Raw genomic sequence first — 114,539 nt, 5'->3', positions numbered from 1 at the left:
GAAATCCGCGGCAAGGTCGGGCTGATCACGCTGAACCGGCCGAAGGCGCTCAATGCGCTGAACTCACAGGTCCTGACGGAAGTGGTCGCGGCCGTGAACGGCTTTTGCGCGAATGCCGACATCGGCGCGATGGTCATCACTGGCTCCGAAAAAGCCTTCGCGGCAGGTGCGGACATCAAGGAAATGCAGGCGATCTCCTTTGTCGACGCCTATGTGCAGGATTTCTTTGTCGGCTGGGAAGAGTTCACCCGGGCGCGCAAGCCTGTTATCGCGGCGGTGGCCGGCTATGCACTTGGCGGCGGCTGCGAACTGGCGATGATGTGCGATTTCATCATCGCCGCCGACAACGCCAAATTCGGCCAACCCGAGATCACGCTCGGCGTCATGCCGGGCATGGGCGGATCACAGCGCCTCACCCGCTTCGTCGGCAAATCGAAGGCGATGGACATGTGCCTGACCGGACGGATGATGGATGCGGCGGAAGCCGAGCGTTGCGGCCTGGTGTCACGTGTCGTGCCCGCCGTCGAGCTGCTCGAGGAGGCGTTGAAGGCGGCAGCCAAGATAGCCGATTTTTCGCTGCCGTCGGTGATGATGGCGAAAGAGGCCGTCAACCGCGCCTATGAAACGACACTGGCCGAAGGGCTGCGGTTCGAGCGCCGGCTGTTTCACTCGCTGTTTGCCCTCGATGACCAGAAGGAAGGCATGGCGGCCTTTGCCGAGAAGCGGAAGCCAAATTTCACGAACCGATAGATCGTGACGACAGCGGCCAGAAGCGAGCGACAGCAGCGGCCAAAAAGAAGGCGAAGCAGCGTTGACGCGCCGGAAAAGCTGAACTATAAGCCGCACCAACCGAGGCGGCCCTGTGGCTGCCCGTTTGTTTTTGCGCCCTGCGACATCCCGCATGCGCCCACCAGATCAGAAGAGAGGCATCATGGCCAATACCTCCTCGGCCAAAAAGGCAACGCGCAAGATCGCCCGTCGCACGGCGATTAACAAGAACCGCCGCTCGCGCGTGCGGACCTACATCCGCCAGGTCGAAGAGGCGCTCGCCTCGGGCGACAAGGCTGCCGCGCAGGCTGCTTTCAAGGTGGCGGAACCGGAATTGATGCGCGCCGCGACCAAGGGCGTGGTGCACAAGAATACGGCATCGCGCAAGGTGTCGCGCCTGGCCCAGCGACTCAAGGTGCTGTCGGCCTAATATACCTTTACTGATCTTGCCTTCTTCAAGCCCGGCCGCTCGTGCCGGGTTTTTCGTTTGCCGGCAAGTACTTAAAAAGAAATCTCCCAAACAGACACTCCGCACGATTTCAATGTTCGAAATGCTTTGCCGGCATATGCATGCCTGCTGATAGGCGCAGCCGCTGAAAGCGTTCACGGCAAAAATATCAGCTGTCAAAAATAAGCTTTATTTTTCAATAAGTTATTGACGGTCATCCACAGCTTGTTCACATCTGGCGCGAGGGACGGGGAACATTTGCCTGTCAAGAAAATTATTTCAGAAAATTTCGCGCGAGGCGGCCTTTTTCATATTCGCCGGAAAAGGGTTTGAATCACAATGGCTTTGTCAAAACATGCCAGTGCAACGCAGGCTCCGAACCCCTCTGCGCTAACCACATTCCTTAAAAATCCGTTAGTCGTGGCCTTGCCCTATCCACAGCGATTTCGTTAATGTCGGTCTATCGAGAGGGACGGGCCGTTGGCCCTTAACCCAGCCTGAATCGGCCAGCAAAAATGGCAGAATTCGTGACGTGGATCATTTCCGCGTACGGGCTTGGTTTGTCTTTTCGATACGGTAGGGGATTGGCGTAATTGTACATGGCAGATCAATAACGCGCCGGCGTTTTCGCCGGACGGAATTGTATTGCCCTGACATGACCAAAGCGGGCTGGCTCTGATGAGGCGGCGCCGGTTCCCTGACAATGAGGCGACATCATCTGCCGGCGGCGGCGATGGTGTCGCAGCAAGGACACGGTCGCCGGAAACATGGATGCAGGAGGCGCATTCCCGGCGGAAAAAGGTACAAAAGGACAAGGAACTCGATCATGCAGAGCGGCATCGAAAGGGAGCTTACGGGCGACCTCCCATTCCCTGGAACCTTAACCGAAGGGGACGATATGTCGGCTTCCATCGACGCGGAACAAAAGTTCGACCGGGTCAAGGCCCAGTTGAAGGCGCGTCTGGGAACCGAAGTCTATTCGAGCTGGTTCGGACGCATGAAGGTCGCCGAGGCGTCCCGGGGCATTGTCCGCATCTCGGTTCCCACCGCCTTCCTGCGCTCGTGGATCAACGGCCACTATCTCGACCTTATCGCCGAGTTGTGGAAACACGAGGATCCTGAAATCCTCAAGATCGAGATCGTGGTGCGCACCGCTACCCGCCCGGGGCGCAACGGCGTCGAGCCCGAAGTGGCCCCGGCGCGCAAGATGACCAGGCAAGCGCAAACGGCGCTGGCCGCGGGAACAGCAAGCCCCGGCAGGCTGGAGCGGGTACCGGCACCTCGCCCGGGAACGCCTGCAGAGACCGAGTTCCGGCACAATGTGCTCGGTTCGCCGCTAGACCCGCGCTACACGTTCGGCTCCTTCATCGAGGGACCGTCAAACCGGGTGGCCTTCGCCGCCGCCAAAGCGGTGGCGGAATCGCAGTCGAGCGCGGTGCGCTTCAATCCGCTGTTTCTTCACGCGACGGTGGGACTGGGCAAGACTCACCTGCTGCAGGCGATCGCGGCGGAATCGCTGAAGCAGAATCCGAAGTCGCGTGTAGTCTATCTCACCGCCGAATATTTCATGTGGCGGTTTGCCACCGCGATCCGCGACAACAACGCACTGACGCTGAAGGAACAGCTGCGCGACATCGATCTTCTCATCATCGACGACATGCAGTTCCTGCAAGGCAAGTCGATCCAGCATGAATTCTGCCATCTGATCAACATGCTGCTCGACAGCGCCAAGCAGGTGGTGGTCGCAGCCGACCGGCCGCCGTCGGAACTGGAATCGCTGGAGCCTCGCGTCCGCTCGCGCCTCAACGGCGGCGTCGCGCTCGAAATGTCGGCGCCGGATTTCGCCATGCGGATCGGCATGCTCAAGCTGCGCCTTGCCACCGCCAAGGCCGATGATGCGTCGCTCGACATCTCGGAGGAGATCCTCAACCATGTCGCTCGCACGGTGACCGGCAGCGGGCGCGAACTCGAAGGTGCGTTCAACCAACTCCTGTTCCGCCAGTCGTTTGAACCGCAGATCACAATCGACCGCATCGACGAGATCCTCGGCCACATCTATCGTTCGGGCGAGCCGAAGCGGGTGCGCATCGAGGACATCCAGCGCATCGTCGCGCGCCACTACAATGTGTCGAAGACCGAACTTCTGTCTAACCGTCGCACGCGCACGATCGTCAAGCCGCGGCAGGTCGCAATGTACCTGTCGAAAGTGATGACACCGCGCTCCTTGCCGGAGATCGGACGGCGTTTCGGTGGCCGCGATCACACGACGGTGCTGCATGCCGTGCGCAAGATCGAGGATCTTTCAGGCGTCGACAACACGCTGGCGCAGGAGCTCGAATTGCTGAGAAGACTCATCAACGATCAGGCCTGACCGGCCCGAAAAACAAAAGCGCGTCGCATTTTGGATGGCTGCGACGCGCTTGAAATCTTTGTTTTTTATGCATGTCGTTGCCCCACAACCGCTGCGCACTTTTGGGCGACAAGCATTGCCTTGCGGACTTCGCCAGTTTTATCCCCAGAAAGCCCGCGTAACCGGCCCGAACCGGTAGCACGGGCTTGCGCTTACGGGTTTTTTCCTGTCAGTTTGTGCAGATTCTGAGCCTGTTCAGAGCTTTCGCGGGTTGCCGCTTGCCGGAGACCCGCTCATTCATTCAAGCGAGCCTGTTTCGTCATGCGTGTTATCCTGGAACGGTCAAATCTCCTGAAGTCGCTCAACCACGTTCATCGCGTGGTCGAGCGGCGCAACACCATACCGATCCTTTCGAACGTGCTGCTGAGCGCCGAAGGCGCCACCCTCGAAATGAAGGCTACCGACCTCGATCTGGAGGTGACCGAAGCCACGCACGCCAAGGTTGAGCGCGGCGGGGCGACGACGGTTCCGGCGCATCTGCTCTACGACATCGTGCGCAAGCTCGCCGACGGCGCGGAGGTCATGCTGAAGACCGACGAGGACGGCAACGCCATGACGGTGACCTCGGGCCGCTCAAGCTTCCGTCTCCAGTGCCTGCCGCAATCCGATTTCCCGGAGCTTTCGGCCGGATCGTTCTCGCATATCTTCCGGCTCGATTCGGTCGCGCTCAAGGGCCTGATCGAGAAGACCCAATTCGCCATCTCCACCGAAGAGACGCGCTACTACCTGAACGGCATCTATCTGCACACGCATGACGCCGACGGCAAGCTGAAGCTGCGCTCGGTAGCGACCGACGGCCATCGGCTGGCGCGCGCCGAGATCGACGCGCCGGCAGGATCCGAAGGCATGCCGGGCATCATCATTCCGCGCAAGACGGTCAGCGAACTGCAGAAGCTTGTCGACGACCCGGACGTCGCCGTGACCACCGAATTGTCCGACACCAAGATCCGTTTCACCATCGGCAGTGTCGTTTTGACCTCGAAGCTGATCGACGGCACCTTCCCGGACTATCAGCGGGTCATCCCCACCGGCAACGACAAGAAGCTGATCATCGACCGCCAGAGTTTCGCCGCCGCCGTCGACCGCGTCTCGACCATTTCGTCCGAACGCGGCCGGGCGGTGAAGCTTTCGATTGGAGAAGGCCAGGTCACGCTTGCGGTCAACAATCCGGATTCGGGCAGCGCCACCGAGGAACTCGCCGCAGATTATTCGTCCGATGCGATCGAAATCGGCTTCAACGCCAGATATCTGCTCGACGTCGCCGCCCAGTTGACCGGCACTGAGGCAAAATTCATGCTGGCGGACGCCGGTTCGCCAACGCTGATCCACGACATGGCCGACGAAACCACGCTCTACGTGCTGATGCCGATGCGGGTATAGGCCGGAACGAGGCCATCTTGCTGTCATGACCGGAGTTGCGAAGCAGCCTGAGCACGATCAGCAGACTCATATAAGTAAGCTGTCACTTACGAATTTCCGCAATTACGCAACGCTGTCGATCGGCCTCGACCCCGGCGCCGTGGTTTTTTCCGGCGACAATGGCGCCGGCAAAACCAACCTGCTGGAAGCGATTTCCCTGCTGACACCGGGTCGCGGCCTGCGCCGTGCACCTTATGCCGACGTGCCGCGTGAAGGCGGCGACGGCGGCTTTGCCATCCATGCCCGGCTCGATGGGCCGGACGGACCGGTCGAGATCGGCACCGGCATTGCAGGCGGCGATGCCGCCGGCGAGAGCGGCCGGCGGGTGCGGATCAATGGCGCGGCAGTGCGCTCGGCGGAGGACATGCTGGAATGGCTGCGCGTCGTCTGGCTGACACCGGCGATGGATGCATTGTTCACCGGGCCGGCCGCAGACCGCCGGCGCTTTCTCGACCGGCAGGTCCTGGCGATCGATCCCGGCCACGGCCAGCGCGCGCTCGACTACGAAAAAGCGATGCGCGGCCGCAATCGGCTGCTCGCCGAAGGCTCGCGTGACGGCGCCTGGTTCGATGCGATCGAGACGCAAATGGCCGAAACCGGTGTGGCGATTGCCGCGGCGCGTGCCGAACTGGTGCGCCTGCTCGCCGCCATGATCGACAGGCTGCCAAGCGCCGGTCCGTTTCCGCAAGCCGACATCGGCCTGTCGGGCACCTTGGAAAGCGAAGTCGGCACCACCGCGGCTGTCGATGTCGAGGAGCGGTTCCGCCAAGCGCTTGCCGAAGGCCGCGATCGCGACCGCGCCGCCGGGCGCACGCTCGACGGCCCGCACCGTTCGGACCTCGTGGTGCGGCACCGGCCCAAGGCGATGCCGGCCGAACTCTGTTCGACCGGCGAGCAGAAGGCGCTGCTGGTCGGCATGGTCTTGTCGCATGCCCGGCTCACCGGCGAGATGTCGGGCATGACGCCGATCCTGCTGCTCGACGAGATCGCTGCCCATCTCGACAGCGGCCGGCGCGCCGCGCTGTTCTCGATCCTGGAAGAGCTGAATTGCCAGACTTTCATGACCGGGACCGACGCGGCGCTGTTTTCCAGTCTCAAGGGACGCGCGCAGTTCCTGACCGTCGATCACGGCACGGTCGGGCCAACCATTTGACTTCCTTGATATCGTCCCAAAGTAGTAGTGAATAGTAGTGAGAGCACCCGTATTTCGCTATTCACTATTCACTATTCACTATTCAACTGCTGCGCACCCCGATGGCCAAGCCGATGGCAGGCTTTGGCAACATGGATTGCGCCTGACAAGGTTTTTCTCCCGCTATATGGTCCGGCAATGATCACCACCGCGCTCACTAACGAAGAACTCGAACGCTACGCCCGCCACATCGTGCTGCCCGAGATCGGCGGCGCCGGCCAGCAGCGACTGAAGCGGGCTCGAGTCCTGGTCATCGGCGCCGGCGGCCTGGGAGCGCCGGTGCTTGAATATCTTGCCGCAGCCGGCGTCGGCACACTCGGCATCGTCGACGACGACAGCGTCTCACTGTCGAACCTGCAAAGACAGGTGATCCACGGCACCGACACACTCGGCATGGCGAAAACAGACAGTGCCAAAGCGGCCATCGCTCGCATCAATCCCAACGTCGCCGTGGAACTGCACAATCTCCGGCTGACGGCGGACAACGCCCCTGCCCTCGTCGCCCGTTATGACATCGTCGTCGACGGTTCCGACAATTTCGAAACACGTTATGCGGCGGCCGACGCCTGCGCCGCGGAAAAGCGGCCGCTGGTACATGCCGCCGTCGGCCGCTTCGACGGCTCGGTGACCGTGCTGAAACCGTTCGAGACCGGCGCGGACGGCAGGCCGAATCCAAGCTATCGCGATCTTTTTCCGGAACCGCCGCCACCCGGCCTGGTGCCATCCTGCGCTGTGGCCGGCGTACTCGGCGTGCTGACCGGTGTCGTCGGCACGCTGCAGGCTATGGAGGCGATCAAGCTGATCGCCGGCATTGGCGAGCCGCTGGTCGGCCGCCTGCTGCTTTACGATGCGTTGACAGCGCGCTTCGACACGATCCGCTACAAGAGAAACTAGACCTTGGGCAGCCTGGTTTCCGTCGAGCAGCTTCCGGCCGATTTCGACCGTTGGGACGAGGTGCTGGCGCTGATCATGCGCGCCTTCGCCGCTATGGACGGTGTCATCGCTCCGCCATCCTCGGCGCATCGGCTCACGGTCGAAAATCTCCGGGACAAGGCCCGGCAAGAGACGGGCTTTGCGGCGCTGAAGGACGGCAGGACCGTCGGCTGCGTTTTTGTTCTGGAGCGGGCCAACGATTTCTAAAGCGCGTCGCGTTTGACCGGGCCTCATGCGACGCGCTTTAGGTTGTTGTTTTATGCATGTCGTTATCGCAAAACCGCTGCACACTTTTGCGCGACATGCATTATATCGGAAAGCTCGCGGTCGAACCGGACTTTCAGGGACAGGGCATTGCCAGGCAGTTGATGCAAGCTGTCGAGGATCTCGCCCGCAACCGCAGCAAGCCTGCGATCGAGCTTCAGACGCGGATCGAACTGACCGGAAATCACGCGGCCTTTGCCCGGCTCGGCTTTCGCGAAACGGAACGGACAGCGCACAAGGGCTATGACCGTCCGACCTCGATTACCATGCGCAAGGTGATTTCGTAAGCCTACGCTAACTTAAGATGGCATCACGTCCGCAGTGGCAGTACGCGATCCGGTGGACGGTGGCCATCGAAGAAGGCGCGGATGTTGATGATCACCTTCTCGCCCATGTCGATCCGGCCCTCGAGCGTCGCCGACCCCATGTGCGGCAACAACACGACCTTGCCCTTGGCGGCGAGCTTCAGCAATTTGCTGTTCAGCGCCGGCTCATGCTCGTAGACATCGAGGCCGGCGCCGGCGATCTTGCCATCCTGGATCAGCTTGACCAGAGAGTCCTCGTCGATTATGTCGCCGCGCGCTGTGTTGACGATGTAAGCGGACGGTTGCAGAAGCGCCAGCCGCCGCGCCGAAAGCAGGTGGAAGGTCGCCGGCGTCGACGGACAATTGACCGATATGATGTCCATGCGGGCAAGCATCTGGTCGAGGCTCTCCCAGTAGGTCGCCTCCAGCTCGTCCTCGACTGCCGGCAGCACGCGATGGCGGTTGTGATAGTGGATCGACAGGCCAAAGGCCTTGGCCCGTCGGGCGACAGCGGTGCCGATGCGGCCCATGCCGACAATGCCGAGGCGTTTGCCCCAGATACGCCGGCCGAGCATCCAGGTCGGCGACCAGCCGGCCCATTTCTTGTCGCCGGTCAGCACATTGGCGCCTTCCGCCAGCCGCCGCGGCACCGCCAGCATCAGCGCCATGGTCATGTCGGCCGTATCTTCGGTCAGCACGTTCGGCGTGTTGGTGACGGTAATGCCCTTCTTCGCTGCTGCTGACACGTCGATCTTGTCGACGCCGTTACCGAAATTGGCGATCAGCTTGAGGTTGTCGCCAGCCTGAGCGATCAGCGCCGCGTCGATTTGATCGGTTATGGTCGGCACCAGCACGTCGGCTTCCTTGACCGCCGCGACCAGTTCCGGCTGCGTCATCGGCCTGTCTTCGACATTCAGCCGGGCGTCGAACAGCTCACGCATGCGGGTCTCGACCGGGTCGGGGAGCTTGCGCGTGATGACGACGAGGGGCCTTTTTCTGCCTACCATTGTTTCCTCGAACCCGACCTCGTTGAGACCTCTTTAACCAAGACAGGCGAAACTGCAGGCCGGTCGCGGTGCCAGTTCTTCATGTAACAAGAGGTTCCGCCGAAGACAAAGAAAAAGGGGCGCCAAGGCCGATGAGCCGGCGCCGAAAGGAATGAAAGTGTCTGGTTTCGCGTCGCTCCGCCTGGCCCTCAGCGCAGCATTTCTCGGCGCTCTCCTTCATTCCTCGCATGTGGCGGCACAGAATGCGGCAGCACCCGCCCAGAGCACAACGCTCGGCCCGAGCGGCCTGCCGCTGCCGCGTTTCGTCAGCCTGAAAGCGGGCCGCGTCAACTCCCGCGTCGGACCAGGCGTCAACTATTCCGTCGACTGGATGTATATGAAGCCCGGCCTGCCGATGGAGATTATCCAGGAATTCGACACCTGGCGTCGTGTGCGCGATGCCGACGGCTCGGAAGGCTGGATCAACCAGTCGCTGCTTTCAGGCCGCCGTACGGCGATCGTGGCTCCCTGGCAGCGGGGCAAAGATGCCCGAGTCAATCTTCTCGGTGACCCGGAAAAGGATGCCAGCATCGTCGCGATCATCGAGCCGGGCGCCATGGGCACGATCAAGTCCTGTGACGGGCAGTGGTGCGAGATGACCTTCAACGGCCACACTGGCTGGCTCGCCCAGTCGCTTGTCTGGGGCGCTTATCCGGGCGAACGGGTCAAGAACTGACTTCTTCTTGTCGGTCGGGATCATGGTCTAGAGGCCGATACTGGCGAGACGGTATCTCGCGGCCTTATGAAGAGCGGATCAACCGGAGCGTTTGGGGCGCAGCCTCACCACGATGTCGACATTGGCGATCTCCATGCCTTCCGGCGCCTCCGGCAGGTTGGAAACCGTGACAGGACCACTGGCGATATCGAAGATCCTGTTTTCGCCTTCAATGTAGAAATGATGGTGATCGGAGGTGTTGGTGTCGAAGTAGGTCTTCGACCCCTCGACGGCCAGGATGCGCAGAAGGCCCGCCCGGGTGAATTGATGAAGAGCGTTGTAGACGGTGGCAAGCGAAACCGGCACGCCGGCGGTGATCGCCTCCTCGTGCAGTTCCTCGGCCGACAGATGGCGGTCGCCTTTGGCAAAAAGCAGATCGGCCAGCGCAATGCGCTGACGCGTCGGCCTCAGGCCAGCTTCGCGAACCCGCTTGTCCACAGAGACATTTTCCTTCCGGCAGCCCAGATCCATCTATCCGTCCAAGCTCAAAGTTTCGCCTCAAGATATGCCCAGAATGGCAAAAAACGAATATTGACCGAAACTGGACACCCCCCGACATATATTCTGTCGCCCGAATACGATCAATAGCGCGCATTGACCCAGGCAGACGGGCGGGTTAAGCGCAAACGCCGGTTTCCGGCCTGAAATAGATTGTGTTAGGAAAAACGACAAGGGCGCGCTACCGCCCGGACGATTATTGGGGACGGAGATTGATGGCGGTTTCGAAATCCAGCTACGATTACGAGGAACTGCTTGCCTGCGCCCGCGGCGAGCTGTTCGGACCTGGGAACGCCCAGCTCCCCTATCCGCCGATGCTGATGTTCGATCGCATCACCAAAATCAGCGAGACGGGCGGTGCCTTCGACAAGGGCTTCATCCGCGCCGAATTCGACATCAAGCCGGACCTGTGGTTTTTCGCCTGCCATTTCATCGGCAATCCGATCATGCCGGGGTGCCTGGGCCTCGACGCCATGTGGCAACTGACGGGCTTCTATCTCGGCTGGCTCGGCGAACCGGGCAAGGGCATGGCGCTCTCGACCGGCGAAGTGAAATTCAAAGGCATGGTGACGCCGTCGGTCAAGAAGGTAGAATATGGCGTGGACTTCAAGCGCGTGATGCGCGGCCGGCTGGTGCTTGGTATCGCCGATGGCTGGCTGAAGGCGGATGGCGAACCCATATACGCAGCAACGGATCTCAAGGTGGGTCTGTCCAAGCAATCGACCGCCGCCTGACCGGCGCCTTCACAGCGCCGCGAGTCCGCGGGACGCGCAAGGAAGCTGTAGAACTTAATTTGCGCATGATCCTTGTCCGACAGGTTCGGGTTCATGCGCTGGAAGGAGTTGCGAATGAGACGGGTCGTAGTGACAGGCCTCGGCATCGTGTCGTCGATCGGCAACAATGCCAACGAGGTGCAGGCCTCGCTCCACGATGCCAGATCCGGCATCAGCTTCTCCGATTCCTTCGCCGAACACGGCTTCCGCTGCCAGGTCTGGGGGGCGCCGACGCTCGACCCTTCCGCGCTGATCGATCGTCGCGCCATGCGCTTCCTGTCACAAGGTGCGGCCTGGAACCATGTCGCCATGGACCAGGCTATCGTGGACGCTGGACTTGGCGAGAGCGATATCACCAATGAGCGCACAGGTATCGTCATGGGATCGGGCGGACCATCGACCCGAACCATCGTCGAAGCCGCCGAAACCACGCTCAAGAACGGCAGCCCCAAACGCATCGGTCCGTTTGCGGTGCCGAAGGCGATGTCGTCGACCGCTTCGGCGACGCTCGCAACCTGGTTCAAGATCCACGGCGTCAACTATTCGATCTCTTCGGCCTGCTCGACCTCGGCGCATTGCATCGGCAATGGCTACGAACTGATCCAGTGGGGCAAGCAGGACATGGTCTTCGCCGGCGGACATGAGGATCTCGACTGGACGATGTCGGACCTGTTCGACGCTATGGGCGCCATGTCCTCCAAGTTCAACGACCGGGCATCGGCCGCCTCGCGCGCCTATGACGTCGATCGTGACGGCTTCGTCATTGCCGGCGGCGCCGGCGTGCTGGTGCTGGAAGAGCTCGAGCACGCCAAGGCGCGCGGCGCAAAGATCTACGCCGAGGTCGTCGGCTATGGCGCGACCTCCGACGGCTACGACATGGTGGCGCCCTCGGGCGAAGGCGCGGTGCGCTGCATGCGGCAGGCGCTGGCGACCGTTTCTTCGCCGGTCGACTACATCAACACGCACGGCACCTCGACGCCGGTCGGCGACTCCAGGGAAATGGGCGCAATCCGCGAGGTGTTCGGCGACAAGATGCCTTTCATCACCTCGACGAAATCACTGACCGGCCATTCGCTGGGTGCGGCCGGCGTGCAGGAATCGATCTACTCGATCCTGATGATGCAAGGCGGCTTCATCGGCGAGAGCGCCCACATCGAGCAGCTCGATCCGGAATTCGAGGGCATGCCCATCGTGCGAGAGCGCATCGACGATGCCAGGATCGACACCGTTTTGTCCAACTCGTTCGGTTTCGGCGGCACCAACGCAACGCTGATTTTCCAGCGCTATTCCGCATAAGGATTGCCGACCATGGACGGATTGATGAAAGGCAAGCGCGGGCTTGTCATGGGTGTCGCCAACGACCATTCGATCGCCTGGGGCATCGCCCGGAAACTGTCCGAACATGGGGCAGAACTCGCCTTCACCTATCAGGGCGAAGCCTTCGGGCGCCGGGTCAAGCCGCTCGCCGACAAGCTCGGCTCCTCGCTGGTCGTCCCTTGCGACGTCGAGGACAGCGCATCGGTTGCCGCTACCTTCGAGACCTTAGGCGAGGCCTGGGGCGGGCTGGACTTCGTCGTCCACGCCATCGGCTTTTCCGACAAGAACGAGCTGAAGGGCCTTTACGCCGACACCAGCCGCGACAATTTCGTCCGCACCATGGTCATCTCCTGCTACTCCTTCACCGAGGTCGCCCGTCATGCCGCCGCGCTGATGAAGGGCAGCGGCTCGATGATCACGCTGACCTATGCCGGTTCCGTCCGTGTCATGCCGAACTACAACGTCATGGGCGTCGCCAAGGCCGGTCTGGAAGCCAGCGTCCGCTATCTCGCCAACGACTACGGCCCGCGCGGCATCAGGGTGAACGGCATATCCGCGGGACCGGTGCGGACATTGGCGGGTGCCGGGATTTCCGATGCACGCCACATGTTTTCCTACCAGCAGCGCAACTCGCCGCTTCGCCGTACAGTGACCATCGACGAAGTCGGTGGTTCCGCGCTCTACCTCCTGTCCGACCTGTCGTCAGGCGTCACCGGCGAAATCCACTATGTCGATTCCGGCTACCACATCGTCTCGATGCCGACGCTCGACGAGCTGAAGCGGACCGACAACGTACGAGATTAATTCGGCCCGTAAAAAATGCGACGGCCTTGCCGGCAAGCAGACTGGAACGATGGTCGAAGAGCGCGGCCATAGATACGGCGCCTTGCCGATCTGCACTGAACTCCGCGTTCAGCGGCGCGCCGCGAGAACCTTGAACATCCCGTCGCGGGCGATCTCGGCATGGCTGGAGAAGGCGGCCGCCAGCACCGGCTCGTAGGGAAGCTGACGGTTCGCCACCATGAACAGCCGCCCACCCGGCTTCAGCGCCTTTGCCGCGGCGCGGATCATGCCGGCACCGATCTCCGGCTCGGCCGCCCGGCTGCGATGGAAGGGCGGGTTCATGACGATGGCGTCATAGCGCCGCTCGACCGGCTCGCTCAAAAGATCGATCCAGAAGAAACCTGGTTCCGCCGCTGTATTGCCGATATTGCCTTTCGCCGCCTCCAGCGTATCGAACTCGGCTTCGTAGAGATCGAGCGCCGATATGCCAGGTGAGCGGGCGGCGACCTCGGCCGCCACATAGCCCCAGCCGGCACAGAAATCGGCAACGCTGCCACGCAGGTCGCCGGGCAGATTGTCGACCAGCAATTTCGAACCTGTATCGATCTTGTCGAAAGAGAACATGCCTGGCGCGGTGCGGAAACGGCCCTCGAGCAGAAGGGTTGGATTGGCGGCGCGAAGCGCTGCCGCGACCGCAGCATCGGCAGATCGATGGAACCAGAAGGCGATGCCGTGATGTTTCGGTAAATGGCCGTCGAGCGGCACAAGCTCGCCGATGCGCTTGCGCAGGCTGGCAATGCCATCGTCCTTGGCACCGGCGACGATAATCGATCGGCCCGGCCTCACACGCTCAATCGCCTCAGCGATGCGCAATTCGTTTCGCCCGCGATGACGGCCGGCAAGCACCAATGCCGCATCGAAACCTTCGCCTTCCAGCCGCGGCGTGACCGTGAAGCCCGACCCCTGCAGCGCGCGAAAATGCGGGCGGAAGCCTTGCACCAGATGCAGTGCCGCATCGAAGCCTGCGGGCAGGCGGAAACCCGGTTCAGCGCCGAGAAAGAGGACACGCTCGCCCTTACGCGGCAGGGAGACAGCCTCGGCCTCGAACGGATGGAACAGTGTCTTCAGCGGCTCGGCGGACATTCTTCGATCTCGAAATGCAGCTGGCTTGCCTAGAAAATGAAAACGGGCGCGACCTGTCGGCGCGCCCGTTTCGATTGTATCGCTTCGCATCGGCCCGAATCGAAATCGATTTCGGAAAGCACGATGCGAACATTCAAAGCCTTAGAGCGTACTATGTGCGTCCATTTTGGACGCACGTCGCTCTAAATCGCTCAGGCGGCGTCTTCTTCGCCTTCGGCCTTCTTGTCGCGGGCGATTTCCTTGCCCGTGGCCTGGTCGACGACCTTCATCGACAGGCGGACCTTGCCGCGTTCGTCGAAGCCCATCAGCTTGACCCAGACCTTGTCGCCTTCCTTGACGACGTCGGAGGTCTTGGCGACGCGATCGGTAGCGAGCTGCGAGATGTGGACGAGGCCGTCACGCGGACCGAAGAAGTTGACGAAAGCGCCGAAGTCGGCGGTCTTGACGACCGTGCCCTCGTAGATTTCGCCGACTTCCGGCTCGGCGACGATGGTGTGGATCCACTTCTTCGCCGCCTCGATCTCCTTGGCATTGGACGAAGCGATCTTGACCGTGCCGTCGTCCTCGATGTTGATCTTGGCGCCGGTCTTTTCGACGATCTCGCGGATGACCTTGCCGCCCGAGCCGATCACGTCGCGGATCTTGTCGGTCGGGATGTGCATGACCTCGATGCGCGGCGCGAATTCGCCGAGTTCGGCACGCGCGCCGGACAGCGCATGGCCCATTTCGCCGAGGATATGCTGGCGGCCGTCCTTGGCCTGGTCCAGCGCGATCTTCATGATCTCCTCGGTGATGCCCTCGATCTTGATGTCCATCTGCAGTGAGGTGATGCCGTTGGCGGTGCCGGCAACCTTGAAGTCCATGTCGCCGAGATGATCCTCGTCGCCGAGAATGTCGGAGAGCACCGCGAAGCGCTCGCCTTCCTTGATGAGACCCATGGCAATGCCGGCGACCGGCTTGGCCAGCGGAACACCGGCATCCATCAACGCCAGCGAGGTGCCGCAGACGGTGGCCATCGACGACGAACCGTTGGACTCGGTGATCTCCGAGACGACGCGCAGCGTGTAGGGGAACTGGTCTGATGTCGGCAGCATCGGGCGAATCGCGCGCCAGGCCAGCTTGCCGTGACCGATTTCGCGGCGGCCGGGCGAACCCATGCGACCGGTTTCGCCGACCGAATAGGGAGGGAAGTTGTAGTGAAGGAGGAACTTCTCCTTGTACATGCCGGTCAGCGAATCGACATACTGCTCGTCCTCGCCGGTGCCGAGCGTGGCGACGACCAGCGCCTGGGTCTCGCCGCGGGTGAACAGCGCCGAGCCGTGGGTACGCGGCAGGACGCCGACTTCGGAGACGATCTTGCGGACCGTCTTCAGATCGCGGCCGTCGATGCGCGAACCGGTGTCGAGGATGTTCCAGCGCACGACCTTGGCCTGGAGCTCCTTGAACACGGTGCCGATCTGTTCGGACGTGTATTTTGCTTCCTCGCCTTCGGCGGGTGCGAACGCAGCCTTGACCTTCGCCTTTACGGCGTCGACGGCGGCATAGCGCTTCTGCTTGTCGGTGATCTTGTAGGCATCGCGAAGCTCGCCTTCGACGATCTTCAGCATCTCCGCTTCAAGCGCCGAATAGTCCGGCGCGGTGAAATCGCGCGGATCCTTGGCGGCGACCTCGGCCAGCTTGATGATCGCGTCGATCACCGGCTGGAAGCCGCGATGGCCGAACATGACGGCGCCGAGCATCAGGTCCTCGCCGAGTTCCTTGGCTTCGGACTCGACCATCAGCACGGCGTCGGAGGTGCCGGCGACGATCAGGTCAAGCTTGGATTCCTGCATCTCGTCGACATGCGGATTGAGCACATATTCGCCGTTGATGTAGCCGACGCGGGCGCCGCCGATCGGGCCCATGAAAGGGGCGCCGGACAGCGTCAAGGCCGCCGAGGTGGCGACGATCGACAGGATATCCGGGTCGTTTTCGAGATCATGCTGGACGACGGTGACAACGATCTGCGTGTCGTTCTTGTAGCCGTCAGCGAAGAGCGGGCGGATCGGCCGGTCGATAAGGCGGGAAACCAGCGTTTCCTTTTCGCTCGGACGACCTTCGCGCTTGAAATAGCCGCCCGGGATCTTGCCGGCGGCATAGGTCTTTTCCTGATAGTTGACGGTCAGCGGGAAGAAATCGAGGCCGGGCTTCGGTTCCTTCATCGAAACGACGGTGGCGAGAACCTTGGTTTCGCCGTAGGTGGCGAGCACCGCGCCGTCAGCCTGGCGCGCAATCTTGCCGGTTTCGAGGATGAGCGGGCGGCCGCCCCATTCGATTTCCACTTTGTGGTGATTGAACATGTCTTGTCCTTCATATGCGGAAAGAGCCGCGCCATTTCACCGTGCGCGAGTGCCCCTTTCCCTTGGCTTCGTTTCTCGGGCAGCCACGGGCAAGACAACGGGAAGCTCGGGTCAATCCGGCGCGGTGCCGGGCGAGCGTCCTGCAATCCTGCCCCATGACCGTCCACGGGCGGTTTCGAATGGCCCTGTGCTATCTCGAAACCGGGTCTGGCCAATCGATCCGACTGGCCTTGCGCATGACCCCGAAAACCGCGGCTCTCGGAAAATGCCTTGCGCAAATTCAAAGTTTCAGAGCGCCCTTTGTGCGCGTCCAAATCGATGCGCGGCGCTCTACTTCCTTCATTAGAGCAATGGACTGCTCCAATGCGCGACCGGCGGGCTCTCGAAAGAACCCGCCGGTCAATTCGTCAACGGCGCAGACCGAGCTTCTCGATCAGCGTCTGATAGCGCGCGTCATCCTTGCGCTTGAGATAATCAAGCAGGCTGCGGCGCTGGGAGACGAGAGCGAGCAGACCACGGCGGGAATGGTTATCCTTCTTGTGGTCCTTGAAATGGTCGGTCAGGTTCTTGATGCGCTCGGAAAGGATGGCCACCTGGACTTCCGGGGACCCGGTATCGCCCTTGGCGGTTGCGAATTCACCCATCAATTCCTTCTTGCGCTCGGCAGTAATCGACATCGTGTTTTTCCTTATCTGTTTGAGGAAACGGGACGCCCTCGGCCGGGATGTCGTCCAGCAGGGGCCGGTACAGGCAACGTGTCATTGCACGATGCTGCGGCGCATATAGTGCAATTCAGGCAAAAACACCAGCCCAATTCACAAGCCGGCTTTTTGCTGCACAAACGAAGATTTGTCCTCGGCTAAAGCCACTTCTTCCATCTGAAGAAAGCGATAAGCCCGAGCGCGACAACGGCCATGAACACGAGCGCCGCCGGATATCCGTATTGGGCCTTCAGCTCCGGCATGTTCCATGGCGAGGTCTCGGGATCGAAGTTCATGCCCCAAACGCCAGCGAGAAAGGTGAGCGGGATGAAGATCACCGAGACGATCGTCAGATAGCTGATGACATCGCTGGTGTGCGCCTGGCTCAGCGACAGATGCATCTCGATCAGACCGGTCAGCATGTCGCGCTGGGTTTCGACCAGTTCGATGAGCCGAAGCGAGTGATCGAGCGTGTCGTTGAGGAAGATCCTGGTCTCGGGCTTCACATAGGGCACGTCGTTGCGGATCAGCGTCGCCAGCGCATCGCGCATCGGCCAAAGCACCCCCTTCAGCACATTGGCGTCGCGCCGCAACTCGTGAAGCCGCCGCATCTGGTGCTTGTCCGCCGCGCGCAGCATCTGATCCTCGATGCTGTCGACCAATTCGCCGGCAGTCTCGATCGGCGGGAAATAGCTGTCGACAATGGCGTCGATCAGCGCATAGGCGAGATAGTCAGCGCCGCGTGCGCGCAGCCGGTTGGGCATCGAGCTTGCGATGCGCTTGCGCACGGGATCGAACGGATCGCCTTCGCGCTCCTGGAAGGTGACGACGAAGTTCCTGCCGAAGAAGACCGCGATCTGCTCGTAACGATGCGCGGTGACGTCGTCGATCATCCTGACGACGACGAAGGCATGGTCCTCGAAGAAATCCACCTTCGGCCGCTGGCCGGTGTTGACGACGTCTTCCAGCGCCAGCGGATGCAGGCTGAAAATCCGGCCGATCTCCTCGATCAGCGGGATGTTGGCGAGACCGGTACAATCGAGCCAAATGACCGGCCATGTGTCGCAATGAGCGTTGACGTCGTCGATGCTGGCATTTTCGATTGTCTCGAATTTGTCGGGCGACATCAGCGTCAGTCGCAGTTCACTGCGCCGCGCCGCCGGGTCGGCGATCAGCGTGCCCGGTGATGCGCCGACCGGCGGCCGCCGCGCTGTCACCGGCGCCCGCTTCTTGATCGTCTCGGCCTTTGCCATGTGCCCCTCGGATGCTACGTCTGATCGAGATTAGACGACGGGACTCACCCGGCAAAGACCCGCTTCGGCTTGAACATGCCTTGTTCGACGGCGCCGATGGCGACCAGCTTGCCGCGCGCCGTAGCGCAAGCTTCCTCGGCTTCCACCGGCGCGTCGCGGCCACGGATGATGACCGGATTGCCGAGGCGGATTTTTGTTGCAGCGTCGTCGCTGATCGCGATTTGCGGCAGGCAGTCGAGCGCGGCTGATGTGTCGACCAGAAGCGCATCGATGGCGTCGAAATTGACCGGCACCGTGTCCGCTGAATCCGAACGTTCATCGCCCTGTTCGCCGAATCGAGCGGCTTCCAGCTCGGCGATGGTGACGAAGTCTTCCTGCGTGAACGGCTCGACCTCGATCCGGCGCAGCTCGGCGATGTGACCGAAACAGCCGAGGTCGCGGCCCATGTCGCGTGCCAGCGACCGCACATAAGTGCCCTTGCCGCATTCGACCTCGAAAATGGTGCGATCAGCACTGTGCTCAATCAGGTCGAGACGGCCGATCTCGACCTCCCGCGCCGGGATGTCGACCGTCGCGCCGTCGCGGGCAAGGTCATAGGCGCGCTCGCCTGCGATCTTGATGGCCGAAAATTGCGGCGGCGTTTGCATGATGACGCCGGTATATTTCGGCATCAGCAAAAGCACATCGGCTTCCGCCGGACGCTGGTCGGAGCTTTTCGTCACCGGCCCTTCGAGGTCATCGGTCGAACGCTCCTCACCCCAGGCAACCGTGAAGCGGTAGACCTTGCCGCCATCCTGGACATAGGGCACGGTCTTGGTCGCTTCGCCGAGCGAAATCGGCAGCATGCCGGAAGCGAGCGGGTCGAGCGTGCCAGCATGGCCGGCCTTTTCCGCCTGGAACAACCATTTGATCTTGGAGACGGCTTCGGTCGAGCCCATGCCGACGGGCTTGTCCAGCACCAGCCAGCCGGAGATCGGCCGGCCCTTCTTCTTGCCGCGACGCGCCACTATTTTTCGTCCTTGTCGTTGTCTTTATTCTGATCGTCAATCTGGGCGTCTGGGCCGAGATCGCGCGCCACTTCGGGCGAGTGCAACAATTCGTTGATCTTCTGGAAATTGTCGTAGCTGGTATCGAGCCGGAAGCGGAATTCCGGCATGTACTTCATCTGCCGGAGCGCGCCGGAAACGCGGCCGCGGATGAATTTCGCATGCTTGTTGAGCGCCTCCACCACCGCATCGGTATCACTGGCGCCGAGCGGCGAGACGAAGGCGGTGGCGATTTTCAGATCGGGCGACATGCGCACTTCCGAGACCGAAACCACGGCGTTCTCGACCAGCGGATCGATGATCTCGCCGCGTTGCAAGGTTTCCGACAGCGCATGGCGCACCTGCTCGCCGACGCGAAGCATGCGCTGGGATGGACCTGACGTGGTTGAACGGGGCATTTTTCTCTATCCTGAAATCGTGAGGCACGGGATGGGACCGCGCCGCATGTCTCATATGCTTTAGAGCCTGACCCATCCCGATAAGAATCGGAATGGATCAGGCTCTATCTTTTTGTTTGACCATGATCTTCTCCGAAAACCCGATTCCACTTTTCGGGATCATGGTTTGGGCGGCAGCCTTTCGACCACCGCCCGGTCTCAGTAGATGCTCGAACTCAAGTTGCTCGAAACTCAGAGCGTCCTGGTCACCATCTCGACGCGGAAGCACTCGATGACGTCGCCGACGCGCATGTCTTCGTAGTTCTGGAAGGCCATGCCGCATTCCTGGCCGCCCGGGACTTCCGCGACTTCGTCCTTGAAGCGCTTCAGGGTCTTCAGCGTGCCTTCGTGGATGACGACGTTGTCGCGGATCAGGCGAACGCCCGCACCGCGCTCGACCTTGCCTTCGGTGACACGGCAGCCGGCGATCTTGCCGACCTTGGTGATGTCGAAGATCTCGAGGATCTCCGCATTGCCGATGAAGGTCTCGCGACGCTCCGGCGACAGCAAGCCGGAGAGCGCCGCCTTCACGTCATCCACGAGGTTGTAGATGATCGAGTAGTAGCGGATCTCGATGCCCGCAGCCGCGGCAGCAGCACGCGCCTGCACATTGGCGCGGACGTTGAAGCCGATGATCGCGGCACCCGAGGTTTCCGCCAGCGACACATCGCTTTCGGTGATGCCGCCGGCGCCCGCATGGACGATACGCGCACGCACCTCGTCGGTGCCGAGCTTGTCCAGGGCCGCGCTGATCGCCTCGATCGAGCCCTGCACGTCGCCCTTGATGACCAGCGGGAATTCCTTCAGCCCGCTCGTCTGCAGTTGCGACATCATCTGTTCGAGCGAGCCACGCTGGCCGGCATGCTTGGCCACCGCCTTCTCACGCGCCAGACGCTGGCGGTATTCGGTGATCTCGCGGGCGCGGGCTTCGTTGTTGACCACGGCGAAGCGGTCGCCGGCCTGCGGGGTTCCCTGCAGACCGAGCACCTCGACCGGCATCGCCGGCGGCGCTTCCTTGATCTGCCCGCCGCGGTCGTTGACCAGCGCGCGCACCCGGCCCCATTCGTTGCCGGCAACGAGGATATCGCCAGGCATCAGCGTGCCGGTCTGGACAAGCACGGTGGCGACGGGGCCGCGGCCCTTGTCGAGCTGGGCTTCGATGACGACGCCCTCGGCGGTGCGGTCCGGATTGGCCTTCAGGTCGAGGATTTCGGCCTGCAGCAGGATCGCTTCGAGCAGCTTGTCCAGATTGGTACCCTTGGTCGCCGACACTTCGACGTCCAGCACCTCGCCGCCCATCGATTCGACGAAGACTTCGTGGCGCAGCAGTTCCGAACGCACCTTCTGCGGGTCGGCATCATGCTTGTCGATCTTGTTGATCGCCACGATGATCGGAACGCCGGCCGCCTTGGCATGGCTGATCGATTCGATCGTCTGCGGCATCACGCTGTCGTCGGCCGCCACCACGAGGATGGCGATGTCTGTCGCCTGGGCGCCGCGGGCGCGCATCGCCGTGAAGGCGGCGTGGCCGGGCGTGTCGATGAAGGTGATCTTATGACCGTTCTTCTCGACCTGATAGGCGCCGATATGCTGGGTGATGCCGCCGGCCTCGCCGGACACGACATTGGCATTGCGGATGGCATCGAGCAGCGACGTCTTGCCGTGATCGACATGGCCCATGATGGTTACCACCGGCGGACGCGGCTCGAGATCTTCGGGACGATCGGCGATGTTGAACAGGCCTTCCTCGATGTCGGACTCGGCGACCCGGCGAACCGTGTGGCCGAATTCGGTGGCGACCAGCTCGGCCGTGTCGGCGTCGATGACGTCGCCCGGCTTCAGGATCTGGCCCTGTTTCATGAAGAACTTGACCACATCGACGGCGCGCTCGGACATGCGCTGCGCCAGCTCCTGGATGGTGATGGTTTCGGGCAGTATCACTTCGCGCATGACTTTCTCGCGCGGTTCATTATGCAGCGCGCGCTTGAATTTCTCCTGGCGCCGACGCATCGACGACAGCGAACGCGCTCGCGCATCCTCATCGGAAAGTGCGGCATTCAGCGTCAGCTTGCCGCGGCGGCGATCTTCCTCGCCCTTGGTCGGCTTGGCCGGACGCGCCACTTCGGGCGTGACCGGACGGCGCACCGGCGCTCCGGCGCCGGTGCGCTTCGGCTTGACGTCCTCGTCGTCGACCGTCGCCAGTTCGGCAGCCAGCGGCGCGCGGCGGCGCGCCTCTTCCTCGGCACGCCGGCGGGACTCCGCTTCGGCCTGCAGCCGGGCTTCTTCCTCGGCCTGGCGGCGCGCGGATTCCTCGCGCTCGCGACGGCGGCGCTCTTCATCCTCGGCGCGGCGCTTGGCCTCGTCGATGGCGCGCTGGCGATCCTCGACGTCGCGCACCTTCGAGCCCTCAAGGGCCCGGCGGCGCGCCTCCATCTCATTGCGCGACAATTCGTTCAGCACCATGCCGCCGCGTTCGACAGGCGGCAGAGGCGGCGGCGCCTTGGGCGCCTCCTGCACAACGGACGCTGCCGCGACCGGCGCCTTCGGCGTGAAGACGGACGGGGCAGCGGCCGGCTCCGGCTTGTCACCGGGCAGCGAGAACTTGCGCTTCTTGGTCTCGACCACGACCGCCTTGGTGCGGCCATGCGAGAAGCTCTGGCGCACGGTGCCCTGTTCCGTACCGGGGCGCTTCAGCGTCAAAGTCTTCTTCGGCGTAACACTCAACGTCTTGTCGTCGCCCGATTTCGTATCGTTCATTCCATATCCTCTGCGGCATCATCTTCGTCAGCAACGGCCGCAAGCATTGCCAGATCGTCCGGGGAACCGCCCCGATACCGGTCGAGCGCAACCATGCGCTTCTTGACCGCCCTGCCCGCGTCTCCCGCGAGAACGGCAGCATGTATCACATTTGTACCCCCCAATGCCAAGCTCAACTCGGCCTCGGAGAAAAGTTTGTAGGCAGGGATGGCGGGGCCGCCAAGGTGGACGGTTGCCCGTCGCGCCTGACTGATCTTGCGGACGCCGTCATCTGACGCCTCGGTCGCATGCAACACGAAAAGCGCCAGCCCACCACGTACCGCGCTCTCGACCTTAGTGGCGCCGAGCGCGATCGCGCCTGCCTTGCGGGCAAGACCGAGCATGCCCAGAGCGGATCTGGAAAGCAGCCCGTCTACCATGCCGCCAAGATCGGTCGGCACAGTCACCTGCGCCTTGAAGGCGCGAGCGAACAGGTTTTTCGCTGCCGCCTTGTCGATATGTAGGCGGTCGGCGGTCACCCAGCAACCGCGGCCGGGGAGGTTTTTCTTGATATCCGGAACGACGGCCGAATCCGGGCCGACGACGAAACGGATCAGTTCATCCGATTCGGCCTGTCTGCGCGTGACGATGCAAGTGCGATCGTTCATCTCGTCCAAGGGCGGGTTGTGTGCGATGCGGTTTCACCTCACGCACCAACGGCTTCGTCAGCCGTCACGTCTTCGGCTGCAAGCTCGTCTTCGGTGATCCAGCCGGCCTTGAGGCGGGCGGCCAGAACCATCTGCTCGGCATCGGCACGCGACACGCCGTGACTGGCGAGCACGCCGGGGAACACCTTCGTCTCGCCGTCCTTGCGTTCCTTCCAGCCGGTCAGGTCATCGGCCGCATAGCCGGCGAAATCCTCGATCGTCTTCACGCCGTCCTCGCCGAGTGTCACCATCATGGCGGTGGTCACGCCGGGAATCTCACGCAGCTCGTCCTTGACGCCCAGCGCCTTGCGCTTCTCGTCATGCTCGGCTTCGATCTTCTCCAGATACTCGCGGGCGCGGGCCTGGATTTCCGAGGCGGTGTCCTCGTCGAAGCCGTCGATCGACGCGATCTCGTCAGCATCGACATAGGCGACTTCCTCGACGCTGGTGAAGCCTTCGGAGGCGAGCACCTGGCCGACCATCTCGTCGACGTTGAGCGCATCCATGAACAGAGCCGAGCGTTCGACGAACTCCTTCTGGCGGCGCTCGCTCTCCTCCTGCTCGGTCAGGATGTCGATATCCCAGCCGGTGAGCTGCGAGGCGAGCCGGACGTTCTGGCCGCGGCGGCCGATGGCCAGCGACAGCTGGTCGTCCGGCACCACGACCTCGATGCGTTCGGCGTCCTCGTCGAGCACGACCTTGGCGACTTCCGCCGGCTGCAGCGCGTTGACGATGAAGGAAGCGGCCGAAGGCGACCACGGAATGATGTCGATCTTCTCGCCCTGCAATTCGCCGACCACCGCCTGAACGCGGCTGCCGCGCATGCCGACGCAGGCGCCGACCGGATCGATGGAACTGTCACGCGAGATGACGGCGATCTTGGCGCGCGAACCCGGATCGCGGGCGACCGACTTGATCTCGATGATGCCGTCGTAGATTTCCGGGACTTCCATGGTGAACAGCTTCGCCATGAACTGCGGATGGGTGCGCGACAGGAATATCTGCGGACCGCGCTGCTCGCGGCGCACGTCATAGACATAGGCGCGGACGCGATCGCCATATTTGTAGTTTTCGCGCGGGATCAGCTCGTCGCGGCGGATGATCGCCTCGCCGCGGCCGAGATCGACGATGACATTGCCGTATTCGACGCGCTTGACGGTGCCGTTGACGATCTCGCCGATGCGGTCCTTGTATTCGTCATACTGGCGGTCACGCTCGGCCTCGCGCACCTTCTGCACAATGACCTGCTTGGCCGACTGGGCGGCGATGCGGCCGAAATCCATCGGCGGCAGCTGTTCGGCAATGAAGTCGCCGAGCTGGGCGTCGGGATTGCGCTCGCGCGCCGAGGAAATGGCGATCTGCGTCGCATAGTCGTCGACCTTCTCGACCACCTCCATCAGCCGCTGCAGCTTCATCTCGCCGGTATTCGGATTGATGTCGGCACGGATGTTGGTTTCCTGGCCATAGCGCGAGCGCGCCGCCTTCTGGATCGCATCGGCCATGGCGGCGATGACGATCGACTTGTCGATCGACTTTTCACGCGCGACCGCATCGGCGATCTGCAGCAGTTCAAGCCTGTTGGCGCTTACAACCATCGTTTTTCTCCCGAGCTTGTTGCCGAGCCTTGCGCCCGGCAGCCCAATCACATTTCCTGTTCGGTTTCATCTTCCGCGCCCGCTTCTACGCCCTCTGGCGCGTCTTCGGGTTCGCCGCGGCGCTTCTTAGCTTCCTTGCGCGCCCTGTTGTCCTTCGACAGTGCGTCGCGGATAAGGTCGTCGGTCAGGATCAGCCGTGCTTCGGCAATCGCACCGTAGGGCACACGCACCGTCGGCTGTTCGCCATAGGCCGCCTTGTCGCGCTCGATCAGCACGCCGTCCGCGTCGCTCTCGGCGATCTTGCCCTTGAAGCGCTTGCGGTCGGCGACAAGGACCGAGGTTTCCATCTTCACCAGATGACCCGTCCAGGTCGCGAAATCCGACTTACGGACCAGCGGCCGGTCGATACCCGGCGACGACACTTCGAGATGATATGCCTTTTCGATCGGATCATCGACATCAAGCGCAGGCGACACCGCCCGGCTGACCTCTTCGCAATCCTCGACGGTCATGGTGCCGTCCTCGCGCTCGGCCATGATCTGCAGCGTCAGCCCGTTCTGGCCTGTCAGATGCACCCTGACAAGGCGGAAGCCGATGGCACGCAGCACCGGCTGCACGATCAGCGCGATGCGCGCATCGATGCCGCTTTCGCGGATGATGCGGTCGTCGCTGTCGGGTACCGTTGCCGTCATTCTATTCCTGTCGCTTCATTGGTGGTCGGAAGGTAATAAAAAAGAGCGGGACCGGGTGGACCCACTCTTCGCCATACCGACCAAGAATTTGAGCTTGATATAGACGATCGCGGCCGTCGTTTCAAGTCCGCATGCGTGGCCCGTATGCAGGGCCGGGCGAAACTGCCGAAGGCGGCAGCCTTGCACAGAACGCATAGCGGCCATGCGGCGACATCCCTGTGATATCAGGCAATACGCGCCTATTTATGTTGCGCTGCACAAATTCAATCACGCATTGCAGCGGTGAAAGGGCATAATCATGACCAACCGCAAGGTTTTCTCGGCCATCGGCGATTTCTTCACCGTGTTCGGCAGCGCCGTCGCCGCTTCGCACGCCGTCGAAGCCGGGCGCAAGCCGCGCGCGCACGATCTGCGCAATCTCGGCATGGATCCGGCCGCCTTCAACAAGATCGGCCGCTTCTAAGACCGGCGATGCAGGGCGAGGACATCTTTGGTCCTCGTCGACGGCAAAGCGCGCGATGCGCGATGCTTAACGAAATATGCCTATCTTCGGACGAAGGTGAGATAGGCCGGCCGCCGGCCTTCGCGAATGGCCTTCGCCTCGTAGCGGGTACCCGGCCAGCCCTCATAGGGCCGCTGCCAGTCGGCTGCCTTTTCAGCCTGCCACGCAAACGCACCATGTGCCCGGCAGTGCAGCAGCGTCCAGTTCACATAGCTATCGATATCGGACGCAAAGCGGAATTTTCCGCCTGACTTCAGCACGCGGGCGAGACGGTCGAGATTGACCGGACTGACGAAGCGGCGCTTCCAGTGTTTCTTCTTCGGCCAGGGATCGGGATAGAGCAGGTCGATACCGTCGAGCGAGGCTTGCGGGAGCCAGTCGAGCAGGCGTGTGGCGTCGTCGTCATAGACCCGAAGATTGGCAAGTGGCCTTTTCATGACCGCCATCATCAGCTTGGCCATGCCGTTGACGAAAGGCTCGACGCCGACAAAACCGGTCTCAGGAGCCGCCGTCGCCCGATGCAGCAGGTGCTCGCCGCCGCCGAAACCAATTTCGAGATGAATGGCGCGGACATCGGCTTCGAACAGGCTGCGCAATTCGGCCGGCGGTCCAGCCGTCAGATCGAGCCGGTAGGTGCTGAAGCCGCTTTCCAGTGCCGCTGCCTGCTGCGGACGGATGGTCTTGCCGCGCCGGCGACCGAAAAATGCTTCGGTCGCACGGCTTGGCCGGTCTTTCGGATCCATGGACGCCGCGGCTAGGCCGCGACTGCTTCGGCGGGCGCTTCGGCGAGTGCATCCTTGAGCGCCTTGGCGAGGTCGGTCTTTTCCCAGGAGAAGGACCCGTCGCGGCCGGCCTTGCGGCCGAAATGGCCATAAGACGACGTCTTGGCGTAAATCGGCTTGTTGAGATCGAGGTGACGGCGGATGCCGGACGGCGACAGGTCCATCACGGTGCGCAGCGCCTGCTCGAGCTTTGCCTCATCGACCTTGCCGGTGCCGTGCAGGTCTACATAGACCGACAGCGGCTGGGCGACGCCAATGGCATAGGAAAGCTGAATGGTGCAGCGATCGGCGAGCTTGGCGGCCACCACGTTCTTGGCGAGGTAGCGTGCCGCATAGGCTGCGGAACGGTCGACCTTGGTGGTGTCCTTGCCGGAAAAAGCACCGCCGCCATGGGGTGCAGCACCGCCGTAAGTGTCGACGATGATCTTGCGCCCGGTCAGGCCGGCGTCGCCGTCTGGCCCGCCGATGACGAATTTGCCCGTCGGGTTGATGTACCAGTTGCAGCTGTCGGCGATCTTCAGCTCGCCCAGCGCCTCGCGGATATAGGGTTCGACGACGTTGCGGACCTTCTTCGAATCCCAGCTGGCGTCGAGATGCTGGGTGGACAGCACGATTTGCGTCACTTCCGCCGCCTTGCCGTCGACATAGCGGACGGTGACCTGGCTCTTGGCGTCCGGCCCGAGCCGGCCGGCATCCCCGTTGCCCTCATGGCGCGCGGCGGCCAGCAATTCGAGGATCTTGTGGCTGTAGTAGATTGGTGCCGGCATCAGATCCGGCGTCTCGCGGCAGGCATAGCCGAACATGATGCCCTGGTCGCCGGCCCCTTCCTCGCCTTGCCGGTCGGAGGCATTGTCGACGCCCTGGCCGATATCCGGCGACTGGCCGTGCAGCAGAACCTCGATCTTTGCCGTCTTCCAGTGGAAACCGGCCTGTTCATAGCCGATTTCGCGGATCGCCTTGCGGGCGGCCGACTTGAATTTCGCTGGATTGACGAGCGGATGACCGGCGGCATCCATCAGGATGTTGCCGGCCTTGTCTTTCTTGAGCAGCGTCTCGGGGACGCGCACCTCGCCAGCGATGACGACGCGATTCGTGGTTGCCAACGTTTCGCAGGCGACGCGGACCTTCCAAGGGTCCATGCCGGTCTTTCTGGCCTCGCGATAGACCAGATCGACGATCTCGTCGGAGATACGATCACAAACCTTGTCGGGATGACCCTCGGCAACGGATTCCGAGGTGAATAGATAGTTTTGCCGCGTCACGGGTGTCCCCTCTTGAAAAAATATCGGCACGCTGCCGATTGGCGCGCCACGTGTTAGCTGTGCCGGGCGGCGCTCGTCAAGCGGTGCGGTCATTCTGGTGTAAAAATCGCGCTATTATCTTATACCAACTGCGACCGGCTGTGACCGGCGGCAGGATGCCGCCAGCGTGCCTTAGCTCCAACACGTGCTTAGCTTCAACACGTTGACGAAAAAGACTTTGAGCATGGGCGTCGAGCAAAATCGATCCGCTCTCCGGCATGCCTATGGGATGTAAATTCCACGATGCGCGAGATCGCGAGAATTTGCCTGCCCCGCTATGACGGCCTCGCCATTTCCGGCTTTTCAAGGGCCCGCCAACTCAATCGGCCCAAATCAATCGACTTCGTCGGTGGAAAGGGCCTTCACAAGCTCGATGATCTTGCGGCGTATCTTCACGTCGGCGATCTTGACGAAGGCCCGGTTGAGTTGAAGACCTTCAGGAGTGCCGCAGAATTCGACGGCAAAAGCCATTGATGCATCCTCGGCAAATCCGCGGTTGCCCACGGTCTCCTGGCCCGGCGCGTCCTCGAAAAAGAAAGCGACGGGAACGCCGAGTATCGAGGCGATTGCCTGCAACCGGCTGGCGCCAACGCGATTGGTCCCCTTTTCGTATTTCTGTATCTGCTGAAACGTTATGCCGAGATTCTCGCCCAGCTTCTCCTGACTCATTCCCAACATATTGCGACGAAGCCTGATGCGACTTCCGACATGGATGTCGATAGGATTCGGCTTCTTCTTGTTTTCTTCTGCCATTTTTTCCTCGCCGAATTTTTCCGGCTTTTTGTGTTTTTCTGCCCAAACGAAGCCGGCGGCCAGTGCCCCAACACAACGACGTACCGACTTCGAGAAATTTCAGGCCGTTACAGTATGAGTTTCTAATGTGTCGACTGTCAATTCGCCCGTAGCTTTTGCCTTACATTCAATGTGAAAGCGGCCAGGGCAAACAGCAACAAGATCAGCAGTCCGTTAATGCGTCTTTGGCTGGAAGAAACGATGGCTTGATTGGAAATCGGAACATGGACATCGACGGCTCCGCGTGCGTCGATCGCCAGTGCATCGAGGATGCGCCCGCGCGGATCGACGACAGCGGAGATGCCGTTATTGGCTGCACGCAACAAGGGCACCCCGTTCTCCACAGCACGAACCTGCGCCTGCCTGAAATGCTGGTATGGACCCGGCGTGTCACCGAACCACGCGTCGTTCGTGACATTCACAATAAGCTCAGCTGACGCAGCGTCAATCGCCACCAGATCGGGAAAGATGACTTCATAGCAAATGAACGGAAGCACGCGGATGCCACCGGACAGCGTGATCGGATGCCGCTCATTGCCGGCCGCGTAGGTCGTCGGCCCAGCGACGAGCTGTTTGAGTCCTAAGCGGCCAAGCAGGTCGGCAAAAGGCAGATATTCGCCAAAGGGCACCAGATGAACCTTGTCGACAGCATCTGCGATTTCACCCTTGTCGTCGATCGCCACCACCGAATTGTAGTACCGCCTGTCGGCATCTGCCGCCGAGCCGCCCTCCTCCCGGACGACGCCGGCGATCAGCATCTGGCCGTCGCCAAGCATCTCTCCCAGCGCGGTCAGCGCATCGGGACGTTCGGCGAAAAAAAACGGCACGGAGGTTTCCGGCCACAGAATCAATTGCGGCTTGTCATGGCCGGCCTGCGGCGCCTTGGCCGAAAGCCCCATGAGCGTGGCGAAGATCCGGTCGGGCACCGAAGCGTCCCACTTCTCGCTGAGGTCGACAGCCGGCTGCACGATGCGGACGTCGATTGCGCGGGTTGCGGGCTCGACCTTGGCAGCAAGCCTGACATAGCCGAAGCCGACATGGGCCGCGACGAGAACGGCAAGCAGTGCAGCTCCCAGGCGGACATGCCGGCCCGCCGCAAGCAGGGCCGGCAGTGCAAAGACGAAGACCGCCAGCGCGTTCATGCCGACCATGCCGGTCACCGACACGCTCTGCATAAGCAAGGGCACCGGCATCGCCGCGTAGCCGACGGCATTCCACGGGAACCCGGTGAAAAGAAAATCGCGCAGCCATTCCGCCAGGCCGAAGCCGAAGGCAAGAGCGGCGATGCGGCCGATGTCGTTGCTCCACAGCAGCCGGGCAACCGCTGTTGCGAAACCGTAGAAAAAGGCGAGTGCCAGCGGAATTCCGACCACTGCGAAGGGAAGCGCCCAGGCGAAACTGTCGGCCTCGACCAGAAGTGCCGAGCCGATCCACCACAGGCCGGCGAGAAAATAGCCGAAGCCGAACCACCAGCCGATGGCGAAAGCCGGTCGCAAACGCCGGAACCAACCATCGGAAGCTTCGCCGGTCGCACCGTCGAGAAGCCAGACCAGCAGCGGAAACGAAACGAAACCGACGGCGAAGAAATCGTAAGGCGCCTGGGCAAGAACCGCCAGCGCCCCGGCAAGAAACGCCACAAGGGCGCGACGCCAACCCCACAGCAGAATTATCCGGCCGGCCAGGCGCTTCATCAATGCTTCCGAGTCGTTCGAATCACGGCAGAAGATTTATCAGGCCGCAGTCCACGCTCCAAACGGCCACCGCTTCAGCCAGCGTACCGGATTGAATTTCGGCTCGCGACCCGTTGCTGTCATTCGCAATCGTCGAGCCAATGGCAAAACACTGGATGTCTTCGGACCTTGGTAATACGCCTGCTCTCGGCATCAGTGTTTCGAATTATGTGAATATCAGACGATCGGCAATCCGGCGGCTTTCCATTCCGGATAGCATGTGAGGTATGGGAGTTTGTTCACGTCACACGCCGGCGGTGCGGTGCCGCATCGGGAGGCCGCATCCGGAATGTCAACCTGCATGACTCGTGACGGTGCGGGAGACCGGCATGATGTGAGCGAACATGCTGCGGGCGTTCCAGGTCGGGAAGGCTCTTGCGAGCGACAGGTCGCCGTCTAGCTGGATTCGGTCCTCGCGGGTGGCTTGGGACCAACTGAGCTGGCCGGCGTGCCATTTGACGAAAGCTTCGGCTTCCGCCGTGATGTAGAGGTCCTCGTCGAAGCCAGGGTAAGTTTTGCAGATCTCTGTGTCTCCGAGCTCGATGAGTAGCCAATAGCGCTCCCGGTGTGGGCGGCCGGTGAAGTCGAAGCGGATGACGACGCGTCGATCCGGGAGCCGGTCCCGGCGGAGCGCCTTGCACATCGACCACAGGGCCACAAAGGGGTCTAGGTGCTGGGGGGCGATCTCGAGCCAATGCGCGCCCCACTCGCCGAGCGACTGGCAGACGGTGAAGAGGTCGTGGCCCGCCGACGTGAGCTCGTAGTGGCGCCCGCGCCCGTCTGGCTTGGGATTCGACTCGACGACACCGACCCATTCGAGCTGCTTGAGCCGCTCTGAGAGCAGGGTACGGGAGAGTCCGGGCGCGCCCTCCAGGATCTCGCTGAAGCTTCCGCAGCCAAGGTACAGGTTGCGGATGATCAGCGGCGTCCAGCGCTCGGCGAAAATCTCGGCGCCACGGGCGATGGGGCAGTACTGGCCGTATGTCCTCATGACGGACGTCCTCACAACAGCAGTGTTGCGCATCCGCCTCCGATTGTGGAGTCCAGATTGTTGACTATACGGCAGCGGCCCGCCGTGGTCCGATGTGGCCTCTCTCGACGTGAGGAGGACACGATGACGACACCTATGACGACAACAACGTACGCAGAAGCCCACCACGGGAGCATGCAGCCAACCGTCGTGGAAATCGACGGGTTCCGAGGCCGGCTGATCAATGCCAGCCACGCCGACTACGATGTCGCCCGTGCAATCTGGAACGGCGCCATTGACCGGCGCCCGCATCTGATCGCCCGATGCATCGGGACCGCCGACGTGGTCGCGGCCGTGCGCTTCGCTCGCGACCACGATCTAGAGATCGCCATACGGGGCGGAGGCCACGGCGTGGCGGGCACCGCCGTTTGCGACGACGGGATCGTCATCGACCTCTCGGCGATGCGGGGCGTGCGGGTCGATCCCGCCGGCCGCAGGGCGTGGGTGCAGGGTGGCGCGCTGTGGGGCGACGTCGACCGCGAGACGCAGGCCCGCGGCCTGGCCACCACCGGCGGAATCGTGAGCCATACCGGAGTCGCCGGGCTCACCCTCGGCGGTGGCATCGGCTGGCTGATGCGCAAGCATGGCCTCGCGGTCGACAACCTCCTCGCCGCCGACGTCGTGACGGCCGACGGCGAGCGGCTGCGGGCGTCCGAGGACGAGCACCCCGACCTGTTCTGGGCGTTGCGCGGCGGCGGCGGCAACTTCGGCGTGGTCACCTCGTTCGAGTTCCGCCTCCACCCCGTCGGGCCCACGGTTCTGGCCGGGCCTATCCTCTGGGACGCGAGCGACGCCGGGGAGGTCCTCCGTTTCTACCGCGACTTCATCCGCGACGCTCCCGACGATCTCGGCACGGTCGTAAAATTCTGCACCGTGCCGCCTCTATCGGTCATTCCCGAGGAACTGCACTGGCGCCCGGTGGTGATGGTGGGCGCGTGCTACGCCGGGCCGATCGAGGACGGTGAGAAGGCGCTCCGCCCGCTCCGCACATTTCGGACTCCCCTCCTCGATCTGGCCGGGCCCAAGCCGTACGTGGTATTCCAGAGCGCGCTCGACTTGACCGTCCTCCACGGTTGGAACTACTACTGGAAGGCCACCCACCTCCCCGCGCTCCGCGACGACCTCATCGACGTGATCGCCGGGCACGCATTCTCCTGCTCGTCGCCACGGTCGTATGTGGCAATGTTCCATCTGAAGGGGGCGGTGAGCCGAGTGGCCGAGGGCGCGACGGCGTTCGGGAACCGGCAAGCGTCGCACGCGATCATCGTCCACGCTGCGTGGCGGCCCGGCGAGGACTTCGGCGACCGAGAGACGGCCTGGACGAGGGGGTTCCTCGCCGCTCTTGGCCGCTTCCGCGAAGGCGTCTACGTCAATTTCCTCGGCGGCGACGAAGACCCGGGCCGGGTCCGAGAGGCGTACGGCGACTCCGTCTTTGACCGGCTGGCTGACGTGAAGTCCTCGTACGACCCCGACAACGTCTTCCACCATAACCAGAACATCCGCCCGGGGCTGAGTGCCGGTGTGAGCGGTTCCGACGGCGCGGGCGATACTTGATAAATTTGGGGTGGTGTTGGATGGGTGCGACGCTGCCGGAGGCGCCTGGGCGAGTGCATAACCGGGCGCTAGGGCTGCGCGGCCGTGAATGACCGGTATCGGCGCATCTTCCCAATTGAGCACAGGCGTGGGAACTTCCGCTCACCAACCGTAGCGGAAATTTGCGGAATCGAAGATTATGCGCTGATGCACGACTACAATGTTGAATATCGAAGGCTGCGCGAAGCGGGTTTCTCCGGCTGGTCGGGAGCCACCATTGATTGTTGGGTAACGAGACGCTATTGGTGCCAGCCTTCGATGTGTAGATCGCCCAGCCGCTCAGCCTCCTCGCGTGGAACGGAGCGTACGGTCTGGGAAAAGGTCCAGACGTGACCTTCAGGATCGCGCGCCCTGTACTGCCGTTCACCGTAGAACTGGTCAGCAGGCTCCTGGACGATCTCGGCTCCCGCCGCCCTTGCACGATCGCAGTGGGCATCAATGCCGTCCTTGAGGCGCGCACAGACCGACTGACTGCGTGTTCTTGCCCGCGACCGACGCGGGGCTGGCGACATGGTCGGCCCATTCGGCATCGACGATGATATAGCCGTCACCGAACCGCATCTCGGAGTGGACGAGCCTGCCATCAGCGTCGCCGACCACCATGCTTGGCTCGAATCCGAAAGCCTTTTCAAGCCAGATCAATGCGGCGCGCGGATTCTTGTAGAATATGCCAGAGCCCAAGGTTGAGTGCTTGAACGGATCGTCGACCGTCATCGGGCGAGCGGCGTCTTTCAAGCCTGCTCGGCGCGCACCGCGCGCCGGCGGCGCTCGCCCTTTTGGGTCTCCACGATGCGCACGCGCTTGACGCGGCGTGGATCGGCGTCGAGCACAAGGAATTCGAAACCAGGTATGGCCTGCACCACTTCGCCGCGGGCCGGAACACGGCCAAGCGTGTTGAAGATCATGCCGCCGATCGTGTCGACATATTCGCCATGCTCGCCGGCGGCGAAATCCTCGCCGATCATCTTGGTGACTTCGTCGATCTCGGCCTTGCCGTCGACGACGAACACGCCCTCGCCGGTCTGGGTGATCATCGGCTCGTCCTCGTCATGCTCGTCCTCGATGTCGCCGACCACCATCTCGACGATATCCTCGAGCGAGGCCAGACCATCAGTGCCGCCATATTCATCGATGACCAGCGCCATCTGGGTGCGCATCGCCTGCATCCGCCCCATGAGATCGGAGGCGAGCATCGACGGCGGCACGAAAAGCACCGGGCGGATCAGGTTCAGGTCGCCGATGGTGCGCGCGAGATCGACCTTGGCAAGATCGAGAAGCGTGGTGGCGGCGGCTTTCCTGGTCGTCCTGCCCTTCCTGACGCGGGCGATCTTGGTGATGTGAGCGAGGACGTCGCGGATGTGGACCATGCCGCGCGGGTCGTCGAGCGTTTCCGAATAGACCGGCATGCGGGAATGGCCGGACTGCTCGAACAGTCCCAGAAGATCGCCCAGGTTCGTCGTGATCTCGACCGCCTCGATATCGGCGCGCGGCACCATGACGTCCTCGACGCGCACCTCGCGCAGGCGCAGGATGTTGTTGAGCATGGCCCGCTCGCCGGGCGAGAAGGATCCGGGATCGCTCGCCGTTTCGGCAAGCGCGTCGGCGATCTCCTCGCGCAGGCTGGTGCCGTTGCGCTGCCTGAACAGGCCGAGCACGCGATCGAACAGGGAAGGACCGGCAGGCGATGGCTCGCTGTCGAAGCTGCCGGTCGGGATACTCGGACTAGAGCCCTCTTCCGTCTGTTCGGATGGCTTGGTCGCACTGCCGGCGTCTGGGCGGGCGGCAGTCTCTGGTTTGTCGTTCATCGTCGTCCGGTCATTTGATCTTTTTAGTTACGCGTAGGGATCGGGAATGGCAAGCCTCGCAAGTGCTGCGCGTTCGACGGCTTCCATTTCCTCGGCCTCGGCGTCGGTCTCGTGATCGTAGCCCAGCAAATGCAGCAGGCCGTGGATGACGAGATGGATGATATGGTTCTCGACAGGCTTGTCTTCCAGTGCGGCTTCCCGCGCGACCGTCTCGGCGGCCAGCACGATGTCGCCCAGCATGGGGGGCAGCGGACCGCCCTTCGCGAGCGGAAAAGCCGGGAAAGACAAGACGTTGGTCGGTTTGTCCTTGCCGCGCCAACCGGCATTGAGGCTGCGGATATGGGCATCGTCAGAAAAGACGATGCTGAGCTCGGAATAGCCGGCCGCGCCGGTTTCGGCAAACGCAGCGGCGACGGCGCGATCGACCAGCCGCGTCAGCGCGACCTCATCCGGCCAGTCGCCCGCTTCGACCGCTATGTCGATGTCGACGGGAACCGGAAGGTCCCCGCCTACAGACTTTTTGTCCTCAGCCATAAGGCCGCATCATCAGCCTTCGGCGCCGAGGCCCCGGGCCAGCTTGCCGTCGCGGTCGTAGGCCTTGACGATCTCGGCGACCAACGGATGCCTGACGACGTCGCCTTCGTTGAAGCGCACCGTCACCATGCCGGTTACGCCGTCGAGGATCCTGAGCGCCTCGACCAGACCGGATTTGGTGTTTTGCGGCAGGTCGATCTGGGTCGGATCGCCGGTGACGATCATGCGTGAATTCTCGCCGAGACGGGTCAGGAACATCTTCATCTGCATCGGCGTGGTGTTCTGCGCCTCGTCGAGGATGACGGCGGAGTGCGCCAGCGTGCGGCCGCGCATGAAGGCCAGCGGCGCGATCTCGATCACCTCGGCGGCTATCGCCCGCTCGACCTTGTCGGCCGGCATCATCTCGTAAAGCGCGTCGTAGAGCGGCCGCAGATAGGGATCGACCTTCTCCTTCATGTCGCCGGGCAGGAAGCCGAGCCGCTCGCCGGCCTCGACGGCCGGCCGCGACAGCACGATGCGCTCGACCATGCCGCGTTCGAGCAGCATCGCCGCATGCGCCACGGCGAGGAAGGTTTTTCCAGTGCCAGCCGGGCCGATGCCGAACACGAGTTCGGACCGCTCCAGCGCGCGCATATAGGCGTCCTGGTTGAGCGAACGGGCATAGATCGTCTTCTTGCGCGTCGATATCTGGGCGGCGGACACCTTGCCCTTGCGCTCCAGCGTCGGCAGCGTCAGCTGGTCGTCGGCGGCGATCGCCATGCGCACGGCGCCGTCGACGTCCGATTGGCCGATGTCAGCGCCTTTCTGGAGAATGCCGTAGAGATTATCCAGGGCGCGGCGCGCCTGCTCGGCGGCCGAGGCGGAGCCCTTGATGGTCAGCTGGTTGCCTCGCGAGCGGATATCGACGCCAAGCTTCTGCTCAAGCCTGGCCAGATTTTCGTCGAACTGGCCATAAAGGGCGCTGGCAAGCTTGTTGTTGTCGAAAGTCAGAACGATGTGCGCCATATCCGAAGCCCCCGATGGTAGGTTCTGGGGCAGGTTCTTCACTTCCGCAGCGCTCAACCGTCTCTCCTCATCTGCCGAGACCTTCAGGCCAATTCGGCGAACAGGCTGTTGTAACCCGTCTTCGTGATTCGTACCTGGATAATCTCACCGATTTCGCCGGACATTTCATCAACAATAACCGGCTGCAGCCACGGCGAGCGGCCGACCTTCTGGCCGGCCTGGCGACCCGGCTTCTCGATCAGCGTGTCGATGGTGCTGCCGACCAGGCTCGCGCCGAAATCCTGCTGCTGCTTCAGCAGCAGCGCCTGCAGCCGCTGCAGGCGCTCGTCCTTGACGGCTTCCGGCACATGATCGGCCATTTCTGCGCCCGGCGTGCCGGGGCGCGGTGAATATTTGAACGAGAAGGCCGAGGCATAGTTCACCTGGCGGACAAGGTCCATCGTCGCCTCGAAATCCGCATCCGTCTCGCCGGGAAAGCCGACAATGAAGTCGCCCGAAAGCGCGATATCGCTCCGTGCGGCGCGGATCCGGTCGAGCAGCGTCAGATAGTCCTTTGCCGTATGCCTGCGGTTCATCGCCTTGAGTGTGCGGTCGGAGCCGGATTGCACAGGCAAATGCAGATAGGGCATCAGCGCCGGCAAATCACGGTGGGCGGCGATCAATTCGTCGTCCATGTCGCGCGGGTGGCTGGTGGTATAGCGCAACCGCGCCAGCCCGGGAATCTCGGCCAGCCGGAACAGCAGGCGGCCAAGACCCCATTCCTCGGTCTTGCCCCCTTTGGCTTCGCCCTCGCCATGCCAGGCATTGACGTTCTGGCCAAGCAGCGTCACCTCGCGCACGCCGGCTTGCGCCAGCCGCTCGGCCTCGGCGACGATCTGCGCCACCGGCCGCGACACTTCCGAGCCTCTGGTATAGGGCACGACGCAGAAGGTGCAGAACTTGTCGCAGCCCTCCTGCACGGTCAAAAACGCCGTAACGCCGCGCCTGATGATCTCGGCGCGCTTCGGCTGCGGCAGATGCTCGAATTTGTCCTCGATGGCATAGTCGGTCTCGACGATCTTTTCGCCGCCGCGCACCCGTGCCAGCACGTCGGGCAGCCGGTGATAAGTCTGGGGGCCGATGACCAGATCGACGGCGGGCGAGCGGCGGATGATCTCGGAGCCCTCGGCCTGCGCCACGCAGCCGGCGACACCGACCAGCATCTCGCGGCCGGCCCGAGCCCGTTCGGCCTTCATCTCACGAATGCGGCCGAGTTCGGAATAGACCTTTTCGGCGGCTTTCTCGCGGATATGGCAGGTGTTGAGCAGCACCAGATCGGCCTCGGCGATGGCGTCCGTCGCCACATAGCCGTCGGCGGCCAGCGCGTCGGTCATGCGCTGCGAATCGTAGACGTTCATCTGGCAGCCATAGGTCTTAACGAAGACCTTCCTGCTTGCGGCAGACGGCGCGACCGCACTTTCGGCGGCAGTATCGATGTCGTCCCGTTCTATCGTATTCAATTCCATCCGGCGGCTTCTAACGCCTTTCCCCGACAAAAAACAGACGAATCTACTCTATAGCACCGCGCGTCCTCTTGGACGCGCAAAGGATGCTGGTGCACTTGAATTTGCGCTGGAGCTTTTCCGGCCTACCGGCTCGGGTGTGGATCGGCGAGCGCCGCCTGCACCATATCGCGCACCTGGCTCTCCATCAGCCTTGCCGTTTCCTTGCGGTTGGAACCCTTGGAAAAGGCAACCGGCTCGCCGAAATGCACTTCGACATCGAGCCCGCCCTCTGCCATCAGGACCTTGAGATGCGGCATCAAATCCTCGTCACCGACCCAGGCGGCAATCGGCCGGTGCCTGCGGCCGAGCGGCACGCCGTGCAGGCGCGTATAGACGATCGCCACCGGCTGGATGAAGACCCTTTCGGCCGCCCCTTCCGAAATCGCCATCGAGGCGGCCCCGAACAGCGTGCTCTTGAACGGCAAGATCATGTTGCCGTCGCCGGTCGAACCTTCGGCAAACAGCACCATGGCGTCGCCCTTGGCCATGCGGTTGGCGATCTCGCTCGCCTGGTCGCCCGACGAACGCTTGCGCTCGCGCTCGATGAAAACCGTGCGCTGCAGCTTCGACAACATGCCGATCAGTGGCCAGCCGGCCATGTCGGCCCTGGCGATGAACGTCACGTCGGCCATCGACCCCAGCACCATGATGTCGGTCCAGGAGACGTGGTTCGACGCAACCAATAGCGGGCGCTGATTGGACAGGGTCCCCTTGACATGAATGCGCATGCCCAGCGCCCGGATGATGAGCCGGTGCCAAAGCTTCAGGATGAACGTCTCGCGCCAGAGCCCGGTCTTCATCGACAGGATCTGCAACGGCACGAGGATCAACGAGCCTACGACAACGAGGCCCAGCGCCAGGAAAATCCTGATTTTTCCGATCATCCGCTCTTGGCCCTGCCCCATCTATGGCTAGAGCGACGTGCGCCCAATTGTACGCACAAAGTGCGCTCTAGCATTTTGAATCTGCGCATCCGAATCTACGCATTGTGCTTTCCGAAAATCGGTTCCGATTTGCGGGCCGATGCGCTACCGAAGATCGCGGCGCATGACAAGCGCCCCGGTCGGGCCGTGCTCGGGCGATCTGTAATAGTTGGCACGTTTGCCGACCTCGCGGAATCCGAGCCGCCGGTAGAGCGCGATCGCGGCGACGTTGGTCTCGTCGACCTCGAGGAAAAGCGCCTCGGCGCGTTGTGCGTGCAGTTCGCGCAGAACGGCATCCATCAATTGCCAGCCGAGCCCCTGGCGGCGATGGGAGCGCGCCACCGCGACAGTCAGGATCTCGCCTTCGCCGGCCGCCAGGCGCGCCAGCACGAAACCGACCGGCGGCTTGGCACCCTGTCCGGTCTCGCGCGCGGCATAGCCGAACACCGTGTCCTGCTCGAGCAGTGCGGCGAATTCGTCGTCGGTCCACGGCCGGACGAAATCCTCGCGATGCAGCACCGACATGGCCGCGCTGTCGGCAATCGTCAGCGGCTCGAGCGCAAAGTCCCTGCGGCGCGGCTGGAGGAAAGGAATGCGCATCAGTTTTTCTTCCCGGCTTTCTTCCTGGACAGGATAAACCCCGCCTGCGGCTTGGCGTCCGCCCCGCGCAAATAAAGCGGTTTCGGCTTTTCGCCTTCACCCTTGGTAGCGGCCAGCCGGGCATAGATTGCGATATCCGCAGTGGCACTCGTCGGGCCGATGTCGAAGGCGCGCCCGACCGAAGCGGCAATTTGCGATGTCGCCGTGCCGGCCATAACCGGAGACCTATCCACCGCCATGGCGGCGGCTTGCGAAAGCGTGGTCACCGCGGGACCGTAAATCAAAACGGATGCTTCGTCGTAAAGTGCTGCATGGATTTCCTCGCGGCCGACGTCGAGCGCGACCAGCACGGCGCGGCCGGGAAATGTCTCTTTCGCCTGCGCAGCCAGCGCTTCCAGCGTCGTCACCCCGATTGCCGGAATTTTCAGCGCCAGCGCCAGGCCCCGCGCCGCCGAGACACCGACGCGAAGGCCGGTGAAGGAGCCCGGACCGGTGGAGACAGCGATGGCGCCGAGGCCGGCATAGTCGGTCTCGGCCGCCTTCAACGCCTCCTCGATCACGGCCATCAAATGCTCGGCATGGCCCTTGCCGAGATCGAACACCGAACGGCCGAGCTCCTTCCGGACGGCCGCGTCGTAGACGCAGGCGGCGCAGAGATTGGCGGCGCAGTCGATGGCAAGCAACTTCATGAGGCGGCCGGTTGGAGCACCCGATTGGGCACAGGGGTTCGAAAAACAATTTCCCTGTGCCTGCCATGGCTCGTCCCCGCAAGGGGATAATGCATAATTCGTTTGGCGGCTTCGCTTCGATCTCGCCCGAAGGCGGTACCTTCCAGCGAGCGTGACCGTTTGGGAACCGGTGCCGGACGCACTTATCCGGCCTGCTCGATGCGCAGCATGTGATTGTCCCAGACATAGTCCGGTTCGGACCTTATTGCGCCGCCCGCTTCGACGATTTCGCCGGTGCCTGTCGTCGCCATGAAGCTCGCCCCGTCGGGCGCCACGCCGCAGACCTCGGCCAGCGCGCTGGTGGCGACGATCCGGCCGCTGGCCGCATCGATGACGGCAAGCGAGTTGCCTTCCGGCGAGGACACGGCGACGGTACCGGCAGCAGGGTTGGCAGCGACCGAGCCTATATAGTTCCTGAAGCCGGACAGCACGTCGCCCGGCATGTCGAGCAGTTGCAGATCCTTGCCGCGGGCGGCGCGGCCGACCAGCAGCGGACGATCGCTGCCCGGCCCCCTGTACTGGCCGCCGAACCAGACCGTGCCGGATTTGTCCGTGTCCAAGTGCCGGATCGAAAGCTGGTGCAGCGCCGGCGGCAATTCGTGCTTTTCGACGAGGTCACCGGTGAGGCGGTCGACCAGAACATAGGATGGCTTCATCGTCGCAATGTTGAGCTCGGCGCGGCCATAATCGGGATGCGTCTCGATGCCGCCATTGGCGACGGCAATCGTCCTGCCGTCGCCCAGCAGCAGAAGCTCGTGCGGGCCCATGCCATAGGTCGGGAACTCACCAACCCGCTTGAATCTCGCACGCGCGTCGTAGACACCGACCACGCCGGCGGCATTGTCGAAATCGTTCTCGGTGGCGTAGAGCAGCGCACCGTCGGTCGAAAACACGCCATGGCCGAAGAAATGCCGTCCACTTACGCTGGCAATGGTCAGCGGCTCGTCGCGGCCCGTGTGGTCGAAGACCACCGCGAAGGTGCCGGGCTGCCTGGCAAAGACCACGGAGCGTTTCGACACCGGATCGAAGGTGACGTCATGACCGCGGGCGGGCAGGTCGATAGCGTGCAGGACCTTGCCGGCTTCGGACAGGATGGCCGCGCCATAGCTGCCGTCGCGCTTGACGAACGCGGTGGCGAAGACGGCGTCGGCGGCAAGCGTCTTTGCCAATGCCGAAGGCACCATCGCAGCAACAAAGCCAACGCCTGCGGCCCTGAGGAAATCACGACGATCGATCAGCGCCGTGCGCATAACTAGTCGCCGTCCAGCGACGAGAAGCCAGCGGTCAGGCCGAATTCGGCGGTCAGCCTGGTGCCGATCAGGGTCGTCAGGCTGGATGTCACCAGCGAAAAGTGGTCGAGCTTCTGGCGCAGCGACGGATCGGCGAGCGCCTTGTCGATCGGACCTCTGATGGCCGTGGCGTCGGCGGCCCCGTTGACGAGCTGGATGTGGATCGATTCCGCCATCCAGCGTGCGTCGGGCGACAGCGCGTCGCCAAGCTGCGAGGCCTGGAACAGCGCGTCCACGCCTGCAAGATTTCCGGTCAGCGAACGCGCGGTGTTATGTGAGCGCCAATAGATCGCCTGTCTGGGCTTGTCGGCCTCCGGGCTACTGCCCAGAAAGCCTTTCAGGCGCACGTCACGGACCATCTCCAGTTCGTTGATGAAGACGCCGACCAGTTCGGTCACCGCTTCCGTGCCGTCGCGGTAGAGCGAATTTTGCGGGCCCGGATTGGCCCAAAGTGCTGCAAAACCGTCGGGCCTGCTCCAGGCGTCGCTGACCTCGGCAGCAATCGTTTTGATGTTGCCGGCGACGGCCGCGCCGTAAGCGCAACGATACGGATTGTCCTTGCCGGCGAGCCGCTCGGCGCCATCGCCGTAAAGCACGAATTCCAGCGCGCCGAGCCCTTGCATGGCGACGCTCTTTGTCGCCAGCTGGACCGGATCGGCGGCGGTCCGGTCCTTACTGGCCAGCGCCGCCTGCACCTGCCTCAGGCCGATGCTCTTGCGGTCCGGCCAGAACAGCAAGCGCTCCAGCCGGTTGTTCTGCGTGATCGGCCCGATGCGGATGATCTCGACGACCGACCAGGCATCCACGGTGCCGGAGAACTCGGCGCGCGCCGCATCGAGATGGTCCTGCGAGGGCGCGTCGCAAAGCGTGCGCATTGCCTTGGTCAGGCTGTCCGCATGGTCATGCAGGCGCGCATAGGCCGGGCGGACAAAGCCGTCGATGGCCCGCTGGATCACGTCGGAAGCCTTGACTGCGGCGGACGCCGGCAATGCGCCGGCGAGGACCAGCGGGAGAACCAGGACAAGCGCCAGACGCTTCGACATCAGAACGACTCCAGGAATTTGACCAGTGCGTCACGATCGGCCGCATCGGCGGCGGCAAAGCGGTCGCGCGCCTTCTGCCCCTCGCCGCCATGCCACAGGATCGCTTCGGTCAGGGTGCGCGCGCGCCCGTCATGTAGGAAGAAGCTGTTGCCGTTGACGGTCAGGGTAAGACCGATGCCCCACAGCGGCGGCGTGCGCCATTCGCTGCCGGTAGCCTCGCCCACCGCTTGCCCGTCGGCGAGGCCCGGCCCCATGTCATGCAGCAGAAAATCGGAATAGGGCCAGATCAACTGGAAAGCCTGCGCCTTGTTGGGCGTTCCGCGCCGGGTGACGAATTTCGGCGTATGACAGGAAATGCAGCCCATGTCGTAGAACAGTTTTTTGCCGGCCAGCACGTCGGGCTTGTCGAGGTCGCGTCGCGCCGGCACGGCGAGATTTTGCGAATAGAAGGTGACGAGGTCCATCACCGGCGACGGCGCCTCGACCGGGCCGAGGCGCTCCTGTACGCCGTTCGGCATGGCAAGACATGCCTTTTCGGCCGCGGTGCAATCGCCCCAGTGGTTTGGCACTTCCGGCGTCGAAATGCCGATGTCGCCAGCGAATGCGTCCGCCGCTTGCTGGCGGATCGATGGCGTCTGCCCCTTCCAGCCGAAGCGGCCGAGCGTCAGCTCGCCGCTCTGGCCGTCACGCACGATGTTGGGCTTGCCGGAAATGCCGTCACTATTCCGATCGTCCGGATCGGCATGGGCGAGCATGTCCGCCGGCGCGATCTGCTCGACCAGGCCGAGGCCGATCATCGGCGGCGTCATGCGCGGCGAAAGCGTGGTCTGCGGATCGAGCGGCCCGTTGGCAAGATCATCGACCGAATAGCTCGGCTTGCGCAGCGAAACCACCGTGCCGTCCGGCAGCGTGACTTTCTGCTCCTGATAGTCGACACGCATCCGGCCTTCGCCCCGAAGGCCTGGAACGGCCAGGTCCTGCAATTGCGAGCCGTAGACCGGATCGGGGAAGTTGAGCACCTTGCGGGCGGCCAGCGCTGCCTTCTCCTCCTCGGTGCTCGCTTGCCGCGCCAGCCGCAGGAACGTCGAGGTGGTACCGCTGTCGGCTTCCGGCGGATGACCGCGACCGTCCTTCAGATGGCAATTCTGGCACGCCCGCTCGTTGAACAGCGGCCCAAGCCCGTCCGATGCCTGCGTCGACGAGGGCGACGACACCCAATTCTTGCGAAAGAGGGCATTGCCGAGCTTGAAGGTACCTTGTTCCTCGAAAGTGATATTGGTCGAGGATTGCGAGAAGGCGTCTTTGTTGACACCTTTCCGCGACGTGCCGGCGCCGCCCTGCATCGGCTCGAACTGCTCGGGCTTGGAAAAATCCTTGGTCGGCATGGTTATTGCGATGACGCGCGCCAGATCCTTCGGCGTCAGATCGGTGCGGCTGGTGGCGAGGCCCGCCGGTTCGGGCGCGCCGGCCAGCGCCGAGGCCGTATGTGCGACCACTACGGCAAGCGAAAGCCAGCGACGCCAGCTGTATCCCGGGTTTTGCTGGAACGGCAGGCCGTAATCCTCGGCCCGCCGCAAGCGGCGCAAGAAATCTAAGCGGCGCCGCATTCCTGCATGTCCCTAATCCGCCTCGTCGGCCGATGCCGCGTTGAGCTGGCCGTATTTTTCTTCGCCGATCGAGGCGAGCAGGTCGAGTTGCGTCTCGAGGAAATCGATGTGACCTTCCTCGTCGGACAGCAGATCCTCGAACAGCTTCATCGTCACGTAGTCGCCTGCTTCTTCGCAAATCTCACGCGAACGCTTGTAGGCAGTGCGCGCGTCATATTCGCCGGCAAGATCGGATTCGAGCACTTCCTTGACATTCTGTCCGATGCGCAGCGGTGCTACGGACTGCAGGTTCGGATGGCCTTCGAGGAAGATGATGCGAGCCACGAGCCGGTCGGCATGGTGCATCTCCTCGATCGATTCCGCGCGTTCCTTCTTTGCCAGCTTGGCGTATCCCCAGTCTTCCAGCAGCCGGAAATGCACCCAGTACTGATTGACCGCTCCAAGTTCCAGAAACAGAGCCTCGTTAAGCCGCTCTATGATCTGCTGTTCGCCTTTCATGGGTTCTGCTCCCGTATTGGACGCGCAGGCCTCTGACGCGATCCAGGTGTGAAACGACATCCACGCCGCTCGCCTCCGAGCGGGTGTGGTAATTTTCGGTTACCCGAATGATCGTTTCGACCACATTTGGGAAGCAGCCGCAACAGCGACCACGCTTCTGCATGGCATGATAGATCTTCGCCGGCACGATAAGCTGCCAGGGATCCTGATCCAGCAGCCCGACGATCGTCTGCTCAATCTCCTTTTCGGTGATGATGTTGCAATGGCAGATCAGCATTATTTGCTCTGTATGGCTGACGGCACTTGCTCGGCGCCGTGTGGCTTATTTCTCAATCGAACCGAAAACCGATTTCCACTTTTCTTTATGCGGACCTTCAGTTCGGGATCGTGCTCAAGGCAACGCCTTACTGGAACACTTTGTCTGGCGCATCGAGGCTGTCGGAGCCCTCGAACGCGATGGCATTGAGTTTCAGGGTGCCGACGGCGCGTTCGATCGATTTGGTCTGGTCGACCAGCGCGTCGATCGCCGCCTGCACGGTGGCATTGCCTTCCGCGTTGCCTTCGCCGATCTGCTGGTCATAGGACTCGCCGCCAAGCGCCCGCGCCTTGATGGCTTCCATCTTGGTCACGGTGACATCCAGCTTGTCCGACAGTTCCTTGTCGATCGCCGGATCGGCCTCCTTGACCATATCGGACACCGAAGGGCCTTCGACGACGGTGCCGTCGAGGCGCGTGTAGCTGCCACGATAGGCGGCGCGAATGCCGACGGCATCGTAGAGATGCGAGTCGTAGGTGTTGTCGGAGAAGCAGTCGTGCTCCTCTTCCGGATCGTGTAGCAGCAGGCCGAGCTTCATGCGCTCACCGGCGAGTTCGCCATAGGACAGCGAGCCCATTCCGGTGAGGATGGCCGAGATGCCGGCTTTCGGCTCGCCATCGACGAGGTTCTTGCGGGCGCCGCCGCCTTCCTTCCAATCGTTGACCATATCCTGCAGATCGGAAACCAGAAGGTCGCTCGCCGACTTCAGATACTGCGCGCGACGATCGCAATTGCCGCCGGTGCAGTTGGCGAGATCGTAGTCCGTGTAGGGCCGCTCGCCGGCGCCCGGGCCGGTGCCGTGCAGGTCCTGGCCCCACAGCAGGAATTCGATGGCGTGATAGCCGGTCGCCACATTGGCCTCGATGCCGCCGGCCTCCTGCAGAGTGCCGGAGAGGAACTCCGGCGTCAGATTGGTGGCGTCGATCTTCTTGCCGTCGACCTCGATCGACTTGTTGGCGATCACATTGGCGGTGTAGAGCGCATTCGCGTCCGACTCGGTGCCGTAGTTCTCGGCGACATAGTCGATCAGCCCCTCGTCCAGCGGCCAGGCATTCACCTTGCCTTCCCAGTCGTCGACGATGGCATTGCCGAAGCGGTACACTTCGGTCTGCTGATAGGGAACGCGCGACGCCTTCCAGGCCTCGCGGGCGGCAGTCAGCGTTTCCACCGAAGGTTTGGAGAGCAGCGCCTCGACGGCCTTGTCGAGCGCCTGCGCCGCGGTCAGCGAATCCTGATACTTGGCGAGCGCAATGTCGGAATAGGTCTTGATGACCGCCTTGGCATCGGTTTCCGCCTTGGCCGGCAACACGAATATCGCCGCCGTTAATGCCGCCGTAGCGCCGATCGCGGCGAGCCTGCCATATCGTGCCGTGATCATCGCTCTCATGATTGTCATCTCCTCGGAATTCAGTGAAATGCCGGCGCCAAAGGCGCGTCGGCAGGCAATCGGCGCCAAGGCAGATCCACGCCATTGGGCGAGAAACAGGCTGCGGCATAGCGCGGTTTGCGGAAGAAAGACATCGAAATGCCTCCAATCGAAAGGGTTCAAGGCCCAGACATCAAAGGGATGCGCTTGACGCACAAGCTTCCATAAAGCGATGAAGGCGCCGGAAGTCAACCAATTTCAGTGAGAAAAGCCAATCGAAACAACAGTTTAGAATTATTCTAAACTGCAAGTGTCAACTTTAGCCGCATTTTACCGTGTCGTCGTTAAACGGCACTATTGACGGACCGCCATTCCGGGTGCGACCCGCAAAGGCGGTCTTGCGGCGGCGCCAGACAATCGCCACTTGGCGAGACGTCCTAAACTTGGATTAAGGAATTGGGGCTGCGATGAAAAACGGTGTGGTCATTGTCGGTGCGGGTCATGCGGGCGTGCAAGCGGCCGCCAGCCTGCGCGAGGACGGGTACGACGGACCCGTGATCCTCGTCAGTGACGAGCACGAACTGCCCTACCACAAGCCGCCGCTGTCGAAGACCTTCATCAAGGATCAAGAGGCCAAACCGCAGCCGCTGCGCGGTGAGGCGTTTTATACCGGCAGCGCGATCGACTACCGGCCGGGCATTCGAATCGAGCGCATCGATGCCGACGGCCGCAGGCTGGAGATATCAGGGGGTGGCGTGCTGCCGTTCGACCGGCTCATCCTGGCGACCGGTTCGCGGCCGCGCATCCTGCCGCTGCCGGGTTCGGATTTTTCAGGCGTTGTGTCGCTGCGCTCGCTCGCCGACGCGCGGCTGATCCGTGAATTGAGCGCACGGAGCGAGGATGTCGTCATCCTCGGCGGCGGCTTCATCGGACTGGAGATCGCCGCAACGCTCAAAGCGGCCGGCCGCAAGGTCACGGTAGTCGAGGCGGTCGACCGACTGCTCGGCCGGGCAGTGGCGCCGGTCATCGCGCGCCATGTACGGCAGCGGCTGGAAGCGACCGGTGTCCGCATCCTTACCGGCACCACGATTGCGCGGCTCGAAGGTGAGAGCGGCCGTGTCGCGGCCGCGGTCACCTCAAGCGGCGAGCGCCTGCCGGCGCAGATGGTCATCGTCGGCATCGGCGTCGTTCCGAATGTCGAACTGGCGCAAGCCGCAGGCATCGCTATCGCCAACGGCATCAGCGTCGACCAGCAGATGCGCACGTCGGTGCCCGAAATCCTCGCCATCGGCGACGCCGCCTCCTACCGGCACTGGCTCACCGGCGGCGATGTGCGGCTGGAATCGGTGCAGAATGCCACCGACCAGGCACGTCTTGCCGCCCGCACCATCGTCGGCCATGCGGACGCCTTTGCGGCGGTGCCATGGTTCTGGTCCGACATCGGCGACATGAAGCTGCAGATGGTCGGCCTGATTTCGGGCGGCGACAGCCATGTCGTGCTGGGCGATGTCAACGAGAACAGATTCTCCATCTATCACTATGCTGGAAATCGTCTGCTCGGCATCGAATCGGTCAATCGGCCGGGCGACCATATGCTTGGCCGCAAGATGCTCGGCGCCGGCTTCTCGCCAATGCCGCAGACAGTTGCGACGGGGCCGGACGGACTGAAGGCGGCGCTCGCCGCCTTCCAGCAGGAAGAGCCCGTCCGCGCCGCTGAATAAGGATATGTTGATATTCAGGTGATGCCGGCCTGCGAACGGCGGTTTCCTGCGCTTCCGGTACTCACGTACCCGAAAGTACGCTCCGTTTCGGTTCTCGGAACCCACCATTCTCGGCGCGGCCTGACCTGAATCTCATCACATCCCGGAGCAGACGAGGGTCAGGCGGCGCGGACCTCGCGGATCGAGCTTTCCAGGACGTCGAGCGCTTCGTTCATGACTTCGTCCTGGATAGTGATCGGCGCCAGGAAGCGGATGACGTTGCCGTAGACGCCGCAGGTGAGCAGGATCAGCCCCTTGTCGAGCGCCTTGAGCCGGACCGCATTGGCGATCTCGGCCGATGGCAAGCCTTTCTTCACATCGTTGAACTCGACAGCGTTCATGAAGCCCGGGCCTCTGATATCGACGATCTCCGGCGCGTCGTCGCGGATCGATTGCAGCCGCTGCTTCAGCCGGTTGCCCAGCGTGTTGGCGCGGTCGCAGAGCTTTTCCTCTTCGATCACGTCGAGCACGGCATGCGCCGCGGCGACGCCGATCGGGCTGCCGCCATAGGTGCCGCCGAGCCCGCCGGGGTTGGGCGCATCCATGATCTCGGCGCGGCCGGTGACCGCCGACAGCGGGAAGCCGCCAGCCAGGCTCTTGGCCATGGTGGTGATGTCGGGGGCCACTTCGTGATGATCCATGGCAAACATCTTGCCGGTGCGGGCAAAGCCGGTCTGCACCTCGTCGGCAATCAACAGCATGCCGTGCTGGTCGCAGATCTTGCGCAGCGCCGTCATGAACTCGCGCGGCGCCTCGTAAAATCCGCCCTCGCCCTGCACCGGCTCGACGATGATGGCGGCGACGCGGGCCGGATCGACATCGGCCTTGAACAGCCGGTCGAGCGCGGCCAGCGAATCGGCGACCGAGATCCCGTGCAGCGCCACCGGGAACGGCGCGTGGAAGACATCGGCGGGCATGGCGCCGAAGCCGACCTTGTAGGGCACGACCTTGCCGGTCAGCGCCATGCCCATGAAGGTGCGGCCGTGGAAGCCGCCGGCAAAGGCGATGACCGCCGGCCGGCCGGTGGCGTTGCGGGCGATCTTGATGGCGTTCTCCACCGCCTCTGCGCCGGTGGTGACGAATATCGTCTTCTTGTCGAATTTGCCCGGCAGCATGCCGTTCAGCCGTTCGGCCAACCTGACATAGCTCTCATAGGGCACCACCTGGTGGCAGGTATGGGTGAAGCGGTCGAGCTGCGCCTTGACCGCCTCGATCACCTTGGGATGGCGGTGGCCGGTATTGACGACGGCGATGCCCGAGGAGAAATCGATGTAGCGGCGGCCTTCGACATCCCAGATTTCCGAGTTTTCGGCGCGGTCGGCATAGATTTGCGTGGTCATGCCGACGCCGCGTGAAATCGACTGGTTCTTGCGTTCGGAAATGGCTGAATTCTTCATGATGTCCCTTACCCGGCGGCGCCGGTTCTCGTTTGGATGACTGCCGGGAATTGTTCTGACCTTATTTCACGTTTTCCTCAAGTTGGCACTGGCGGCAGGCGATTGGGCCTGCCGCCATTGGCGTCGTATTCCTTCGCGCCCCCCTCTGGCCTGCCGGCCATCTCCCCCACGGGTGGGGAGATTGGCCGTCACCACTGATTCCGCCAATCGCGAACGTTGCGGAAGGAGCGCCGTCGACGAAGCTGCCCACCTCCCTCCTTGTTGTGGGGGAGATGCCAAGTTTTGGCAAAGAGGGCAGGCCAGAGGGGGGCGCGAAGGAATACGACGCTGACAGCTGAATTTGACTCACGCCGTTCGCACGAACCCGTCGCTGGCCCTGAGCAGGTTGCGCGTATAATCCTTGCTGACGCGGCGCTCGACGAGGTCGCCTGCAGTGAGGTGCTCGACCGCCTCGCCGTTCTGCATCACCATCAGCCGCTCGCACATATGGGTGATGATGGCGAGGTCGTGGCTGACCATCAGGAAGGTCAGTTTGCGCCGCCGCCGGATCTTCTCCAGCAGGTTGAGCACTTCGGCCTGCACGGAGGCGTCGAGCGCCGAAGTCGGCTCGTCGAGCAGCAGGATCGACGGTTCGAGGATCAGGGCGCGCGCAATCGCCACGCGCTGGCGCTGGCCGCCCGACAATTGATGCGAATAACGGAAGCGGAAGCCGGTTCCGAGGCCAACCTCATCCAGCGCCCGTTGGATGCGCTTCTCACTATCGGCAAAGCCGTGGATGGCGAGCGGCTCCTGCAGCAGGCGGTCGACGGTCTGGCGCGGATGCAGCGAGCCATAGGGATCCTGGAAGACCATCTGCACCTCGCGATAAAAGGCCTTGTCGCGGCGGGCGCCGAGTTTTTTGCCGTTGACCGTGATGCTGCCCGACGCGGCCGGTGCGAGGCCGGCGATCGCCCTCAGCAGCGTGGACTTGCCGGAGCCGGATTCGCCGACCAGGCCGAAGGATTCGCCGGATTGCACTTCGAGGCTGACGCCCTTCAGCGCGCGAAACCGGTCGAAGATCACCTCCAGCCTGTCGACGGAAAGCGCCGCCGTCATGCCGCCCACTCCGGCCTGCGGTCGAGCACCGGCAGCGGGTGACGGTCGGCGCCGATCTTGGGCATGCAGTTGAGCAGGCCGCGCGTATAGGGATGCTGGGCGCGGCCGAGTTCCGATGCCTTGAGCTGCTCGACCACCTTGCCGGCATACATGACGATCACCCGGTCGCAGAAGGACGAGACCAGGCGCAGATCGTGCGAGATGAAGATCAGCCCCATGCCGCGCTCGCTGACCAGCCTGTCGAGGATGCCGAGCACGTCGAGCTGCACGGTGACGTCGAGCGCCGAGGTCGGCTCGTCGGCGATCATCATTTCAGGCCCGGCGATCAGCATCATGGCGATCATGGCGCGCTGGCCCATGCCGCCCGAAACCTCGTGCGGATGCAGGTCGAAGACACGGGCCGGATCGCGGATCTGCACCGCCTCCAGCATGGCGAGCGCGCGGTCGCGGGCCTCGGCCTGGCCGACCTTCTCATGCGTGCGCAGCGTCTCGACGATCTGGCGGCCGATGCTCATCACCGGGTCGAGCGAGTATTTCGGATCCTGCAGGATCATCGCGATGCGCTTGCCGCGCAGCGCCCGGCGGTCGCGGGGCGAGGCGGCGAGCAGGTCGATGCCGTCGAAAGCAAGTTTCCTGGCGGTGACCTCGGCCTGCGGCGGGGTCAGGCCCATGATGGCGCGGCCGGTCTGCGACTTGCCGGAACCGCTCTCGCCGACGATGCCGAGCCGTTCGCGGCCGAGCGAGAAGGAGACGCCGCGCACCGCCTCGATCCGACCGGTGCGCGTCGGAAAGGTGACGCGCAGATCGTCGACCTCCAGCAGGGTGCTCGTTGGGTCGCCGTTCATTGGTCGCCACTCCGGGGGTCGAGCGCGTCGCGCAGGCCGTCGCCGAGCAGGTTGAAGCCCAGGCTGACGATGAGGATGGCAAAGCCCGGTGCACCGGCCACCCACCATTGGTCGAGCACGAAGCGGCGGCCCGAAGCGATCATCGCGCCCCATTCCGGCAGTGGCGGTTGCGCGCCGAGGCCGAGGAAGCCGAGACCGGCGGCGGTCAGGATGATACCGGCCATGTCGAGCGTCACCCTGACGATCAGCGACGAGATGCAGAGCGGCATGATGTGGCGCAGCACGATGCGGAATGGCGAGGCGCCCATCAACTGCACCGCCTTGATGTAATCCGAATTGCGCACGGTCAGCGTTTCGGCACGGGCAATACGTGCGTAAGGTGGCCATGAGGTGATGGCGATGGCGAGCACCGCATTCTCGATGCCGGGGCCAAGTGCCGCAACAAAGGCCAGCGCCAGGATCAGCTTCGGAAAGGCCAGAAAGATGTCGGTAATGCGCATCAGGATCGCATCGGTCCAGCCGCCGGCATAGCCGGCGACGGTGCCGACCAGCAGGCCGATAGGGGCGGCGATGATGGCGACGAGAATGACGACGTAGAGCGTCCATCGCGAGCCGAAGATGACGCGCGAAAGGATGTCGCGGCCGAGGTCGTCGGTGCCGAACCAGTGCTCGGCACTCGGCGCCAGCAGGCGCGAGCCCTTGAGGTCGCCGAATGTCGGCGAATAGGGCGCCAGCACATCGGCAAGGGCCGCGACCACCAGCAAAGCGATGATGATGAGCAGGCCGAGAAACGCCAGCCGGTTGGCGGAAAAACGCCGCCACGCCACATAGGCGCGGCCGAGCCTTGCCTGCATGCGCGAAGCCGGCCGCTCGCTGAGCAGCCAGTCGCGACGGCTTTGTATCGCTTCTGCGCTCATCGTATCTTGGTCCTTGGGTCGAGCAGCCGGTAGAGCAGGTCTGACAGAAGATTGATGCCGATGAAGACCGAGCCGATGACGATGGTGCCGCCGAGCACCGCGTTCATGTCGGCGTTCTGCAGGGAATTGGTGATGTAGAGGCCGATACCCGGCCAGGAGAACACGGTCTCGGTCAGCACCGAGCCTTCGAGCAGGCCGGCATAGGAGAGCGCGATCACGGTGACCATCGGCACCGCGGCGTTGCGCAGCGCGTGGCCCCAGATGATGCGCGTTTCCGACAGGCCCTTGGCGCGCGCCGCGACGATATATTCCTGGGCAAGCTCGTTCAGCATGAACGAGCGCGTCATCCGGCTGATGTAGGCGAGCGAGAAATAGCCAAGCAGCGAGGCCGGCAGGATGATGTGGCGAAAGGCGTCGCGAAACACATCCCACTGCCGCTGCCACAGCGCATCCAGAAGATAGAAGCCGGTGATCGGCGTGAAGGTGTATTCGTAGACGATATCGAGGCGGCCGGGAAAAGCCACCCATTGCAGCCTGGCATAGAACAGCACGAGCGCCAGCAGTCCCAGCCAGAAGATCGGCACGGAATAGCCGACCAGGCCGATGATCCGCACGATCTGGTCGATGATGCTCCCGCGCCGGACCGCAGCCAGCACGCCGAGCGGCACACCAAGGAATGCACCGATCAGCGTTCCCAGCGTCGCCAGCTCGATCGTCGCCGGAAAGGCGCGGCGAATGTCGGTCATGACAGGGTTGGTGGTCAGCACCGAGGTGCCGAAATTGCCGTTGAGGGCATTCTTCACATAGATGTAGAACTGCTCGATCAGCGGCAGGTCGAGACCCATCTCGCGGCGCGTCCGCTCGACGACATTGGCCGGTGCCCGGTCGCCGAGCACCGCCAGCACCGGATCGATCGGGATCACCCGGCCGATGAAGAAGGTCACCGCGAGAAGACCGAGATAGGTGGTTATCGCGATGACCAGGAAACGGGCGATCGACGACGCAACAGTGACAGCACGGGCGCTGCCGCGCCCCGCTGTCGCTTCGCTTTCAACCGTGCTCATGCGGCGCGTCCGCCGGCATCACTCCTTGGAGATCTGGCCGACGAAATTGGTGTCGAAGCTCGGGCCGAGCGCAAAGCCCTTGAGGTTCTTGCGCAGGCCGGCCACTTCCAGCTGCTGGTGGATGATGATGAAAGGACTGGTTTCGAGGACCTTCTTCTGCAGGTCCTGGTACATTGCGGCGCGTTTGGCAGCATCCTTCTCGAGCAGAGCCGCCTCGGTTTCCTTGGTCAATTCCGGGATGTCCCAGGCGTTGCGCCAGGCCAGGGTCTTGGTCTTGCCTTCATCCGAATTGTCGGGGTTGCTGGCGAAGGTCTGGGCATTGGAGTTCGGATCGAAATAGTCCTGGCCCCACTGGCCGATATAGATGTCGTGGTTGCGGGCGCGGTATTTGGTCAGCGTCTGCTTGCCGTCGCCGGGAATGATCTCCAGCTTGACGCCGGCCTGGCCGAGCGTCTGCTGGAACGATTCCGCCATGCCGGTCACCGGCTGGGTGTTGCGTACGTCCATGGTGACGCTGAAGCCGTCGGCCAAGCCAGCCTTGGCGAGCAGTTCCTTGGCCTTGGCGAGATCGAATTTGAACGGATTTTCGTCTAGTTCGCCGAGCACGCCTTTCGGCAGGAAGGTCTGGTGGATCTCGCCGATGCCCTTGAGGATAGTCGAGCTCAAGGCATCATAGTCGACAAGATATTTGAAGGCCTGGCGAACCTCGGGCTTGGCCAGGTTCGGATTCTTCTGATTGAGGCTGATGTAAAAGACCGTGCCCTTCGGCGCGCTGGTGGTGGTGAGATCAGCGTTCTTGGCGATGGCGTCGAGGTCGTTCGGTTCGAGATTGCGGGCGACGTCGATGTCGCCAGCCTCCAGCGCCAGGCGCTGGCCCGAGCTTTCCTTCATGTTGCGATAGATGACGCGGGCAAGCTTGGCCTTTTCGCCATGATAATTGTCGTTACGCTCCATGACGACGACCTCATTGGCCCGCCATTCGCGCAGCTTGAAGGCGCCGGAGCCGGCATAGCCGGTCTTCAGCCAGGCGTTGCCGAAGTCATTGTCGTATTTGTAGTCGGCGCTGGGCGTCACCGCGGCGACATGTTCCTTGACCAGCTTGGCGTCGACGACCGAGGCGACGGTTGCCGACAGACAGTTCAGGACGAAGCTCGGCGCATAGGTCTTGTCGACGGTGAACTGGAACGTCGTGTCATCGACAGCCTTGGCCTTCTCGGTGACGTTGTCGCCGTCGATGCCGAACTGGCCGATGATGAAGGCCGGGCTCTTGTCGAGCTTGATGGCGCGCTCGAACGAATAGGCGACGTCCGCCGCGGTGATCGGGTTGCCCGAGGCAAATTTCAGGCCGGGCTTGAGCTTGAAAGTGTAGGTCAGGCCGTCGTCGGAGACAGTCCAGCTTTCGGCGAGATCGCCCTTGACCTTGGACGTATCGCTGAGATCGAGGCGGACAAGAAGATCGTAGGTGTTGCCGGTGACCTCGGCGGTCGACAGCTCGAACGCCTCGCCCGGATCCATCGAGATGATGTCATCGATCGCGAAACCCTCGACCAGCGTGTCGGCGGGCGTGACCGCAAAGGCAGGCGCGCCAGCCAGAAGCAGCGCGGACATGGCTGCGCCCGCGAGCAAGATGCGGGAGCGTAGAGCAAACTTTTCCATCATCATTTTTAACTGTTCCCTGTTTTTGTTGACCTGAGTTCCCAGCCCAGGGTTTTGGCATTTACTTGCCAAATCGAACGGTGACCCTGAACCGGTCGTCTTGGTGAATTTTATCCAGTTCGGCCTCACCATATCCGGCGGTTTCAGGCGCGGCAACGAGCATTTGCAAAGCTGTTTGTTGGACCAGATCAGGCAGCCACCACCGCCTGAAGCGACAACCCGGAGTGCAGCTATTTCAACGCGGTGACCAGGTCGGCGTTGGGAAAACAGGTGGCGGCGCGACCTTTCCTGGCCTGCCATTTGCCGATCGAGCGGCGCGTCTTGAAACCGGGCAGGCCGTCGGCGCTGCCGACGTCATAGCCCTCGGCCTCCAGCGCCCGCTGCAAGGCGGCGATATCCGACCTCTGGAGCCCGCCGACCGCGCCCCAACGCCCTGAAAAATTGCTGTCCCCGTGGGCGATGCGGTCAGCGCCATGACCAATGAACAGGGCGTAGAGATCGCTGGTGTTGTATTGCTTCAGCACGTAGAAATTGGGCGTGACGATGAAGGCTGGACCGTTGCGCCCGGCCGGCATCAAAAGAGAGCCTTCGGCCTTCAACTCGCGCGCCGGAAACGGTCTTGCCGCGACGCGCTTGATGCCCATATCAGCCCATTCGGAAATCCTCTTGCCCTGGTCCGGACCTTCAAGCGAGCAGGAGACCGCTTCCGGCACCGTCACCTCGAAGCCCCAGCCGCGGCCTTTCACCCAGCCATAGTGGACGAGATAGTTGGCAATCGAGGCCAGCGTGTCCGGCACCGAGTTCCAGATGTCGACCCGACCGTCTTCATCGAAATCGACGGCATGTCTGAGGAACGAACTCGGCATGAACTGCGGCTGGCCGAGCGCGCCTGCCCAGGACGATTTCATCGCGCCGACCGGGGCCAGCCCACGCTCGACAATTTCGAGTGCCGCCATAAGCTCGGTGCGAAAGAAGTCCTTCCTGGTCGCCATGAATGCCTTGGTGCCCAGCACTTCGAAGGCGTCGTAAGGCATCTTCGCCGCGCCAAAACCGCTCTCGCGGCCCCAGATCGCCAGCAGCACCTCGCCCGGCACGCCGTAGCGCTTCTCGATCGCGGCGATCGTCCTGGCATTGGCCGCTGCGCGCGTGCGGCCACCAGCGGTGACGGCGCGAACCGTCTTTTCGGCGAAATAGGCGCCGGGCGAACCGAACTCCGCCTGATGCTGCTTCTGCGGCGTCTTCGCCTTTTTGCCCGGCATCACCAGGTCGGGCAGTTTGAGGTTCGGTTTGACACCGTCGAAGGCGGCGTCGAAGGTTTTTCTGGAGATGCCTTTGGCGCTGGCTTCGGGCCAGAGATCGCTGGTGAGCCAGGCGTGGAACTGGTCGTCGATTTTTGCGGCGGAAGCGGGGGCGGCGAGGAGGAAGGCAGTCAGTGCGACGAGTAAAAAAACGACGGCCAGCCTGCAAAGTCCGCGTTCTGTCGCGCCCCGCTCTGTCCTGCCGGACATCTCCCCCACGAGGGGGGAGATCGGCAGCTGCACTGACCGCGCCTTCTCTTCAACGTTGAAGATAAGCGAAGCCTTCGATGACAGCCGATCTCCCCCCAAGTGGGGGAGATGTCCGGCAGGACAGAGGGGCGCGCGACGGAATGCAATCATCTCAAGAGCACCCCTCCCGCCTCAAAACGCCGTCCGCGAGCGCAGCGCGGCGGCCAGCGTGCCTTCGTCGAGATAGTCGAGCTCGCCGCCGACCGGCACGCCATGCGCCAGCCGCGTTACTTTGATGTCGAAGCCGGACAATTGGTCGGTGAGATAATGCGCGGTGGTCTGGCCCTCGACCGTAGCGTTGACGGCAAGGATCACCTCCTTGACCTCGCCGCCGGCGACACGGTCGACCAGCGAGCGGATGTTGAGCTGCTCGGGGCCGATGCCGTCGAGCGGCGACAGCGAGCCGCCGAGCACGTGATAGCGGACATTCATGGCGGCCGCCCGCTCCAGCGCCCACAGGTCGGCCACGTCCTCGACGACGATAAGCGTGCCGGCGTCGCGGCGCGGATCGGTGCAGATCATGCAGGGGTCGGATGTATCGACATTGCCGCAGGTCGAGCAGATGCGCACCTTGTCGACCGCCTCGCTCATGGCGGCGGCCAGAGGCGACAGCAACTGCTCCTTCTTCTTGATGAGGTGAAGCGCTGCTCGCCTGGCCGAACGGGGCCCAAGCCCCGGCACCTTGGCCAGAAGCTGGATCAGGCGTTCGATCTCGGGACCGGCGATTCGCTTCGACATCGCATCGGTTTATGATTTTTCCGCACGCTTTGGAACACTCCAGCGGGGAGCGTCCTGTTCACGCGCAGGGATGCTGCTGCCGTCAGTATGCTTCCAGCGGCCGTGTCTCGCCGGCGATCATCGCGCCAATGGCGTCGGTGTTCTCGGGTGTCGATTCAAACGACATGGTCGGCTCGGCCGGCGCCGGGAATGACGTGACCGGTCGCGCACCGGCGGTGTCGCCGAAACGGGCGGCGTCCGGCTCCTGCATCGGCTGTTGCATCGCCACAAGGGTCGCCTTCTCCGGCGTCGCCTTCTTGGGGACCGCTGGTTGCGATGCGACCGCGGTTACATAGGTTGCGTTGGTGGATGTTGCCTTGGCGAATTCTGCCTTGGCGGCCGGCGCCGCGGAGGCCACGAGCGTCACCGGTGCGGCGCGCGCCGAAGTCCGCGGTGCGGACTGTGCCATGGCGACCGTGGGCTCGTCCGGCAACGGTTTCCAGTTCCGGCCGCGCTTTTCGTAGAAGGCGTTGCCGCCGGCGACCATGGTGTAGTGCATGTTCTTGTAGGGGAAACGCAGGCCGGCGGTGTGAAAGAACATCGAGTTCTTCAGCTTGGCCTTGCGCTCGCCCTTGAGCACCGCCTCGGCGGCTTCCTCGACATCGGGCATCGCCTTCGAATTCATCCGCCGTGTCATCACGCCCGGCGCGAACTGGCCACGTTCGCCGACCACCTGGCAAATGGTGTTGCCGTGCTTGCCGGAGCGCAGCCGGTTCATTACCACCGTGCCGACGGCAATCATGCCGTCACGGCTCGACCGGTTGGATTCGAAGAACATCGCGCGCTGGAGGCACTCCTTGTCCTTCGCTGTGTGACTGTAGGGCCGGGACCTGACGGTATCGGTCCGGCTGGCTACGGACAGGCCGTGCGAGGTGGTCTGACTGCAGGCTGCCAAAAACAGCGGAGAGGTGATGACGCCGAGCAGCAACGGCGTCTTCCATCGGGTCGCGCTCAAAGATATCCCCTCATTCTGTCGCCAGCCCGCCCCTGGTTGCGGCAAGAATGAGACACTTTCAGGCAAAAAGATGGCTAAAGCGTTATTAAGTGTGCGGAGTTGCCGAATGGACACACCGGTGGAGCAAGCGACCGCCGGATCGCGGCATGGCACTCCATGGCCACTATAACGGCATGGATCCTATCTTAGGATCTCCACAGGAGGGGCTTCCCCAAGGCTGGAGCAATGGGCTCAGTCGACCGGCATAGCTATCAACACACCTTAGAACGGCAGCTTCATTCCCGGCGGTATCGGCAGTCCTGCGGTCAATGCCTGGGTCTTTTCCTGCATCATCTGCTCGACCTTGGCCCTGGCGTCATTGTGGGCGGCGAGAAGCAGATCCTCCAGAATCTCGACCTCGTCCTCCTTGAACAGCGACGGGTCGATTTTCAGGGACTTCATCTCGAATTTGCCGGTCAGCGTCACGCTGACCAGGCCGCCGCCGGCCTGTCCGGTGGCTTCCAACGTGGCGATCTCGTCCTGCATGGCCTGGAACTTGGCCTGCATTTCTTTCGCCTTGCCCATCAGGCCGAGAAGATCTTTCATCGCGTGGTCCTCTACGATTGATCTGGTTTCTTGTTTGAGCATGATCTTCTCCGAAAACCGGCTCCCACTTTTCGGGATCATCCTTAGGTTTCATCGTCGTCTGTGGCCGGCTCGATCGGAACCTCGGCCTCCACCGCATCGGCCTCCGGTGCGTCGGGAATGCGCACGTCGATGATCTTGGCGCCGGGAAAACGCGCCAGGATGGCGGCGACGGTCGGGTCGCTCCTGGCATCGAGGAGCGCGTTTTCGCGTTTGGTCGATTCCATCTCGGCCAGCGTCTGGCCGCCCTCTTCCTTTGACAGCGAGACCAGCCAGCTGCGGCCGGTCCAGGCGCGCAATTTGGCGGTCAGATCGTTGAGCAGCATCTTCGGCGCGTCATCGGTCAAGCTGACGTCGATGCGGCCCGGCTCGATGCGCACCAGGCGCACGCAGCGCTTCACCAGCACCTTGAAGGCCATGTCGCGCTGGGCGTCGGCAAGGGCGACGATGTCAGCCAGCGACTTCACCGGCACCGGCACCGGCGCATCCGCGACCGGCTCCGGCGCCGGAACGAAAGCCGCAGGCATCGGCTCGGGTTCGACCAGCCGCATCGTCTGCGCGCCGCCATTGGCCGTTGGCATCCGCGTCTGCGCCACGGCGCTGGCGCCGCCGTTGCTGGGATTTGCGGGGCCAGAATTTGCTGGGCCGGGACTTGCCGGTCCAGAGCTTGCCGGCGCACCATTCAAGCGTGGCGCTCCACCCGGCACCGACGCTCCGCCCTCCAGCGATTTCAGCGCCTCGTCCATTGTCGGCAGGTCGGCGGCATGCGCCAGCCGGATCAGCACCATTTCGGCGGCACTGACCGGCCGGTTGGAGGACTGCACCTCGGGAATGCCTTTCAACAGCATCTGCCAGGTCCGCGACAGCACCCTGACCGACAGCGCCTTGGCGAAATCGGCGCCGCGTCGTCGCTCGTCCTCGGACAGCGAGGCGTCCTCGAGCGCGGTCGGCACGAAGCGCAACCGGGTGACGAGGTGGTTGAACTCGGCAAGGTCGGTCAGCACCGCGGCCGGATCGGCGCCGGTGACGTACTGGTTGCGGAATTCGGCCAGTGCGGCCGCCACGTCGCCCTTCATCACATATTCGAACAGGTCGACGATGCGGGCGCGGTCGGCGAGCCCGAGCATGGCGCGCACCGCTTCGGCGCTGACCGCGCCGCTGCCATGGGCGATCGCCTGGTCGAGAATGGACAGCGAATCGCGCGCCGAGCCTTCGGCCGCGCGGGCGATCATGGCCAGCGCGTCGTCGTCGACGGCAATGCCTTCCCTAGCGGCGATCGAGGAGAGATGCGCGACCAGCGTGCCGGCATCGATACGCCTGAGGTCGAAGCGCTGGCAGCGCGACAAAACGGTGATCGGAACTTTGCGGATTTCGGTGGTGGCGAAGATGAATTTGACGTGCGGCGGCGGCTCCTCCAGCGTCTTCAGCAGGCCGTTGAAGGCCTGGGTCGAGAGCATGTGCACTTCGTCGATGATGTAGACCTTGTAGCGCGCAGATACCGGCGCGTAACGCACGCGCTCGATGATGTCTCTGATGTCGTCGATGCCAGTGTGCGAGGCGGCGTCCATCTCAATGACATCGACATGGCGGCCTTCCATGATCGCCTGGCAATGCTCGCCCAGCACCGCAAGATCGACCGAAGGCTGGTCGACGGTCGATGTTTTGTAGTTCAGGGCCCGCGCGAGTATGCGCGCCGTCGTCGTCTTGCCGACACCGCGCACGCCGGTCAGCATCCAGGCCTGGGCTATCCGGCCGGTGGCGAAGGCGTTGGTGAGGGTGCGGACCATCGGCTCCTGGCCGATCAGTTCGGAGAAATTCGCAGGACGGTATTTGCGCGCCAGAACGCGATAGGCGGCGGCCTTTTCCGTTCCCGAATTTCCGGCTTCGCTCATTCGCCCGTAAAGCTCCAAGGGCCGCGCCTGCAGGCGGCCGATTCCTGCGCATAGTTTCGCCCGCAGGGCTTAGCGCCGTCAATGTCGCGGGAGAAAGGCGAAGAGGTGGGAGGCTGGAACAATGACCCGTTCCGGGCTCGTTAGGGCTGCTTCCTTCCGGACCTGACCCGGTTGGCGAGTGGACCGTCCACCACCAACCTCCCGCTTCCCATATCGGCAATTCGGCGATGAAATGCAAGGGCGCAGGATCAATCAGCCGGGAGTGGCGTCGAAAGCTGAAACAAAAAAACCCGCCTCGGGGCGGGTCATTGGCGCAAATCAGCACCATGCCCAAACCATTAGCATAACTGCCGTCACAAAGCAACGATTCGCTTGCCGCCTCTTGCGGGCCACCGGCAGCCGCTCTAGCGTTCAAAAGTCTAAAAAACACGACAAAAGTGAAGGAAACGCCGATGTCGCCGGGCCTCGAGGCCGGATTCACGCTGGATGCTCGTCTGGAGGCGGACAGCGAGCAGTTGATGTGGCTCGGCTTGTGCGAGTTGCGGGTGATGAACGACCGCCGCTGGCCGTGGCTGCTCCTGGTGCCGCAGCGGCCGGGCGCGGAGGAAATCCATGATTTGACGCCGCTCGACCAGGCGATGCTGACCTTCGAGACCAACATGGTGGCGCAGGCGCTGAAAAGCGTGACCGGCTGCACCAAGATAAACAGCGGCGCACTTGGCAACATCGTCCGCCAGTTGCATGTCCATGTCATCGCGCGCTCGGAGGGGGATCCCGGCTGGCCGGGCCCGGTGTGGGGGCACGGCATGCGCGAGCCCTACCAGCGGTCGGACCTCCGCCGGTTTGCGCAACAGATAAAGGCGGCGCTATAAGCCTGTCCCGTGTCCATCCTGAAGTTGAGTCCCCATGAGCTTCCGCCTGTTTGACGCGCCCTTGCGTGAGCCGAGCCAATTCGTCGGCTTCGCCGGCAACATGATCGACCGGCAATCGGAAAACCGCGCCGACGATTCCGTCGAAAAGGCCCTCGCCGATCCCTCGGCCAGGCTTTTGCTGATGCATTGCGGGCGGCTCTACCTGAAGCTCAGGGATGGTGGCTTCGACCCCTGGTTCGGCGCCGAGGAAAGCCGGCCGCTCCGGGCGTCGCTCGACCATGGCGTCCTGCTCGGTTTCTCCGACAGCGGCCCGGTGCTCGCGGTGCCGGCCGGGCTCGATCCCGAACAACTGCCGGAGACGATCAAGGCCATCGACTATCGCTCGGTCTATATGCAGGGGCTGATCGACGAGGCGGCGGCCGGCGCGATGGCGCAAGGAGCTGCATTGCTCGCCTGGCATGCCAGCCACCGCTTCTGCAGCAAATGCGGCGCTGAAGCCGAGATGCGGGCCGGCGGCTATAAGCGGCTGTGCCCGGCTTGCGCCACCGAGCATTTTCCGCGCACCGACCCGGTGGCGATAATGCTGACCGCAACGCGTGAAAAATGCCTGCTTGGCCGCGGCCGGCATTTCGCGCCGGGCATGTATTCGGCGCTTGCCGGCTTCATCGAACCCGGCGAGACGATCGAGGCGGCGGTGCGCCGTGAAACGCTGGAGGAAGCCGGCATCAGGCTTGGCCGCGTCGTCTACCACGCCAGCCAGCCCTGGCCGTTTCCCTATTCGCTGATGATCGGCTGCTTTGGCGAGCCGCTCAACGACGACATCCAGGCCGACCTCAACGAGTTGGAAGACTGCCGCTGGTTCTTTCGCGACGAGGTGCTGTCGATGCTGGCCCGCGAGCATCCGGGCGGCCTGGTCACCCCGCCGAAAGGGGCGATCGCCTATAATCTCATCCGCGCCTGGGCAGACAGCGCGTAAAACTCATAGGGGGACAAAATGATCCGTCACACAGTGGTGTTCAGGCTGAAGCACAAAGACAGCTCGGCCGAGGAGGCAAAATTCCTCGTCGACGCGAAAATACTGGCGGCGATACCGGGCGTCGAAAAGTTCGAGCAGCTGCGTCAGGTCAGCCCGAAGAACGATTTTCGTTTCGGCTTCTCGATGGAGTTCGCCGACCAGGCCGCCTATTCAGGCTATAACGACCATCCCGACCACGTCGCCTTCGTCCGCGACCGCTGGATCCCAGAGATCGAGGCGTTTTTGGAGATCGACTACGCGCCGCTGAGCTAGCATCAATCATTCGAGCAAGTTCGACCGAGAGCAGCCCTCATCAGCCGGTCGGTGACTTGCCAGTGAAAATCGCCAGTTGAGCGGCGAAAGCACGCTTGTAGGCGGGCCGGGCTTCGCCGCGGGCGACATAGGCGGAGAGGTTCGGATATTCGTCGAGTATACCCGACCCGCTCAACCTTAGCAGCACGTGCACCATCATCAGGTCCCCGGCGCTGAACGCACCATCGAGCCAGTCGGCATCGCCAAGGCGACCGGAAAGCTCGCCCAGCCGGTCACGGATGCGATCCTCGACCATAGGCAGGCGCTGTTCGTGCCAGGTCTCGTCGCGCTCCAGGAGCACGGCGGTTTGGCGCTCAAGGATCGGCGGCTCCACGGTGTTTAGCGCGGCAAACATCCATGAGATTGCGCGCGCCCTGGCATTCGCATCGTCTGGCAACAGGCCCGCATGGCGCTCGGCGATATGGAGCACGATCGCCCCCGACTCGAACAGCGCAAGATCACCTTCCTCATAGGTCGGAATCTGCCCGAAAGGATGAAGCGCGAGATGCGTGGGTTCCTTCATCGCTTTGAACGAAACAAGACGAACCTGGTAAGGTTGGCCCACTTCTTCAAGCGCCCAGCGAACACGCATGTCGCGCGCCAGTCCCCTGCCGCGATCGGGCGACTGCTCAAAGGCGGTGATGGTGGGGATCATTGGAAGGCCCCGGATGATTGCATGACGCCATCGTGCGTGACGTCGTCGATTGAGATCGGTTTCCTCATCTCGGTCGTCTCCCTTCTTCGATCGTGGCAACCAAAGGACGAATGTCGATCCGGAATTCCGACATCTGGGAACTGCTCGTCAATCGCGCGTGACCGCCGCAACGGAGGCGCGTAGCGCTCCGGCGAAGTCGGGGTGGCCATAGAGGTCGTTGTGGCCAGCCGCTATGGCGATGTGGCTGCGCAGATCACGGGCAGCCTCGCGCAGAGGTGCCGAACGTGCCGCAGGAACGATGGTGTCGTTTTCGGCGACGATGACGGCCGTGGGCACATCGAGGTCGCGCAGCGTTTCTGCCGTCTCCATGCGGTGCCGCAGCAAGAGGCGAACCGGCAGCCAGGCATAGTGGTGAGCGGCGAGTTCTTTCAGCGAATCGAAGGGCGTAACCATGACGATGCCACGCAGGGGCCGGGCCGTCGCCAGATCGACCGCGACCGCAGCGCCGACGCTAAGGCCGATGGCGACGATGCCGGCTTTGGCATCGCTGGCCAGGTGGTCATGGGCGCGTCGGGCGTCCTCGAACAGGGCGGAAGCCGACGGGCTTCCGCTGCTCGGCGCATAGCCGCGGTAGTGCAGCGCAGCGACCTCATGTTCGGGGAATAGCTGGTGCAGCATCAGGGCAAGTGCGTCGGCATTCCAGGCATTGCCGGCGAACCCCAACAGGAGCGGGCGTGGCTCGGCCGCCTGTCCTGCCGGCAGGCGTACCAGAACGACGCGCTCGCCATCCTCCGTCGCCAGCTCGACATGGCGTGCCCCGGCCGGCAGATCGGGTCCGAACGCCGCAAGGCCGGCCGGAAAGATCAGCCAGGACTGAAGCACATACACGACGGCGACAAAAACCGCATACAATCCAGCGACTGCAAGCGTCAGTTTCAGGAGCCACATCGCAGGAATGTCGCCCGTCGCCCGTCAGCTGGCAAGCGCTAGGTCAGGACGCAATTAGGGGACTTAGTCCGCCACCTTCCATTGCTCGCGCGACTGGCTGGCCGGATAGACGCCCAGAATCCGCATTTCGCGCGAGAAGAAGGCAAGCTCGTCAAGCGCCAGTTTTACCAGCGGATCGTCGGGATGGCCCTCGATATCGGCGTAGAACAGGGTCGCCGTGAATGCGCCGAGCTGGTAGCTCTCCAGCTTGGTCATGTTGATGCCGTTGGTGGCAAAGCCGCCCATCGCCTTGTAGAGCGCGGCCGGCACGTTGCGGACGCGGAAGATGAACGTCGTCATCATCCTGGCGTCGGCCGAGGGACGTTCGGCCCACTGCCTGTTCCTGGTCAGCACGACGAAGCGGGTGACGTTGCTATCGGTGTCCTCGACATTCTCCTCGATGATGTCGAGCCCGTAGAGCGTCGACGCCAGGGCCGGCGCCAGCGCCGCCATGGTGCGGTCCTTCAGCTCGGCGACCAGCTTGGCGGCGCCCGCCGTGTCGCCGGCGACCACCGGCTTCCAGCCGTTCTTGCGGATGTATTTGCGGCACTGGCCGAGCGCATGGATGTGGCTGTGCACGGTCCTGATCTCGTCGCGCCTGACGCCGGGCAGAACCATCAGCTGGAAATGGATCGGCAGGAAATATTCGCCGACGATGTGCAGCTTCGATTCCGGCAGGAGATGATGGATATCGGCGACGCGCCCGGCAATCGTGTTCTCGATCGGGATCATAGCGAGGTCGGCCTTGCCGGTCTCGACCGCATTGAAGGCATCCTCGAAGGTCGGGCACGGCAACGGCTCCATATCAGGGAACATGTTGCGGCAGGCAGTGTCGGAATTGGCGCCCGGCTCGCCCTGGAAGGCTATTCTGTTGGTTTTTTCAGGCATGCCAAATGTCTCAGGTTGACCAGATGTCTCAGGTTGAAAGGATGGTTCTGGCGCGTTCGAGATCGTCCGGCGTGTCGACGCCGAACGGCGCCGACTGCACGATTTCGGCATCGATGCGCATGCCGGCCTCGAGCGCCCGCAACTGCTCGAGCTTCTCGCGCCGTTCCAGCGGCGACGGCTTCAGCGCGACGAAGCGCTCGAGCGCTGAGCGGCGATAGGCATAGAGGCCGATGTGATGATAGAGCGGCCCCTCGCCCCAGGGTGCGGTGGCGCGGGTGAAGTAGAGCGCCCGCAGCCGTGTCTCCGACAGCGGCGAGCCGACGATCTTGACGACATTCGGATTGGTCTTTTCCTCGTCGCGGACGATCTCGATGCCGAGCGTGGCGATGTCGACCGTCGCATCCTCAAAAGGCCTCAGCGCGGCATTGATGATGTCGGGATCGATGGTCGGCAGGTCGCCTTGCACATTGACGATCGTTTCGACCTTACGCCCGGGATCCAGCGTGACCAGCGCCTCGAAGATGCGGTCTGAGCCCGATTCGTGGCCCACCCGCGTCATCACCGCCTCGAACCCGTGCGCGCGCACCGCCTCCGCCACGCTTTCAGTATCGGTAGCGACCACCACCCGGCCGAGCCCGGCTTCGGCGGCGCGGCGGGCGACATGGACAATCATCGGGACGCCGGCGATGTCGGCCAGCGGCTTGCCCGGCAGGCGGGTCGAGGCCATGCGGGCCGGGATGAGAATGAGCGTGGACATCGGGTGATGAAGCGTCCGAAAAAGAGGAAGGGAAAAGTGGCAAAAGGTCTCACTGGAAGCGCCCTTATAGGTGTTGCAACGCCAGAGCAAAAGACCTAGTTTCCGCCCGATTTGACCGCCTCGCGGGGTGGTTCACGATTACCGACGGACGGAGTGGACAGATCGGTCCGCCGGAAAAGGGAGCCTGGGGCGTATGGACTCTTTCGAAATCAACAAGCTGATCGGCGGCCTGCTCGGAACCGTGTTCGTCGTCTTCTCGATCGGCATCATATCCGATGCGCTGTTCGCCTCCCCCGCACCGGAAAAACCCGGCTTCGCCATCGAGGCGACCGAGGAGCCTGCCGAAGGCGGCCCGGCAGCCCCCGCTGCAGAAGCCAAGCCGATCGCCGACCTTCTGGCCAACGCTAATGTCGAGGCGGGCGCCGCCGTGTTCAAGAAGTGCCAGGCCTGCCACACCGGCGAAAAGGGCGGGCCGAACAAGGTCGGCCCCGACCTCTGGGACCTCATCGACCGTCCCGTCGCCGAGCATGGGGGCTTCGCCTATTCGGCCGGGATGAAGGAGTTTTCCAAGGGCGGCGCCGAGAAGTGGACCTACGACAACATCAACCACTTCCTCCTCTCGCCGAAGAAGTTCGTGAAGGGCACGGCGATGGGCTTCGCCGGCCTGCCGAAGGACGAGGACCGCGCCAACGTCATCGCCTATCTGCGCACGCTGTCGGACAGTCCGAAGCCGCTGCCGACGCCTGGCGCTTCAGCGGATGCGGCTGCCCCCGCCGAAGGCGCGGCGCCGGCCAAACCGGCAGAGGGTGAGGCACCGGCCGCACCTGCGCCGGCCCCTGCTGCTCCCGCACCAGCTCCGGCGCAATAACGCAATAGTAATCGAAACATTCCTTGAAAAAGCCGGGTTCAGCCCGGCTTTTTCAATGGGAAAAGCGCATGTGCGGCGACAAAGCCGGCCTGTCGCGGTTTTCATGAGCGTCAAATGAACTAGATTGTCCGCTAACAGCTATCGCACAGAGGAGAAGGCATGACGGTTGGCCGAACGTTTCTCAGATCGATGCTGGTTGTGGCGGCTTTTGCCGGCGGCCTGCAGGCAGCCTTCGCGGACGAATGGCGCACCACCTCGTCGCTGATCGGCGAATCCAAATATGGCAATAACTTCCAGCACTACGACTACGTCAAGCCGAACGCGCCGAAGGGCGGCACGCTGAATTCGGTGGTGCTTGGCACTTACGATAGCTTCAACCCCTATATCGTCCAGGGTTCGCCGGCAGCCGGCTTTACACAGTTTGGCGGCGGGCTGCTCTACGACACGCTGATGGAGCAGGCGACTGACGAGGGCAGCGTCAGCCATCCGCTGATCGCCGATGCCTACAAACATCCGGCCGACTATTCCTCGGTGACTTACCGTCTCGACCCGCGCGCGAAATGGCATGACGGTCAGCCAATCACCACCGATGACGTGATCTGGTCATTCCAGGTGCTGAAAGCCAACAGCCCGATGTACAGCCGCTATTTCGAGAACGTCACCGATGCCGTTGCGATCTCGGACCGCGAGGTCGAGTTCCATTTCGACCAGAAGGGCAACCGGGAATTGCCGAAGATCCTCGGCGACCTCGTCGTGCTGCCGCAACACTGGTGGGAAGGCACCGACGCCAAAGGCAAGAAGCGTGACGTCACCAAGCCGATGCTGGAGCCGCCACTCGGCTCGGCCGCCTACAAGATCGCCAGCTTCAAGCCGGGTTCGGAAATCATCTGGCAGCGCGTGCCCGACTATTGGGCGGCAAAGCTGCCGGTGAAGATCGGCCGCGAGAATTTCGACACCCAGCGTTTCAGCTACTTTCTCGACGATAATGCGGCCTGGCAAGCCTTCACCAAGGGCGGACTGCATGACATCAGGCCAGAAAACAGTTCGAGGCGCTGGAACACCGCCTATAATTTCCCGGCGGTCCAGGCCGGCGACGTCATCAAGCAGGAATTCAAGACCGCGTCGCCCGAACCGATGCAGGCCTTCATGCTCAACGTGAGGCGTCCGCTGTTCCAGAATCGTCTGGTGCGCGCCGCGCTGACTTACCCGCTCGACTTCGAGACCATGAATCGTACCCTGTTCTTCGGTTCCAACACCCGTACCAGCAGCTATTTCCAAGGCACCGAACTGGCATCGAGCGGCCTGCCGCAAGGCAAGGAGCTGGAAATCCTCGAGCAATATCGCGACAAGCTCCCGCCTGAAGTCTTCACCCAAGAATTCAAGCTGCCGATCTACGATTCGCCACAGGCGGAGCGTAAGTATCTCAAGACTGCGGTCGATCTCTTCGCCAAGGCGGGCTGGGTGATCAAGGGCGGAAAAATGGTCAATGCCAAGACGGGCGAGCCGTTCAAGTTCGAAATCCTCGGCTGGAACGACACCGACCAGGTCCTTTCCAGTCCCTACATCGCCAATCTGCGCAAGATCGGTGTCGACGCCACGCTGCGGCTGATCGACCAGACCCAGTACATCAACCGCGTCAACAACTTCGATTTCGATGTCACCATATCGCAGCTGGGACAGTCGGATTCGCCGGGCAACGAGCAGCGTGACTTCTGGAGCTCGAAGGCCGCCGACACGCCTGGATCGCGCAACTATGCCGGCATCAAGAATCCGGTCGTCGATGCGCTGGTAGACCGCGTCATCTTCGCCACCGACCGCGACGATCTGATTGCTGCCACCCATGCGCTCGACCGGGTGCTGCTGTGGAATTACTATGTCGTGCCGCAACACCATCGGTCGGTGGTCTGGATGGCCTATTGGAACAAGTTCGGCATCCCGGAAAGGCAGCCGACCTATAGCGGCGTCGACCAGAACTCCTGGTGGATCGATCCGGACAAGGAAAAGGCGCTGGCGGCAAAATACAAGAGTGGCAATTGATGGCGGCGCTCCTCCGCCGCGCCGCTCTGGCCCGCCGCGACTTTCTGGCCCTGGGCGCCGCGGCCACGGCGGCAGCTTTGCTGCCCGGCCGGGCCTTCGCCGCCATCCCGACGGGCGTCAAGCTGCATGGCCTGTCGGCCTTCGGCGACCTCAAATATTCCCCAGGTTTCACGCATTTCGACTATGTCAATCCGGACGCGCCCAAGGGCGGCCAGATGAATTTCGCACCGCCGAACTCCACCTTCAATCAGAGCTTCCTGACGTTCAATACGCTGAATTCTCTGGTGTTGAGGGGGGAATCGCCGCCGCGCACCGAACTCTGTTTCGATTCGCTGATGGCAAGCGCACTCGATGAGCCGGATGCGGTCTATGGCCGGCTTGCCGAGTCCGTTACCTTGTCGCCGGACCGCAATGGCTTCCGCTTCAGCCTGCGACCGCAAGCGCGCTTCCATGACGGCTCGCCACTGACCGCTGAGGACGTCGCCTTCGCATTGAAGCTTTACAAGGACAAGGGCCATCCGAACCTCTCCCAGGCGTTGCGGCATATGACGGAGGCGGTCGCCGTCGATCCGGCAACCGTCAACCTCACCTTCAACAGCAAACAGTCGGCGCAGAATATCCTTGCGGTCGTCGCCATGCCGATCGTGTCCAAAGCCTTTTATGCGGTCAATGAATTCGATGCCTCGACGATGACACCGCCGCTTGGCTCCGGACCCTACAAAATGGGGCGTGTGGCCGCCGGACAGACCGTCGAATATGAGCGGGTCGCCGACTATTGGGGCCGGGATTTGGCCGTGAACCGCGGCCTCTACAATTTCGACCGCATCCGCATCGATTTTTACATCAATCGCCAGGCAGCGTTTGAAGCCCTGAAAAAGGGGGACACGCATTTTCGCGAGGAATTTACCTCGCGGGTATGGGCGACCGGTTATGACTTCCCGGCGCTAAAGGACGGCAGGGTCGTCAAACGCGAATTTCCCGGCGAGAAAACGCCATCCATGCAGGCTGTCGCGCTGAACCAGCGTCGTCCGCAATTCCGCGATGTGCGCGTCAGACGCGCGATTGCCAATTGCTTCGATTTCGAATGGACCAAGCGGGTTCTGTTTTACGGCGCCTACGAGCGCTCGCAATCGAACTTCGAGCGGTCGGATTACAAGGCCGAGCGCCTGCCCTCGCCCGAGGAATTGGCCCTGCTGGAGCCGTTCCGAGCCGAGTTGCCGCCGGAAACCTTCGGCGAAGCGGTGATGCAGCCTGTCTCCGACGGTTCGGGCCATGACCGCAAGCTGCTGCGCGCGGCTTCGAGACTGCTCGCCGAAGCCGGCTGGAAGCGAGCCGGCAATTTCGTCGTCAATGAAAAGGGCGAGCGATTGCGGGTGGAAATGCTGGCCGAGGACGATGGCATCGTTCGGCTTTTCTCCCCGTGGGCCGAGAACATGAAAACGATCGGAATCGACGCTTCGATCCGGCAGGTCGATTCGACTCAATATGAACAGCGGCAGAGCAATTTCGACTTCGATTTCAGCCTGCTCGCGTGGTCGATCGGGGCGACGCCGACGGCCGACGGCCTGGAGATCCTCTATGATTCCCGGATGGCGAAAACGCCGGGGATGCGCAACTATCCCGGTACGGAAAGCAAAGCCATCGACGCGCTGATCGAGGCAGCCGGCAAAGCGCAGAGCCGGATCGAACTGGTCACGGTGCTCAAAGCGCTCGATCGGGTCTTGCGCGCGCGGCTAGACTGGATTCCAACATATTATCTCGCGAATCACCGAGTCGCGTATTGGGACATGTTCGGCTTTCCCGAGCAGAAGCCCGATTTCGGCTTTCCGGTCGAGGCGCTGTGGTGGTTCGACAAGGACAAGGCGGCAAAAATTGGCAAAGCCTGAGATTTTCGCTCAAGCAGGGCAGAGAGCCTGATGGGCGCCTATATCCTGCGCCGCATCCTGCTGATGATCCCGACCCTGTTCGGCATCATGGCGGTGTCCTTCGCCGTCATCCAGTTCGCGCCGGGCGGGCCGGTCGAGCAGGTGATCGCCAGGCTGACCAACCAGGGCGGCAGCGATCGCCTTGGCGGCGGCGGTGGTGACGCCGGCGCCACCAATGTCGACGTGGCCGGCGACGTCGGTTCGAAATATCGCGGCGCGCAAGGGCTCGACCCCGAATTCATCGCCAAGCTGGAAAAGCAGTTCGGTTTCGACAAGCCACCGCTCGAGCGCTTCGGCATGATGCTGTGGAATTATATCCGGTTCGATTTCGGCGACAGCTATTTCCGTGACATTTCGGTGATCGAGCTGATCCTGGAGAAGATGCCGGTGTCGATCTCGATCGGGCTGTGGATCACGCTGCTGTCCTACCTGATCTCGATCCCGCTCGGCATCCGCAAGGCAGTCAAAGACGGCTCGGCATTCGACGTATGGACCAGCGGCGTCGTCATCGTCGGCTATGCCATTCCGGGCTTCCTGTTCGGCATCCTGCTGATGGTGCTGTTTGCCGGCGGATCGTTCTACGACTGGTTCCCGCTGCGCGGCATCACCTCCGACAATTGGGACCAGCTGTCCTGGCCAGCGCGGATCGTCGACTATCTCTGGCACATGACCTTGCCGCTGACGGCGCTGGTGCTGTCGGCCTTCGCCACCACGACGCTGCTGACCAAGAATTCGTTCCTCGAGGAAATCCGCAAACAGTATGTGGTGACCGCGCGCGCCAAGGGTCTGTCGGAACGGCAGGTTCTCTACGGTCACGTCTTCCGCAACGCCATGCTGATCGTCGTCGCCGGCTTTCCGGGTGCCTTCATCTCGGCCTTCTTCACCGGCTCGCTGCTGATCGAGAACATCTTTTCGCTCGATGGCCTCGGCCTGCTCGGTTTCAGGTCGGTGGTCGAGCGCGACTACCCGGTGGTGTTCGCCAATCTGTACATCTTCTCGCTGCTTGGCCTGATTGTCGGGCTCCTGTCCGACCTGATCTACACCTGGGTCGACCCGCGCATCGACTTCGAGCGGAGAGACGTCTGATGGCCGGGGCCGCAGCCGAAACGGCGCCCGGCCGGATCGCCCGACCCTGGCTGTCGCCGCTCAACCAACGGCGCCTGCAGAATTTTAGGGCCAACCGGCGCGGCTATTGGTCGTTGTGGATCTTTCTCGTGCTTTTCGTGCTGTCGCTGTTTTCCGAATGGATCGCCAACGATAAGCCGGTCCTCGTCTCCTACAAGGGCGAGATCCTGTTTCCGGTCGTGGTCGCTTATCCCGAGGAGAAGTTCGGCGGCTTTTATGCGGTCACCGACTATCGTGACCCGGTCATCCAGGACGAGATCAATGCCCATGGCTGGATGATCTGGCCTCCGGTCCGCTACTCCTACCGGACCGTCAACAACGCCATCCCCGAGGCGGCGCCCACCAAGCCGTCCTGGCTCTATGACGCCAAGACACGCTGCAACCAGTATCCGCAAGGCGCCGCCGACCCCAATTGCGTCGTCGGCAACTGGAACTGGCTAGGCACCGACGACCAGGCCCGCGACGTGCTGGCGCGCGTCATCTACGGTTTCAGGGTCTCGGTGCTGTTCGGCCTGATCCTCACCGCCGGCTCGGCGCTGATCGGCGTGACGGCCGGCGCATTGCAGGGCTATTTCGGCGGCTGGACCGACCTTCTGTTCCAGCGCTTCATAGAGATCTGGTCGGCGATCCCGGTGCTTTATCTCTTGCTGATCGTCGCCGCCATTCTGCCGCCCGGCTTCTTCATCCTGCTCGGGCTGATGCTGTTGTTCTCCTGGGTTGCGCTGGTCGGCGTGGTGCGGGCCGAGTTCCTGCGCGCCCGCAACTTCGAATATGTCAACGCGGCCCGCGCGCTCGGCGTGCCCAACGGTACCATCATGTTCCGGCATCTGTTGCCCAACGCCATGGTGGCGACGCTGACCTTCCTGCCCTTCCTGCTCAGCGGCTCGATCTCGACGCTGACCTCACTCGACTACCTTGGGTTCGGCCTGCCGCCCGGCTCGGCCTCGCTGGGCGAGCTCCTCAAGCAGGCGCAGCGCAACCTCAACGCGCCATGGCTGGGCATTTCCGGCTTCGTCGTCATATCGCTGATGCTGTCGCTGCTGGTCTTCGTCGGCGAGGCGACCCGCGACGCCTTCGATCCGCGCAAGACGTTCAGATGAGCGAAGCCACTCTCCTCTCGGTCCGCGACCTCAGCGTCGCCTTCGTGCAGGAAGGCCGCCAGTCGATGGCCGTCGACCACATCTCCTTCGACATCGCCAAGGGCGAGACGGTGGCGCTGGTCGGCGAATCCGGCTCCGGCAAGTCGGTCACGGCGCTGTCGGTGCTGAAGCTGCTGCCCTATCCAGCCGCCAGCCATCCGTCGGGAAAGATCCTGTTCCAGGGCGCCGACCTGCTCGCCACCGACGAGAAGGCATTGCGCCGCGTGCGCGGCAACAAGATCACCATGATCTTCCAGGAGCCGATGACCTCGCTCAACCCGCTGCACACGATCGAGCAGCAGATCGTCGAGGTGCTGACGCTGCACCAGGGCCTGGGTGACCGCCAAGCCAAGGCGCGCGCCCTAGAGCTGCTCAACGAGGTCGGCATCCGCGAGCCGGAGAAGCGGCTCGACGCCTATCCGCACCAGCTTTCCGGCGGCCAGCGCCAGCGCGTCATGATCGCCATGGCGCTGGCCAACGAGCCGGAACTGCTGATCGCCGACGAGCCGACGACGGCACTCGACGTCACCGTGCAGGCACAAATCCTCGAACTGCTTGCGGAGCTGAAGAGCCGCAAGGGCATGTCGATGCTGTTCATCACCCACGATCTCGGCATCGTCAGAAAGATCACTGACCGGGTCTGCGTGATGACCAAGGGCAAGATCGTCGAGACCGGGCCGACGAAAGATATCTTCGCTAACCCGCAGCACAGCTATACGCGGCATCTGCTTGCCGCTGAACCGAAAGGCAAGCCGCCCGCCGCCAACGCTGCCGCCAAGCCGGTCATGACCGGCCAGGACATAAAAGTCTGGTTTCCGATCAAGAAAGGCTTCTTCCGGCGCACCGTCGACAATGTGAAGGCGGTCGACGGCATCGACGTCACCGTGCGCGCCGGCCAGACGCTCGGCGTCGTCGGCGAATCCGGCTCTGGCAAGACGACGCTCGGCCTGGCGCTGGCCAGGATGATCTCGTCGACCGGGACCATTCAGTTCAACGGGCGCGATATCAACGAACTGTCATTCAACGCCATGCGGCCGCTGCGGCGCGAGCTGCAGATCGTCTTCCAGGATCCGTTCGGGTCATTGAGCCCGCGCATGTCGGTCTCCGAGATCATCGAGGAAGGATTGAAGATCCACGAGCCTAAGCTGTCGCCCGATGAACGCGACAAGCGCATCGTCGATGTGCTCGGGGAAGTCGGGCTCGAACCCGCCACGCGCAATCGCTATCCGCACGAGTTTTCCGGTGGCCAGCGCCAGCGCATCGCCATCGCCCGCGCCATGGTGCTCAACCCGCGCTTCGTCATGCTGGACGAGCCGACCTCGGCCCTCGATATGAGCGTGCAGGCGCAGGTGGTCGATCTTCTGCGCAGCCTGCAGGCGAAGCACGACCTCGCCTATCTGTTCATCAGCCACGATCTGAAGGTCATCCGCGCGCTTGCCAACGACGTGATCGTCATGCGCAATGGCAGGATCGTCGAAGCCGGCCCATCCGAACAGATTTTCGAACGGCCGCAGACCGACTATACCAAGGCGCTGATCTCGGCCGCGTTCAGGATCGAGACGGCGCCGGTCGGCATCGTCAGCGAGTAGACTGTACCGCACAGAGGAAAAAAGAATCCGCAATGGAAAAAGGCCGTGTCCTGCTTGCCCTCACCGGTATTCATCCACGCCGTTGGCGCGAACTCTTGTCGGCCGAACGAGAGGTGGTGCTCGAGCCGGACGGCGCCAGCGATCCTTCGATCACCTATGCGGTGGTTTGGAAGCAGCGGCCGAACCTTCTGTCGTCGCTGCCCAATCTGCGCGCTGTCTTTTCGATCGGCGCCGGCGTCGACCACATCTTCGCCGATCCCACTTTGCCCGACGTTCCGATCGTCAAGGTCGTGGCCGACAACCTGACCCAATACATGACCGAATATGTCGTCTGGCGGGTGCTCGATCACCATCGCCAGGGCATGCTCTACCGGTCGCAGCAGCAAAAGAAGATCTGGCACGAGCCGCCGCAGCGGCCGGCCGGCGACATCTCCGTCGGCATCATGGGGCTCGGCACGCTTGGCCGCGCAGCGGCGTCGGTGCTTTTGTCGCTCGGCTTTGCGGTCAATGGCTGGTCGCGCAGCGAGCGGCCGATGGAAGGCGTTTCGACCTATGCCGGCGAGGCAGGGTTGATCCCGTTCCTCAACGCCACCGACATTCTGGTGGTGCTTTTGCCGCTCACGCCGCAGACGCAAGGCATCATCAATTACGGCGTGCTGAAGGAACTGAGGAAACGCAACGGCCTCGGCGGCTCCGTGCTGATCAATGCCGGGCGCGGCCGCCTGCAGAAGGATGCCGACATCGTGCGCGCGCTGGACGACGGCACGCTGAAGGAAGCGAGCCTCGACGTGTTCGAGGTCGAGCCGCTGCCGAAGACCAGCCGGCTGTGGAGCCACCCGAAAGTGTTCGTGACGCCGCATGCGGCGGCGACCTCCGATCCCGTGCATCTGGTGCCGATCATGCTGCGCCAGATGGCCGCCTTCGAGCGCGGCGAGAAGCTCGAGAATGTCGTGGATCGCAACGCGGGATATTAACCCGGCTTGCCACATTCGCGGCGGGCGATCGACCGGTTCATGGCGTCGATCCGGCCGCTTGCCTGTTCGAGGTCGCGCTGGGCCTTGGGACGGACGTCCGGCGTGAACGGGCCGAGGCCCACCCCGGGATCGGAGAAAGACGGCTTGGCATCCTGCGGGAGGCGATATTGCTGCGCCAGCCGGTTGCGTTGCGCTAGCAATTGATCGCAAGGCATTCTATCATATTGCAGCGAGGACTGGACATTCGCGTCCTGTCGCTCGGCAATCGAGGTGCCGACGCAACCGGCCATTGCCAGGCAAGGTGCCAAGACCACCAAGTTCCAGCGCATGCAAGGTCCTCCGTGTTGGTGTCCTGCCCTTTCGGGCATGCGAATCGGACTTTTTCGCAGCCGCCGCCAGATGTGGCGCAGATGAACGAAAAGCGTCGCCGGACGAGGCCTGATGCGGTTTCGTGATGGAGATCCCGCCGGCAGTTGCCTGTATGCCGAGTCAGCAGTCACTTGCAACAGGCTTCCCGCGCCGGAATTAGCAACTATCTTGGAGCCATGCGCGCCAGCGACCTGCTTCACCCCCGGCCCGAGGGCCTCTATTGCCCACCCGGCGATTTCTTCATCGATCCGGTGCGGCCGGTCAACCGGGCGCTGATCACCCACGGCCATTCCGACCATGCCCGTTCCGGCCACCGTTCGGTGTTGGCCACACAACAGACGCTGGACATCATGGGGCTGCGCTACGGCGAGGGCTTTGCCGGGACCACGCAAGCGGCAGCACTTGGCGAGACGATTGCGCTGAACGGCGTCACCGTAACCTTCCATCCGGCCGGCCATGTGCTCGGCTCGGCACAGATCGAGGTCGTGCATCAGGGCTCATGCATCGTCGCTTCGGGCGACTACAAGCGCCAGAGGGACGCGACTTGCGAGCCGTTCGAACCGGTCAAGTGCGACGTGTTCATCACGGAGGCGACCTTCGGCCTACCGGTGTTCCGCCATCCGCCCGATACCGAAGAGATCGCCCGCCTGCTGAAATCGACGGCGCAGTTCCCCGAACGCGCGCATCTGGTCGGCGCCTATGCGCTCGGCAAGGCGCAGCGCGTCATGCGATTGCTGCGCGATGCCGGCTACGACAGGCCGATCTACATCCATGGCGCGCTGGCCAAGCTCAGCGACTATTATCAGGGCCAGGGCATTGACCTCGGGACGCTGGAGCCGGCGACCGTCGAAAGCGGTGGCAAGGACGATTTCTCCGGCGCCATCGTCGTCGGCCCGCCATCGGCCTTCGCCGACCGCTGGGCGCGACGCTTTCCCGATCCGATCTCGTGCTTTGCGTCCGGCTGGATGCGCATCCGCCAGCGCGCCAAGCAGGGCGGCGTCGAGCTGCCGCTGATCATTTCCGACCATGCCGACTGGGACGAGCTGACCGCCACGATCAGGGAGACCACAGCCGGAGAAATCTGGGTGACGCATGGCCGCGAGGAGGCCCTGGTGCGCTGGTGCGAACTCGAAGGCATCGCCGCCCGACCGCTGCATCTCGTCGGCTATGAGGACGAGGGCGACTGAGGATGGAGCCAGCAACCGCCGGTGTAGCGCTCTACGGCGCCCCCCTCTGGCCTGCCGGCCATCTCCCCCACTTGGGGGGAGATCGGATGTCGCGCCGGCTTTCGCCAATCACTGACGTTGTAGGACGGGCGGCAAGAACGAAACTGCCAATCTCCCCCCTCGTGGGGGAGATGTCCGGCAGGACAGACGGGGGCGCGACAGAACGCGACGCTCGCCCATGGTTCTCGCCCTCATGAACCGCTTCGCCGAGCTCCTCGATCGCCTCGTGCTGACGCCGTCGCGCAACGGCAAGCTGACGTTGCTGACCGATTATTTCCGCGGCGTCGAGGATCCGGATCGCGGCCTGGCGCTAGCCGCCATTACCGGCGACCTGACCATCGCGGCGGTCAAGCCGGCGATGCTGCGCATGCTGGTCATGGAACGCATGGACCCGGTGCTGTTCGGCTATTCCTACGACTATGTCGGCGACTTGGCGGAGACGGTGTCGCTGGTCTGGCCGCAATCGCCGGCGGATATCGCCAACCATGAGCCGACGCTCGCCGAGGTCGTCGCGAAATTACAGGCGGCGAGCCGTTCCGACGGGCCGAAGGTGCTGGCCCGGCTGCTCGACAGCGCCAGCATCTCGGCTCGCTTCGCCATTATAAAGCTGGTCACCGGCGGCCTGCGCATCGGCGTCTCGGGGCGGCTGGCCAAGCAGGCGCTGGCCGATCTCGGCAAGGTCGACGTCGCCGAGATCGAAGAACTCTGGCATGGGCTGACGCCGCCCTATGCCGAGCTCTTCGCTTGGCTGGAAGGCAAGGCAGAAAAACCCAAAAAGACAGCGCTGGCGCTGTTCCGGCCGGTGATGCTATCGAACCCGATCGGTGACGGCGACCTCGAAAAGCTCGACCCGGCCGACTATGCCGCCGAGTGGAAATGGGACGGCATCCGCGTCCAGGCCGTATCGGAAGGCGGCATTCGCCGGCTCTATTCGCGCACCGGCGACGACGTCTCCGGCGCTTTTCCGGACCTCGCAGAGGCGATGAATTTTTCCGCCACCCTCGACGGCGAGCTTCTGGTCGGCGACCCCTTGCAGGCGACCGGCACGTTCTCGGACCTGCAGCAGCGGCTGAATCGCAAGAGCGTGACACCGAAGATCCAGCAGCAATACCCGGCCTTCATGCGCTGCTACGACGTGCTTCAGATCGGCGACGAGGATTTGCGCGGGCGCTCTTTCCGCGAGCGGCGCGGCCGCCTCGAAGCCTTCGTGCAGACGCTCGATCCGAGCCGCTTCGATCTGTCGCCCCTGGTCGAATTCACCGACTGGCAGGCGCTGGAGGAATTGCGCCGCAAGCCGCTGCATCCGGTCATTGAAGGCGTAATGCTGAAGCGCTGGGATTCGCCCTATCTCACCGGCCGGCCCAAAGGTCCATGGTTCAAATGGAAGCGCGATCCGCACACTGTCGACGCCGTGCTGATGTATGCCCAGCGCGGCCACGGCAAGCGTTCGAGTTTTTATTCCGATTACACGTTCGGCGTCTGGTCCGGCCCGGAAGGATCGGAGGAACTGGTGCCGGTGGGGAAAGCCTATTTCGGCTTCACCGACGAGGAACTGAGGCAGATCGACAAATATGTCCGCGACAATACGATTGAGCGCTTTGGCCCGGTCCGCTCGGTACGAGCCGACCGCAGACAAGGCCTCGTGCTGGAGGTGGCGTTCGAAGGGCTCAACCGCTCGACACGGCACAAATCCGGCGTCGCTATGCGCTTTCCGCGCATTTCACGGCTGCGCTGGGACAAGCCGGCGGCCGAAGCCGACCGCATCGAGACGCTGCAGGCGCTGCTCGATACCTGAGGCTCAAGGAACAATCGAAACGCGGATCTCGTAGATGTCGACTGACTTGCCCTGTTTGTCGAAGTCGGAATTGATGGCGATGGTGCCGGCAGCACCCGGACGCTTGTCGGGAAACCGCACGTCGAACAGATATTCGTTGCGCTCGTGGCCGACCGCGTAGCGCTTGCGGCCGCAGTCGCCGAGTTCGCCGAAGTTGCAGTCGACGGAGATCTGCGTGTCCTTGCCCTCCTCGGAGCGGGCGATGATGTCGAACGTGGCGTGCTTGCCGGCGAGTTTTTCCAGCACGCCTTGCCCGACGTCGAAGCTGATCGCCGAACCGGAGGCGCCCGACCGGATGCGCAGGAAGGAACCGCTGTCGTCCTGCATGACTTCGGCCTTGGCATCCGAAGGTGCACTGACAAGCGCCGGGTCGCTCGGCGAAAACACATTGATCCAATCGCGCGCCTCATCCGCCTCGCCGGAGTTCAGCGGCGGGGCAGTTTCGCCTGGCGTGAAATCATCGTCGTCCACCATCGGCGGCGCTTGCGGTGGGGCCGTGTCGAGTTCGGCCGCCGACTTGAAGACGCCGGTCTGCGCAGCGAAATAGAGGCCGATACCGGCGGCTGCGAGTAGCGTCACGCCAAGGAAGATAGCGGTGAGAGGCAGGCGGGGGCCTCTCGCCCGCCTGTCGTCACGGTCGGGCATCACCTCTGCGTCGTCTCCGGTTGATCGAGGCGACAGGTCGATCTTCGGCGCATCGGGAAAAGCCGCTTCGGGCATGATATCGGGAACGACCGGCAGGACGCGCGAGCGCGGCGCGTCGGATGCAGGGGGCGCGTCGGCGGCAAGGTGCACGTCGGGAGCGGGAGGCTCGGCCGGACCGTCGACAACGACGTCAGGCGGCGGCGCCGGTTCAGCATCGGCGCCGGCATCTGGTTCCGCTTCAACTTCTGCTGCGCTATCAGCCGGCTGCTCTACCGCCGGTGCCGCAGCGTGGTCATCGGTCGATGGGCCGACGCCGGGAACCGCCGGCAGGAATTCGGATTCGATTTCGGTGATCTTGGCCTGCACCGCCTTGCGGCGCTTGATGGCGAGTTCCACCGTCACGCCCGGGTTGGCCTGCAGGGCACGGTCGAGTGCGGCGAAGGCCGATCGATAGACCCGCTCGCGAAACGCGCGGTCTTCGGCATTGCCTTTCTCAAAGGCATTCCGGATCGCTTTTTCGATCGCGTCCAAGCTGGATCCCTCTGCACCTACGGTCACATGTCATGATCGTTAGCCGCAGGCGATCAATCAATCAACGGGCCAGCGGCCGCATTCTGTCTTCGTGACACATCCAAAGCTCATTTCGGCGGTTTTCGGTAAAGGAATCAACATTTTTCGCCGATTTCCCGATGCAGCGCCAACGCGATGTCGCGCAACCTGCCGGCGAGTCATCGCGCCACCGCATGGCGGATCGGCGCGGCCGCCGCTTATAGGCCGGCATGAGCCCACACGAAATGCCAAGTCCCATCTTGAATTTGTGGCGGGTTGCGTCTATCACCCAGCGCATCTTGGAGGCCCTGGCTTCCCGGGCCGCTTTAGCTCAGTTGGTAGAGCACATCATTCGTAATGATGGGGTCAGGTGTTCGAGTCACCTAAGCGGCACCAATCTTTCCTTTCCAAGGGGTTGCGGGCCCAAAGCGCTCCTCACCACACCGCAAATTCGAGATCAGGACACATTTCGGGACACAAAACCGAGCGTCGGTGGTGCGTGGGGCGGCCAATGGGAGGTCTCGAACGTTCGCAACTGCCTTACATCGAAAAGTAGAACGGGCCTGCCACTCTAGCTTCGCGTCCCCCCAGTTCCGCACTGCAGTCGGACTTGATGTTCGAATTGCCGCTCATCTTGATCGTGTCGGCAACGATGCGCAGGCAGGTGCTGCTGGTTCCGTTGTTACCATTGTAGGTCAGGTCGCCATAGGGGAAGTATAGGACGCCGTTTAGATCAGTGGCGCCATTCCCATTGAACAGGTGGGACGATGTGTTCGCTCGTGCCGACATCATCAGCATGCCGGCATAGTCGCCTGTCTGCGGCGCGCTCAATGACAACGAGCCGTTGCCGTTCACTGTTATGCCGCCATCAGCCATGAAGATGGTCACGCCGGCGCCGGTCACTGTGCCTCTAACGGAAAGAGAACCTTCGACATAATAGAGGCCCGGCTCCAGGGTTTTGTCGCCGCTCAGATCAAGATTTCGATACCGCCCTGGACTGACTGTCAAGTCGCCAGCTTTCGGATTAGGATACAAGATTGGTGGTACCGGTTCCACCAGGTTACCCCATGGGTCAGGCAGTCGCCACGCATTGACGCGATTTTGCTCACAATCGGTGATCAGTCCGCTGGTCGCCACTATTCCGCCAGATGATTGAATGCAGTCCGCCTCAAGGGACGCGTCGCCGCCAACATAGATGGAATCCGGAGCCGACGAATTGGAAGCGATAACGCAGCCATCCATGATGACTGTGGTGCTTCCGGCCGCCTCGAAGGCGCGCGGCGCGGCCCGGTTGAGGGCATAGACGCACGCAGTATCACCATTGTTGGACGTAATGCGGGACCGGACGAGAATGTTGGTCGATGACGGTCCATGGCCGCCGATTGAGCGGGGAATGAGATAGGTGTAGTTGAGGCTGGATTCAGTCCTGAGGCTCTGGCTTCCGTCGTTTTCCGTCGCCAGACCGTGATAGACGAGCGAGGGTATGTTATCCGCGCTTGCATCGACCGATGCCAAGTTGGCTTTGAGTAGCTTGTCGCCAAGCGCCTGTAGCTCACCGTCGCTCAGGCCCGAGTTGACCTTGACGGCGATCTCCATGCTTGCTGCATCGAGAGCCGATTGAAGCCTGCTCCGCTCGCGGTTCATGTTCGCGAGATCCACCGCGGCGCCGACTGCTGCAATCATAGGAAGCAGCATGACAACGAGACCGATCGCAAAGTTTCCGCGGCTGTCTCGAAAGAACCGTTTCACAAGCAGAATTTGGTGCATCATGCCGGCAAAATGCATCCCTTGCGGCAAAGAAGTTGTTTCATTGATCACTAAACTCTTAAGTAGGACGGAATTCGTCCTCACAGAAAAGCTGCCGGACGGTCAAACCGCTGTCCGGATGGAGGATGCCGCCGTTCCGTGGCCGCGAATGCAGAGCGCTCTCAGCGAGCGGATGCAGGTATCGCCCGACAGCGCACAGCGCCGAACGGTTACCCGTCGCTAAGTCTATTGAAAAACAAACATTCGAAATGGGTGATCGCCAGCACCACTCGTGACCTATTCCAGTTTAGAAGGGCAAGTTCTGGCGCTGAACAACATGCCAGATCCGTTCTACGCCACCATTTCGCTCCAGAACCGGTCTAGCCAAGCTTTCTACAATTTTTCACATTGGACCCCGCGGCGGTCTGTAAGCCAACTGCAATTCGTTGGATCCGGCGACGGTTCGAACGCTGCTACGGCTTGTTCATCAGTGCGAGGTTGGCATCGACCACCGAGGTATCGGTCATTCCTGCCTTGGCCTCCAGAAGCAATTCGCGGGCTTTTTTCTTGTTGCCGCGCAACAATTGCGAATACCCCATATTGTTGACGATGTGGGCCCGGCGGCCGGCAACCACAACAAGCTGATCGTAAGCGCGGTCGGCAAAATCGAAGCGGCCGAGCTGGTCGTAGGAGGCGGCAAGTCCCAGCCATGCCTCGGCATTGTCGGACCGAAGTTCCACCGCCTTGCGGAAGTGCTTTTCTGCCAACCCATAATTGGCTTCGCGGAACTGCGTCTTGCCAGATACGAGATCAGCCCCGCTGATGTCGGTCGTCGCCGGAGCGATCGACGTGGTCTCGGTGACGTCGACGCTGCTCGTCGCGCATCCCGTCGCAATCGTCACGACTGCGACCGCAGCCAACGCGGCGAATTTCGATTGCCCCATAATCTGCCCCATCCGGCCGCTTGGCGGGCCGTCTCATCAAGCACCATAGCGGGTTCGGCTTAAGCTTCGGTGGCGGGTTTCGAGCAAATATTAGGAAAGCCGAACATATTGGATTAACTATCGACTGGAGCGGATCAGTCGCCTGCCGTCATTTTCACGATGATCGGGATGATGGCGATCATCAGCACGACTGGCAGGATGCAGACCGTAACCGGCACCGACATCTTTGCCGGCAGCGCGTGCGCCTTTTCCTCAGCTATCGACATGCGCTTGTGACGCATTTCGTCCGAATAAACCCGAAGCGCGCCCGAAAGGCTGGTGCCAAGCTCCTTCGATTGCTGAAGCAGCGTGGCGAAGGAGCGTACCTCGTCGAGGCTCAGGCGATCAGCCAACGATTTCAGCGCATCGTCAAGGCTGCGCCCTGCCCTGAGTTCGAGCGAGACAAGCTGAAGGTTCTGGCTGAGGGAGGGATAAGTGATAAAGAGCTCTTTCGACACCCGCTCGATCCCGGCCTCCATGCTCATGCCAGCGTCCGCGCAGACGATCATCAGGTCCATGAAATCGGGAAAGCCATTGCGGTATTCCCGCATTTTCGTACGGACCTGCGAGGTCAATACAAGACCCGGCAGAAAATAACCGGCGCCACCGGACATGATGATAAAAGTCCAGCGGCTCGGAACTGCCGATTCACCGCCAAACCAGCGGACGAACAGAAACGCAACAACGGCTCCAGCCAGGAAGCCGACAAAGCGGATGACAAAAAACCTGCCGACCGCGCCTGGATCCATGTGACCAGCCTGGATGAGTTTCATCCGCAGCCGCGCAACGTTTTCCGGATCGCTTTTGGCGTAGAATTCATGGGCGGTTTTCATCGCCTTGTCGCGGACGGCGCCGGCGTTCCGTTTCGGCGCGGCGGTCGGCTTGGGTGCCTCCGCAACCTCGGAGACTTCGACCTTGAGCCGGCGCTTCAAGTCGCCGCGTCCTCCACGCACGGTACTCCACTGCCAGAGGATCGCTCCTCCTCCCACGGCGAGCAGCAAAAGCGCCACCGGCGCCAGCGACGTCGGGCGAAGGGAGGCAAGGAGGCCGATCAGGGTTTCCATGTCAGAATTTGAAGTTCGACATCTTGAACATCATGGCGTTGCCCAGCATTAGCCATGAGATCGAACCGCCCAACAGATACCAAGTCATCGGCTCGCCCCAGACGCTCTCGTAGAATTGCGGCATCATGACCATGATGCCGACCATCAGCAGTGCCGGTACGGCGGTCAGGATGTAGGCCGACATGCGGCCCTCGGTCGAGATTGCTCGCACTTTGCGCCGCAGCTTTCCGCGCTCGCGGATGATCGACGACAGACCATCCAGGATTTCGCGCAGATTGCCGCCTGAGCTGCTCTGGATCGACACAGCGGTGACGAACAGCGGCAGGTCTTCGTGTCCGACGCGCTCAAACAGCGAATGCAGCGCGGAAACCAGGTCGGAGCCATAGGTCACTTCGTCGGCGATCACGCCGAATTCGGTGCCGATCGGATCGGCCATTTCACGCGCCACCATCGAGATCGCCACCGGAACCGGATGCCCTGCCTTGAGGCTTCGCGTGATGAGTTCCAGAGCTTCTGGAAGCTGCATTCCGAACATCTTGTGCCGCCGCTTGCGCAGGAACCGCAGGGTCATGATCGGAAAGACCAAACACATGACCGGAAGCACTGCCAGTGCAATGATCAGCGGCAGGCCGTAGGAAACGGCAAACAGGCAGATGCCAAGCGCCAGACCCGACGTGATCAGCAGAAATTTCGGCAGTGGCAGGACCATGCCGGACTGGATCCGCAGCTCCCGAATCCGGTCGAGTGAAAGCATCAAAGCACCGCCTTCCATCCCACGCTCTTTGCGCAGTTGGATCAGCACCTGCTCTTGGCTGAGCTTTTTCTCCTGCAGCTTCATTCGCCGATTGATCGCCATGCGGCGATCCCGGTGCCCGGCGTAAAGCAGGTAAAACGCTTCGGCGATCATGATGCCGGTCAGACCGGCGCCGGCATAAATCACATAGATGGCGCTGAATCCCTCGAGCATTGATTATTCCTGCTGTCTGCCAGGCTCGAAATATCGCCCAGGAAATTCGATGCCTATCGCCTTCAGGTCTTCGAGGAAGCGCGGGCGCAGGCCCGTCGCCTCGAAGTGGCCAAGGATCGTCCCGTCCGCTTCCATGCCGGTGCGCACGAAGCGAAATATCTCCTGCATCTGGATCACGTCGCCTTCCATCCCGGTCACTTCGGCGACGCTCGTGACCTTGCGCTTGCCGTCGGAAAGCCGGGTAAGCTGCACGACGATATCGAGCGCGCTTGCGATCTGGCTGCGGATCGACTGCACGGTCATCGGCATTCCGGTCATGCCGAGCATCTGTTCGAGACGGGAAATCGCGTCGCGCGGCGTGTTGGCATGAATGGTCGCCATCGAGCCTTCGTGGCCGGTGTTCATCGCCTGAAGCATGTCGAAGGCTTCCTCGCCGCGGCACTCGCCGAGGATGACGCGGTCCGGCCGCATGCGCAGCGCGTTTTTGACCAGATCGCGCTGCTTGAGTTCGCCGTGACCTTCGATATTGGCCGGCCTCGTCTCCATGCGCGCCACATGCGGCTGCTGCAATTGCAGTTCGGCCGCGTCTTCGATGGTGATCAGGCGCTCGTCTTCGGGGATGAAGGCCGACAGCGCGTTCAGCATCGTCGTCTTGCCGGTGCCGGTGCCGCCGGAAATAATCGTCGTCTTGCGGGCATGGACTGCGGCGGCAAGGACCTCGGCCATGTTCTGCGTGACCGCACCGAATTCAACGAGCTTATGCAGACCGAGCTTATTCTTGGAGAATTTGCGGATGGATACCAGCGGCCCGTCGACACCGACCGGTCGGATGGCGGCATTGAAGCGTGAGCCGTCGAGCATGCGCGCGTCGACCATCGGCTGGGATTCATCGACGCGGCGGCCGACGGCCGCAACGATCTTGTTGATGATGCGTATCAGGTGAGCTTCGTCCTTGAACGGAATATGCACCTGCTCGAGCTTGCCATGCCGCTCGACGAAGCAACTGCGATGGCCGTTGATCAGGATGTCGTTGATGGCTGGGTCTTTCAGCAACGGCTCGAGCGGGCCGAGGCCGACCATTTCGTCGACAATGTCATCCACCAGCGCGTCGAGTTCGGCGACATTGACCGCAAGCCGTTCGCCGCGCGCCTTCTCGGAGACGAAATCATGCACTTGCCGCCGCATCTCGTCGCGCGGCAGGCGCTCGAGCGCTACGAGGTTGATCTCTTCGATCAGCATGCGGTGAATGCGCATTCTGGCGTCGAGGACCTTCGTGGGCTTTGCCTGCCCCACCTCGGGTTTCGGCGGGGCCGGCTTGCGTGTCGTCGGGATGACGACCGGCCGATGCTGGACTGGCGCCTGCTCCTGCCGGATTTCCGGCGTGGCATCGCGTTTCTGGAGCGTCGAAAATCGGCTGATCACCCGGCTCTCCTCAAAAGACTTTTGCCGAGCCCGAACAGTGAACGCTTTTTCCGCGTTTCCGCCACGACCTCATCAGGCAGGACTATTCGCCTGAGATCGTTGACGACATTGGCGTTGGGGTCGATCTCGTGCAGCGGAACGCCGCGATCGACGGCCTCGCGCACCAGCTTGTAATTGTTCGAGATGCCGCCGACGAAATGCTCGCCGAGGAATGCCTGGACGTCGGCCCGCTTGATGCCGCTTTCGAACAGGCGTTGTTCGAAGCGGTTGACGATGACGTTTGGCTTCACCTCCTTGCCCACCGTCTCATAAACGGCCTGGATCAGCCGCTGCGTATAGCGCAGGCACGGCACGGTCATTTCGGCGACGATGTAGAGCTTGTTCGAGCCCAGCAGCACGGTCTCCGTCCAGGGAAACCACGTGCGCGGCATGTCGATGACGACATTGTCGAAATAGGCGGAGACGAGGTCCAGCATGCGGACAACCACGTCGGCGTTGAACGTGCGCATCTCCGCTGGCCGCGCAGGCGCAGCCAGCACGCAGAGACCGCTCGCATGTTTCGAGAGCATCACGTCAAGAAGCTGGCGGTCAAGGCGTTCCGGCTGATTCTCGATTTCGTTGATGTCGAAACGTGGCTCGAGGTCGAGATATTCGGCGCATGAGCCTTGCTGGAAATTGAGATCGACTACGCAGGTCGACGATCCGCGCGTTGCCGAATGGTGGAGCTGGAACGCGGTTTGCAGCGTCAGCGTGGTGGTGCCGACCCCCCCGGCGGCGGGCATGAACGTGTAGATTTGCGACTCGGTGTTCTCTTCGCGCCCCGGTCCCTCAAGCGCGCGAACGCAGGAGCGAACAAGATCGGCGGTGGTCAGCGGCTTGACCAGAAAATCGGCGACCTGAAGCTGAACCAGGATGCGCGCGGCGGACGCATTGAATTCCTGAGTCACAACGATGATTGCAGCGCGCCTTTCGAGCCGCCGCGTAATGCGCTGCAGCGCCTCGATCTCGTTGAGCTTGGCCGCATCCATGTCGACGATCACCGCGCTGCAATCAGCCTCCTGGATTTCGCCGCGTAACTCGGTGACGTTCTTCTCGACCGTAACAAGCGCAACCGCCTCCGACGAGGCGAACGCCGTCCTTGTTTTCTGCACAAAGCTCTTGTCGGTGGAAACAAGCACGATCCGCTTGGTTTTTCCGGGATTTGCCATTCTTCTCGCCCGCGCGTTTGGTGCCTGATCAGTAACCGGCCGTGGGTTGCGATGCTTTTTCCTCGACCCCTTTCGGGGCCGCGCTTGGCTGGGTGCCGCGGTTTGCTGGCACCCGAAGCCGGGTGCGTTCGACGCCCTCAGGCCACGGATCGACCATCTGCATCACGGTGTTGGCCGCCATCGCATTGCCGGCGCCTTGGGTCAGCCCGTCGAGACGCATCGTCTCCTCGGTGGCACAACCGCTGGCAGAGGCAAGCATTGCGACGGCGCCGATCCTTGAAAGCGTTCGCATGCTTATTCCTTTGGGAGATCGAGGAAGTGGCCGACTTTTGTGGCTGGAGCGGCAGCGTCGGTTGCGGTCCGGCCATTGTGGGCAGCGTCGGCGGTTTTCACCTCCTCCACATTGCCCAGAAAATAATCGACATTGCTTGCCGGCAAGGTGCCGTCAGCCGGCGTCAGCGGCTTCTTCGATGGGTCCATCGGCTTAACGAGGTACGGCGTGACGATGATGACCAGGTCCGTTTCGCGCCGCTGATACGCTCTGGAACTGAACAGCGGGCCGAGCACCGGCAACTTGCCCAGACCTGGGACGCGCTGCTGAACCATGTCGTTCTCGCTTTGCAGCAAGCCCGCCATCATGAAACTCTGACCGCTTTTCAGATCGATCGACGTGTGCGCGCGCCGCACCACGAAACCCGGGATGGAGATATTGCCGATATTGTAGGAAGCCGATCTATCGATCGAGGAGACCTCCGGCTCGATGTCGAGAGCGATCAGGCCGTCGCTGAGCACGGTCGGTGTGAAGTCCAGACTGACGCCGAACTTTTTGTATTCGACTGTGATCTTGCCGACCTCTTCCGAGACTGGGATCGGAAACTCGCCGCCCGCCAGGAAACTCGCTTTTTCACCCGAGCGCGCAATCAGGTTCGGTTCGGCAAGACGTCGCGCGACACCGCGGTCTTCCAGAGCCTTGATGGCGACATCGATTGACACGCCGTTGGAGAGAAGGCCGCCGATGAGCTGTGCCGCGGGAGCCGCCTTAGAAACCGAAGGAGTGGAGTTGAATGAGACGCGGCCATTGCTGCCGATGTATGTCACGCCGATTTTGGTGCCGAGTTCCTGTCCCACTTGCCGGTTGATTTCGACGAAGCGCACATTCAGCTGAACCTGCTGCGACGAGGAGATATTGACCGAGTTGATGACCGTTTCTTCGCCCGAAAAATTGGTGGCGATCCGAGTCGCCTTATCAACCGCCAACGCATCTTCGGCTGAGCCAGACAGAACAAGCCGGCCATTCGCCGAGCTAACCTTTATGTTGGCGCCCGGCACGCTGTCGCGGATGGTGCTGGCCAAACGGTCGGTGTCGAGCGTCACCTCGATGTCCATCGTACCGACCAGTTTCTTGTTTTCGTCGAAGAGAGCGATGCCCGTGGTGCCGAGATTACTGCCGAGCAGGTAGAAGGAGCGGTCCGTCAGCGGCTTGACGTTGGCGATCTCTGGATCGCCGATGACGATCTCGTGGAACGGCAGATCGGTCTTGATCGTTCTGGGCTTTCCCCTGGCGAGCTTGATCGACATGTTTTTGGTCGAGGTAATGTAAACCACGCCGTTGCCGGCCTCAGCGTTTCCAACGCCAACCAGAAAGTGTCCCGCCGCAACCGAGATCGCCAGCAATGCTATTCCGGCAGCATGCGCGCGGCTCCGACACAAATTGCCCATCCACCCAAACATTGCCTGTCCCCAAAAATCCGGCACCCCTGCCGGTGTCGTGTCACTTGTCCGGCGCAACAACCTGATAGGATTGCGGGTTGGTGCCGCGCGTCACGATCACGGTCTTGAATTTTTGCGCTTCCGGCCCCTCTGCGGCGATCGCCTCGATGATTGCGCCCGCAGCATCCGACCCGCCGGCCGCCACCGAGCCGCCGAATGAAGAGATGGTCGTCAAACCGTCTGTCGAACCACCGCCTTCGCTTGAGGCGCGCAGCGACAGCGACAGCGTGCCCACCGTGCGGGCCAGCGCCACCTTCTGCGCGCCCTCGGCATTGACCTCGATGGTCACAGAATTAGCGATCTGCGGACTGGTCTGCCGCTCGTCGGCGCCCTGGCCGACGGTCAGCACCTTGGCGCTCTCGACCACGATCTCGCTGGTCAGCGTCGAACCGGCCGCGCCTTCGGCATTTTTCGCGACTTCGGTGATGGCGCCGGCGTCGCGCGTCAGCACCACGTCGACATGGTCGCCGGGCATAACGAAGCCGCCGACGCCGGCTATTTCGTCGGTGCGGATTGTCACCGCCCGCATGCCGGGCGAAAGCAGGTTCGACAGCGTCGCGCGCCCATTGGGACCCGACAGTTTTGCAAGCAAAAGCGGCTCGTTGATCTCTAGGGGTGAAAGCACGACACGACTTCCCTCGGCCAAAGCTTCGTTGATCGTCGTGAAGGCGCCCTGCGGAAGCGAATCCTGCGGCCACGGAATTTCCGCCAGTTGCGTCCGCTCTAGCGCCATGCCGAAGCGCAGCGGCGCCCTGGCGACGACGATCGTCTGAAACTGCATCGCCGGCGGCGCGGGTGTCGGAACTGCGAGCGAAATCCCTCCGGCACGAGCGTTTGCTTCGCTCTTAATCCAGAGATCGGCGGCAAAGATCGAGGCCGCGCCGAACACCGCGGCAATGCCGATCATTGTAATGGCTTTGCCCTTCACACCCGATCCCCCAAAATGAAGCCTTCTTGTCTTTTGTCTTTGGCCGGACGCTACCGGGCGATTCTGAACAATTAGAAACTTCGCTTATTCGAATTGGAGCTATCGTTGCGTCTGGTTACCGAACCCTTGGACCTTTTTCCGCAATTTGAGTGAGCGCCATTTACTTTTGGGTCGAAATTCACTTGGCTTCGACGTTTCCGGCACGCCGTCACGTTGTTGGTTACCCACACGGTCAATGCGGCCAGAAGCAATCGACAGTTTTCAGGAACGAGTTCATCAGGCTTCTGTGAAATGCTTCGCCATCGAATCTGCGATGGCGTCGCTACCGTGAGCGCCCGGGTCCCCGTTCCGGTGATCGGCCTCGTCAAGACCTAGCGCGCCGGCACTGGCGTCTACATCACGGCCGGTGGCAGGACTTTCTGGCTTTTATCTCGGCGTGCAGGCTGACGGCGATAAATTAGAGCGCACTCTTTCCGTCGCCATCTTCTCAATTGTATTTGCGTGCGCGATCGTCATCTTATTTTTCAACATGGATTCTACTAGAACGGAAATATCGAATTCAAAATTGTTTTCGGACGAGACAAGATTGACGATAGCATCGGACCCTTTTCTAGCTGTACTAGGATTCTTTTCGCTATTCTCTGTTTCCGTGCTTTCGATGGTAATGATTTTGCTTTTAATTTGGCGCTGCTCTACGAAAGTTGCCCACGTCGTGTCTGAAGTATTCCGCGACGACCGTCCTTAACTCGATCATTTAGATAGAGCCGGCCTCCAAGACTTTGGATGTCACAGCCCGATCAGCCCTAACGTTTCAGAAAATCACATCTGTCGCGCGGCATGGGGTCACTGCGACGCTGCCGGTGACAGTCGCAATATTCTTCCGGCCGGCTCATCGGTCAACGCCATTACCGCGTCGTCGGGAGCCTGCACCACGTCTCGGATACGCCTGCCGAGAGCGAGGACTTCCTCGCCGGCGACCTGCTTTCCGTCAATCCTGACACGAACGATGCCTTCCGCCGACAGTCCGCCAATCAGCAGGTCGCCTCGCCAACCGGCAAACATGTCGCCGGTGTAGAAGGTCATGCCGGAAGGCGAGATGACGGGCGTCCAGCTATGGACGGAGCCGGCAAACTCCGGCCTCGTCGACGGATCGGGGATGCGTTTGCCCGAATAGTGGCGGCCCCAGCTGACCACGGGCCAGCCGTAATTCCTGCCTGCTTCCGGAATGTTCAGCTCGTCGCCGCCGAGCGGTCCCATTTCCGCCGTCCAGAGCACGCCGGTTTCGGGATGGAGCGCTGCACTTTGCACATTGCGATGGCCGTAGGACCAGATCTCGTCGGCGCCGTCCTTGCCGACGAAAGGATTGTCATCAGGCACAGAACCATCGGGATTGATGCGGACGATCGTCCCGAGATGATTGTTCGGGTCCTGTGCCTGCCGCATCTTGAAGCGCTCGCCGAGCGTGACGAAGAGCTTGCCGTCCGGCGCGAATACCAGGCGGGAGCCATAGTGGTTCCGGCCGGAGACGGCCGGTTCCTGCCGGAAGATCACTTCGAAGTTCGAGAGCGCGCTGCCGTTCTCGTCCAGGCGTCCACGGCCGACGGACGTGGCCGCGCCGCCGCCGCGTTCCTCCGAGTAGGAGAGATAAACCGTCCGGTTGTTGGCAAAGTCCGGATCGAGCGCCACATCCAGCAGGCCGCCTTGTCCGCCGGCGAGGACGTCCGGCACACCGTCGATCGGATCGGAAACGGCCCCGTCGCTCGAGACGAGCCGCAGGCGCCCCGGACGCTCGGTGACCAGCAACGTGCCGTCGGGCAGGTAGGTCGCGCCCCAGGGATGCTCGAGCCCTTCGGCAAAGGTCTCGACCGCGATGCGACCAGTTTCGCTCTGTATGCTGCTGTCCTGCGCGAGCGAGGGCGCACCGAGGGCAAGAAGAAAAGACGAGGCAATGAATATCCGCAGCATGATTTCTCCATCCGAACGGGGGTATAGGGGAGGAGCCGCCGGCTCCCCGATATAATGACCGACTGCCGATGCGGTTCCAAGCTGGCGCGTTCGCCTGGATTTTAGCCATGACCGTGTCCTTGCCGACGGGACGAGCCCGGCGCATGTGACACCCTCAGCGCGCCTCTACAGAAAAGAAGACAAATGAGCGCGACTTGAAAACTAATTGAGACACAACTGAAACACATCTACGCGCAGGCGACATGTACGCGAAACGCTTTGGGGCGATGGTTCACCCCCAAGCCAGGAACGCAGGAGCGTCGCCGATGACACCCGACCAGATCAGACTTGTCCAGGACAGTTTTCGCGAGATCGTCCCGATCCGCGTGGCCGCCGCGGCGTTGTTCTATGAACGCCTATTCGCGATCGACGCGGACCTTCGCGCGCTGTTTCCGGTCAGAGACATGAGCAAGCAAGGCGCCAAGCTGATGGCGAGCTTGGGCTTCGTCGTGCACGGACTGGACCGTGCCGACACCATCCTCCCGACGGTGCGCGTGCTCGCCAAGCGTCACGTGACCTACGGCGTCGAGGAGCGTCATTACCCGATCGTCGGGCAAGCGCTCATCGAGACGCTGGCGGCCGGCCTCGGCACGGCTTTTACGCCGCCGGTCCGCGAGGCTTGGGAGGCGGCCTACGGGTTGCTCGCGAGTGTGATGATCGCGGCTGCCCGCGAGGATCAGCTCGCAGCGTGATTTTTTGGGATGCAGCCGCAGGCGACCATCCACCCGAACGACAATGCCAAATGGAGAGAAACACCATGCTCAGATACACAGCTCTTGCGGCGCTTTGCGCTGTGGCAAGTTCCGCTTCCGCCGGCGAACTCACGGCCCGTCAGGGTGGGAGCGTCGATCTCGGCACCTTTCACGGCGTCGTCTACTACACGGAGGCGGATGACGGCTATCGGGTGGTCACCACGATGGCTGCGGGCGAAGAAAGTTTTCCCGTACGCTTCGTCGCGACGCTCACCGAGGGCCAGGCGATGGTGATCTCGGTCCCGGGCGCGTTGGCAGGACCCGGCCAGGCACTCGAAATCTCGCGCGCCAAAGGCAAGCTCGTTGTCGCCAAGGTGGAGTCCACCCAGTAAACGTCTCCACGACTGAATTGCGGCAACGCGACGAGAGAATCGGCACCGCCATTGGGATGGCTATCGGTGCCGTCAGGCGGCCTTCTTCTTCGCCAGCCTCGCCTTGATGCTGGCGACGTCGGCGCGTGGCGTCGCCGCAAACAGCGTCTTGGTGTAGCTGTGCTTGGGGTCGGCAAAGACCGCGTCGCGCGAGCCGTATTCGACGGCCTCGCCGTAATACATGACCATCACGTCGTCGGCGATGTAGCGCACCACCGACAGGTCGTGGCTGATGAAGACATAGGTCAGCTTGAACTCGTCCTGCAGGTCGGCGAGCAGGTTGAGCACCTGCGCCTGCACCGACAGATCGAGCGCCGAAACCGGCTCGTCGAGCACCAACAGGCTCGGATTGAGCATCAGTGCGCGGGCAATGGCGATGCGCTGGCGCTGGCCGCCTGAGAACATGTGCGGGTAACGGTTGTAGTGCTCGGGCCCGAGGCCGACCTTCTTCAGCATCTTCATGGCGAGATCGCGCCGTTCGTCGGCCGGCGTGTCGGTGTTGATGAGCAGCGGCTCACCCAGCACATCGCCGATCTTCTGGCGCGGATTGAGCGAACCATAGGGGTTCTGGAAGACGATCTGCACCTTGCGGCGCATCTCCTTCGTCAGCCCATCCCTGGCGATGTCGACCTTGTTGCCGTCGATGAAGAGCTCGCCTGCTGTCGCGGGATCGATCAGGGTGATGATACGTGCGAGCGTTGACTTGCCGCAGCCGCTTTCGCCGACGATGGCCAGCGTCTTGCCCTTGTCGACGCTGAAGGAAACGCCCTTGACCGCGTGCACCGTGCGTGAGGGACGAAACAGACCGCCGCCGACATGGTAGTCGCGCACGATGTTCTTGCCTTCGAGAACCGTCATACTCATGGCGCGGCTCCTGTTGCAGGCGCGGCCCCTGTTGCAGGCCCGCTTCCCGCAGCAGACGGCGCCGGTTCGAACAGCATGTCGGAAATGGTCGGCAGCCGGTCGCCGACGGCGTTTTCCGGCAGCGCCGACAGCAGCGCGCGCGTGTAGTTGCTCTTCGGCTGCTCGAACAGCGACAGCACGTCGGCCTCCTCCATCTTGCGGCCCTTGTACTGGACGATGACGCGGTCGGCGGTCTCGGCCACGACGCCCATATTGTGGGTGATCATGATCAGCCCCATGCCGTATTTGGCCTGCAGGCCAACCAAAAGATCGAGGATCTGCTTCTGGATGGTGACGTCGAGCGCGGTCGTCGGCTCATCGGCGATCAGCAGCTTCGGATTGCAGGCAATGGCGATGGCGATCATGACGCGCTGGCACTGGCCGCCCGACATCTGGTGCGGGAACGAGTTCAGCCGCTCTTCCGGATCGGCGATGCCGACCAGCTTCATCAGTTCGATAGCGCGGGCACGGCGCTGGGCGCGGTCCATGCCCATATGGAAGCGCAGCACCTCCTCGATCTGGAAGCCGGCGGTGAAGCACGGATTGAGACTGGCGATCGGCTCCTGGAAGATCATCGAGATGTCCTTGCCGACGATCTTGCGGCGCTCGGACGGACTGAGCTCGAGCAGGTCGATGCCGTCGAAGGCCATGCGGTCGGCCTTCACCGTCGCCGTGTTCGGCAACAGCCCCATCACCGCCAGCATCGCCACCGATTTGCCGGAACCGGATTCGCCAACGATCGCCAGCACTTCGCGCGGCTCGATCGACAGGTCGATGCCTTGCACGGCCATGAACGGTCCGGCGGCGGTATCGAAGGACACGGTAAGGTTCTTGATTTCGAGAAGAGGCATGGTCACGACCTCTTCAGCTTGGGATCGAAGGCATCGCGCAGCCCATCGCCGATCAGGTTGATCGCAAGCACGGTGATCAGGATGGCAAGGCCGGGGAAGGTTACCACCCATGGCGCGCGCAGGATGAACTCGCGTGCCGTGGCCAACATCGTGCCCCATTCCGGCGTTGGCGGCTGCGCGCCGACGCCAAGGAAGCCGAGAGCCGCGGCCTCGAGAATGGCGTTGGAGAAGGACAGCGTCGCCTGCACGATCAGCGGCGCCATGCAGTTCGGCAAGATCGTCTTCACCATCAGCCTGAGATGACTGGCACCGGCCACCTTGGCGGAGATCACATATTCGCGGTTCTTTTCGGCCATCACCGCCGCGCGTGTGAGCCGCGCGAAATGCGGCTGCAGCACCAGCGCAATCGCCAGCATGGCGTTGAACAGGCCGGGTCCGAGGATCGCCACCAGAACCAGGGCAAGGAGCAGCGACGGGAAGGCCAGGATGACGTCCATGATACGCATGATCAGCGTATCGACCCAGCCGCGGAAATAGCCGGCGAGCACGCCTAAGATAATGCCGCTGGTCAGCGAGAAAACCACGACGACCAGTCCGATGAACAGCGAGAACCGCGCCCCGAAAATCAGCCGCGAAAGCATGTCGCGGCCGACCGCATCGGTGCCGAGCAGGAAAATCGATCTGCCGCCCTCCTGCCAGGCCGGCGGCGTCAGCAGCGCATCGCGAAACTGTTCGTCAGGCGAATGCGGCGCGACCAGTGGCGCGAAAATCGCCACCAGCACCAGGGCCGAGAACACGACCAGGCCTATGACGGCGCCGGTGTTCATCGAGTAGTAATGCCAGAACTCGGTGAAGGCGCGTTGCCGGCCGCCGGGCGGAATGGAGGCGGCGGTGGCTTCTGCCGTGGTTTGGTCGGTCATCTCACTGCACCCGGATACGTGGGTTGATGACGGCGTAGAGCACGTCGACGATCAGGTTCACCGCCATGACGATCAGCGCGATGATCAGCAAGCCGCTCTGGACGACGACATAGTCGCGCTTGGCGATCGCGTCGATCATCCACTTGCCGATACCGGGCCAGGAAAAGATGGTCTCGGTCAGGATGGCGCCCGCCATCAGCGTGCCGACCTGGAGGCCGATGGTGGTAACGACGGGGATCAGCGCATTGCGAAAAGCGTGAAGCCCGATGACACGGCGCGGCGCCAGGCCCTTGGCGCGGGCGGTGCGGACGTAGTCCTCGCCCAGCACCTCCAACATCGCCGACCGCGTCTGGCGCGCTATGACGGCAAGCGGAATCGTCGCCAGCACGATCGCCGGCAGGACCAGATGACTGGCGGCGGACCTGAACGCGCCGCTCTTGCCGGAGATCAGGCTGTCGATCAGCATGAACCCCGTCGTCGGCTTGAAGAAATACTGAAGGCCGATGCGGCCGGAAACCGGCGTCCAGCCGAGATAGCCGGAGAAGAAAATGATGAGCAGCAGCCCCCACCAGAAGATCGGCATCGAATAGCCGGTCAGCGCCACACCCATCGTCGCCTGGTCAAACCATGATCCGCGCTTGACCGCGGCGAATATGCCGGCGGGAATGCCGATGAGTACGGCGATGATCAGCGCGATCGTCGCCAGTTCCAGCGTGGCCGGAAACAGCGCCTGGAATTCACCGAGCACAGGCCGCTTGGTGGCGATCGATATGCCGAAGTCGCCGGTCAGGACCCTGCCGATATACTCGAGATACTGGACGACATAAGGCCGGTTGTAGCCAAACCGCTCGATAAGCTCCGCGTAGCGTTCGGGGCTGACGCCGCGCTCGCCGGCCAGGGCCAGGATCGGGTCGCCCGGCAGAAGCCGGACGAAAGCGAACGCCGCCAGCGATATGCCGAACACGGTCGGGATGATCAAGGCGAGCTTGTGGAGGAGATAGCGGAGCATCTTACTTCATAGAACGGCGGCGCCGGAAGTCCAGCGCCGCCGTCCAATCTCTCAGGGGTTATTCGGTGACGTCGACGCCGTCAAACCGATGAATGCCGAGCGGGTCCATGACGAAGCCAGAAACCTTCTTGTTCATCGGCATGAAGACCTTGGAATGGGCGATGGTCAGCCACGGGGCCTCACGCTTGAACACGACCTGAGCTTCCTCGTAGATCTTGGTGCGCTCAGCGACATCAGTGGTCGCCTTGCCCTTCTGCAACAAGGCTTCGAACTCCTGGTTGCACCAGATCGCATAGTTGGACTGGCCAATGGCATCGCAGCCGAGCAGGAACAGGAAGTTGTCCGGATCGCCATTGTCGCCGGTCCAGCCGAGCTGGAAGGCGCCGTCACGATCCTTCTGCTTGCCGCGTTCGCGATACTCGGTCCATTCGTAGCTGACGATCTCGGCCTTCACGCCGATCTTGGCATAGTCGGCCTGGATCAGTTCCGCGACTCTTTTGGCGTTCGGATTGTACGGGCGGCTGACCGGCATTGCCCAGATCTTCATCGACAGGTCCGTGACGCCGGCGTCGGCCAGCATCTTTTTGGCCGCGTCGGGATCGTACGGATCGTCCTTGATGTCCTTGTTGTAGGACCACATCGTCGGCGGGATCGGGTTTATGGCCGCCTGGCCAGCGCCCTGATAGACCGCATCGAGAATGGCCTGCTTGTTGACGGCCATGTTGAGCGCCTTGCGGACCTCGACCTTGTCGAAGGGCGGTTGCGTCGTGTTGTAGGCCATGTAGCCGATGTTCAGGCCTTCCTGCTCGTCGACCTTGAGGTTTGGGTCAGCCTGCAGGCCGGCGATGTCGGCCGGCGCCGGGTACGACATGATATCGCACTCGCCTGCCTTCAGCTTCTGCGCGCGCACGGCCGGATCGGTCGTGATGGCGAAGATCAGATCGTCGATCTTCTGGCGGCCGCCATAGTAGCCGTCCCATGCCGCATAGCGGATGACCGCATCGACCTGGTAGTCGACGAACTGGAACGGACCGGTGCCGATCGGCTTCTGCGTGAATTGCTGCCTGGTGCCGGCCTTGTCGAGCTGATCGGCATATTCCTTGGAGACGATCGAAGCGAAATCCATGCCGAGGTCTGGCAGGAAAGCGACTTCAGGCTTGTTCAGCACGAATTTCACCGTCAGGTCGTCGACCTTAACGATTTCCTTGAGAAGATCCGGGAAGCCCATGCCGGCAAAATATTCCCAGCCGGTGCCTGCCAGATAGTCGAACCACGGGTTTTCCTTCTTCCACTGGCGTTCGAAGGAGAAGATCACGTCGTCGGCGTTGAGATCGCGCGTCGGCGTGAAGTAGTCGGTGGTCTGGAACTTCACACCCGGCCGAAGCTTGAACGTGTATTCGAGACCGTCGTCGGAAACCGTCCAGCTCTCGGCGAGGCCAGGCGTGATGGTGGTCTTGCCGTGTTCGAACTCGACCAGGCGCGAATAGATGGTGCGCGACGACGCGTCGAAGTCGTTGCCACCGCTCCACGGCGACGGGTCGAAGCCGGCCGGCGACGCCTCCGAGCAGTAGACCAGCTGTTTCGCACTGGCCATGCCGCCGAGGACGCTTGCGGCAAGCAACGCGGCCGCAAAAGTCAGTTTCTTTTTCATGGAGGACTCCCTGATGTTCTTCCAAGCCCCTCTATCAGGCTCGCGAAGCGCGCATATAAGCACCGTTTTTCCGGCTTTGGAACACCCCGTTTGCCTACCCCACGGGAAGCAGAATTTATTTCTGCGTGCTCGCCAAAAAGGAGAAGGAAATGTCAATTACTGCCTTTCACGGTATTGTTAACGACTGCATTTTTTTATTGATATTCAACCCGGCGTTGGTGAGGAACTGCGACCTTCGGCTGGTCGTTGCCGCGGAAGATTTTCTTCCCGTCTTGCCGCAGGGGCAGACTTGCACGGCTGCCGATAGTCGCAATACATAGTTGGCAGGCTGGATTTCCTGGATGCCGGCAGCAGCGAGAACATCTCTGGCATTCGGAGGCAACGCGGCGCGCAAGCAGAGACAATAAGAACAACCGAGGGAGGGACAGGTGGCAAAAGCACCAAGGACGACGGCTCCAGCGAAAGCGAAGGCTAAAACTGCCGCAAAACCGGCCAGCTCCGACAAGCCAAAGGCGCCGACGGCCGTTGCCAAGCCGAAAGCGGCCCCGACAACGGCTTCATCGGCGTCGAAGCCGGGCCCGGCCACGAGATTGCCGAAAGCGGTTGGCGCCGGATCGCCGGAAAAGCCTTGGCTCAAGAGCTATCCGAAGGTCGTTCCGGCCGAGATCGGCGCCATGCCCTTCGGCTCCATCGGCGATCTGCTCGCCGACGCCTGCAAGCAGTATGCCAGCCGGCCTGCCTTCACCTGCATGGGCAAGACCATCACCTATGCGGAAGTCGAGCGGCAATCGGCCGCCTTCGGCGCCTATCTGCAGTCGACGGGACTGCAGAAGGGCGCACGCGTGGCGCTGATGATGCCGAACGTGCTGCAATATCCGGTGGCGATGATGGCAGTGCTGCGCGCCGGCTATATCGTGGTCAACATCAACCCGCTCTACACGCCGCGCGAGTTGGAACATCAGCTCAAGGATTCAGGCGCGCAAGCCATCGTCATTCTCGAGAATTTCGCCAACACCTTGCAGGCGGTGATCGCCAAGACGGCGATCAAGCATATCGTGGTCGCGGCGATGGGCGACATGCTTGGCGGCCTGAAAGGGACGATCGTCAATCTCGTCGTGCGCCGCGTGAAGAAGATGGTGCCGGCCTGGTCGCTGCCGGGCCATGTCAAGTTCAACGCCGCGTTGAAGGCAGGCGCCGGCATGAATTTCAAGCCGGTGCATGTCGCTGCCGACGACGTCGCCTTCCTGCAATATACCGGCGGCACCACCGGCATCTCGAAGGGCGCGGTGCTGCTGCACAGCAACGTGCTGGCTAACGTGGCGCAGAACGCGCTCTGGATCGAGGACGCCTTCACGGTCAAGCCGAAGCCGGCGCATCTCAACTTCATCTGTGCGCTGCCGCTCTATCATATCTTCGCGCTGACGGTGAACGCACTGATGGGCATGCAGTTGGGTGGCCAGAACATACTCATTCCCAATCCGCGCGACATTCCCGGCTTCGTCAAACAACTCGGCAAATACCCGATCCACATCTTTCCGGGCCTCAACACGCTGTTCAACGCGCTGCTCAACAATGAGGATTTCCGCAAGCTCGACTTCAAGCCGCTGATCCTGACGCTGGGTGGCGGCATGGCGGTGCAGAGGGGTGTCGCCGAACGCTGGAAGGCGTTGACTGGCTGCCCGGTCACCGAGGGTTACGGGCTTTCGGAAACTTCGCCGGTGGCCACCGCCAACACATTCAGCAATGGCAACTTCACCGGCACGATCGGCCTGCCGCTGCCCTCGACCGAGATCGCCATCCGCGACGACGACGGCAACGATTTGCCGCTCGGCGAAGTCGGCGAGATCTGCATCCGCGGACCGCAAGTGATGGCCGGTTATTGGAACCGGCCGGACGAGACCGCCAAGGTGATGACCAAGGATGGTTTCTTCAAGTCGGGCGACATGGGCTTCATGGACGAGCGCGGCTACACCAAGGTCGTCGACCGCAAGAAGGACATGATCCTCGTGTCCGGCTTCAACGTCTATCCGAACGAACTCGAGGAAGTCGTGGCCCTGCATCCGGGCGTGCTCGAAGTGGCGGCGATCGGCGTGCCGGACGAGCATTCAGGCGAAGTGCCGAAGCTGTTCGTCGTCAAGAAGGACCCGTTGCTGACCGCTGAGGTGCTGACTGTCTATTGCCGCGAGAACCTGACCGGCTACAAGCGGCCAAAATACATCGAGTTTCGGACCGAACTGCCGAAGACGCCGGTGGGCAAGATCCTGCGGCGGGCGTTACGGGGATAGTATAATTTTGGGCGATTGCCTTACTGTCGACAACGCGGCGGATACGCTTTCCCGTACCGATCCACTGACATTCATCAAGGCGAACATGCGGATCGCCCCTGTTCCCGCGCTGCCCGAAATCCGGCTTTACGCAGCCCATCCAGCGAGCGGTCTGTGGCGGCTCACGCATCAAGATGGACAAGCAGCCGAGCCGGAAGAAGAAGGAACCGAAGCCGACGAGTACGGGCCCGACCCGCAGCCACCTTACTGGGCCTATGCCTGGGCCGGCGGCGCGGTGCTTGCCCGCTACATTCTCGATCGGCCGGAGTCCGTGGCCGGGCTTCGCGTGCTCGACCTCGGCGCCGGGTCGGGCCTCGTCGGCATCGCCGCGGCAAAGGCCGGCGCCAGCCAAGTGATCGCGTCCGAGATCGACCGCAACGGCGTCGCCGCGCTCGGTCTCAATGCGGCGGCGAACGGCGTCGCAATCACGGTGGTCGGCGAGGACATCACCGCAGGTCCGCCGCCGCCGGTGGATGTCGTGGTGGCCGGCGACTTGTTTTACGGGCAAGATCTCGCCGACCGGGTCATCTCCTTCCTCGATCGCTGCCTGGCCGCCGGCATCAATGTGCTGATCGGCGACCCGGGCCGGGCCTACCTGCCCCGCTCGCGGCTTCGCCTGCTGGCCGAATATCAGGTGCCGGATGTCGGCGAGGCAAAAGATGCGGCAACGAAGCCGAGCGGCGTCTTCTCGTTCGAGCCGGAGCAGCCCTGCGAGTTCAGGTCGTCTCCTTGACTCTTGCCGAAAGAAAGTCGGGCAGGTCGGCAACCGAATCCAGAATGACGTCGGCGATCTGCGACAGCGATTCCCGCGTGCCGGTGCCGGAGAGCACGCCGATCGCCAGACCGCAGCCGCCGGCCCGCGCCATCTCCAGATCGTGGCGATTGTCGCCGACCATGGCGATCGCGGCCGGCCTCAGGCCGGTCAGGTCCGAGAAGGCGAGGATCGTATCGGGCGCCGGTTTCGGATTAGCCACCGCGTCATAACCATAGGCGGCGTCGAACAGCTGCGCGACGCCCAGCGTCAGCAATGTCTTTTCAGCGCCAGTGGTCGAGTCGTTGGTGGCGACGCCGAGCCGGTAGGATTTCCTGTGAAGAACGCCAAGCGTCTCGACGATGCCCGGCAGCGCCACCGCCATCGACGAGCCCTGCACCGACGTGATCTCGTTGAATCGAGCGACGGCAAGCATCTGGTCTTCGTCGGACAGGCGCGGAAACCAAAGCTCGACGACATCCATGTTGGTGCCGGAGGCAAAGATAGAGTCGGGCTTGAAGCGTTTGGTGGCGAAATCGTAGCCTGCCGCGGCAAGCAGCCTGTCGGCTTTCCAGCGGTCACCCTCCGACGCATCCATCGCCATGAAATCGGCAACGCCGAGCCATGTCGCATTGAAGTCGACAAGCGTGCCGTCCTTGTCGAACAATATTCCCTTGATCTCGGCCAAGCCGCTTACTCCGATCCGCGCAATCGGTGGATGTGTCCCACCAGTCCGGCGGTCGAAGCGTCCCGCTTTGCGGCATTCTCCTTGCCCTCCACGACAGGCAGCAGGCCGGTCGCCAGTTCCTTGCCGAGCTCGACGCCCCATTGGTCGAAGGAATTGATGTTGAAGAGCGTGCCTTCGACAAAGACGCGGTGCTCATAGAGCGCGATCAGCCGTCCGAACGTATGCGGATCGAGTTGTCTGTAGAGGATCGTCACTGAGGGCCGGTTGCCGGAGAAGACGCGGTGCGGGGCGATCCTGTCGACTTCGGCGGGCGCCATGCCCTTTGCCAGCATCTGCGCGCGCGCTTCCTCCAGCGTGCGGCCCTTCATGAAGGCCTCCGACTGCGCCAGGCAGTTGGCGAGCAGCAGATCGTGGTGATGCTTGAGATCCGGCTCATGGCCGATGGCCGCGGCGAGGAATTCGACTGGAATGAAATCGGTGCCCTGGTGGAGCAGCTGGAAGAAGGCGTGCTGGCCGTTGGTGCCGGGCTCGCCCCAGACCAGCGGGCCGGTCGGCGTGGTCACAGTGCCGCCGTCGAGGGTTACGCTCTTCCCGTTCGATTCCATGTCGAGCTGCTGCAGATAGGCCGGCAGCCTCGACAGGCGCTGATCATAGGGAATGACGGCGCGGGCGGGGTATTGGCAGATCACCCGATGCCACCAGCCGATCAGTCCCATCAGCGCCGGCAGGTTCCTGGCCAGCGGCGCCGTCTGGAAATGTTCGTCCATCGCGTGCGCGCCATCGAGAAAGGCGCGAAAATTCTTCGGGCCGACGGCGATCATCACCGGCAGGCCGATCGCGCTCCACACCGAATAGCGTCCGCCGACCCAGTCCCAGAAGCCGAAGACGCGATCGGACGCGATGCCGAATTTAGCCACCAGGTCCAGTGCCGTCGAGACGGCGGCGAAATGCTTGCCGACCGCTTCCTTGCCCAGCGCCTTCTGCACCCATTCGCGCGCCGTCTCGGCATTGGTCATCGTCTCGATGGTGGTGAAGGTCTTCGAGGCGACGATGAACAGCGTGGTTTCGGCGGAAAGGCCCTTCAGCGTGTCGTGGATGTGGGCGCCGTCGATGTTGGACACGTAATGCGTGCGCGGCCCGTCGTGATAGGGCGCCAGCGCCAGCGTCGCCATGGCCGGGCCAAGGTCGGACCCGCCGATGCCGATGTTGACGATGTCGGTGATCTTCTTGCCGGTGGCGCCGGCGGCCTTGCCGGAGCGCACGGCATCGGCGAAGGCGCCCATCGCATCGAGCACGGCGACAACCTCCGCCTTCACGTCCTGGCCGTCGAGCACGATGCCCTTGCCGTTCAGGTTGCGCAGGGCGGTGTGCAGCACGGCGCGGCCTTCGGTGACGTTGATCCTCTTGCCCGAGAACATCGCGGCGCGCCGGCCCTCGAGATCGGCGGCTCCCGCCAGCTTCTCCAGCAGATCCATCGTCTGCGCATCGACCGCGCATTTCGACCAGTCAAGCAGCAGGTCACCGTCGGTGGCGGAGAATTTTTCGAAGCGCTGCGGATCAGCAGCGAAAGCCTCGCGCATGCTGCCCGATTTTGCCGCACGGTGATCGCGCAGGGCGTCGAGTTGTTTTTGAAAGGACGATTGATCCACTGCCTCACTCCGAGCCTTGAGATGCCAACATAACAGACCGGATGTTTCCGGCGCGTGTCGTCGCGTCCAAACTATCTAGCCGAAATCCACTGGTTTCAATGCGCAGCGATGACGCACTGCGTCAGGCAGCGATGACGCGTTGCGTCACGCCGCGATGACGCGTTGCGTCACGCGGGGGAAGGATCACTGGCGTAAATCCCAGTGATCAGAAAAATTGATTGGCGCAACAGCTTGTGCCACCGGTACATTCGACTGGTCCAGCCAAGTGAAAAAAGCTGGCCATCGAGGAACATCTTCCATGCCACAGCGAAACGACACGGCCATATGGTCCGGCCTGTTCCGGATTTCGGCGGAATCCGGCCAGACCCTGCAGGCGCAGATCCGTCAAGCGATCGTCGCCGCCATCCTCGACCGGCAAATCGCCGCCTCGATGCCGCTTCCGTCCTGCCGGATCCTGGCCGAGAAACTCGGTGTGGCGCGCGGCACCGTGGTGCTGGCCTTCCAGCAGCTCGTCGACCAGGGTTTCCTGGTGGCGCGCGAACGACGCGGCCATTTCGTCAATCCGGACGTGCTGGCGACGCCGGCCAAACCGCATCAGAAGGCGCCCGACCAGGCCAACGAGATCGACTGGAAGGCGCGTCGGCAGATCGCGGCCAGTGACATGCCGCCGCCGGCCAAGCACGACAACTGGATCAAGTCGTCCTACCCCTTCGTCTATGGCCAGTTCGATCCGGCGCTGTTCCCGACCGCCGAGTGGCGCGAGTGCAACCGCATGGCGCTCGCCGTGCTCGAGATCCGCAACTGGGCGTCGGACATGGTCGACCGCGACGATCCGCTGCTGATCGAGCAGATCCAGGCGCGGCTGTTGCCGCGGCGCGGCATCTTCGCCAATCCCGATGAGATCATCGTCACGCTCGGCGCGCAGAACGCGCTCTACATGCTGGCGACGCTGCTGATGACCAAGGGCTCCAAGGTGGCCATGGAAGACCCCGGCTATCCCGACGCACGCTCGATCTTCCGGCTGGCGGGTGCCGACGTCACACCGGTTCCGGTCGACCATTCCGGCATTGTAACCGCTTCTATTCCCAACGATTCCGGCTTCGTCTTCGTGACGCCCAGCCACCATTGCCCGACCATGGTGCCGCTGTCGGCGGAGCGTCGGCAGGATTTGCTGGCGCGCGCCAATCGCCACAACCAGATCATCATCGAGGACGGCTATGACAGCCAGCTTCTGGACGAGGCGCCGCAGCAGGCGCTGAAGAGCCTCGACCGCTCCGGCCGCGTCATCTATGTCGGCTCGATGTCGAAGACGCTGGCTCCGGGTCTGCGGCTCGGCTACATCGTCGCCTCGGCCGGGCTGATCTCCGAGCTTCGCGCGCTGCGCCGCTTCATGCTGCGTCATCCGCCGGCCAACAACCAGCGCGCGGTCGCGCTGTTCCTGTCGCTTGGCCATCACGAGGCGCTGGTGCGGCGGCTGTCGAGCGCCTTCGACGAACGGCGCAAGCGTCTGATCCATGCGATTTCCGCGTTCCTGCCTGAGTGGCGCTCGACCGATTCCGCCGGTGGCGCGTCGCTCTGGCTCGAAGGGCCGCGCGGCACCGATTCGCGCGGGCTAGCCGAGGCCGCCGCCTCGCGCAGCGTCATCATCGAGCCCGGCGACCGCTTCTTCGACCGCACCGAAAAGCCGTCACGCTTCATGCGGCTGGGCATCTCCTCGATCGCGCTGCAGCACATCGAGCCCGGCATCCGCGAACTGGCGACGGCGGCCGGGCGCAGGCCGGCAGCGGCTTGATGCCTCGTCCGGGCCGGGACCTGCCACCGTTCTTTAGCGCTCTGGCATATGCGACGGGACCGTCTGGCTCATAGGCTGTGCCAATGCCGACGGCATAGTTCGAAGCATAAGGGGACGAAGCGGGCCGATGGTGGACCAACCACCTGGTGGACCAACCACCGCCGCCCGCTTCGCAGCTAAAGGTGGAGTGCCTCCCATGTCAGTGGCTGTTGAGAAGCCGGATACGCCCTCGGACCAACGTTCGCGGCGTTCCGGCGGGCGCGAAGCGCGCCGCGCCATGCGGGCGGCGCCACTTGCCGACGATATCAAGCCGGTGCGCGCCGGCCTCGAAGGCGGAAGCTACGGGCCGCTCAGCGAAAACGACCGCGAGCGCATTCACGAAGCGGTGCTGACGCTGCTTGAAACGGTCGGCTTCGCCAATGCCATCCCATCCTGCATCGAGGTGCTGACCGAGGCCGGCGCCACGCTCAGCGAGGACGGCCGCATCCGTTTTCCGCGCGCGCTCGTCCTCGGCACCATCAAGAAGGCCGCACGCCACTTCACCCTGCATGGCCAGGATCCCAAGCACGACATGCTGATCCAGGGCAAGCGCGTGCATTACGGCACGGCGGGCGCCGCGGTGCATCTGGTCGACGTCGAGAAGCGCTGTTATCGCGAGTCGCTGCTGCAGGACATCTATGACGCGGCCCGCATCGTCGAAGGGCTCGACAACATCCATTTCTTCCAGCGGCCGATGGTGCCGCGCGACATTCCCGATCCGCTCGATATGGATTTCAACACGCTTTACGCCTGCGTGATGGGCACGTCGAAGCATGTCGGCACTTCCTTCACGGTACGCGAGAACGTCAAGCCGGCGCTCGACATGCTCTATGCGATTGCCGGCGGCGAAGAGAATTTTCGCGCGCGGCCTTTCGTCTCCAATTCGAACTGTTTTGTCGTGCCGCCGATGAAATTCGCCGAGGACGCCTGCGGCGTACTCGAGGCCTGCGTCGAAGGCGGCATTCCAATCCTATTGCTGTCGGCCGGCCAGGCGGGCGCCACGGCGCCGGCAGCGATCGCCGGTGCGGTGGTGCAAGCGGTGGCCGAGGTGCTCGCCGGCCTCGTCTATGTCAACGCCATCAAACCCGGGCATCCGGCGATCTTCGGCACTTGGCCGTTCGTTTCGGATCTCAGGACCGGTGCCATGTCCGGCGGCTCGGCCGAGCAAGCGGTGCTGACCGCTGCCTGCGCCCAGATGGCGCAATTCTACGACCTGCCGGGCGGCTCGGCCGCCGGCATGACGGATTCGAAACTGCCCGACATTCAGTCCGGTTACGAAAAGGGCATCACTGACGTGATGGCCGGCCTTGCCGGCCTCAACCTTGTCTACGAATCGGCCGGCATGCACGCCTCGCTGCTTGGCTTCTGCCTGGAAAGCCTGATCATCGACAACGACATGCTCGGCCATTGCCTGCGCTGCGTGCGCGGCATTGAGGTGACCGATGAGTCGCTGTCGATAGACACCATCGCCGACGTTTGCCTGAAGGGCCCGGGTCACTATCTCGGCAACGAGCAGACGCTGCGGCTGATGCAGACGGAATATTTCTATCCGGCGGTCGGCGACCGCTTTTCACCGAAGGAGTGGAACGAGAAGGGCAGGCCCGACATCTTGCAGCGGGCGATCATCGAGAAGAAACGCATCCTCGCCGAGCGCTTCCCGCGCCATGTGCCGAAGCTGGTCGATGACAAGTTGCGCGCCCGCTTCGGCAATCTTATCCATCTGCCGCGCAGCGGCATGGGCGGCTGAAGACGCTACTCGTCAAAACGGTCAGTCGGTGCCCAACCCATAGCGCTCGACGACCTCGCCATCGATCAGCTTGGCATGCAGCGTCATCAGTATGATTTGCGCATCGAAGCTGTCGCCGGCCTCAAGTGCCGCCTCGATCCGGCGCTCCGCATCCAGCCTATGTTGAAGGCCGTTGGTTTGCTCGAATGCTTCCGGCCCGGCAACACAATAGCCAAGCAGCTGCGCCACCGATGGGTAGGCTTGTGGTGGCGGCTCGTCAGGCCAGTGATCCTTCATCAGATTGACGATGGTGAGCTTTGCTCCTTCCGGCACAAGGGCGGGATGAAGGTCGACGCCGCGTAACGCGGCGTCGAGTTGCCTGAGGTCGCCTGAACGGCCGAACATTCCGAGGAAGCCTAGGGAGGAGCGCCGTTTCGCCATGATGTTCCTATCCGAATGCCCGAAACCGCAGCGAAGCGCCGGCCGCACGCAGCCGCTAACCGCCCACTGCCAGCAACAAAACGCCAGCGAGGGCCGATCCCGCAAGCGTCGGCAGCATGCCGATCTTCAGCTTCAGAATGGCGATCATGGCAGCACACGACAGCAGCGCCGCACCCCAGTCGATCGATGAAAACACCGGCACGTCCATGCCAAGACCGATGTTGCGCACTTCGCCGAAGATCACGTGCAAGCCGAACCACAGAGCGAGATTCATGATGACGCCAACGACGGCGGCGGTGATCGCGGTCAGCGCCGCCGACAGCGCCTTGTTGCCGCGCAGGGCTTCGATGTAGGGCGCGCCGAGGAATATCCAGAAGAAGCAAGGCGTGAACGTGGCCCACAGCGTAAGCATCGCCCCAAGCGATCCGGCAAGCAGCGGGCTCAACGATCCGGATTGGCGGAACGCGGCAAGAAAGCCGACAAACTGCAAAACCAGAATGAGTGGACCCGGCGTCGTTTCGGCGAGTCCAAGACCATCGACCATCTCACCAGGCGCGAGCCAGCCGAAGGACTCGACGGCTGCCTGCGCGACATAGGCAAGGACCGCATAAGCGCCGCCGAAGGTGACGACCGCCATGACGCTGAAGAATCCACCAATCTCAGTCCACACGCTGGCGGATCCGGTGAACGCCCAGATCAGAAGCACAGGCCCGAGCCAGATCGGCAGCCAGATCGCGATGGTGCGCGGCGCATGCCACGGCGTCGGCCTGATGTGGGCCAGCTCGCCGCGCTCGAACATCAGGTCGACCGCGCCCTTGATGTCGGGAACCGCGTCTTTGCCGTGCGCCGCGCCGGAAAAAAGCGCCGGCGCAATACGGTTTCCAATCCAACCTGCCAGGCCGGCAAGCAGGATGATGAGCGGAAATGGCACGTTCAAAGCATAGATGGCGATGAAGGCGGCGAGCGCGATCGAAACCATGACCCGGTTCTTCAGGGCCCGACGTCCAATCCGGATCATCGCCTCGACCACGATGGCGAGCACGGCCGCTTTCACCCCGAAAAACAGCGCCTCGACGAGGGGAGCGTCGCCATACAGCGCATAGAGGATGCTCAAGGCGAGCATCACAAGCGCGCCCGGCGCGACGAACAGGATACCGGCGACCAGGCCGCCGATCGTCCGGTGCAGCAACCAGCCGATATAGACGGCGAGTTGCTGGGCTTCAGGGCCGGGCAGCAGCATGCAGTAGTTCAACGCATGCAGGAAACGTTGCTCGCCGATCCAACGCCGTTCCTCGACCAATTCCCTGTGCATGAGCGCGATCTGGCCGGCCGGCCCGCCGAAGCTGAGCAGGCCGATTTTCGCCCAGAGTTTTACGCCTTCACGGAAGGATGGCGCAGCCGGCGCTTCGACGGTCTCGCCCGTTTTTCCCGAAGTCGCCATTTTGTCAGAAGCCCCCGTTTTGTCAGAAGGCAGGGCGCTCATGATGGCTTGCTCGCGCTTGGCCAGTTGTGCGTCTCCTCGGTGGCGTCGCGGCACCATCGGAAAAACGCATCGTAGAGCAGCATGCCTGCCTCCAGCTGTTCCAGATCGTCGCGAAACATCCGCGACAGGCCAAGCGAGGCGGCCAAGAATCCGGCTGCCTGCGGAATCAGGTCGAGGCGTGCGGTATCGGCTGCGCGCACGATCATGGCGAGACGGTCGAGCGCCTCGGATTCGAGCCCGAACTCTTCGATCATCGTGTCGAAGGTGCAGCGTTCGCCCCGGTGAGTCCAGAACACATTGTCGATGTCAAAAGGCACGGCCTGAAAGCGATCCGCAGTGGCCGACACTTCGGCCGCCTCGACAAAGAGGAAGACCGCGCTCGGATCGATGAAGCGCCTGATCAGCCAGGGGCAGGCGATGCGATCGACCTTCGGGCGGGTCCGCGTCACCCAGACGGTGCGGCCTTTTTCATCGCGGGGCGGTATCTTGCCGGCGTGAACCAGAAGCCCCTTGGCATCGCGCCAGGCTTCGAGCCCGCCTTCGAGGGATTCGGCACTGATGCCCTCGTGCCGCAGCCATGCGGCCACGCCTTGCGAGAGCTTTTGTCCTCTTTGGCAGACGACCGCCACTCGGCTGCCGGCGAATTCGGATGCCCAGGTCGAGACGGTTTTGAAATCACGCCGGCTTGAGGCCGGCAGCAGGCGCGGATCGGCGTTGTAGTCCTCTTCGATGCGAACGTCGATGATCGCGGGCGCACCCGGCAGACCAATCAGACGGGAAAGTTGCGATACGGTGATAGCGGTTGTCGACGGCATGGCGTCCACCTCCTTGAGAGAGAAGCTTGGACGCGAACGTTGGGCTGACGCCTCACGGGGTCGTCGCGATGCACCCCTTGGTATGATCGTGGATTTGTAGCGCACGCTTGTCAAGCGTCATGCCTGGAGCAAAGGATGCTCTGGCTCCGGCGGCCGGTTTGGCGGAGCCAGAACACGTCTGGGAGGAAAACCATGAAAAAGACCTATCACGGCAGCTGCCATTGCGGTGCGGTGCGTTTCGAAGCCGAAATCGACCTCGCCGAAGGCATCCGTAAATGCAATTGCAGCTTCTGCTGGAAGCTCGGCTACCGGAAATCCTTCGCGGGCTATGAGGCCGTGCGGGTGACGGATGGCCGCGACCGGATGCGGGAATACAAGGCGACGCCGTCGAACTGGCCGGAAGGTGACATCAACCACTATATGTGCCCGAACTGCGGCGCGAATTTTCTCTCGCGCGGCTATCTCGACTTCATGGGCGGGAATTTCTGGGCGGTGAACGTCGCCTGCCTCGACGACGTCACCGAAGAGGAACTCGGCGCAGCACCGATCGTCTACGAGGACGGCAAGCGCGACAGGCAGGATCAGGCGCCTGATATCACCGGCTATCTATAGGCGCTGCTTGGACGCGGCTCTTTCCTTCTCCCCTTCGTGGGAGAAGGTGGCCGAGCCCACGGGTCTTGCCTCCGGCAAGCCCGAGGACAGGCTCCGCTCGGTCGGATGAGGGTTCCAGCTTGGCACCAACAGCGCTCCGGCCAACACCCCTCAACCGTCTTGGCGCTGCGCGCCAATCCACCGCCCGGGGCGAGTCACGGGCCTCGCCCGCCCTTCGGGCCCCACAAGGGGAGAAGGAAAGAAGAGGCGTTTAGTGATTGTCCCGCGGCACGCCCCTGGTGTGCGCCACATCCTGGTATTTCACCGCCGGTTTCAGCACCATACCTTCGGAAAACTGGTCGACCATGCCGCGCTGGATCTCTTGCCATGGCGTCTGGTGCTTGGGGTAGTGATAGCCGCCACTGTTCTGCAGCTCGGCGCGACGCCGCGTGATCTCGTCGTCGGTGACGAGAATGTCGGCGGTTCCCTTGCGTAGGTCGATGCGGACGCGGTCACCGGTCTTCAAGAGCGCCAGCCCGCCGCCTATGGCGGCTTCGGGCGAGGCGTTGAGGATCGACGGCGAGCCCGACGTGCCCGACTGGCGGCCGTCGCCGATGCAGGCCAGCGCATGAATGCCCTTCTTGATGAGATGGGCCGGCGGCTGCATGTTAACGACTTCGGCGCCGCCGGGATAACCGATCGGACCGGCGCCGCGCATGAACAGGATCGTGTGCTCGTCGATGCCTTGCGCCGGATCGTCGATTCGGGCGTGGTAGTCTTCTGGCCCGTCGAAGACCATGGCGTTGCCTTCGAAGGCCTCGGGGTCATTCGGGTTCGACAGATAGCGTTCGCGGAATTCGGGCGAGATGCCGCTGGTCTTCATGATCGCCGAATCGAACAGATTACCTCTAAGATTGATGAAGCCGGCATTGGCCTTCAGCGGCTCGGCGACGGTGCGGATGACGTCGGGATTCTCGTTGACGGCCGCGCTGCAATTGTCGCCCATCGTCTTGCCGTTGACGGTCATGGCGTCGGGATGGGGCAACAGCCCGGCCTTCATCAGTTCGGCCACCACCGCCGGCACGCCACCGGCATGGTGATAATCCTCGCCGAGATATTCGCCCGACGGCTGCAGGTTGACGATGAGCGGTATTTTGAGGCCGACCTTCTGCCAGTCGTCATTGTCGAGCGGCACGCCGAGATGGCGGGCGATGGCATTGAGATGGATCGGCGCGTTGGTCGAGCCGCCGATGGCCGAATTGACGACGATGGCATTCTCGAAGGCCTGCCGGGTCATGATGTCGGAGGGCTTTAGATCCTCATGCACCATGTCGACGATGCGTTTTCCCGTCTCATAGGCGATCTGGCCACGCTCGCGATAGGGAGCGGGGATCGCGGCCGAGCCCGGCAGCTGCATGCCGAGCGCCTCGGCCAAGGAATTCATGGTGGTGGCGGTGCCCATGGTGTTGCAATAGCCGGTGGACGGCGCCGAGGAGGCGACGATGTCCATGAACTCGTCATAGCCGATTTCGCCCGCCGACAGGCGCTGGCGCGATTCCCAGACGATGGTGCCGGAGCCGGTGCGCTTGCCCTTGTGCCAGCCGTTGAGCATCGGGCCGACCGACAGCGCGATAGCCGGAATGTTGACGGTGGCGGCGGCCATCAGCAGGGCCGGCGTCGTCTTGTCGCAGCCGATAGTGAGCACGACGCCGTCGAGCGGATAGCCGTAGAGCACCTCGACCAGGCCGAGATAGGCAAGGTTGCGGTCGAGTGCCGCGGTCGGGCGTTTGCCCGTCTCCTGGATCGGGTGGCACGGGAACTCGAAAGGGATGCCGCCCATCGAGACGATGCCCTCGCGCACGCGCTTGGCCAGTTCGAGATGATGGCGGTTGCAGGGCGACAGATCCGAGCCGGTCTGAGCGATGCCAATCAGCGGCTTGCCGGACATCAGTTCGGCACGCGTCAGTCCGTAATTCAGGTAGCGCTCGAGGTAAAGCGCCGTCATCCCCGGATTGTCGGGATTGTCGAACCACTCCTGCGAGCGAAATTTCTTCTTCGTTGTGGGGGCGCCGGCCATCATGGTCTCCGTATTTGTATGACAAATCGATATGACAACGCGCGAGAGCAGGCAAGAGGCACGCGCCATCCGATTCCGGACTTTGGTGCGATAGACATACATCTGGCCCCACGCTAGACCGGATCGGGGGTTGTCAATTTGTATCCGGAGATTTTGATGGCTTTGGTGATCGAAGGCGAGGAACGCATCGCCGCACCCCTGCAAAAGGTGTGGGAAGCGCTGAATGACCCGGACGTTCTGAGGCAGACCATCCCCGGCTGCCAGAGCCTCGAAAAGAAGTCGGACACAGAGATGGCGGCGACCGTGGTGGTCAAGATCGGCCCGATCAAGGCGACGTTCAACGGCGAGGTGACGCTCAGGAATCTCAACCCGCCGCATTCCTACACCATCCAGGGCGAGGGCAAGGGTGGCGTCGCCGGCTTTGCAAAAGGCGGCGCCGATGTGACGCTGACTGCCGACGGCCCGGAGGCGACGATCCTCAAATATGCGGCCAAGGCCGATGTCGGCGGCAAGATCGCCCAGCTCGGCAGCCGGCTGATCGAATCGACGTCGAAGAAACTGGCCGGGCAGTTTTTTTCGAGTTTTGGCGAGAAGGTGGGCGCAGCCCCTCCCCCTTGAGGGGAGGGTGGCCCGAAGGGCCGGGTGGGGTCGGTGGCGACGCGCTCCGACATTTCTTTCGTAAGAGGTCGAGGCGGTTGAGATGACCCCTCCCCGGGGGGGGGCGGCGGCCGCCCCCCCCCCCCCCCCGGCGGGGGGGCGGCCGCCCAAAAGAGACAGCCCCCCGCGCGGGGCGCCCCCGCCGGGGGGGGGG

Annotated in this window: 103 protein-coding genes, 1 tRNA gene, 1 other RNA gene and 2 pseudogenes (1 of these 107 only partly in view); 36 read left to right on the top strand and 71 right to left on the bottom strand. The window is 62.7% G+C overall.

Going from position 1 to position 114,539, the window contains the following annotated elements; translation table 11 throughout:
- The 8 genes and pseudogenes from AC0L3N_RS02160 to AC0L3N_RS02125 all read left to right on the top strand — a co-directional run.
- Positions 1–750, top strand: the 3' portion of a protein-coding gene (locus AC0L3N_RS02160; RefSeq protein WP_123146531.1) for an enoyl-CoA hydratase. 24 nt of this gene lie to the left of the window's left edge; 750 of the gene's 774 nt are visible here — the last part of the coding sequence; its start codon lies beyond the left edge, outside the window; the stop codon is at positions 748–750.
- A gap of 181 nt (positions 751–931) precedes the next feature.
- Positions 932–1,198 carry a 30S ribosomal protein S20 gene (gene rpsT / locus AC0L3N_RS02155; RefSeq protein ID WP_029356919.1) on the top strand — a complete coding sequence of 89 codons (267 nt, stop codon included), beginning with the start codon at positions 932–934 and terminating at the stop codon, positions 1,196–1,198.
- 844 nt (positions 1,199–2,042) lie between these two features.
- Complete coding sequence (dnaA, locus tag AC0L3N_RS02150; RefSeq protein ID WP_095493587.1) at positions 2,043–3,587, top strand: chromosomal replication initiator protein DnaA; 1,545 nt, start codon at positions 2,043–2,045, stop codon at positions 3,585–3,587.
- 300 nt (positions 3,588–3,887) lie between these two features.
- Positions 3,888–5,006 carry a DNA polymerase III subunit beta gene (gene dnaN, locus AC0L3N_RS02145; RefSeq protein WP_473545215.1) on the top strand — a complete coding sequence of 373 codons (1,119 nt, stop codon included), beginning with the start codon at positions 3,888–3,890 and terminating at the stop codon, positions 5,004–5,006.
- 25 nt (positions 5,007–5,031) lie between these two features.
- Positions 5,032–6,198, top strand: a complete 1,167-nt coding sequence (gene recF, locus AC0L3N_RS02140) for a DNA replication/repair protein RecF (RefSeq protein ID WP_473545213.1) — start codon at positions 5,032–5,034, stop codon at positions 6,196–6,198.
- A gap of 177 nt (positions 6,199–6,375) precedes the next feature.
- A complete protein-coding gene (locus tag AC0L3N_RS02135; protein WP_473545211.1) occupies positions 6,376–7,131 on the top strand; it encodes a molybdopterin-synthase adenylyltransferase MoeB in 756 nt (251 codons plus the stop codon).
- 3 nt (positions 7,132–7,134) lie between these two features.
- Positions 7,135–7,377, top strand: coding sequence for a hypothetical protein (locus AC0L3N_RS02130; protein ID WP_473545209.1), 243 nt, complete (start codon positions 7,135–7,137; stop codon positions 7,375–7,377).
- 101 nt (positions 7,378–7,478) lie between these two features.
- Positions 7,479–7,721, top strand: a pseudogene (locus tag AC0L3N_RS02125) (GNAT family N-acetyltransferase); the annotation flags it as partial.
- Between the two features lie 23 nt (positions 7,722–7,744).
- Here AC0L3N_RS02125 and AC0L3N_RS02120 read toward each other — a convergent pair.
- Entirely contained in the window at positions 7,745–8,746 is a 1,002-nt protein-coding gene (locus AC0L3N_RS02120) for a 2-hydroxyacid dehydrogenase (protein WP_123146526.1), read from the bottom strand.
- A 157-nt stretch (positions 8,747–8,903) separates the two neighbouring features.
- Between AC0L3N_RS02120 and AC0L3N_RS02115 the strand changes: the two genes are divergently transcribed.
- Positions 8,904–9,461, top strand: coding sequence for an SH3 domain-containing protein (locus AC0L3N_RS02115; protein WP_473483828.1), 558 nt, complete (start codon positions 8,904–8,906; stop codon positions 9,459–9,461).
- Positions 9,462–9,539: 78 nt separating this feature from the next.
- Here AC0L3N_RS02115 and irrA read toward each other — a convergent pair whose 3' ends face one another.
- On the bottom strand, positions 9,540–9,971 hold the full coding sequence (gene irrA, locus AC0L3N_RS02110; RefSeq protein WP_473545207.1) for an iron response transcriptional regulator IrrA: 432 nt from the start codon (positions 9,969–9,971) through the stop codon (positions 9,540–9,542).
- 242 nt (positions 9,972–10,213) lie between these two features.
- Here irrA and fabA point away from each other — a divergent pair, with 242 nt between their 5' ends.
- The 3 genes from fabA to fabI all read left to right on the top strand — a co-directional run bounded on the left by fabA (position 10,214) and on the right by fabI (position 12,892).
- On the top strand, positions 10,214–10,732 hold the full coding sequence (gene fabA, locus AC0L3N_RS02105; protein ID WP_473545205.1) for a 3-hydroxyacyl-[acyl-carrier-protein] dehydratase FabA: 519 nt from the start codon (positions 10,214–10,216) through the stop codon (positions 10,730–10,732).
- A 114-nt stretch (positions 10,733–10,846) separates the two neighbouring features.
- Positions 10,847–12,067, top strand: a complete 1,221-nt coding sequence (gene fabB / locus AC0L3N_RS02100; protein ID WP_473545203.1) for a beta-ketoacyl-ACP synthase I — start codon at positions 10,847–10,849, stop codon at positions 12,065–12,067.
- 12 nt (positions 12,068–12,079) lie between these two features.
- On the top strand, positions 12,080–12,892 hold the full coding sequence (gene fabI / locus AC0L3N_RS02095; RefSeq protein ID WP_473545201.1) for an enoyl-ACP reductase FabI: 813 nt from the start codon (positions 12,080–12,082) through the stop codon (positions 12,890–12,892).
- 108 nt (positions 12,893–13,000) lie between these two features.
- On the opposite strand, the gene AC0L3N_RS02090 is transcribed toward fabI, so the two are convergent.
- The 10 genes from AC0L3N_RS02090 to rimP form a co-directional block, all read right to left on the bottom strand.
- The gene (locus AC0L3N_RS02090; RefSeq protein ID WP_473545199.1) at positions 13,001–14,014 is read right to left on the bottom strand and encodes a class I SAM-dependent methyltransferase; all 1,014 of its coding nucleotides are present in this window, start codon (positions 14,012–14,014) and stop codon (positions 13,001–13,003) included.
- Positions 14,015–14,205: 191 nt separating this feature from the next.
- Positions 14,206–16,353 carry a polyribonucleotide nucleotidyltransferase gene (pnp, locus tag AC0L3N_RS02085; protein ID WP_473545197.1) on the bottom strand — a complete coding sequence of 716 codons (2,148 nt, stop codon included), beginning with the start codon at positions 16,351–16,353 and terminating at the stop codon, positions 14,206–14,208.
- A 407-nt stretch (positions 16,354–16,760) separates the two neighbouring features.
- Positions 16,761–17,045 carry a 30S ribosomal protein S15 gene (rpsO, locus tag AC0L3N_RS02080; RefSeq protein ID WP_407660271.1) on the bottom strand — a complete coding sequence of 95 codons (285 nt, stop codon included), beginning with the start codon at positions 17,043–17,045 and terminating at the stop codon, positions 16,761–16,763.
- A gap of 167 nt (positions 17,046–17,212) precedes the next feature.
- Positions 17,213–18,307, bottom strand: a complete 1,095-nt coding sequence (corA, locus tag AC0L3N_RS02075; protein WP_473545195.1) for a magnesium/cobalt transporter CorA — start codon at positions 18,305–18,307, stop codon at positions 17,213–17,215.
- A gap of 44 nt (positions 18,308–18,351) precedes the next feature.
- Positions 18,352–19,314 (bottom strand): tRNA pseudouridine(55) synthase TruB, encoded by a 963-nt coding sequence (gene truB, locus AC0L3N_RS02070; protein WP_473545193.1) that lies wholly within the window; start codon positions 19,312–19,314, stop codon positions 18,352–18,354.
- Positions 19,314–19,751 (bottom strand): 30S ribosome-binding factor RbfA, encoded by a 438-nt coding sequence (gene rbfA / locus AC0L3N_RS02065; RefSeq protein WP_473545191.1) that lies wholly within the window; start codon positions 19,749–19,751, stop codon positions 19,314–19,316. Before rbfA ends, truB begins: the two co-directional genes overlap by 1 nt.
- A 231-nt stretch (positions 19,752–19,982) precedes the next feature.
- The gene (gene infB / locus AC0L3N_RS02060; protein ID WP_473545189.1) at positions 19,983–22,547 is read right to left on the bottom strand and encodes a translation initiation factor IF-2; all 2,565 of its coding nucleotides are present in this window, start codon (positions 22,545–22,547) and stop codon (positions 19,983–19,985) included.
- The gene (locus AC0L3N_RS02055; RefSeq protein ID WP_473545291.1) at positions 22,544–23,194 is read right to left on the bottom strand and encodes an RNA-binding protein; all 651 of its coding nucleotides are present in this window, start codon (positions 23,192–23,194) and stop codon (positions 22,544–22,546) included. The genes infB and AC0L3N_RS02055 overlap by 4 nt, the downstream gene beginning before the upstream one ends.
- A gap of 38 nt (positions 23,195–23,232) precedes the next feature.
- Positions 23,233–24,828 (bottom strand): transcription termination factor NusA, encoded by a 1,596-nt coding sequence (gene nusA, locus AC0L3N_RS02050; RefSeq protein ID WP_352951398.1) that lies wholly within the window; start codon positions 24,826–24,828, stop codon positions 23,233–23,235.
- Between the two features lie 47 nt (positions 24,829–24,875).
- Complete coding sequence (gene rimP, locus AC0L3N_RS02045) at positions 24,876–25,520, bottom strand: ribosome maturation factor RimP (protein ID WP_473545187.1); 645 nt, start codon at positions 25,518–25,520, stop codon at positions 24,876–24,878.
- A 298-nt stretch (positions 25,521–25,818) separates the two neighbouring features.
- On the opposite strand from rimP, the gene AC0L3N_RS02040 reads away from it, so the two are divergent.
- On the top strand, positions 25,819–25,983 hold the full coding sequence (locus tag AC0L3N_RS02040; protein WP_077377234.1) for a hypothetical protein: 165 nt from the start codon (positions 25,819–25,821) through the stop codon (positions 25,981–25,983).
- An 80-nt stretch (positions 25,984–26,063) separates the two neighbouring features.
- On the opposite strand, the gene trmB is transcribed toward AC0L3N_RS02040, so the two are convergent.
- The 5 genes from trmB to AC0L3N_RS02015 form a co-directional block, all read right to left on the bottom strand.
- A complete protein-coding gene (gene trmB, locus AC0L3N_RS02035) occupies positions 26,064–26,765 on the bottom strand; it encodes a tRNA (guanine(46)-N(7))-methyltransferase TrmB (protein WP_473545185.1) in 702 nt (233 codons plus the stop codon).
- Positions 26,766–26,776: 11 nt separating this feature from the next.
- On the bottom strand, positions 26,777–28,066 hold the full coding sequence (gene metK, locus AC0L3N_RS02030) for a methionine adenosyltransferase (RefSeq protein WP_095488070.1): 1,290 nt from the start codon (positions 28,064–28,066) through the stop codon (positions 26,777–26,779).
- Positions 28,067–28,438: 372 nt separating this feature from the next.
- Complete coding sequence (locus AC0L3N_RS02025; protein ID WP_123146516.1) at positions 28,439–28,858, bottom strand: helix-turn-helix domain-containing protein; 420 nt, start codon at positions 28,856–28,858, stop codon at positions 28,439–28,441.
- Positions 28,859–28,995: 137 nt separating this feature from the next.
- Positions 28,996–30,588 (bottom strand): apolipoprotein N-acyltransferase, encoded by a 1,593-nt coding sequence (gene lnt / locus AC0L3N_RS02020; RefSeq protein ID WP_473545183.1) that lies wholly within the window; start codon positions 30,586–30,588, stop codon positions 28,996–28,998.
- Positions 30,589–30,919: 331 nt separating this feature from the next.
- The gene (locus AC0L3N_RS02015; RefSeq protein ID WP_123147392.1) at positions 30,920–31,618 is read right to left on the bottom strand and encodes a winged helix-turn-helix transcriptional regulator; all 699 of its coding nucleotides are present in this window, start codon (positions 31,616–31,618) and stop codon (positions 30,920–30,922) included.
- Between the two features lie 123 nt (positions 31,619–31,741).
- Here AC0L3N_RS02015 and AC0L3N_RS02010 point away from each other — a divergent pair, with 123 nt between their 5' ends.
- Complete coding sequence (locus AC0L3N_RS02010) at positions 31,742–33,211, top strand: FAD-binding oxidoreductase (protein WP_473545181.1); 1,470 nt, start codon at positions 31,742–31,744, stop codon at positions 33,209–33,211.
- A gap of 278 nt (positions 33,212–33,489) precedes the next feature.
- Here the strand turns inward: AC0L3N_RS02010 and AC0L3N_RS02005 are convergent.
- The 14 genes and pseudogenes from AC0L3N_RS02005 to AC0L3N_RS01940 all read right to left on the bottom strand — a co-directional run bounded on the left by AC0L3N_RS02005 (position 33,490) and on the right by AC0L3N_RS01940 (position 46,520).
- Positions 33,490–33,964 (bottom strand): annotated as a pseudogene (locus tag AC0L3N_RS02005) (VOC family protein).
- Positions 33,965–33,981: 17 nt separating this feature from the next.
- On the bottom strand, positions 33,982–35,055 hold the full coding sequence (locus AC0L3N_RS02000) for a hemolysin family protein (protein ID WP_123146513.1): 1,074 nt from the start codon (positions 35,053–35,055) through the stop codon (positions 33,982–33,984).
- A gap of 27 nt (positions 35,056–35,082) precedes the next feature.
- The gene (gene ybeY / locus AC0L3N_RS01995; RefSeq protein WP_123146512.1) at positions 35,083–35,589 is read right to left on the bottom strand and encodes an rRNA maturation RNase YbeY; all 507 of its coding nucleotides are present in this window, start codon (positions 35,587–35,589) and stop codon (positions 35,083–35,085) included.
- A 12-nt stretch (positions 35,590–35,601) separates the two neighbouring features.
- Positions 35,602–36,594 carry a PhoH family protein gene (locus AC0L3N_RS01990; RefSeq protein ID WP_287305617.1) on the bottom strand — a complete coding sequence of 331 codons (993 nt, stop codon included), beginning with the start codon at positions 36,592–36,594 and terminating at the stop codon, positions 35,602–35,604.
- An 83-nt stretch (positions 36,595–36,677) separates the two neighbouring features.
- Positions 36,678–38,099, bottom strand: a complete 1,422-nt coding sequence (miaB, locus tag AC0L3N_RS01985; RefSeq protein WP_123146511.1) for a tRNA (N6-isopentenyl adenosine(37)-C2)-methylthiotransferase MiaB — start codon at positions 38,097–38,099, stop codon at positions 36,678–36,680.
- A 122-nt stretch (positions 38,100–38,221) separates the two neighbouring features.
- Complete coding sequence (gene olsA, locus AC0L3N_RS01980; RefSeq protein WP_473545179.1) at positions 38,222–39,022, bottom strand: lyso-ornithine lipid O-acyltransferase; 801 nt, start codon at positions 39,020–39,022, stop codon at positions 38,222–38,224.
- Between the two features lie 144 nt (positions 39,023–39,166).
- Complete coding sequence (rimI, locus tag AC0L3N_RS01975; protein ID WP_123146510.1) at positions 39,167–39,661, bottom strand: ribosomal protein S18-alanine N-acetyltransferase; 495 nt, start codon at positions 39,659–39,661, stop codon at positions 39,167–39,169.
- Positions 39,661–40,350, bottom strand: a complete 690-nt coding sequence (tsaB, locus tag AC0L3N_RS01970; protein WP_473545177.1) for a tRNA (adenosine(37)-N6)-threonylcarbamoyltransferase complex dimerization subunit type 1 TsaB — start codon at positions 40,348–40,350, stop codon at positions 39,661–39,663. The genes rimI and tsaB overlap by 1 nt, the downstream gene beginning before the upstream one ends.
- 182 nt (positions 40,351–40,532) lie before the next feature.
- The gene (locus AC0L3N_RS01965) at positions 40,533–41,639 is read right to left on the bottom strand and encodes a DUF1513 domain-containing protein (protein ID WP_123146508.1); all 1,107 of its coding nucleotides are present in this window, start codon (positions 41,637–41,639) and stop codon (positions 40,533–40,535) included.
- A gap of 2 nt (positions 41,640–41,641) precedes the next feature.
- Entirely contained in the window at positions 41,642–42,721 is a 1,080-nt protein-coding gene (locus tag AC0L3N_RS01960; protein WP_473545175.1) for an imelysin family protein, read from the bottom strand.
- Positions 42,721–44,328 (bottom strand): di-heme oxidoreductase family protein, encoded by a 1,608-nt coding sequence (locus tag AC0L3N_RS01955; RefSeq protein ID WP_473545173.1) that lies wholly within the window; start codon positions 44,326–44,328, stop codon positions 42,721–42,723. The genes AC0L3N_RS01960 and AC0L3N_RS01955 overlap by 1 nt, the downstream gene beginning before the upstream one ends.
- A 12-nt stretch (positions 44,329–44,340) precedes the next feature.
- Positions 44,341–44,826, bottom strand: a complete 486-nt coding sequence (gene bfr / locus AC0L3N_RS01950; RefSeq protein WP_077377191.1) for a bacterioferritin — start codon at positions 44,824–44,826, stop codon at positions 44,341–44,343.
- Complete coding sequence (locus AC0L3N_RS01945; protein ID WP_123146504.1) at positions 44,792–45,103, bottom strand: (2Fe-2S)-binding protein; 312 nt, start codon at positions 45,101–45,103, stop codon at positions 44,792–44,794. Before AC0L3N_RS01945 ends, bfr begins: the two co-directional genes overlap by 35 nt.
- Positions 45,104–45,230: 127 nt before the next feature.
- The gene (locus AC0L3N_RS01940) at positions 45,231–46,520 is read right to left on the bottom strand and encodes an imelysin family protein (protein WP_473545289.1); all 1,290 of its coding nucleotides are present in this window, start codon (positions 46,518–46,520) and stop codon (positions 45,231–45,233) included.
- A gap of 455 nt (positions 46,521–46,975) precedes the next feature.
- Between AC0L3N_RS01940 and AC0L3N_RS01935 the strand changes: the two genes are divergently transcribed.
- A complete protein-coding gene (locus AC0L3N_RS01935; protein ID WP_473545171.1) occupies positions 46,976–48,229 on the top strand; it encodes an NAD(P)/FAD-dependent oxidoreductase in 1,254 nt (417 codons plus the stop codon).
- Between the two features lie 158 nt (positions 48,230–48,387).
- Here AC0L3N_RS01935 and AC0L3N_RS01930 read toward each other — a convergent pair whose 3' ends face one another.
- From AC0L3N_RS01930 to ffs, 12 genes are all read right to left on the bottom strand, one after another.
- Positions 48,388–49,665, bottom strand: a complete 1,278-nt coding sequence (locus AC0L3N_RS01930; RefSeq protein ID WP_473545169.1) for a 4-aminobutyrate--2-oxoglutarate transaminase — start codon at positions 49,663–49,665, stop codon at positions 48,388–48,390.
- Between the two features lie 345 nt (positions 49,666–50,010).
- On the bottom strand, positions 50,011–50,760 hold the full coding sequence (locus tag AC0L3N_RS01925) for an ABC transporter ATP-binding protein (RefSeq protein ID WP_473545167.1): 750 nt from the start codon (positions 50,758–50,760) through the stop codon (positions 50,011–50,013).
- Positions 50,757–51,605, bottom strand: coding sequence for an ABC transporter ATP-binding protein (locus AC0L3N_RS01920; protein WP_473526090.1), 849 nt, complete (start codon positions 51,603–51,605; stop codon positions 50,757–50,759). The genes AC0L3N_RS01925 and AC0L3N_RS01920 overlap by 4 nt, the downstream gene beginning before the upstream one ends.
- Positions 51,602–52,522: a nickel transporter permease gene (gene nikC, locus AC0L3N_RS01915; RefSeq protein ID WP_473545165.1), complete on the bottom strand. Its 921-nt coding sequence runs from the start codon at positions 52,520–52,522 to the stop codon at positions 51,602–51,604. Before nikC ends, AC0L3N_RS01920 begins: the two co-directional genes overlap by 4 nt.
- The gene (locus AC0L3N_RS01910) at positions 52,519–53,586 is read right to left on the bottom strand and encodes an ABC transporter permease (RefSeq protein ID WP_473545163.1); all 1,068 of its coding nucleotides are present in this window, start codon (positions 53,584–53,586) and stop codon (positions 52,519–52,521) included. The genes nikC and AC0L3N_RS01910 overlap by 4 nt, the downstream gene beginning before the upstream one ends.
- Before the next feature lie 18 nt (positions 53,587–53,604).
- A complete protein-coding gene (locus tag AC0L3N_RS01905) occupies positions 53,605–55,248 on the bottom strand; it encodes an ABC transporter substrate-binding protein (protein WP_473545161.1) in 1,644 nt (547 codons plus the stop codon).
- A 224-nt stretch (positions 55,249–55,472) separates the two neighbouring features.
- Positions 55,473–56,750, bottom strand: a complete 1,278-nt coding sequence (locus tag AC0L3N_RS01900) for a lytic murein transglycosylase (protein WP_473545159.1) — start codon at positions 56,748–56,750, stop codon at positions 55,473–55,475.
- Between the two features lie 171 nt (positions 56,751–56,921).
- Positions 56,922–57,527, bottom strand: a complete 606-nt coding sequence (gene recR / locus AC0L3N_RS01895) for a recombination mediator RecR (protein ID WP_023802085.1) — start codon at positions 57,525–57,527, stop codon at positions 56,922–56,924.
- 82 nt (positions 57,528–57,609) lie between these two features.
- Entirely contained in the window at positions 57,610–58,521 is a 912-nt protein-coding gene (locus AC0L3N_RS01890; protein WP_473545158.1) for a cell wall hydrolase, read from the bottom strand.
- Positions 58,522–58,782: 261 nt separating this feature from the next.
- Positions 58,783–59,106, bottom strand: coding sequence for a YbaB/EbfC family nucleoid-associated protein (locus AC0L3N_RS01885; protein WP_023802083.1), 324 nt, complete (start codon positions 59,104–59,106; stop codon positions 58,783–58,785).
- An 83-nt stretch (positions 59,107–59,189) separates the two neighbouring features.
- Entirely contained in the window at positions 59,190–61,037 is a 1,848-nt protein-coding gene (locus tag AC0L3N_RS01880) for a DNA polymerase III subunit gamma/tau (protein WP_473545156.1), read from the bottom strand.
- 105 nt (positions 61,038–61,142) lie between these two features.
- Positions 61,143–61,239: signal recognition particle sRNA small type (gene ffs, locus AC0L3N_RS01875), an RNA gene on the bottom strand.
- A 250-nt stretch (positions 61,240–61,489) separates the two neighbouring features.
- Here ffs and AC0L3N_RS01870 point away from each other — a divergent pair.
- From AC0L3N_RS01870 to AC0L3N_RS01860, 3 genes are read left to right on the top strand one after another with little or no spacing between them, the layout of a single operon-like run.
- Positions 61,490–61,909 carry an HIT domain-containing protein gene (locus AC0L3N_RS01870; protein ID WP_123146493.1) on the top strand — a complete coding sequence of 140 codons (420 nt, stop codon included), beginning with the start codon at positions 61,490–61,492 and terminating at the stop codon, positions 61,907–61,909.
- A 34-nt stretch (positions 61,910–61,943) separates the two neighbouring features.
- On the top strand, positions 61,944–62,885 hold the full coding sequence (gene nudC / locus AC0L3N_RS01865) for an NAD(+) diphosphatase (protein WP_473545154.1): 942 nt from the start codon (positions 61,944–61,946) through the stop codon (positions 62,883–62,885).
- Positions 62,886–62,903: 18 nt separating this feature from the next.
- Positions 62,904–63,197 (top strand): Dabb family protein, encoded by a 294-nt coding sequence (locus AC0L3N_RS01860; protein ID WP_473545152.1) that lies wholly within the window; start codon positions 62,904–62,906, stop codon positions 63,195–63,197.
- A gap of 40 nt (positions 63,198–63,237) precedes the next feature.
- On the opposite strand, the gene AC0L3N_RS01855 is transcribed toward AC0L3N_RS01860, so the two are convergent.
- From AC0L3N_RS01855 to AC0L3N_RS01840, 4 genes are all read right to left on the bottom strand, one after another.
- Complete coding sequence (locus AC0L3N_RS01855; RefSeq protein WP_123146490.1) at positions 63,238–63,891, bottom strand: glutathione S-transferase family protein; 654 nt, start codon at positions 63,889–63,891, stop codon at positions 63,238–63,240.
- A gap of 147 nt (positions 63,892–64,038) precedes the next feature.
- Positions 64,039–64,839 (bottom strand): alpha/beta hydrolase, encoded by an 801-nt coding sequence (locus AC0L3N_RS01850; protein WP_473545150.1) that lies wholly within the window; start codon positions 64,837–64,839, stop codon positions 64,039–64,041.
- 63 nt (positions 64,840–64,902) lie between these two features.
- The gene (locus AC0L3N_RS01845) at positions 64,903–65,766 is read right to left on the bottom strand and encodes a prephenate dehydratase (RefSeq protein ID WP_123146488.1); all 864 of its coding nucleotides are present in this window, start codon (positions 65,764–65,766) and stop codon (positions 64,903–64,905) included.
- Between the two features lie 28 nt (positions 65,767–65,794).
- Positions 65,795–66,523, bottom strand: a complete 729-nt coding sequence (locus AC0L3N_RS01840; RefSeq protein ID WP_473545148.1) for a 3-deoxy-manno-octulosonate cytidylyltransferase — start codon at positions 66,521–66,523, stop codon at positions 65,795–65,797.
- A gap of 193 nt (positions 66,524–66,716) precedes the next feature.
- Here AC0L3N_RS01840 and AC0L3N_RS01835 point away from each other — a divergent pair, with 193 nt between their 5' ends.
- From AC0L3N_RS01835 to AC0L3N_RS01805, 7 genes are all read left to right on the top strand, one after another.
- The gene (locus tag AC0L3N_RS01835) at positions 66,717–67,391 is read left to right on the top strand and encodes a c-type cytochrome (RefSeq protein WP_123146486.1); all 675 of its coding nucleotides are present in this window, start codon (positions 66,717–66,719) and stop codon (positions 67,389–67,391) included.
- A 159-nt stretch (positions 67,392–67,550) separates the two neighbouring features.
- The gene (locus AC0L3N_RS01830) at positions 67,551–69,428 is read left to right on the top strand and encodes an extracellular solute-binding protein (protein ID WP_473545146.1); all 1,878 of its coding nucleotides are present in this window, start codon (positions 67,551–67,553) and stop codon (positions 69,426–69,428) included.
- The gene (locus AC0L3N_RS01825; RefSeq protein WP_473545144.1) at positions 69,428–71,314 is read left to right on the top strand and encodes an extracellular solute-binding protein; all 1,887 of its coding nucleotides are present in this window, start codon (positions 69,428–69,430) and stop codon (positions 71,312–71,314) included. Before AC0L3N_RS01830 ends, AC0L3N_RS01825 begins: the two co-directional genes overlap by 1 nt.
- 30 nt (positions 71,315–71,344) lie before the next feature.
- Positions 71,345–72,439 (top strand): microcin C ABC transporter permease YejB, encoded by a 1,095-nt coding sequence (locus tag AC0L3N_RS01820; RefSeq protein ID WP_123146483.1) that lies wholly within the window; start codon positions 71,345–71,347, stop codon positions 72,437–72,439.
- The gene (locus AC0L3N_RS01815) at positions 72,439–73,578 is read left to right on the top strand and encodes an ABC transporter permease (protein WP_473545142.1); all 1,140 of its coding nucleotides are present in this window, start codon (positions 72,439–72,441) and stop codon (positions 73,576–73,578) included. Before AC0L3N_RS01820 ends, AC0L3N_RS01815 begins: the two co-directional genes overlap by 1 nt.
- Positions 73,575–75,206 (top strand): ABC transporter ATP-binding protein, encoded by a 1,632-nt coding sequence (locus AC0L3N_RS01810; protein WP_473545141.1) that lies wholly within the window; start codon positions 73,575–73,577, stop codon positions 75,204–75,206. Before AC0L3N_RS01815 ends, AC0L3N_RS01810 begins: the two co-directional genes overlap by 4 nt.
- Positions 75,207–75,238: 32 nt before the next feature.
- Positions 75,239–76,180, top strand: a complete 942-nt coding sequence (locus AC0L3N_RS01805; protein ID WP_123146480.1) for a 2-hydroxyacid dehydrogenase — start codon at positions 75,239–75,241, stop codon at positions 76,178–76,180.
- On the opposite strand, the gene AC0L3N_RS01800 is transcribed toward AC0L3N_RS01805, so the two are convergent.
- A complete protein-coding gene (locus tag AC0L3N_RS01800) occupies positions 76,177–76,509 on the bottom strand; it encodes a hypothetical protein (protein WP_123146479.1) in 333 nt (110 codons plus the stop codon). The two genes, AC0L3N_RS01805 and AC0L3N_RS01800, sit on opposite strands and share 4 nt — an antisense overlap.
- 216 nt (positions 76,510–76,725) lie before the next feature.
- On the opposite strand from AC0L3N_RS01800, the gene AC0L3N_RS01795 reads away from it, so the two are divergent.
- Together AC0L3N_RS01795 and AC0L3N_RS01790 are read left to right on the top strand one after the other, a co-directional pair.
- Positions 76,726–77,736, top strand: a complete 1,011-nt coding sequence (locus AC0L3N_RS01795; RefSeq protein WP_473545138.1) for a ligase-associated DNA damage response exonuclease — start codon at positions 76,726–76,728, stop codon at positions 77,734–77,736.
- A 232-nt stretch (positions 77,737–77,968) separates the two neighbouring features.
- Positions 77,969–79,570: a cisplatin damage response ATP-dependent DNA ligase gene (locus AC0L3N_RS01790; RefSeq protein WP_473545287.1), complete on the top strand. Its 1,602-nt coding sequence runs from the start codon at positions 77,969–77,971 to the stop codon at positions 79,568–79,570.
- A gap of 3 nt (positions 79,571–79,573) precedes the next feature.
- Here the strand turns inward: AC0L3N_RS01790 and AC0L3N_RS01785 are convergent, their stop codons facing one another.
- On the bottom strand, positions 79,574–80,785 hold the full coding sequence (locus tag AC0L3N_RS01785; protein WP_473545136.1) for a hypothetical protein: 1,212 nt from the start codon (positions 80,783–80,785) through the stop codon (positions 79,574–79,576).
- Between the two features lie 338 nt (positions 80,786–81,123).
- Here AC0L3N_RS01785 and AC0L3N_RS01780 point away from each other — a divergent pair.
- Positions 81,124–81,199: transfer RNA gene (locus AC0L3N_RS01780), tRNA-Thr, on the top strand.
- A gap of 144 nt (positions 81,200–81,343) precedes the next feature.
- Here AC0L3N_RS01780 and AC0L3N_RS01775 read toward each other — a convergent pair.
- The 10 genes from AC0L3N_RS01775 to AC0L3N_RS01730 form a co-directional block, all read right to left on the bottom strand.
- On the bottom strand, positions 81,344–82,621 hold the full coding sequence (locus AC0L3N_RS01775) for a TadE/TadG family type IV pilus assembly protein (protein ID WP_473545134.1): 1,278 nt from the start codon (positions 82,619–82,621) through the stop codon (positions 81,344–81,346).
- 401 nt (positions 82,622–83,022) lie between these two features.
- A complete protein-coding gene (locus AC0L3N_RS01770; protein ID WP_473545132.1) occupies positions 83,023–83,493 on the bottom strand; it encodes a tetratricopeptide repeat protein in 471 nt (156 codons plus the stop codon).
- 134 nt (positions 83,494–83,627) lie between these two features.
- Positions 83,628–84,596 carry a type II secretion system F family protein gene (locus AC0L3N_RS01765; protein ID WP_473545130.1) on the bottom strand — a complete coding sequence of 323 codons (969 nt, stop codon included), beginning with the start codon at positions 84,594–84,596 and terminating at the stop codon, positions 83,628–83,630.
- A gap of 1 nt (position 84,597) precedes the next feature.
- Positions 84,598–85,563, bottom strand: a complete 966-nt coding sequence (locus AC0L3N_RS01760) for a type II secretion system F family protein (protein ID WP_473545128.1) — start codon at positions 85,561–85,563, stop codon at positions 84,598–84,600.
- A gap of 3 nt (positions 85,564–85,566) precedes the next feature.
- Positions 85,567–86,985 carry a CpaF family protein gene (locus AC0L3N_RS01755; protein WP_473545126.1) on the bottom strand — a complete coding sequence of 473 codons (1,419 nt, stop codon included), beginning with the start codon at positions 86,983–86,985 and terminating at the stop codon, positions 85,567–85,569.
- Positions 86,982–88,193 (bottom strand): CpaE/TadZ family protein, encoded by a 1,212-nt coding sequence (locus AC0L3N_RS01750; protein ID WP_473545124.1) that lies wholly within the window; start codon positions 88,191–88,193, stop codon positions 86,982–86,984. Before AC0L3N_RS01750 ends, AC0L3N_RS01755 begins: the two co-directional genes overlap by 4 nt.
- 28 nt (positions 88,194–88,221) lie before the next feature.
- A complete protein-coding gene (locus AC0L3N_RS01745) occupies positions 88,222–88,485 on the bottom strand; it encodes a hypothetical protein (protein ID WP_473545122.1) in 264 nt (87 codons plus the stop codon).
- A gap of 2 nt (positions 88,486–88,487) precedes the next feature.
- Positions 88,488–89,903: a type II and III secretion system protein family protein gene (locus AC0L3N_RS01740; RefSeq protein ID WP_473545285.1), complete on the bottom strand. Its 1,416-nt coding sequence runs from the start codon at positions 89,901–89,903 to the stop codon at positions 88,488–88,490.
- Positions 89,904–89,964: 61 nt separating this feature from the next.
- Positions 89,965–90,891: a Flp pilus assembly protein CpaB gene (cpaB, locus tag AC0L3N_RS01735; RefSeq protein ID WP_292546704.1), complete on the bottom strand. Its 927-nt coding sequence runs from the start codon at positions 90,889–90,891 to the stop codon at positions 89,965–89,967.
- An 843-nt stretch (positions 90,892–91,734) separates the two neighbouring features.
- A complete protein-coding gene (locus AC0L3N_RS01730; protein WP_473545119.1) occupies positions 91,735–92,856 on the bottom strand; it encodes a PQQ-dependent sugar dehydrogenase in 1,122 nt (373 codons plus the stop codon).
- 305 nt (positions 92,857–93,161) lie between these two features.
- On the opposite strand from AC0L3N_RS01730, the gene AC0L3N_RS01725 reads away from it, so the two are divergent.
- Together AC0L3N_RS01725 and AC0L3N_RS01720 are read left to right on the top strand one after the other, a co-directional pair.
- On the top strand, positions 93,162–93,587 hold the full coding sequence (locus AC0L3N_RS01725; RefSeq protein ID WP_473545117.1) for a globin family protein: 426 nt from the start codon (positions 93,162–93,164) through the stop codon (positions 93,585–93,587).
- A gap of 65 nt (positions 93,588–93,652) precedes the next feature.
- A complete protein-coding gene (locus tag AC0L3N_RS01720) occupies positions 93,653–93,979 on the top strand; it encodes a hypothetical protein (RefSeq protein ID WP_473545116.1) in 327 nt (108 codons plus the stop codon).
- 72 nt (positions 93,980–94,051) lie between these two features.
- Here the strand turns inward: AC0L3N_RS01720 and AC0L3N_RS01715 are convergent, their stop codons facing one another.
- From AC0L3N_RS01715 to AC0L3N_RS01690, 6 genes are all read right to left on the bottom strand, one after another.
- Positions 94,052–94,882, bottom strand: coding sequence for a dipeptide ABC transporter ATP-binding protein (locus tag AC0L3N_RS01715; RefSeq protein ID WP_473545114.1), 831 nt, complete (start codon positions 94,880–94,882; stop codon positions 94,052–94,054).
- Positions 94,879–95,772: an ABC transporter ATP-binding protein gene (locus AC0L3N_RS01710; protein WP_473545112.1), complete on the bottom strand. Its 894-nt coding sequence runs from the start codon at positions 95,770–95,772 to the stop codon at positions 94,879–94,881. Before AC0L3N_RS01710 ends, AC0L3N_RS01715 begins: the two co-directional genes overlap by 4 nt.
- A gap of 2 nt (positions 95,773–95,774) precedes the next feature.
- Positions 95,775–96,692, bottom strand: a complete 918-nt coding sequence (locus AC0L3N_RS01705; protein WP_473545110.1) for an ABC transporter permease subunit — start codon at positions 96,690–96,692, stop codon at positions 95,775–95,777.
- A gap of 1 nt (position 96,693) precedes the next feature.
- Positions 96,694–97,701, bottom strand: a complete 1,008-nt coding sequence (locus tag AC0L3N_RS01700) for an ABC transporter permease subunit (protein ID WP_192357740.1) — start codon at positions 97,699–97,701, stop codon at positions 96,694–96,696.
- Between the two features lie 58 nt (positions 97,702–97,759).
- Positions 97,760–99,352: an ABC transporter substrate-binding protein gene (locus AC0L3N_RS01695; protein WP_473545108.1), complete on the bottom strand. Its 1,593-nt coding sequence runs from the start codon at positions 99,350–99,352 to the stop codon at positions 97,760–97,762.
- A 166-nt stretch (positions 99,353–99,518) separates the two neighbouring features.
- The gene (locus tag AC0L3N_RS01690; protein ID WP_473545106.1) at positions 99,519–99,989 is read right to left on the bottom strand and encodes a hypothetical protein; all 471 of its coding nucleotides are present in this window, start codon (positions 99,987–99,989) and stop codon (positions 99,519–99,521) included.
- On the opposite strand from AC0L3N_RS01690, the gene AC0L3N_RS01685 reads away from it, so the two are divergent.
- Together AC0L3N_RS01685 and AC0L3N_RS01680 are read left to right on the top strand one after the other, a co-directional pair.
- On the top strand, positions 99,943–101,637 hold the full coding sequence (locus AC0L3N_RS01685; protein WP_473545104.1) for a long-chain-fatty-acid--CoA ligase: 1,695 nt from the start codon (positions 99,943–99,945) through the stop codon (positions 101,635–101,637). The genes AC0L3N_RS01690 and AC0L3N_RS01685 overlap by 47 nt on opposite strands.
- 7 nt (positions 101,638–101,644) lie before the next feature.
- Complete coding sequence (locus AC0L3N_RS01680) at positions 101,645–102,409, top strand: class I SAM-dependent methyltransferase (RefSeq protein ID WP_473545102.1); 765 nt, start codon at positions 101,645–101,647, stop codon at positions 102,407–102,409.
- Here AC0L3N_RS01680 and AC0L3N_RS01675 read toward each other — a convergent pair.
- The gene (locus tag AC0L3N_RS01675) at positions 102,393–103,115 is read right to left on the bottom strand and encodes an HAD family hydrolase (protein ID WP_095493669.1); all 723 of its coding nucleotides are present in this window, start codon (positions 103,113–103,115) and stop codon (positions 102,393–102,395) included. The genes AC0L3N_RS01680 and AC0L3N_RS01675 overlap by 17 nt on opposite strands.
- 5 nt (positions 103,116–103,120) lie before the next feature.
- Positions 103,121–104,764 (bottom strand): glucose-6-phosphate isomerase, encoded by a 1,644-nt coding sequence (gene pgi / locus AC0L3N_RS01670; protein ID WP_473545100.1) that lies wholly within the window; start codon positions 104,762–104,764, stop codon positions 103,121–103,123.
- A gap of 298 nt (positions 104,765–105,062) precedes the next feature.
- On the opposite strand from pgi, the gene pdxR reads away from it, so the two are divergent.
- Entirely contained in the window at positions 105,063–106,556 is a 1,494-nt protein-coding gene (gene pdxR, locus AC0L3N_RS01665) for a MocR-like pyridoxine biosynthesis transcription factor PdxR (RefSeq protein WP_352958566.1), read from the top strand.
- A 196-nt stretch (positions 106,557–106,752) separates the two neighbouring features.
- Positions 106,753–108,342 (top strand): trimethylamine methyltransferase family protein, encoded by a 1,590-nt coding sequence (locus AC0L3N_RS01660; RefSeq protein ID WP_473545098.1) that lies wholly within the window; start codon positions 106,753–106,755, stop codon positions 108,340–108,342.
- A gap of 21 nt (positions 108,343–108,363) precedes the next feature.
- Here the strand turns inward: AC0L3N_RS01660 and AC0L3N_RS01655 are convergent, their stop codons facing one another.
- The 3 genes from AC0L3N_RS01655 to AC0L3N_RS01645 are packed head-to-tail and all read right to left on the bottom strand — an operon-like array spanning position 108,364 to position 111,060.
- Positions 108,364–108,762 carry a hypothetical protein gene (locus AC0L3N_RS01655; RefSeq protein ID WP_473545096.1) on the bottom strand — a complete coding sequence of 133 codons (399 nt, stop codon included), beginning with the start codon at positions 108,760–108,762 and terminating at the stop codon, positions 108,364–108,366.
- Positions 108,763–108,817: 55 nt separating this feature from the next.
- Complete coding sequence (chrA, locus tag AC0L3N_RS01650; RefSeq protein ID WP_473545094.1) at positions 108,818–110,203, bottom strand: chromate efflux transporter; 1,386 nt, start codon at positions 110,201–110,203, stop codon at positions 108,818–108,820.
- Positions 110,204–110,241: 38 nt separating this feature from the next.
- Entirely contained in the window at positions 110,242–111,060 is an 819-nt protein-coding gene (locus AC0L3N_RS01645) for a chromate resistance protein ChrB domain-containing protein (RefSeq protein WP_473545092.1), read from the bottom strand.
- A 192-nt stretch (positions 111,061–111,252) separates the two neighbouring features.
- Here AC0L3N_RS01645 and AC0L3N_RS01640 point away from each other — a divergent pair, with 192 nt between their 5' ends.
- Positions 111,253–111,672 carry a GFA family protein gene (locus AC0L3N_RS01640; protein WP_473545091.1) on the top strand — a complete coding sequence of 140 codons (420 nt, stop codon included), beginning with the start codon at positions 111,253–111,255 and terminating at the stop codon, positions 111,670–111,672.
- Between the two features lie 250 nt (positions 111,673–111,922).
- Here the strand turns inward: AC0L3N_RS01640 and AC0L3N_RS01635 are convergent, their stop codons facing one another.
- A complete protein-coding gene (locus AC0L3N_RS01635) occupies positions 111,923–113,728 on the bottom strand; it encodes an IlvD/Edd family dehydratase (RefSeq protein WP_473545089.1) in 1,806 nt (601 codons plus the stop codon).
- 156 nt (positions 113,729–113,884) lie between these two features.
- Between AC0L3N_RS01635 and AC0L3N_RS01630 the strand changes: the two genes are divergently transcribed.
- Entirely contained in the window at positions 113,885–114,346 is a 462-nt protein-coding gene (locus AC0L3N_RS01630; RefSeq protein WP_473545087.1) for an SRPBCC family protein, read from the top strand.
- Positions 114,347–114,539 lie beyond the last annotated feature (193 nt).

The organism is Mesorhizobium sp. WSM4807 (assembly GCF_055811615.1).
The sequence above is the reverse complement of the archived record's forward strand: the minus strand, read 5'-3'. Positions and strand labels throughout refer to the sequence as shown.

Bases quoted from the DNA above. Each gene is read 5' to 3' on its own strand.
- AC0L3N_RS01960 (WP_473545175.1), bottom strand. From the start codon at position 42,721: ATGTCGAAGCGTCTGGCGCTTGTCCTGGTTCTCCCGCTGGTCCTCGCC.
- AC0L3N_RS01655 (WP_473545096.1), bottom strand. From the start codon at position 108,762: ATGGCGAAACGGCGCTCCTCCCTAGGCTTCCTCGGAATGTTCGGCCGT.
- AC0L3N_RS01940 (WP_473545289.1), bottom strand. From the start codon at position 46,520: ATGATCACGGCACGATATGGCAGGCTCGCCGCGATCGGCGCTACGGCG.
- AC0L3N_RS01855 (WP_123146490.1), bottom strand. From the start codon at position 63,891: ATGATCCCCACCATCACCGCCTTTGAGCAGTCGCCCGATCGCGGCAGG.
- AC0L3N_RS01745 (WP_473545122.1), bottom strand. From the start codon at position 88,485: ATGCGAACGCTTTCAAGGATCGGCGCCGTCGCAATGCTTGCCTCTGCC.
- AC0L3N_RS01910 (WP_473545163.1), bottom strand. From the start codon at position 53,586: ATGAGCACGGTTGAAAGCGAAGCGACAGCGGGGCGCGGCAGCGCCCGT.
- infB (WP_473545189.1), bottom strand. From the start codon at position 22,547: ATGAACGATACGAAATCGGGCGACGACAAGACGTTGAGTGTTACGCCG.
- AC0L3N_RS02135 (WP_473545211.1), top strand. From the start codon at position 6,376: ATGATCACCACCGCGCTCACTAACGAAGAACTCGAACGCTACGCCCGC.
- AC0L3N_RS01835 (WP_123146486.1), top strand. From the start codon at position 66,717: ATGGACTCTTTCGAAATCAACAAGCTGATCGGCGGCCTGCTCGGAACC.
- AC0L3N_RS01920 (WP_473526090.1), bottom strand. From the start codon at position 51,605: ATGAACGGCGACCCAACGAGCACCCTGCTGGAGGTCGACGATCTGCGC.
- AC0L3N_RS01955 (WP_473545173.1), bottom strand. From the start codon at position 44,328: ATGCGGCGCCGCTTAGATTTCTTGCGCCGCTTGCGGCGGGCCGAGGAT.
- AC0L3N_RS01645 (WP_473545092.1), bottom strand. From the start codon at position 111,060: ATGCCGTCGACAACCGCTATCACCGTATCGCAACTTTCCCGTCTGATT.
- pnp (WP_473545197.1), bottom strand. From the start codon at position 16,353: ATGTTCAATCACCACAAAGTGGAAATCGAATGGGGCGGCCGCCCGCTC.
- rimP (WP_473545187.1), bottom strand. From the start codon at position 25,520: ATGACGGCAACGGTACCCGACAGCGACGACCGCATCATCCGCGAAAGC.
- tsaB (WP_473545177.1), bottom strand. From the start codon at position 40,350: ATGAAGTTGCTTGCCATCGACTGCGCCGCCAATCTCTGCGCCGCCTGC.
- lnt (WP_473545183.1), bottom strand. From the start codon at position 30,588: ATGAAGCGCCTGGCCGGCCGGATAATTCTGCTGTGGGGTTGGCGTCGC.
- AC0L3N_RS01885 (WP_023802083.1), bottom strand. From the start codon at position 59,106: ATGAAAGATCTTCTCGGCCTGATGGGCAAGGCGAAAGAAATGCAGGCC.
- olsA (WP_473545179.1), bottom strand. From the start codon at position 39,022: ATGATCGGAAAAATCAGGATTTTCCTGGCGCTGGGCCTCGTTGTCGTA.
- AC0L3N_RS01945 (WP_123146504.1), bottom strand. From the start codon at position 45,103: ATGCTGATCTGCCATTGCAACATCATCACCGAAAAGGAGATTGAGCAG.
- AC0L3N_RS01795 (WP_473545138.1), top strand. From the start codon at position 76,726: ATGCGCGCCAGCGACCTGCTTCACCCCCGGCCCGAGGGCCTCTATTGC.
- AC0L3N_RS02090 (WP_473545199.1), bottom strand. From the start codon at position 14,014: ATGTCCGCCGAGCCGCTGAAGACACTGTTCCATCCGTTCGAGGCCGAG.
- AC0L3N_RS01730 (WP_473545119.1), bottom strand. From the start codon at position 92,856: ATGCTGCGGATATTCATTGCCTCGTCTTTTCTTCTTGCCCTCGGTGCG.
- dnaN (WP_473545215.1), top strand. From the start codon at position 3,888: ATGCGTGTTATCCTGGAACGGTCAAATCTCCTGAAGTCGCTCAACCAC.
- recF (WP_473545213.1), top strand. From the start codon at position 5,032: ATGACCGGAGTTGCGAAGCAGCCTGAGCACGATCAGCAGACTCATATA.
- AC0L3N_RS01765 (WP_473545130.1), bottom strand. From the start codon at position 84,596: ATGGAAACCCTGATCGGCCTCCTTGCCTCCCTTCGCCCGACGTCGCTG.
- AC0L3N_RS01720 (WP_473545116.1), top strand. From the start codon at position 93,653: ATGCTCAGATACACAGCTCTTGCGGCGCTTTGCGCTGTGGCAAGTTCC.
- fabI (WP_473545201.1), top strand. From the start codon at position 12,080: ATGGACGGATTGATGAAAGGCAAGCGCGGGCTTGTCATGGGTGTCGCC.
- nikC (WP_473545165.1), bottom strand. From the start codon at position 52,522: ATGAGCGCAGAAGCGATACAAAGCCGTCGCGACTGGCTGCTCAGCGAG.
- AC0L3N_RS01840 (WP_473545148.1), bottom strand. From the start codon at position 66,523: ATGTCCACGCTCATTCTCATCCCGGCCCGCATGGCCTCGACCCGCCTG.
- AC0L3N_RS01930 (WP_473545169.1), bottom strand. From the start codon at position 49,665: ATGAAGAATTCAGCCATTTCCGAACGCAAGAACCAGTCGATTTCACGC.
- rbfA (WP_473545191.1), bottom strand. From the start codon at position 19,751: ATGCCCCGTTCAACCACGTCAGGTCCATCCCAGCGCATGCTTCGCGTC.
- fabB (WP_473545203.1), top strand. From the start codon at position 10,847: ATGAGACGGGTCGTAGTGACAGGCCTCGGCATCGTGTCGTCGATCGGC.
- AC0L3N_RS01990 (WP_287305617.1), bottom strand. From the start codon at position 36,594: ATGGCGCACATCGTTCTGACTTTCGACAACAACAAGCTTGCCAGCGCC.
- AC0L3N_RS02010 (WP_473545181.1), top strand. From the start codon at position 31,742: ATGACGACACCTATGACGACAACAACGTACGCAGAAGCCCACCACGGG.
- AC0L3N_RS02055 (WP_473545291.1), bottom strand. From the start codon at position 23,194: ATGAACGATCGCACTTGCATCGTCACGCGCAGACAGGCCGAATCGGAT.
- corA (WP_473545195.1), bottom strand. From the start codon at position 18,307: ATGGCAAAGGCCGAGACGATCAAGAAGCGGGCGCCGGTGACAGCGCGG.
- ybeY (WP_123146512.1), bottom strand. From the start codon at position 35,589: ATGGCTGAGGACAAAAAGTCTGTAGGCGGGGACCTTCCGGTTCCCGTC.
- rpsT (WP_029356919.1), top strand. From the start codon at position 932: ATGGCCAATACCTCCTCGGCCAAAAAGGCAACGCGCAAGATCGCCCGT.
- AC0L3N_RS02000 (WP_123146513.1), bottom strand. From the start codon at position 35,055: ATGAACGACAAACCAGAGACTGCCGCCCGCCCAGACGCCGGCAGTGCG.
- trmB (WP_473545185.1), bottom strand. From the start codon at position 26,765: ATGGATCCGAAAGACCGGCCAAGCCGTGCGACCGAAGCATTTTTCGGT.
- AC0L3N_RS01715 (WP_473545114.1), bottom strand. From the start codon at position 94,882: ATGAGTATGACGGTTCTCGAAGGCAAGAACATCGTGCGCGACTACCAT.
- bfr (WP_077377191.1), bottom strand. From the start codon at position 44,826: ATGAAAGGCGAACAGCAGATCATAGAGCGGCTTAACGAGGCTCTGTTT.
- recR (WP_023802085.1), bottom strand. From the start codon at position 57,527: ATGTCGAAGCGAATCGCCGGTCCCGAGATCGAACGCCTGATCCAGCTT.
- AC0L3N_RS01845 (WP_123146488.1), bottom strand. From the start codon at position 65,766: ATGCCTGAAAAAACCAACAGAATAGCCTTCCAGGGCGAGCCGGGCGCC.
- nudC (WP_473545154.1), top strand. From the start codon at position 61,944: ATGAGCTTCCGCCTGTTTGACGCGCCCTTGCGTGAGCCGAGCCAATTC.
- AC0L3N_RS01770 (WP_473545132.1), bottom strand. From the start codon at position 83,493: ATGGGGCAATCGAAATTCGCCGCGTTGGCTGCGGTCGCAGTCGTGACG.
- AC0L3N_RS02040 (WP_077377234.1), top strand. From the start codon at position 25,819: ATGACCAACCGCAAGGTTTTCTCGGCCATCGGCGATTTCTTCACCGTG.
- AC0L3N_RS01660 (WP_473545098.1), top strand. From the start codon at position 106,753: ATGTCAGTGGCTGTTGAGAAGCCGGATACGCCCTCGGACCAACGTTCG.
- AC0L3N_RS01635 (WP_473545089.1), bottom strand. From the start codon at position 113,728: ATGGCCGGCGCCCCCACAACGAAGAAGAAATTTCGCTCGCAGGAGTGG.
- AC0L3N_RS01630 (WP_473545087.1), top strand. From the start codon at position 113,885: ATGGCTTTGGTGATCGAAGGCGAGGAACGCATCGCCGCACCCCTGCAA.
- AC0L3N_RS01830 (WP_473545146.1), top strand. From the start codon at position 67,551: ATGACGGTTGGCCGAACGTTTCTCAGATCGATGCTGGTTGTGGCGGCT.
- rimI (WP_123146510.1), bottom strand. From the start codon at position 39,661: ATGCGCATTCCTTTCCTCCAGCCGCGCCGCAGGGACTTTGCGCTCGAG.
- pdxR (WP_352958566.1), top strand. From the start codon at position 105,063: ATGCCACAGCGAAACGACACGGCCATATGGTCCGGCCTGTTCCGGATT.
- AC0L3N_RS01695 (WP_473545108.1), bottom strand. From the start codon at position 99,352: ATGAAAAAGAAACTGACTTTTGCGGCCGCGTTGCTTGCCGCAAGCGTC.
- AC0L3N_RS01800 (WP_123146479.1), bottom strand. From the start codon at position 76,509: ATGCGCTGGAACTTGGTGGTCTTGGCACCTTGCCTGGCAATGGCCGGT.
- AC0L3N_RS01790 (WP_473545287.1), top strand. From the start codon at position 77,969: ATGAACCGCTTCGCCGAGCTCCTCGATCGCCTCGTGCTGACGCCGTCG.
- fabA (WP_473545205.1), top strand. From the start codon at position 10,214: ATGGCGGTTTCGAAATCCAGCTACGATTACGAGGAACTGCTTGCCTGC.
- AC0L3N_RS01815 (WP_473545142.1), top strand. From the start codon at position 72,439: ATGGCCGGGGCCGCAGCCGAAACGGCGCCCGGCCGGATCGCCCGACCC.
- AC0L3N_RS01935 (WP_473545171.1), top strand. From the start codon at position 46,976: ATGAAAAACGGTGTGGTCATTGTCGGTGCGGGTCATGCGGGCGTGCAA.
- AC0L3N_RS01850 (WP_473545150.1), bottom strand. From the start codon at position 64,839: ATGTGGCTCCTGAAACTGACGCTTGCAGTCGCTGGATTGTATGCGGTT.
- AC0L3N_RS01880 (WP_473545156.1), bottom strand. From the start codon at position 61,037: ATGAGCGAAGCCGGAAATTCGGGAACGGAAAAGGCCGCCGCCTATCGC.
- AC0L3N_RS01750 (WP_473545124.1), bottom strand. From the start codon at position 88,193: ATGGCAAATCCCGGAAAAACCAAGCGGATCGTGCTTGTTTCCACCGAC.
- AC0L3N_RS01805 (WP_123146480.1), top strand. From the start codon at position 75,239: ATGGAAAAAGGCCGTGTCCTGCTTGCCCTCACCGGTATTCATCCACGC.
- AC0L3N_RS01965 (WP_123146508.1), bottom strand. From the start codon at position 41,639: ATGCGCACGGCGCTGATCGATCGTCGTGATTTCCTCAGGGCCGCAGGC.
- AC0L3N_RS01925 (WP_473545167.1), bottom strand. From the start codon at position 50,760: ATGACGGCGGCGCTTTCCGTCGACAGGCTGGAGGTGATCTTCGACCGG.
- AC0L3N_RS01825 (WP_473545144.1), top strand. From the start codon at position 69,428: ATGGCGGCGCTCCTCCGCCGCGCCGCTCTGGCCCGCCGCGACTTTCTG.
- AC0L3N_RS01725 (WP_473545117.1), top strand. From the start codon at position 93,162: ATGACACCCGACCAGATCAGACTTGTCCAGGACAGTTTTCGCGAGATC.
- irrA (WP_473545207.1), bottom strand. From the start codon at position 9,971: ATGGATCTGGGCTGCCGGAAGGAAAATGTCTCTGTGGACAAGCGGGTT.
- AC0L3N_RS01705 (WP_473545110.1), bottom strand. From the start codon at position 96,692: ATGACCGACCAAACCACGGCAGAAGCCACCGCCGCCTCCATTCCGCCC.
- AC0L3N_RS01700 (WP_192357740.1), bottom strand. From the start codon at position 97,701: ATGCTCCGCTATCTCCTCCACAAGCTCGCCTTGATCATCCCGACCGTG.
- AC0L3N_RS01710 (WP_473545112.1), bottom strand. From the start codon at position 95,772: ATGCCTCTTCTCGAAATCAAGAACCTTACCGTGTCCTTCGATACCGCC.
- AC0L3N_RS02025 (WP_123146516.1), bottom strand. From the start codon at position 28,858: ATGGCAGAAGAAAACAAGAAGAAGCCGAATCCTATCGACATCCATGTC.
- AC0L3N_RS02015 (WP_123147392.1), bottom strand. From the start codon at position 31,618: ATGAGGACATACGGCCAGTACTGCCCCATCGCCCGTGGCGCCGAGATT.
- AC0L3N_RS01640 (WP_473545091.1), top strand. From the start codon at position 111,253: ATGAAAAAGACCTATCACGGCAGCTGCCATTGCGGTGCGGTGCGTTTC.
- chrA (WP_473545094.1), bottom strand. From the start codon at position 110,203: ATGGCGACTTCGGGAAAAACGGGCGAGACCGTCGAAGCGCCGGCTGCG.
- AC0L3N_RS01900 (WP_473545159.1), bottom strand. From the start codon at position 56,750: ATGTCCGGCAGGACAGAGCGGGGCGCGACAGAACGCGGACTTTGCAGG.
- AC0L3N_RS01905 (WP_473545161.1), bottom strand. From the start codon at position 55,248: ATGATGATGGAAAAGTTTGCTCTACGCTCCCGCATCTTGCTCGCGGGC.
- nusA (WP_352951398.1), bottom strand. From the start codon at position 24,828: ATGGTTGTAAGCGCCAACAGGCTTGAACTGCTGCAGATCGCCGATGCG.
- AC0L3N_RS01860 (WP_473545152.1), top strand. From the start codon at position 62,904: ATGATCCGTCACACAGTGGTGTTCAGGCTGAAGCACAAAGACAGCTCG.
- AC0L3N_RS02120 (WP_123146526.1), bottom strand. From the start codon at position 8,746: ATGGTAGGCAGAAAAAGGCCCCTCGTCGTCATCACGCGCAAGCTCCCC.
- AC0L3N_RS01760 (WP_473545128.1), bottom strand. From the start codon at position 85,563: ATGCTCGAGGGATTCAGCGCCATCTATGTGATTTATGCCGGCGCCGGT.
- AC0L3N_RS01870 (WP_123146493.1), top strand. From the start codon at position 61,490: ATGTCGCCGGGCCTCGAGGCCGGATTCACGCTGGATGCTCGTCTGGAG.
- AC0L3N_RS01810 (WP_473545141.1), top strand. From the start codon at position 73,575: ATGAGCGAAGCCACTCTCCTCTCGGTCCGCGACCTCAGCGTCGCCTTC.
- AC0L3N_RS01820 (WP_123146483.1), top strand. From the start codon at position 71,345: ATGGGCGCCTATATCCTGCGCCGCATCCTGCTGATGATCCCGACCCTG.
- miaB (WP_123146511.1), bottom strand. From the start codon at position 38,099: ATGGAATTGAATACGATAGAACGGGACGACATCGATACTGCCGCCGAA.
- dnaA (WP_095493587.1), top strand. From the start codon at position 2,043: ATGCAGAGCGGCATCGAAAGGGAGCTTACGGGCGACCTCCCATTCCCT.